Source organism: Botrimarina hoheduenensis, from assembly GCF_007859815.1.
Classification (GTDB): Bacteria; Planctomycetota; Planctomycetia; order Pirellulales; family Lacipirellulaceae; genus Botrimarina; species Botrimarina hoheduenensis.
Window position 1 is genome coordinate 287665 of sequence record NZ_SJPH01000004.1, and the last position, 115343, is coordinate 403007.

Sequence of the window (115343 nt, forward strand, 5' to 3'; positions counted from 1 at the left end):
GCGACACGCATCTCCAGCGGCTGGGACCGGACCTGATGCGCCCCGCCGACGAGCTGCGCTCGATCCTGCCCCGCCTGCGCGTACACAACGCCACCCCGATCGGCGAGGCGGTCATGAACCAAACGATCGCCGCGGGCATCGGCAACGTCTACAAGAGCGAGACGCTGTTCCTGGCGCGGCTGTGGCCGTGGACACCCGTCGGCGCGCTGAGCGACACGGTGCTGCTGGACTACTTGCAACTAACGCGACAGTGGATGTGGCGCAACCGGGGCCGCGGCCCGCGCGTCACACGGTGGGCGGCCGACGGACGCCGGCACTGGGTGTACGGCCGCGGCGGTCAGCCCTGCTTCGAGTGCGGCCAGACGATCGAAGTGCGGCGTCAGGGAGACGCGGGTCGCACCACGTACTGGTGCCGGCGGTGCCAGGCACCCGGCAGTGAGGCCCCCCGCAGTCAGTCAGCGCAAGCGGGCCAATAGCAGAGCGCGGTAGATGTTAGGTCGGCAATGCCCGCGCCCAACTTCTGCCTGCACTTCGTTCAGCGGGGGGAGGATTGAAGCGCGGTCCCGCTCAATGCCGGGCGTCTTGCCCGCCGTTAGCTGAGAAACCAGCACCCCAATAATCACCCACGACCCCTAGCCGGGTCTTCACACGATCTTCACAATCGCCCCGTATAGTGGCCTTCGTTCGGCAGTCTGCGGGAGATAGACAAGCAGCCGAGCAGCGGTCCTCTGCCCCCCTCTGTCGGCGCATGTCACGACACCACAAGAGTTTACGCTCTTGCGCAGGGCTCTTCCGCCGGGCGCTTACGCTCGGCTTGAGCAGTGGCTTCATGCTGGCTGGGCTCGTCGGCTGCGGGCCGGCGGCACCGAGCATCAAGATCGATGGCTCGAGCACCGTTTATCCGCTCAGCGAAGCGGTCGCCGAGGAATTCACCCGCAGCGGTGCCCGCGTAAACGTCACGGTCGGGCAATCGGGCACCGGCGGCGGATTCAAGAAGTTCTCGGCGCTCGAGATCGACCTGTGCGACGCCTCGCGACCAATCAAGCCCGACGAAGCCAAGCGGTGTGTCGCCGCGGGGCTCGACTATCTGGAGCTGGTGGTTGCCTATGACGGCATCGCGATCGTTGTCCACCCGGACAACGACTGGTGCGCCGAGCTGTCGGTCGACCAGCTGGCGGCCATCTGGCGGCCCGACGGGCCGGTGCGGCGCTGGAACGAGCTGGACCCGGCGTGGCCCGATCATGAGATCCGCCTCTACGGCCCGGGAACCGACTCGGGCACCTTCGACTACTTTACCGAAGAAATTGTCGGCGAGCCGCGGAGCTGCCGTCCCGACTTTACCGCCAGCGAAGACGACAACGTGCTGGTGACCGGCATCAGCAAAGACCGCCACGCGCTGGGGTACTTTGGTTTCGCTTACTACGAAGAAAACGCCGAGCGGCTGGGACTGGTGGGGGTCAAACCGACAGACGACGCCGCGGCGGTGCTCCCCTCGCTCGAAACGATCCGCAGCAACGCCTACACGCCGCTCTCGCGACCGCTGCTGGTTTACGTCGGTCGGCCCGTGCTGGAGCGATCGGTGGGGCTAGAGTTTGTGCGGTTCTATCTGGCGAACGCCGGCGGGTTGGCCACGGAAGTAGGCTACGTCCCCGTGCCGACCGAGATCGCCGAGAAGAACCTACAGAAGCTCAACCGAGCGCTAACCGCCACGGTCGAGCCCACGCCGAAGGTTGGGGCTTCAAGCCTCTCGGAGGTGCCGCGATCATGAGCGTGCTTCCCACGACAGGCGTGCCCACGACGGGACCGCAGCGTTCCATCACAACGCCGCACAGCGCGGGCAACCGGCTGGGCGAACGGATCATCCGGCGGTTGCTGCGGACGTGCGCGATCGTTTCGGTGCTGACCACGATTGGCATCGTGGCGGTGCTGCTGAGCGAATCGCTAAAGTTCTTTGGCGAAGTCTCGGTGTTTGAGTTTCTTACCGGTGCCCAGTGGACACCGCTCTTCAGCCCGCCGCACTTTGGCGTGTTGCCGCTGGTGTGCGGCACGATGCTGGTGACGGGCGGTGCCATCCTGATCGCTGGCCCCATCGGATTGGGGACCGCGATCTATCTGAGCGAATACGCGCCCCCGGTAGTGCGCGAGATCATCAAGCCGGTGCTCGAAGTGCTGGCCGGCATCCCGAGCGTGGTGTACGGCGTGGTGGCGGTGACGACCGTCTCGCCGATCGTGCAGCGGTTGTTTGGCTCGGAGAGTATCTTCAACGCGCTCAGCGCAAGTATCGTCGTGGGCTTCATGATCCTGCCGATGATTGTTTCGCTCAGTGAAGACGTGCTGCGGAGCGTGCCGCGCGACCTGCGCAGCGCGGCGTACGCCTTGGGCGCGACCAAGCTGGATGTGACGACGCGCGTCGTGGTGCCGGCGGCACTCTCCGGCATTGTGGCGGCGGTGCTGCTGGCGATCTCGCGGGCGATCGGCGAGACGATGGCTGTCACCCTGGCTGCCGGAGCAACGCCCAACCTGACGCTCAACCCGCTCGAGAGCGTGCAAACCATGACCGCTTATATCGTGCAGGTCAGCAAAGGGGATACGCCCACCGGATCGATCGAGTATCGCACGATCTTTGCCGTTGGATTAACCCTGTTCTGCATCACGATGTCGCTCAACATCATCGCCCAGTGGGTGCTCAAACGAATGCGGGAGCAGTACGAATGAGCGACACGCCGCGCAAACGATCGCTGGAGACGGGCCGTCGGTACCCGGGGTCGACGCTGTTCGGCCTGCTGTGCGGCACCGCGACGGTGCTGTGCGTGACGGCGCTGGTGGGGCTGCTGGCGACGGTCGTCGCCGAGGGTGCCCCGTGGCTGAGCACAACGCTGCTGACAAGCTTTTCTTCGCGCAAGCCCGAGCTGGCCGGCATCTTGGGATCGCTGATGGGCAGCCTGTGGCTGATCAGCATCACCACGCTCATCTGCGTGCCGATTGGTGTGGGGGCCGCGATTTACCTCGAAGAGTACGCGGCCAACTCGTGGTGGAAGCGGTTGGTGCAACTTAACATCGCCAACTTGGCCGGTGTGCCCTCGATCGTGTACGGCATCTTGGGGCTGGGCCTGTTTGTGCGGACGCTGGGACTGGGCCGCAGTGTGCTGGCGGGGGCGTTGACGCTGGCCCTGGTGGTGCTGCCAATTGTAATCCTCGCGGCTCAAGAGGCCCTGCGGGCCGTCCCCCCCTCGATCCGTCAGGCGTCGTATGCGTTGGGTGCCACGCGCTGGCAAACGGTGTGGCGGCAGGTGCTGCCGGCGGCCCTGCCGGGCGTGATGACCGGCGTGATCCTGGCGATCGCCCGGGCTCTGGGCGAGGCGGCCCCGCTGGTGGCCGTCGGAGCCGCGACCTATGTGGCTTTCGTGCCCTATTCGGTTCACGACGAGTTTTCCGCCCTGCCGCTGCAGATTTTCGACTGGGCCTCGCGCCCGCAGGAAGAGTTTCACGGCCTGGCGTCGGCGGCCATCCTTGTGCTGCTGGTGGTACTGGTCATGCTGAACGCCGGAGCGGTTTACGTCCGGCTCAAGTACGGACGAAGGATCAAATGGTGACCCACGGAGCGGAACGGTCGATCTCCCTAGCAGACACCCCCCCGCGGCGTGTCGCGACAACCGACCCCAGGCAGACTCGCATGACGGAAACCACCGCGGCCAGCCGCACCGAGACGGCCGGTCCGTTGCGCTCGATCCGCCCGCCGGCGTTCGACTCGGCACGCCCGGCGCGCTCGGCCGACGAGCTGGCCGGTGCCGCCGCCAAGATCGCCGTGAGCGATCTCAACTTTTTCTATGGTGCCAACCAGGCGCTGCACGACATCAAGCTGGCAATCCCCGAACGGTGCGTGACCGCGTTCATCGGCCCCTCGGGCTGCGGCAAGAGCACGTTCTTGCGGTGTCTGAATCGCATGAACGACATGATCGACGATGCCCGTGTCGAGGGCGAGATCCTGCTCGACGGCGAGAGCCTGCGCGGACCACGTGTCGACGTGGTCGAGTTACGCAAACGGGTCGGTATGGTGTTCCAGAAGTCGAATCCCTTCCCGAAATCGATCTTCGAAAACATCGCCTACGGGCCCCGCGTGGCGGGCGAGCGCAACAAGGCACGGCTGTACGAGATCGCTGAGCGCTGCCTGCAACATGCCGCTCTGTGGGATGAGGTCAAAGACCGTCTCGAAGATTCGGCTCTCGCGCTGTCCGGCGGGCAGCAGCAGCGGCTGTGTATTGCGCGCGCGCTGGCGACCGACCCCGAGGTGCTCCTCATGGACGAGCCCGCCAGCGCCCTGGACCCCGCCAGCACGGCCCGCATCGAAGACCTCATCTTCGAGCTTAAGGACAAGTACACGATCGTCATCGTCACGCACAACATGCAGCAAGCGGCCCGCGTCTCGGATCAAACCGCCTTTTTCTTCCAGGGCGTGCTGGTCGAAGCCGGTGCCACCAACGAGATCTTCACCAACCCCGCGAAGAAACAGACAGAGGATTACATCACCGGAAGGTTTGGGTAGGTTCCACTGGGTGCCGATGGTGAGACGTGCTGAGCGATACGACACGCCTGCCCACGATAGCCCTCGTGAGATGCTCCTCCTCCCCCCCCTTCCAGACCACCTCTTCACCGCCTCGCGATCCGTTATGAGCAAGCACTTAGAACGCGACCTAGAATCGCTTGAACAAGACCTGCTGGCCCAATCGGCGGTCGTCGAAGAGATGATCCGCTTGGCTTGCCGAGGTTTGTGCGAGCGTCGCGTGGGCGTCTCGGAAGAGTTGCTGCAGCGCGAGCCGCAGATCAACCACCGCGAGGTGCGCATCGAGGAAGAGTGCCTCAAGATACTCGCCTTGCACCAGCCCGTGGCCGTGGACCTACGCCGCGTGACCACGGTGTTGAAAGTCAATGGAGACCTGGAGCGGATCGCCGACCTGGCGGTCAACATCGGCGAGCGGAACGACGCCCTCGTGGCGTGGCCCTATCTGCAGCTGCCCGACATGCTCGAGAAGATGTCGGACTCGGCCATTGAGATGGTGCGTGATGTGCTCGATGCCTTCGTCGAGTCAGACGTCGCGCGCGCGCATCAGGTGCGGCGGCGTGACGATCAGGTGGACGCTTACAATCGCCACGTCATCAGCGAAGTGTATCGCTGGGTGGAGGCCGATCCGGCTTCGATCGAGCCGGCGCTGCACCTGTTCTCAGCGTCGCGTCACATCGAACGGATCGCCGACCATGCCACCAACATCGCCGAGGACGTGATCTACCTGGTCGAGGGTGAGATCGCCCGCCATCGGCCCGACTCGTATCTCATGCCCCCTCGGCCGACCCCGTCCAGTGCGTCCCGCAATCCGCCGGGCGACGCGGAATTGATCTAAGCCCTGGCCTTGCCCAGCAGATCTCCACCGGCCCCGCTCCTCATGCGCTCCGACCGATGGCCAAGCCGAAGATCCTGATCGTAGAAGACGACCGCTCACTGGCGGAAGTGCTCGACTACAACCTGCGGCAGGACGGTTACGAGACGCATGTCTCGTCCACCGGCCAGGACGGTCTGTTGCAGGCCAAGCTCCGCACCCCCGACTTGGTGGTGCTGGACCTCATGCTGCCCATCATGGATGGTCTAGAGATCTGTCGCCGCCTGCGGGCCGATCCGGCAACGCGCGAGATGCTGGTGCTGATGCTCACGGCCAAGTCCGAAGAGACCGATCAGGTGGCCGGTTTCAGCGTGGGTGCCGACGACTATGTCGCCAAGCCGTTCAGTGTGAAGGTGCTGCAAGAACGCGTGCGCGCGCTGCTCCGCCGCCGCCGCGGTGCCGCTACCAAGGGAGACGTACTGGTTAGCCAAGGCATTATGGTCGATCGCGAGCGACACCGCGTGACGCTCGACCAACGGCTGCTGGACCTCACGCCGAGTGAGTTCGGCCTGCTGGAAACCCTGATCCGGCAACCCGGACGGGTCTTCAGCCGCAGCGAGCTGATCGACGCCGCGCTGGGCGGCGACTCGCTGGTGCTGGAACGCACGATCGACGTCCACGTGCGGGCGTTGCGCAAAAAGCTCGACGCCCATGCCGACCTGATCGAAACCGTCCGCGGAGTGGGGTATCGCTTCCGCGATCCGGTAGGGGCTTCTTAACGCAAAACTGCACAAAACCGCCACGAATCGCTGGTTTTTCGTTGAATCAGTTTCTCTGTGCCGTTAAACCGCAACGCTGCCTCTACGGTTTTCTGCAACCCCTGCGCTAGGACGTTCGGCATGTCTCTCCGCCTGTTTTGTGCCCCCCGTGTGTGCGGAGTGGGCCTCTTTCTGCTGGTAGCCTCGCTCGCGGGCGGTCAGACAACAACCTGGACCGGCGGTGTTAGCACCAGTTGGAACAACGCTGGCAACTGGGACAACGGCGTGCCGAACACCGCGACGGAAATCGCTGTGATTGGCTCTCCTGCGCCCACGCTGGGGAACATCAACGTCAACCTCGGTGGCCTGACGGTTCAATCCAACGGCCAGCTTGATGTCGCGTCGGGCTTGGACTTCGACTTTGCCCCCGGCGCAACGATTAGCAACGCGGGCGCGATTAATGTAGCGCCGAACACCGATTTCCAGCTCGGCGGCACGGTCGCCAACAGCGGCACGATCACCCTGGATGGCTCAGGGGCAGTCACCGACCTTGAACTCTTTGCGGACGCAACCCTTACCGGCGGGGGTTCGGTCGTTCTCACCGGCGCCAATGCCCGGTTCAACGATAACACCGCGGCAGCGACTACGCTGACCAATTCCGCCAGCCACACGATTCGTGGCGTCGGTCAGATCGGCTCCAATGCAATCACCAACCTAGCCAACCAGGGGTTAATCGTCGCCGACACCTCGGGCGGAACCCTCACGATCGACATCGGCAGCCTCGTCACCAACATGGGGACGCTCCGCGCTACCGGCGGCGGCACGCTGGCGCTCAACACAAGCGGCTACGATAATGCTGGCGGCGTGATCGAATCAACTGGTGGCCAGGTCCGTTTCAACTCGGGCGCACAGTTGACTGGCGGCCAAGTCACCGGCGCCGATGTCGCTGTCTCCGGTGGCAGCAACGTGAATTTCACCGACGTTGTTTTCAACGCTCAAGTGGTCGTCGAAGCCAACACCGACTTCGGCGTGGATGGCTCGATCACCAACAATGGAACCATCACGATCCAAGGTGCCGGTGCAACAAGCGACGTTGAAGTGCAGAGCGCGACCACCTTTGGCGGCACGGGCGCGCTCGTACTGAACGGCCCCAACGCCCGCATCAGCGACGTAGTGGCCGCGTCGCTGGAGTTCACCAACGGCTCGGGCCATACCATCCGCGGTGGCGGCCAGATCGGCGTCAACACGATCAGCATCGTTAACAACGGACTGATCACCGCCGACGTCAGCGGTCAAACGATGACGCTCGACCCCGCTACGGCGTTCACAAACAACGCTACGCTACGCGCCGAGAACGGCGGCACGCTTGCCTTTGGCGGCGGCAATTACACCAACGCGGGCGGCGTGATCCAGTCCGACGGCGGCCAGGTCCTGTTCAACAGCGAGTCTCGCGTCACCGGTGGGACCATCACTGGCGCCAACGTCGCCGTCGCGAACGGCATTAACACCGGCTTCACCGATGTTACTTTCGACGCCCAAGTGGCCGTCGGATCGAATGTTGACTTTGAGCTGAATGGCACGATCACCAATAACGGTACGATTACGATCACTGGCGCGAGCAGCACCACCGATGTCGAACTACAGGGCGACACGCTTCTCACGGGCACGGGCGCGCTCGTGCTGGACGGCCCCAACGCTCGCATCAGCGATGTGAATGCCGCCTCGTTGCTGTTCACCAACGACTCGGGCCATACCATCCGCGGCAGCGGTCAGATCGGCGTCAACACGATCAGCGTCACCAATCTGGGCCTCATCACCGCCGACGTGAGCGGCCAGACGATGACGCTTGATCCGGCTTCGGCGTTTATCAACAACGGCACGCTGCGCGCCGAGAACGGTGGCACGCTCGCCTTCAATAGTGGCCCCTACAACAACTCCGGCGGCGTAATCGAATCGGCTGGGGGACAGGTGCGGTTCAACAGCGAAGCAGGGATAACCGGCGGTACCATTACAGGCAGCGATATCCTGATTGCGAGCAACTCGAGCTACACGGACGTCACGTTCGATGGCTCGGTCGCCGTCTCCGCGAACATCGACTTCCGTGTCGATGGGACGATCACCAACAACGGTACGATCACGGTCAATGGCTCCGACGTCACGCTGCTCGACGCCACGACGTTCGTCGGCACGGGCGAGCTGGTGCTGAACGGCGTCAACGCCCGCATCAACGACATCAACGCGGCCTCGCTCGAGTTCACCAACGGCCCCAGCCACACGGTACGCGGCAGCGGCCAAATCAGCGGCAACACAATCAGCGTCGTAAACCAAGGACTCATCACCGGCGACGTGCCGGGCGAAACGCTGTTCATTGACCCGGCTGCTGCTTTTACCAACAGCGGCACGATCCGAGCCGAGAATGGCGGGACGGTTGAAATGGGGGCAGGCCCCTATAATAGTGCCGACGGCGTCATCGAGGCTCTCGGTCCCGGCAGCCGCATCCAGCGCAGCAACACAACCGACTTCTTCATTTCAATCGGTAGTGTCCGTGCTATTGATGGCGGTGTCGTTGAGATCTTCGACATCTTCACAACCGACTCCGACCTCTTCAGTAATGACGACTTGTTGGAGTTCACGGGGATGGCGAACACCGACCTTTTCTACGACAGCACGTTGATCACCCAGGGGGGGGTCAGCTTTAGTCAGCCCGGTGATCTACAATCCTCACAGTTTGCAGAAAACAACGGGATGTTCCGCATCGGGGATGGACTCCACTTTTTCGCCAATCCGATCGCTACGCAAAACATTGGCCCTGTGACGAACACGGGGACGATCGTCGCTGGCGAGGGCAGCCGGTTCGAGATGGGCCGGGTCGTTCTAGGCCCGTGTGAGACAACAGGAGGCAACACATGCAGTGGAGGGTTGCCCGTTGCAGGTTTGAGTCCTTTCGTTTCGACGGGCACTCTCGCCGGGGCCGGCTATATCGGCAATCCGAATCCGGGTTTCACCCAGGGCGCCGACAACAGCGGCCATCTACAAACCGACGGTCTGGTGAGCCCGGGCGACGGAGTGGCTGACCTAGCGACACTTACCTTAGGCGGCCGCGATGTCATCCTCGGCACCACCAACACGATCGACATCGAGATCGACGCCTTCGATAACGATGCGGTCGTGTTCGAGACCGTGTCGGGCTTCACCGTTGACCTCAACGGCGAGTTGAGCGTTTCGCTGCTCAATGGCTTCATGCCCAGCGAGGGCGACATGTTCACCATCCTCACCGCCGCTGAGGGCTTCACGGGCGCGTTCGACACGGAGACGCTTCCCGTGCTCGACGACTGTCTGCTCTGGCGGGTCAACTACAACCCGACGTCGGTCGTGCTCGAAGTCATTCTGCCCGACTTCATCCCGGGCGACTTCAACGACGATGGCAAGGTCGATAACACCGACCTCAACCTCTTGCTGGCCAACTGGGGCAGCTCCATCGTCCCGCCCGAGTGGACCAACGGCTTCACCGGCCCGCTGGTGGATAACGACGAGCTCAACGACCTGCTGGCAAAATGGGGCTTCGGCGTCGCCGCCAGCCACGCCATCCCCGAGCCCGCCACCTGTGTGCTGCTCGTCACGCTGCTCGCTCCCCTCGCAGGGGCGCGCCGGTGCCGGCAGGGCTAGCGATCAGGGTTGTTACGGAAAGCGGCGGCGGATAACGTGTTGGGGTGCTCTCATTAGCACGTTTCGTGCATGAGCCACCTGACCTTGCGCTCCCTTTGTTGGGAGCTTACGCAAGCGTGCTGCGCGGCGATCCGCCTCGCCCTCAGTCGGTGCCCCGACGACTTTCCTGCAACCCGCGAGTGTCCTAATGAGTCGGCTAACCGCCCCGCCCTATGGGTGGGCCTCCGTGCGCAATGGCGGCGCTTTCTTGTTGAGCCTCGTCGCTGGGCTGGCCGTCTTCGCTCCGCGTGCTGCTCAAGCCGCCGACGGCCCTCCGGCAGTCAATCCCTTCAAACAGCTCAAGCAGCGCTACAACGAGACGCAACAAGGTTCTGAGCGGATCGGCGTTCGCACCCGCTACGCCTTTGTTGCCAACGATCCGCTCGTCGGTTCTCAGTGGCATCTGGACAACGGGTTGGGTTGGAGCGATGTCAACATCCAGGGTGCCTGGAGCCGCGGATACACGGGAGCGGGCGTAACGATCGGCATCGTTGACGACGGCCTGCAACATCTGCACCCCGACTTGGCACCCAATTATTCGCCGACCGACAGCTTTGACTTCGGTCCGATTATCAATGATCTCGATCCGAGTCCCTTCTACAACAACTCGGGCGCAGGCGCAGGCGATGGCGACAACCACGGCACCGCCGTGGCGGGTGTCGCGGCGGCGCGTGGCGGTAACGGCACGGGGGGGTCAGGAGCCGCACCGCTGGCCAAGGTCGCTGGTCTGCGTGCCGACTTCACCAACTTCTTTAATCCCAACCAATTCGCCGACGCAACGCGGTATCGTTCTTCGGGTGCCGTCACAACGATCGACGTCAAGAACCACAGCTACGGTATCAGCGATCCCTATGTGCCAACCAATGCCGAGCTAGCCGCTCTGAACGACTCATCGGCTGCCGGAACAATCCACGTGTTTGCCGCGGGCAACGAACGCCAGGGGCATAATTTTTCCGCCGATGGCGACGCTAACAAAAAAGCGGAACAGAATTCGATCAACTCGATCGCAGTGGGCGCGCTCGCCTTCAATGGCACGTTCGCCTCTTACAGCAATTGGGGCGCCAACCTGTTCGTCACGGCACCCACCAGTGGTGCCGGGCTGGGCATCACCACTACCGATCGCACGGGCAGTGGCCTCGCGGGGGGCTATAACGACACGGCCGGCAGCGGCATCGACTTTGATCCGCTGGCAGACCTCGACTACACGTCGGTGTTCGGCGGGACCTCGTCAGCGGCACCGCTAGTGAGCGGCGTGCTGGCCTTGGCCAAAGAGGCCAATCCCGCGCTCGATACGCGCATGGCCAAGCACCTGCTGGTGCTCACCAGCGACAGCACGATCGACAGCAGCGATGCGACGCTCGAGAGCGACGGCGGCTGGCAGACCAACGCGGCGGGCAACCGCTTCAACCAAAACTACGGCTTCGGTCTGATCGACGCCGAGGCGTTGACCGCGGCGGCCACGCTCTACGCCGGCGTTACGGCTCCCGTGTTTGAGTCCGTTGTCGGAGGCGTCAACGCCGCGCTGCCCGACGCGATCGTCAACGACCTGACGCCCGGCGTGGTGACCCGAACGTTCAACCTGTTCCAACCGGGCGCGCTCGAAGAGATGGTCATCGGCCTGAACATCAGTCACACCTATACGGGCGATCTCCAGGCCACGCTCACCTCGCCTGCGGGCACCTCGAGTCGGCTGATGCTCCGCAACATCGCGGATCCGGTGGACAACCTGAGCTGGGCCTTCACCAGCAACGCGTTTTGGGGCGAAAACCCGGTCGGTGCCTGGACCCTCTCGGTCGAGGACTGGTTCACGGGAGACATCGGCATTTGGCAAAGCTTCTCGGCAACGGCGATCACGGGTTCGCTGATCCTGGTGCCCGAGCCGGCGACGCTGGCGATCGTGCTCGCGGCGCTCGTTGTTGGCAGCAGGCAGAGGTCAGCCGGCAGATAGCTTAGACTCCGCCCCCCGTTGGGAGAGGTTTTAGCGTGGGGAGTGCGTCGGGTACCCAGGTTCGTCCCCTCGCCTCACCCCTCTCCCGCACGCGGAGGAGGGGGGTGCTTACGGCTTGCGGCCGTCTGGCCTGTGCCCGCTCTTTTATGCTGCCGGCAGGCTGACGATAAACTTGGTTCCCTGCTGAGGAACGGACTGCACCGCCACGGAACCGCCGAACGACTGGGCCAGGTGCTTGACGATCGACAAGCCCAAGCCGGTGCCCCCCAGGTCGCGCGAGCGTGCGGCATCGACCCGATAGAACCGTTCGAAAACGCGGGCGGCTTTATCCGCCGGGATGCCGATGCCGGTGTCAGCAACGCTGATCTCGACCATCTGCTCGACAACACGCCAATCGATCCGCACCTCGCCACCTGTCGGGGTGTACTTCACGGCGTTATCGACCAGGTTGTTGAGGATCACCCGCAAACCGTCCGGGTCGGCTTGAACCTGTGCCAGCGGGCTCTGGTCGTCCACCAACAACCGCACCTGCTTGGCCTCAGCCCGCGGGGCGTGGTGCTTGCGGCACGCCTCAACCGCCGCGGTAACGCCAACCGTCTGGATCGCAAACGGCTGCTGCGCCGATTCGATCCGCGCCAGGTCAAGCATGTCGCGGATCAGCTCGTCGAGCCGATTGGCCTGCTCCTCGATCTCACGGAGAAAGCGGGTGCGGGTCGCGGCCTCTTCAGCGGCACCGCCAAGCAGCGTTTCCGTGTAGGCCTTGATCGAACTGAGCGGCGTTTTGAGCTCATGCGACACGTTGGCCACAAAGTCGCGCCGCAGCGATTCGAGCCGATTCAGCTCGGTCGTGTCGTGCAGCACCACAACGGCACCGGTCGAGGGGTCGCCCACGAGCGGCGTCACATGGACCGCGAGCTGGTGCTCTTCCCAATCGATCTCGAGTCGTTGCGGACGTCGGCTGACAATCGCGGCGGTCGCCGCTTGGTGCAAGGGATGATTGCGCACCACCTCTAGCAGCGGACGCCCCTCGACCTGCGGCGGCAAGAAGCCGAAGAGCTTGCCCGCGGCGGGGTTCGCAAACAGCACGCGTTTGCGATCATCGATCGCTACGACCCCTTCGATCATGCCGCCCAGCACGGTCGCCTGGAGCTGATCGCTCTCGCGCAGCTCCGTGAGCCGTCGGCCGAGCTCGCGGCTTAAGCGGTTGTACGAATCGGCCAGCGCCCCCAACTCATCGCGGTTGGGAACAAACGCGCGCTGATCGTAGTCGCCCGCTGCCATCGACTGCGCAACACGGTTGAGCGTTTGCACGGGACGCACCAAGTGCGACACCAGTGTAAATCCCGCCGCTAAGACCAAGACACTCGTCGCGAGGGCGTACCAAGCGTACAGCCGCCAGAGCCGATTTCGCCACTCGGCAAGCGACGCTGCGGAACGCGCCACACGGACGACCGCGGCGGGCTGGCCCGCGGCATTCCGCCAAACCCGGTCGTAGGTGAACCGATCACTGGTATCGGTCGCGGGACGCCATGACTGGCCCGCCTGCAGAGCGATCTTGACCGAGGGATCGTTCTCTTGGGGTGCCTCTGCTGAACTGACAATCGGCCGACCCGCGGGCGAGTAAACGGTTACCTCGGCTCCTGCTGCCACAGCGAGATCTTGCAGGTCGCTTTCGGTCAGCATCGTTGGATCAAATCGGTCGCTACGCCCCACCAGCACGGACGCAACCGTCCGTAGCTCGGCCTCGGTCCGGCGATAGTGGTCTTGGCTTTCGCCTTGCCAGGTGATTGCCAAGAGCGCAGCAGCGGACAACAGGCTGAGCGAGGTGAAGCCGACGAAGAGCTTCAGAAACAGGCGGCTACGAAACATAGCCCTATGATCCGCACGCGGCTCGGTTTGTCGAGCCACCGACCGAGGCCTGCCCGCTTAATACGAGGCACAACGGCGTGCGGATAAACACGCTCGTTAGGGGAGCGCAGACGTCGGACCCGGAGCAGCGAAGGAGGCCGGATCGATCGCCGCGGGTTGCTGCAGCGTCTCCGCGGGCGAGGGTGATGGTTCGGTGGAAGACGGCGTCGATCGGCGTGGAACGGCAACGCCGGTCGCGGCCCCCATTCTCACCTGAGGGTACTCGCCGAGCGATACCCGCTCTGGTCGGGGCGAGGCGTAGTTGAGCGGTCGGGGCCGGCCCCGCCGCCGCTCGAGGGCAGCGGCGTCGCGATACGCTTGCTTCGGAAGCCCCCCCTCGGCAAGCATCACCCCGTTAAAATCGAGCAGCGTTCCCTTGGCAAAGTGGACGTTCTTCAGCGCGATGGCGTGCTCAACATCGGCGCGACTCCGTCGCGAAGCGGCCTCGGCAAGTTTGCGCTGGGCGTCGAGCAGCAGATCGAGCGGGGCCTTGTCCGACGCATAGGCAGCCCGTACGGCAGCGGCCTGCTCTTGAGCCGCTACCCAGCGATTGTAAGCCGTCTGCGATACTTGGTACGCTCGGTCCAACTCGGTAATGGCTTCGGCAACCTCGTGAACAATCCCTTCCTGCTGGTCTCCCAGCAGAGCGCGCTCACGCGCCAGACGTAGTTCGGCGTTGCGAATAGCCGAGTGGGCTCGCCGAAAGCCGATGGGCACATCGAGTTCGACGCCGAGCTGCCATTCTTGGAAATCACCCGAGGTGAGATCCTCGTACGAGTTGTCGAACCGTGGGTTGTTACCCGAGCTATCGAGCAAGTCGTCGCCGAAGCCACGGAACCGATAGCGTCCCACCGCGTCGAGGCGGGGCATCAGGTGATTCTTGCTGGCGATCAGCTCAAGCTCGCGCCGCCGGACCCGCCAGCGCGAACCGCGTAGCTCCGCCCGTCGCTGCGTCGCTTCGGTCACGATCAGATCCCAATCGAACACCACTTGGGCGACGATCGGTTCGCGTGCCGGACGGAGCAGCTCGCCATCGCTGGCTGGCAGCCCGACCAAGCGGCGCAAGCGGCGCTCGGCTAGATACACGCCGGGAGTGCCGCGGAATGCTCCGCCAGCGGCCCCGCTGCCCGTCTGTGTGCCGTCGATCGGTTTGCCGCTCAGCGCGTTCTCGACCTCTTCCTGGAAGCGGTAATACTGCTCGCGTGCCTGGGCTTCTTTATCCGCTTCGCCGCCGGTGCGCTCGGCGTCGTAGAGCGCTTTGACGCGGCGCCAGGTTTCGAGCGAAGCGTCGCGTGCCGCGACTCGGGCTTCGAGATCACGATACGCGTACCAGAGGTCCCAGTAGGCGTTCTCGACATCGTTCACATATCGCCGGACCGCGATCTCGAAATCCACCAACGCGATGTCGGCGTTCACGCGGCTCACCAAGACCCCCTCAAAAACCCCCGGCGTGCGCGTCGGTCCCGCGATCCGATTGAAGGTAAGTCCGGCACCCTGCAAAAGAGGCTGGCGTACTTCCCCCTCAATCTTGGTGGTCCAAGCGCTGTCAAACAGGTTTCCCGGCGCGTTGTTGGAATCGAACTCGACGATCTGCCGCAAGGCAAGCTCCGAGCCGGTGACCGAACGCTTGGCGAGTTGCGTCTGCCAGACGCTCGAGTCCTGTTGCAGGAGCCGCGTGCCGCCGCCGAAGAACTCGTTGTTCAAGGCGCGGTCGTTCTTCTCGTTGAAAACACTCGTGGTAAACTGAGCGTCGAACGCCGCGAGGGCCGCTTCGACGCCGGTCTCTACGATCCCTGGATCGTGGACCGTCGTGGCGGCGTTGGGAGCCCGGAGCACTACGCCTCCCGCGTCGCGGAGCACCGACGAGTGATCCAGTCCAAGACGAATCGCTTCGTCGAGCGTCAGGTCGCGGTACCGGGCGGGCGATTCGTCGGAGAGCAGCCGCGGCGGATCCGAGTACGCCGCGGTCACCGCTGCAGTTTCGCAACTTTGAGCCGGATAGTCGATCGAAGCCGCTTGCACCGCATAGACATCGGCCGACTTACAAGCGCTGGCGCGGAACGCCGCGGGTTTGTTCCCGCGACACCCTCCGCCACCTGCCGCAATCAGCGCGCTGGTCAGCGCAGCCGCCCTGGCAGCAGTCAGCAGACTTCGACGGCAGTCCAACGCGAGCGACAAACCAAAAACCTCCCACGGAGCAAACGAACGGCCAGCCGTCCCGATCGAGAGGCGGACTCTGCCCCCCCCGCCCCGGTGACGAGGCACAGATCGCCTGTACTGCCTTCGGCTGCTCTCCCAGGAAGATTCAGAAGAACCGCGCGAACCCCTACAGACTGCCGGGCTTGGCCGTTGGCTAGCAGACCTTCGCTCCGGTAAGGCGCGGGAATTGGCGGCTCAGCGCTATAATCAGGGCCATGGGGCTACTGCGGACCAACCCGACCTCTTCATCGCCAACGCCGTCCTCAGAGCCGGTGCCAGCACACGACTTGGCAGTCTGGGAAGAGTTTGCGGCGCTCATTGATGAAGTGCGTCGGCGAGCCAACGAACATCCCCTGGCCGATCTAGCCGGTTTTTACCGCGAGGTGCTTGCAGGCTGCCTCGATGCGCTCGGCGCGGTCTCCGCGGCGACGTGGATGCGGACCGAACACAACGTCTCGATGCTCGTGCAGGTCGGCGGTGGCACGCCCTCGGCCGCCGAAGCCGCCCATCGTCAACGGCTCATAGCGAGCGCCCTCGAGGCAATCCCCCCCCGCTGCCAAGACTCCCCGGCCGAGAGCGGTTGGGGCTCGGTGCCGGTAGTGGAAGCGCTTGACGAAGCCCGACAGCACGCGGTGGTGGTCGCGATCCGCGTGCCTAGTGCCCCCGTTGATCCCTCCTACCCGATCACGCTGATCGAAGTGCTGCTCACTGCGGGACACCAGCCCGCGCTTTACGAAGCCGCTGGCCGCCTGATGGCGGAGGTGGCAGAAGCGGCCGCGTGGTTCGAGGCACGGCGGCACACCAGCGGCCTCGAACAACAGGTCCATCAACTTACCGAGCTCGCGACGCTGCCAATCGATCTGGCGGGCGACCCACGGCTGGAACCTACCGCGATGCGGATTGCCAGCGAAGTTCGGCGGCGACTCAACGCCGATCGGGTGGCCGTGCTGATCGCCAGCGGATCCACGCCACGAGTGCTCGCCCTGAGCGGCTCGGATCGGATCGATCATCGGGGAGCGACCGCCGTCGCCTGGAACCGACTTGCCCAATCCACATCCGACACACCGCTCGATTGGCCGAATGACGAGTCAACTATCACGCCCGAACTGGCGGACGAGTTCGAACGGTGCCGCGATGCGACACACGCCCAGCGTGTGCGGATCGCCCCGCTGGGTGTCGGCACGGCGACATCGGAAGGCGGCACCGATCGGCCGATCGGATGGCTGATTGTTGAAGACTTTGCCGACGCTTTGCCGAACGCTACCGAGCACCGCCTCGCAACGATCGCGGCGGTGGTCGCCCCGATGCTCCAAACGGCACAGTCAGTATCGACCGGTCCCGTTCGCCGTTTGCTCGAACGGATGCGCGGGAGTGCTGTGGGGCTGTTGATTGCTACCGGGTTGGTGATCGCCGGGGGGCTGGCACTGGCGCTGGTGCCCGTTGAACACACAATTACGCTCGAGGGAGAGCTAAGCCCGATCATGAAGCGAGGGGTTTTCTCGCCCTGCGACGCAACGGTTGTCGCGACGCATGTTGCCTCCGGAGAGCGTGTCGCGCGGGGCGACCTGCTGATCGAGCTGAGCGATCCTCAATCCCTCGTGCAGCTCCAGGAGTTGGAGGGGCGTGTCGAAACTCTGGCGCGGCAGCGTGCCGCCGCCGAGACCCTGCGTGTCTCGGGCGATCGGCGCCGGGCCGATTCGGTCGAACGGCTCCGCTTGGCAGCGGACGAACAACGCCTCGCTTCTCAGCTCGAAGCCGCTCAAGCCCAACGGGATTTAGTTTTATCGGAACGTGAACGGCTGCGTGTGATCAGCCCGCTCGAGGGGATCGTCACGACCTGGCGCCCCGCAGAAGCGCTCGCCGGTCGGCCCGTGCCACGCGGGCATCAATTGCTAACGATTGCCGATGACCAGGGCGCTTGGCAGATCGAACTGCAAGCGCCGGACGACCGCGCGGGCTTGGTGCGTGACGCGCTTGCTCGACAGCCCGCATCGCGGCCGCTGCGCGTAGCCTTTGAATCGGCCGGTGCCGAAGGCGAGGCATCTTGGGGAGTGCTGACGACACTGGCACCCGCCGCCGCTGTGGAAGTCGATCGATTTGGTGTCGAGCGGCGGTTCGTCGCCATGATTGTGACGCCCAATGATCCGCTCCAACCACTCTCCACCGGGAAAGCGATTCCCGGACTTTCTGTGCGGGCGCAGGTCTACTGCGGTCAGCGTTCGCTGGCCTATGTCGCACTCCACGATGCTTGGCAATTGATAACTACCTGGTTTTGGCTATGAAACCCTCTGCACTTCTGACGATCATGCTCGCGTTGACCGGGCTGATAGCCCCCTTAGCGGCTTGGGCTGCAAGCCCTGTGACTATCGAGAACGCGGGCCTGTGTCTGGTTGATGAGGCCGAAGCCACCTCTTTAGCCGCTGGAGCCGTGGTTAGCATGCACGCCAAGGAGGGCGACCTCGTGCGACGGGGCCAGGTGCTTGCCACGCTTGATGAAACCGAACAGAACATCGCTGTTGCCACGGCGCTCGTCGAGGCCCGCATCGCCCGGCACGCTGCCGAGCAAGACGTTAGCGTGCGGTTTGCTAACAAGTCGGCCGATGCCGCACGCGCCGAGTTGCGGCGTTCTGAAGAGTCGGTTGCACGATTCGCCAAGAGCGTCTCGCGTTCGCAACTGGATGTCGAGCGGCTCGCGATAGAGCGTGCCGAACTCGAAGCCGAGAAGGCAGAGCACGATCGTCAGAGCGCAGCGCTCGAAGCGGAGCGTGCCGAGCAGCGTCTCGCGGCTGCCGAGCAGTTGCTTGTGCAAAGGCGGATCGTTGCCCCGCTGGACGGCATGGTGATTGAAGCACCAATCCGCCGGGGCGAGTGGGTCGAGCCCGGCCAATCGGTATTCCGGATCGTCGCCACGCATCGCCTCAAAGCCGAGGGCTATCTGAACGTTGAGTCGGCTAATCAAATCGCCGTGGACTGGCTGGTCTGCGTCTCAAGCAGCACCGACGAGGCAGCTCGTGAAGCCCGTGGCAGGATCATTTTGGTTAGCCCTGTGGTTGATCCCGTTACCGCACAAGTGCGTGTTGTGGCCGAGATCAACAACGAGGAAGAAGCCTTTCGACCGGGCGAGCGCGTGCTTTTGACGGTGCTTGACGAGGAGGAGAACAGCCCCGCCGAGACCAACCAGAGGACGGCCACCAAGGAATCATCGCCTTGAGCACCGCTTCGCTTGCCGTCGAGCACCGACCGCTGCCGTTTCGCTGTCGCGCCGGCCTGAACTGGCGTGCGAGTGGCGCGGGACGGATCGTTTCCGACACGGTAACGGGACGCCACCACGAGCTGTCTGCTGACGAGGCAGCGCTGCTCGAATGGCTCACGGATCGTCCCTCGTTGAGGATCTTGGCGCAACGCTACAACCAGCGCTTCGCGCCACGCAGAATCGAAACGGCACAACTACAGCTGCTGCTGGCGAGACTGCACGAGGCCGGACTGATCGAGAGCACGGCACGCGGCCCGACGGATAGCCTGTGGCGTCGGCGCCAAGAGCAACGTTCCAGGGAACGTCGCTGGGCGTGGACCCGTTTGCTCGCGTTTCGTGTGCCAATGGGTCGGCCCGCTTGGTGCCTCGAACCGCTCAGACCCGTCGCGGACTGCTTGTTCTCTCGCCTCGGTTTGCTGATTGCGATCGGCTGCTGGATTGCAGGGGCGATGGCGATTACCGGTGCGCCGGCGCGGTTCGTTCAAGAATTGCCGCGGCTGGCATGGCTGGGACAGCCTGATATGGCCGTCACGTTGCTCATCGCACTAGCGCTAATCAAGACCTTACACGAAGTGGCGCACGGGCTTGCCGCCACTCGCTTTGACGTTCGTGTCAGGGAAGCGGGCGTGCTATTCCTGTTCTTCACCCCGTGCCTCTACTGCGACGTGAGCGACGCCTGGCGGCTAGCTGATCGGCGCGCACGGATGATGATCGGGGCGGCTGGCGTGCTTGCCGAGATCACGCTCGCGGCACTCGCGGCGATCGTGTGGCGCTTCGCTGAACCGGGACTACTAAGCGTGCTGGCGATGAACACGATGGTGCTCGCGAGTCTCGGCACGCTGCTGGTGAACCTCAATCCCCTGGTGCGCTTTGACGGATACTACCTGTTGAGCGACGCCACCGAGACCGCGAACCTTGCCGAACGAGGACGCCGTGCCGCCACCCGCCTGCTGACTCGGCCTTTTTATCGCGCTGACACCAACGAACCGCCAGAATCCCGTGCCCTTGCCTGCTACGGGCTTGCTTCGCAAGCGTATCTTGCGGTGATGCTGGGCGGATTCCTGTGGCTCGTGATCAGTGTGAGCCGTACTTGGCACCTTGAAGCGCTCGGCTGGATGCTCGTCGGAGTCATCGGGGCGAGTGTCTTAGCGGGACCGCTGCGCCGGCTGACAACGCTGCTCGCAGCGCCGCGTAAACCAGGGCGTTTTCGCACAGGCCGACTTTTTTTCGGAGCAACCTTGGCAGCGCTGCTGATTGGCGTGTTCGTTGCCGTTCCTTGCCCCCGACGTATCGATGCCAAGGCGATTGTCGCGCTGGTCGAGCCCGCGACGATCTGTGTGACCCACGCCGGCCGGCTCATCGAGACGACACCGTTAGGCAGCCATCTCGTACGGGGCGATGTGATCGCTCGTCTGGAGAACCCCGCGACCGCACAGCTGGTCGCCAGCGCCCGGGCCGAACTGAAAGCTCGGCAAGAAGAGGTTCGGCTGCTGGAATCCCTGCGCGAATCCGACCCGCTTGCCGCGGCTCAGCTACCGACGGCAAAAGCGGCGATTGCCTCGGCGCGCGGGCTGTTGGACGAAGCGCTTGCCGATTCCGAGCGGCTCACACTCCGTGCGCCCCGTGCGGGGATCGTCATGGCAAGCCCGCTCAACGAGCCGTCAGCTTCGCTGACGAGCGAAGCCCGCCCCGACTTGGATCCCTCGCTGCTTAGCCCTGAACACCGGGGGCGCTGGTTGGAATTGGGCACTCCGTTGTGCGTGGTCGCGGATCCGAACGAGGTCGAGATCGAACTCTTTATCGACGAGCGTGTCGCAACGGACCTGGCTCCCGGCCAAAGAGTGCGTGTGGCTCTCGATCAGCGCGAGGGGCGATTCGCAATCGCCTGCATCACCCAAATCGCATCGCACTACGACAGCCTCCTTTTCCGCGGCGAGAAAGACCGTGCCGGCTCTGGGCCGCAACGCCAACCGTGGGAGCAATCGAGCACGCGCGTCGCGCGGGCAACGCTGACCGCGGACCAAGCGGATCAAGCCTCGATGCACTGGGGCGGCCTCGGCCGAGCCCGCATCGAAGCGGGAACCGAACCGCTGGCGTCGCAACTGCTTGGCTGGTTGCGGCGTAATTTCTCGGTGCGCTAAGAGCGACTCCGATAAGCGCCGGCGCGAGCGCTACGGAATGAGCGCAACAAGCCCAACAGTGGTAAGCGTTTGCCAGCCAAGACCCCGCGCGCTCATCGGCCATCGGTGCCGCCGGTTCGGCGCACAATCGCCCGGACGGTAGTGTCCCAGCGTGTAGACGCATTCGCAGGGTGGCTGGGCCCCCATCAAGTAGGGGAGTGCCGCGGCCGTTCCAAAAAAGTGAGCCGCCGAAACCACCGGCTGCAAGCACGCAGCGTGCCCGTAGCCGTACCGCTCGGCGTTGATCTCCTCGAAGTAGAGAGGTCGAGTCCGCACGGCGGCGGGGGTCCAAGTCAACGCCATCACCGGGCTCACCCGCAGGCCTTCCCCAAAAGCGGGTGCCAAATCGGCATCCCGCGCCGCGGAGCGATCCTCTGGAAACTCACCGGTAGAAGCACGGATATCGACACCCAACGTCGCGATCGGTGCGGGGCTCAGCGCGATGGTCTCTTCAGAAACACCGGGCGAGATCGATTCTTGCGCTGTACTAATCGACGGCCCTACCAGGCCCAGCAACGCCAACGCAAGCGAGCGGCAAAACATTTGATTCACCACGCTAAGAATCTCCGGCCGGGCGACACTGGCGTTGTTCCGCCCCGATAACCCGGGCGATCCGCCTAACAGGCCGTCGGCTGTGCCCCGGGGTTGGCTTCAGTGAAAGCTTCTCCAACTGTCAATTTCGTGGCGTTTCAGCCGCTTCGACGCAAATCTTTTGACAGGCTCCGACTGTCGTGAGAATACTAGGGACTGACAGAGCAAGCGTCGCTGTCGGCTTGCTCGATCGCCGAATCCCCTCCCTCGCACGTACCGCGTCGCCTCGCTTCCTTGAGACAGACGCCTCTCCAACGCGGCGTGCGAGGGGGGCCTCGGCTGATCGGTCTGGGCCAATAAGTCTGGGCCGATCGGGCAACCGGCTGCTTAGCCGACTGTCGCCTCCCGCCTATTCTTTCCTTCCGAAACACCAGTCCGATATGCTCCGCGGCATCAAGAGCAATCGGTGGGCTCGCTCAAGCGCTTCGCGTGAGTCAATCCGTCCTGCGGTGCCGCTCGTACGAGAGCTTGAATCTCGACGCGTGCTTAACGCGGCTGTCGCCGGGTTTATCGCTCCCGACACGATGATCGAGGGGCAGTTCGAGTCGATCATTGCCGACGCCGAGGGCGTGGGGCGGCTTGCGTTCGATTGGTCCGTCGCCCTCGATGGCCAGGTGGTGCAACAGTCCAACAACCGCGAACTGCCCTTTCAGCCAACCGACAACGGCAATTACGTAATAACGGTTCAGGTTACTGATCGCTCGGGAGCGGCACCGGCCGTAGCAACGACCAGCATCACGGTGCTCAACGCCACACCGCTGCTGACTAATCTCTCCGCAACGCCGACTGACGAAGGTGGCGAGAGTGTGCTGACCGGGCGTGTCGTCGACCCCGGTGCGGCCGACACGTTTGCACTCACTGTCGATTGGGGCGACGGCGTCACCGAGACCCTCCCGATCGATGCTGATGCGCGTGACTTTTCTTTCCGCCACCGTTATCGGGATAATGTCCCGGGAGACCCCACCGGTCCGATCACGATCAATCTGTCGGTGGAAGATGACGATGGCGGGGTCTCGTTCGCAAGCACCTCGGCGGTCGTCACCAATGCGAGCCCAACACTTGCCGATCTCAATCTGACAAGCGTCAACGAAGGCGACCAAGCGGTCCTCAGCGGGCGTATCGACGATCCCGGACAGGACGACACTTTCTCACTCCTCGTTGACTGGGGAGACGGAGTTACTGAGACGGTCAATCTGCCTGCCGGCGAGCGCGACTTCTCGCTTGCCCACCGCTACTTGGACGACGATCCGAGTCTGACAACGGCCGATCGCTACTTGGTCTCCGTGACCGTGCGTGACAACGACGGAGGAGCCTCGCAAGAGACGATCAAGACGACCGTTTTCAACGTCGCTCCGCAACTCGCTGACCTTGCGGCGACCGACTCGGACGAGGGCGGGGCCACAACGCTGACCGGGCAGATCATCGATCAGGGCGTTCGCGACACGTTCACGCTGCTCGTTAATTGGGGAGACGGCACGATCGAATCGGTCAGCCTCGCCGCGGACCAGCGCAGCTTTACGCTCGACCATGTTTATCGGGACGACGATCCCAACGGCACGGCAAGCGATCGCTCCACGATCACCGTCACCCTCACCGACGACGATCGCGGGAGCGTTACCCAGACTGTCAGACCAACCGTCTTTAACGTCGCCCCGCTGATCCGCGACCTCGTAGCAACCAACACCAGCGAGGGCGGGGCCACAACGCTGACCGGGCGAATCGTCGATCCGGGCGTACGCGACACGTTCACGCTCTTGGTCAACTGGGGAGATGGCTCGGTCGAAACTGTCAGCCTCGCCGCGGACCAGCGCAGCTTTACGCTCGACCATGTTTATGTGGACGATGATCCCACGGGCACGTCCAGCGATCGCCCCACGATCACCGTGACCCTCACCGACGACGATCGCGGGAGCTTTACCCAGTCCGTCAGGCCAACCGTCTTTAACGTCCCTCCGCTCATCGCTCCCCTCAGCGATCGCGTTATCAACGAGGGAGACCAAGTTGTCCTGGGCGAGCAAGGGGGCGTGCTGTTCTCTGACCCGGGGCTGCGCGACACCCACCTGGCAACGATCGACTGGGGCGATGGTTCGGCTCCCGAGACCTTAGCCGTCAGCTTCATCGCAGGCATGGGACAGATTGACGGTTCCCACACCTACGCCGACAACGGCCTCTATACCGCAACGATCATCCTAACCGACGACGATACAGGGAGCACACAGGCCTCGTTCCGGGTGCAGGTCAATAACGTTGATCCTGTGCTGATCGGCGTCGCGGACCTCATGATCGAAGAAGGGGCCGCGGTGGACCTCGCCACACTCGGCGTGCGTGTTTCCGATCCCGGCTTTGATAACCCGCTCAACACCGACGACCCTACCAACGGCGGCGAGACTTCCGAGACCTTCCGCGATGGCGTGATCGACTGGGGCGATGGTTCCCCCACCACAGCGGTACGCTTCCTCGTGACCACGACGGGCTCAGCGGGGGTACCGACCATCGCTACGCCGGAGCACGACCCCCACTACTACGCCGACAATGGTGATTACACGGTGTCGGTGCGTTTCTCCGACGACGACGGGAGCACGATCGAACAACGCTTCAGCATCGCGGTTACGAACGTGGCCCCAACGCTCACGCTCCGCGATCCCGGCGTGGTGATCGACGAAGGGACGCTGCTCCAGCTACCCGACCTCGGAAGGTTCTTCGATCCGGGCTTCGACAACCCGCTACGGCCAGGTGGTGCCTCGACCGAGGACTTCACGATCACGATCGACTGGGGAGATGGCCTATCGGACACGTTCCGCCCGGCGGATCCTGCCTACAGGTTTATGCCGACGGGGGTCGTTCAAGGCGGCCCCGCAGTGGCGACCACCGGTGTCTTCTCCGCCGAACACTTCTACGCCGACAACGATACCGACGGCATCCGCGACAATCGCTACACGATTACCGTCACCCTGTCGGATGACGATGGGGGGATCGACACGCAGTCTTTCCTGATCACCGTGAATAACGTGGCACCGACCCTCGATCCGATCACGGCAACCGACCTCGGTGGCGACGGCATCACGACGCTGAACCTGAGTTTCGCCGATCCGGGTGCCGACACGTTCGAAGTGTTAGTTGATTGGGGTGACCGATTGAACCTACCCGCTGCCGATCGGTTTGTGGTCGAACGTCTGTACGCAGGCCCAACCCCGCAGTCGTTTACGATCAACCACCGTTACTTTGGCCCGCCCAACCCACAGAATCCTGCGGCAGATATCGTTATCTCGGTCCTGATCCGCGACGACGATTTTGGCTCCGCCGCGCTCGCTGTCGGTCAGAGCAATCTTGAAGTAGTCGCCATCTCGAACTCGGGGGTCGAGGACAACAAGGTCGCGATCGATACCACGCCGCAGGCACCCGAGATCAAGTTCCCCGAAGCGATCGAAAACGTTGCGGCAGTCGAGCGTTCGACGGCACCTCCCAGCGATCGCTCGGCCACCGCCGACGGTGCCGCGAGCGCTGACGCGGGCATCGGTGCCGAGCGCTACCTCGAGCTTCGCCTTGTTGGCCCCGATGGGGTTGAAGGCGCAGGTTACCGACTTCCCGACGATTCGCTAAGCGACCTGCCGACGCTTTTCTCGCGACTACCTGACGATCGTTATCGGATCTACGTGGTCGAAGCCCAAACCGAGACCCGGCGTTTGGTGATCGACGTCAATGTCCGGGGCGGCCGGGTCGTTGATCTTTCGGACGACTCCGACGGCGGGCGCGACCGCCCGCCCACCACGCGCCTCCGCGGCGAAGCCGCAGATGACGCCCCGGCGGATCCCCCGGCCGAACCAACGCCTGCGGTCGAAGAGGCCGCCGCGGGCCCCGCTGCGGCTTGGGTGCCCGAACTCGGTATGAGCAACGCGTCCGCTAGCGGGCCCGCCTCTCGAGCCGAGCAGGGCCCGAAGGCCGATCAAGATTCGCCCACGGCCGATACGAGGAGCGAAACGGGGACCGCAGCGGCCGCGACCCTGCTGCTCGCACGCCTTGCGAAAGCCCAGCGAATCGAGCGGGCCACGGCAGGGGTCGATCTGGCGCGGTGGCACCGATTGATCCGTCGCCGTCCACACTGATCTCAGTGACTGGCACACGTGCCGCGGGATTCGCCGATTAGACTGAGGGGGCAAACCCTCCGGCCTCTTCCCGGCCCAGTCCGTTCCTGCTGTTCGCCATGCCCCGCTGCCCCGCTTGCCACAAGGAGTACGAAGCCGCTTCGGCCGCGGGTAAACGCTGTCCGCATTGCCAGGCAAAGCTCGACGGCAATGCCACGGTCGATGACCTGAAAGGCTCGACGCAAGAATTCGAACCGGTCGGCGCGGATCCCATCGCCGACGCAAGCGATACGGCTGACTTCGAAGCACCGCTAACGGAATCCGACACGGTCGATCTCGACCTGTCAGACTCGGGAACGATCGAGCTCTCTTCGGAACCCGGCCAGGATGCGTCGGATTCGACCGACACGGTCGATCTCGACCCCCAGGCGACGATCGAGCTGCGCGATGTGCACGTCGATGCCACGCAGCGCGACGACCAGACGATCGAGCTCCAGCCGGGCAAGGGAACCGTCCCGATCGACAGCGACATGACGATCGATTTGTCTGCCTTGCCACCCAGTGCGGGTGCCGACAACCTCGCTGCTACCTGGGCTGGTGCCGCCCAGACCGCTCGCGACATGGGCCAGACGATCCAGCTGGGCAGCCAATCGATGATCGGGCGCACGGTTAGCGGCTTCCGCTCGACCCTTCCGATCAAGTCGCGCTCGCTGATGGAGATCAAACGCCCGACAGGGGTCTCGCTCTCGAACGTTGATGACATCAATGCGCCCGACTACGAGCTGATCGATCTGCTCGGTCAGGGGGGCATGGGAGTTGTCTATGCGGCCAAACAGTCTTCGATCGCGCGTACCGTTGCGGTCAAGATGCTCAAGCCTGGCAGCAAGGGCTCGGGCTCCGGATCGCAGGGCGACCTCGATCAGCGTGACAAATTTATCTCGGAAGCTGTCATCACCGGCGAGCTCGAGCACCCGAACATCGTGCCGATCTATGATCTGGGCGCGAATGCCGAGGGGGCGCTCTTTTACTCCATGAAGCGCGTCAAGGGCACGCCCTGGGACGAGGTCATCCAAGAGCGATCGCTGATCGAGAATCTGAGCATCTTGATGCGGGTGGCTGATGCGGTGGCCTTTGCCCACGCGAGCGGCGTTGTGCATCGCGACCTGAAGCCCGAGAACGTCATGCTGGGCGATTATGGCGAGGTGCTCGTCATGGACTGGGGCTTGGCACGGGTGACCGAACGCTTTCCGAGCGCTGACAAGGTCTATCAATCCGACGGATTGGGAGGCACGCCGGCCTATATGGCACCGGAGATGGCCAAGGGGCCGGTCAACACGATCGACGCCCGCAGCGATATCTATCTGCTCGGTGCAATCCTCTTCGAGGCGATCACCGGCAAACCCCCGCACACCGGCAAGGACGTGATGGCCTGCCTCATGGCGGCCGCCACGAACGAGATTCGCCCGGTCGATAGCGCTACGGCGGCCAAGCACGCCGATCTGCTGACGATCGCGCGCACCGCAATGGCCACGCGACAAGAAGATCGCTACGAGTCGGTGAAAGCCATGCAGATGGCTCTGCAAGAGCACATGGCGCACGCCGAGAGCGTCTCGCTTGCGGCCAGTGCCGAGGCCGCGCTCGCCGAAGCCCGTCGGACCGGTCAATACGAGCAATACTCAAGGGCCTTGTACGGATTTGAAGAGGCGCTCGCTCTGTGGGAGGGAAACCAACGGGCCGCTGAGACACTCGTTACCGCTCGGCTCGACTACGCTCGGCAAGCCCGAGACAACGGCGATTATGATCTCGCAGCGTCGCTGATTGAGTCGCACACCGACGACGAAACGGCGCGCACGCTACTTGCCGAGATCGCCACAGCCCGCGCCGAGCGCGACGCCCGCCAACAGCGGCTGCGGAACCTGAAACGGTTGGCCCTAGCGCTGCTACTGACCGTCGCGGGCGTGGTGAGTGTTGCCTACTTCGAGATCCGTCGGCAACGCAACGCCGCCGTCGAACAGCGCGGCATCGCCGAGCAGCAACGATCGATCGCCGAGGAGCAACGAGGCATCGCCGACGAGCGCACCGCTGAAGCGATCACGCAGCGTGCCGCGGCGGTTGAGCAACGTGAGATCGCTGAAAAGCAACGTGAGATCGCCCAAGCACAAGAGCGCATCGCGATCGAACAGCGAGAGGCAGCCATCGCCGCACGCGAAGCAGAAGCGGTCCAGCGACGAACCGCGGAAGAAGCCAAACGCCGTGAGGCGTACGAGGCGTACCTTGCCCGCATCGGCTTGGCCGCCGCCAAGATCGACGAAAATGCGTTCGACGAAGCCCGCTCGTTGCTATCCGCGTGCCCTGCCGAACTGAGGCACTGGGAGTGGGGGCGCCTTGTTTACCTGTGCGGCCTCGCCGCTCAAACTTTCGAGCAGTCGGCCCCCGTCGAAGCGGTGGCATACGCCCCCGATGGCCTGACCGTCGCCACCGGCAACCAAGCGGGTGTTGTCACACTGCGTGCCACGACGCACAGCGTGGGCCCCGCTCCCCCCGCCCCCCGAACGATTCGGCTGGGCACGACCCTCCACGCCCTGGCTTACGCGCCACGCGGCGATCGGCTCGCCGCGGCGTGCGACGACGGGGTGGTACGGATTATCGATCCGAATCAAGCAAAGATGCTCACCGAACTTAGCGGGCATGAGGGGGGCGTTCTCGCGGTCGCCTACGCACCGGATGGTCAAACAATCGCCACGGCCGGCTTCGACCAGACGGTGCGACTCTGGAACGCACTCGATGGCGCGGCTTTGCAGACGCTGCAACGCCACACTTGGTGGGTGTGGGCCGTGCGTTTCTCGCCCGACGGCTCGCGTCTGGTCAGCGCCGGACACGACGGACGCGCAATCGTCTGGGGAAAATCGGCCGCGGGCTTTAGCATGCTCAGCGAGTTTGCGGAGCACGAGGGACCGGTCTACGACGTCGACATCGATCGCAACGGCCTGGTCGCCACCGCGGGCTTTGACCGCACGATCCGTATCTGGGACCCGTCAGATGTTCGTCCGATCGATATCGAGCGGCGTCTAGCCTCGCTTCCTGACCAGCCCTCGCCGCACTTGGTGTTGCGCGGGCACCTGGGACCCGTACGAGCAGTCCGCTTCAGCACCGATGGCAAGACCTTGCTGTCAGGGTCCTACGACAACACCCTGCGACTCTGGAGCCAGGAGGCACCTGGCGTTTGGACTAGCCAACGCACACTGCGCGGACACGGCGGCCGGATCTATGGCGTTGCCATGTCTCCCGCCGGCGATGTCGCGACATCGGTCGGCGACGACAACCGCGAGTGTCGCTGGGAGTTCGGCTCGCCCGGTGAAACGCGGGTTCTTAAGGCTATCGCCTTACGCGGTCATGCCGATGCGCTGTTGTCGGCTCGCTACACCCCCAACGGAGCAGGAATCGTCACCGCCAGCCGCGACCAGACGGCGCGGCTGTGGGACGCCGCCACCGGCCAGCCGGTTGTAACTCTCGACGAAGGGCACGCCTTTCTGGCGAGCAATGCCACGCTGTTCGATAACGGTCGCGGTCTGGCCAGTGCCGCCGGAGATGATACGGTCCGCGTGTGGGATGTGGTTGCCGGTGCCCAGCGTTATGCCATTCCCTGCACCGGACGTGAAGCGGCGCTCGCGATCTCCGACCGGGCCGGATGGCTCGCAACGGGTAGCGATGACAACGCGGTCCGCGTTTGGTCGCTCGCCGACGGAGCCCCACTCGGCACGTTAACGGGTCATGAAGCCCCCGTGACCGCCTTGGCAGCAGACCCTGCGGGCAAGCGCATTGCGTCGGGTGATCAGCGCGGCAGCTTGCAGGTTTGGCACCTGAAGAACGACGAGTGGAAAATCGAACACACGCTTCTCGGTCACAGCGCCGGGATCACCGGCTTGGCGTTTACCCCCGACGGGACGCGACTCGTCTCCGCCAGTGGCGACCACACCTGCGGTCAGTGGGATCTGAACCGTGGCGAAGAGATCAAGTCGCTCGTGCTAAAGCACCCCGACTGGGTCTCCTCGCTCAGCATTTCACGCGACGGCGAACAAGCCCTCACGGCATGCGCCGACGGCGTGGTGAGGTTGTGGCGACTTGCCGAGGCAACAACCGTCGCAACGGTTCGTCCTGAAGCCGACGTGAACGCGGTCGATCTTGCCCCGTCTGGCGAAGCCTGGCTAACGGCCGCCACCGCGGGGCGCTTGTACCGCTGGACTCCGCAGTCAGCTGACTCAGAGCTACAAGAGGTTCTAGCTGATCGCGTCGCGCCCGGATCGGTATGGATCGCGAAAGCGGGTCCGACCCCCGGGACCCTCATCGGGGTCGGCGGCAACGATATCCAACTCTGGCAGGTTGATCCCGCCGAAAGGCTGATGCGTTTCAGTCCCCACGGAGCCGTCGCGGACGCCGCGGTCTCGGCTGAGGGAACGACCCTTGCCACCGCAAGCTGGGACGGCTCGATCAAGCTCTGGGACGCCGCAACAGGCCAGTCACGGCACCGCATCGAGCGAGCCGGCGCGGGATACCTGAACCGCGTCTTGTTCATCAACAGCCAAGAGTTCATGAACGAGCCCGAGGCTTTGCTGACCGCGGGAGATGATGGGGTGGCTCGGATCTTGTCACTAAAAGACCGCTCCGCCGAGACGATCGAGCTGCGCGGCCACACCGGCCCGATCTACGACGCTACCGCCGACGCGACAGGACAACACGTCGCGACCGCTTCGGCCGATGGCACGGTGCGACTCTGGAGTACGGCTCGGCGAGCGGTTGAGCAAACCCTTCGCGGAGACGCGCCGATGCTTGCGGTGGCCTTCTCGCCAGCGGGGGACCTCGTGGTTTCCGGCAGCGAAGACAGCACCGCCACCATCTGGAATGCGTCGACCGGCGCGGCGCTGCACGTGCTGGGTGCCCACACCGCCGGAGTGACCTCAGTGGCTTTCAGCCCCGACGGCGCTCGCATCCTCACCGCCAGCCGAGACGGCTCGGCCAAGGTCTGGGACGCCCGCTCCGGAGCCGAGGTGCTCACTCTCAGCGGGCATCAAGACGAGCTGACACGCGTGTCGTTTAGCCCGGACGGTTCCGCGGCGCTCACCTCGGGGCGCGACGGGGCGGCGATCATCTGGCCGGCCGCCGCCTGGGACGCTAGCGGCTCTCAACGCTAGCACGCACGGCCGCGATAATCCTCAAGATCGCACCAATCGGTACCGATCATGACCGACAAGGCGCGTCACGTTCGGCGTGTCATCGGCTCGCGTAGTGTGCAGGGAAGCCCATGGACGAGGCATACGCCGTCTTCGACACGCTCTCGCTCGACGCCGACATCCGGCTTCCCGAGCCCGCTGCGACGCCTTCGACGGCGGCTCGTAAGCCTGTCGTGAACGAGATCGCACCCGTGCTGGCACGAGTGCCGATGGTTGAGGATCAGCCGCGTTGGGACGACATCCCGGCGGCAAAGCCGACGATTAAACCCGCGCGCATCGACCTACCCGGCGACAACGCCGCCCCGCATGCGACACCCAACCTGGGTGCCGCAACCGGCTTTGCCGAGGGGAACGTCGTTTCACCGACAACCACCCCCGCGACAACCACCGTTCACTTTGGCGATGAGCTGCATTCGCTGCGCTTCGACACGGTCGCCGCGCGTCCCGTGCAAGAAGTCGCCGATCCCGTGCAAGAGACGCACGAAGCATCGCCGCACACGGCGTCCGAATCGTTTGCGGATGTCCTGCTACGGCTTGAATCGATCATCGCGCCGTACTCGCGCTGGATTGCGTTGGCGGCGGTTATCGCGGCGATCGGTCTTACGCTCGTTCTCCTGAACGGGGCAGCCCCACCCGCGATCCTCGGCGACACGCCGAGCACCACAAGCGACCAAGCTCAGGGGCCAAGCGAGGCCAGCATCTTCGCCGACATGAAGCCCCTGGCACCGCTCAAGCCGTCCATCTTCGCTGCCAATCCAACCGGGACGACCGCCACCGGGCCGCAATCGATACCGCGCGTCGCCAAGAGCGAACCGACCCCTCGTCAGCCGACCGGGGTGATGCTCACGGGCGAAGTCTTCCCGAAACTAAACCTCGGTCCGCTCAGCCCCAACGCGTTGCCTCAAGAAGGCTTCCCGCGCACCGCGGCTGCTACAGCGTACCCCACTACCGACACGAGTACTCGCCGATGAGCCTCACCGATCGCGCGTTCATCGCCGCTTACCAGCAGCCCGCAGCCCGCAGCGGTTCGCGGGTCCTGCCGGAAACGAGCACAACATCGGTCAAGGTGCACACGGTGTCGCCCCATGCAGAAGTGCAACGTATGCCGGCCCCCCATTTCAAGCCCGCCGCGGCCGCGGTGAAGCGACCGCTCTCGGCTTTGATCGGCGAACGTTCGTCTCTGGTCCGCGAGACAAACAGGGACGACGCGCCCGCCGCGATGAGGACCGAGCCCTCGACGGCTCCAAAAAGGTTTGAGATCGCTACGTTCACCTGGCCCGCTATCGTGCACAAGATCGTCGCACAGGCCGGCGACCAGCTGCTCGAGGCGGTTGAACAACTGTTGGCCTCCGAAGAGCCGTGTCCGCTCGCACTGGTCGGTGATCGTAGCGGTGTGGGCCTCACCACAACCACACTCGCGATCGCGCTGGCCGCCGCCAAGTCGGGACGTTCAGTAATCGTGATCGACGCCAACCGAAACACTCAGCTTGCTAAGCGGCTTGGCGTTTCTGCGCTGCCGGCCCTATCCGCGTGTGGTGAATCGGGAGACCCGTTTGCCGGACGTTCGGTGCATAGCCTGCAAGATGGCGTCACGCTGGCCGTCACCGATGAAGGGCTCAGCATCGACGCCGCCTCAGTGATCGGCGCTGCGGCCGCCGACCGGCTGGTACTGATCGACGCAGGCCCTGCACGGCCGGATCGTTCCTCGGGGGCTTCACCGGTGCGTTGGTCGGCGTGGTCGATGACCGCCCGCTTCGTGCTGGTCAGCTCCGCACAAACGAACAAAGACCGTCGACTCGCAATCGATGCTCTCTGCTCGGCCGGAGTGGCCCCGCGGGGTGTGATTGAAACACCAGCGTCGCATGGCCGCTTCCCTGTCGCTTGAGGCCCGCTCGACGTGCCGCTCCACTGCAACGCCCCTGGCGAGCCACCCGATGTATCTCGACTACTGGCAACTATCGCGTAAACCGTTCGAAACGCCCTCGGCGGCGTCCGGGCGGTTCTTTGCCTGCGAATCCCAAGACGGTGCCCTGCTCAAGCTGCGCTACGCGGTCGAGAATGGGCGCGCTCTGGCAGCCCTCGCCGGCCCCAGTGGCGTGGGCAAGACCCTGCTTGTTCGCCGTCTCGCTGAGACGACACGACCCGCCAAGCTCGTGCATCTGGTGTTTCCGCAGATGTCAGGACGCGACCTGCTCGCCTACTTGGCCGAGAGACTCGGAGCTCCCACGGCAAGCAATGCAACCGGCTCGGTGGAAGAATCGGTCCGCCGTATCGAAGGCCTTGTGAACGGCACGGATACGGGGCGGGCGCTGGTGGTCATCGATGAGGCGCACCTGCTGGAAGACACCGGAGCGCTCGAAACCCTGCGGCTCTTGACCAATTTCAACGACGACGGGGCCACCGCTTTCACCCTCGTACTGGTTGGTCAGATGCGGTTGCTCTCCTGCGTGGCGAGGCACGCGGCGCTCGACGAACGCCTCGCGGTGAAGACGCTCGTCAGGGGGTTCACCGCTGCCGAGACAGCACAGTACGTCCGTTGGCGGCTCACCGAGGCCGGTGCCGAAAGAGAGCTGTTCGACAAGGGCGCGCTGCAAAGACTGTTCACGCACACGGGTGGCGTCGCCCGCCAGATCGATCGACTCTGCGATCTCGCTCTGGTGGTCGGCATGTCGGACCAAACCCCGACGCTCGGGTCCGGTCAGATCGATGCGGTACAGCGAGAGCTGGTTACGGTGGGTGCCGATTGAGCGACCCCCATGGGGGCCAGCTGCGTCGTTGGCAGAACCCCGGCTGCTTGGCGGGCTCTCAGGTCCGCTGAGGGGCAGCGCGACCGGCAAGTGCGCACGCTGCCAACGCTAAGAGCAGCCCCGTCGCGGGCTCGGGGATGCTGGTCGCGGTGCCGAAGCCCCAATTCAACAACAGGCGGTTTAGCTCGTCGTTGTCGATCTCGCTGCCGAGGGGCTGATCTCCCGTCCAGCCGGCGGGCACCGGGGGAACCGGTCCGCCCCAGTTGACCAGCAAGAGGTTCAGGTCCTCGTTGTCGACGCGGCCGTCGCCACTGAAATCGCCCGCTACCACCGGTACGCCGATAACTTCATACGCCAACGGGATGACGGTGAGTGCGTTCTCGGCACCTTGGCTGGTGCTGGAGACCACAACGCTGCCGGTCTTCGCACCGGGCGATGAGGTGTCGAGCGAGATCGAGTAGGTAGACCCCGGTGAGAGCGCGAGCTCGAAGCCAGCCCCCCCCCCCGACGCGGCACCCGTGCCCGCCAAGGCGTAATCGAGTTCATCGGCCCCTAAGACCGCCACGACATCCGCGGCATTGCGGACAGTTAGATCAAAGGAGAACGATTCTCCTAGTTGGAGAGTGGCGGGAATCGTGTCGTGGAGCACTTCCATAACGGCGGGCAACTGGTAGTCCGCGACAACCGGAAGGTGATCGCTGAAGTTGAACAACGCGTTCAACACGCTCGCGGGCTGCGAACGGCCCACAAACGTGTTGTTGATCGATTGGTTGTAGGAGACCCCGTCGTTGCCGAAAGCCTTCATCGAGTGCTCAAGCCCCGAGAGGCCGATCGACGTGGGACCGAGATAGCTAAGCCCCTCGCCGTCGAGCAAATCATCGGTCGTCAATTGCAGGTCGAAGCGGTCGTCCATTCCGCCACCGGCACCGCCATCACCGATCGACCCGCTGCGTGTCGATTGGGTCAGATGGCTCGCGACGGTCACGTTGGGCCATGAAGAGAGTCCTAGCGGATCAAACGCCTGGCCATTTCCTGCGGCACGCAGCGTCGTGTACGCCGCCTCGAAACTGCTCCCGATGTTCATATCGCCCATATAGAGCGCGTTGACCTGGGAACCCAAGCTGTTGGAGTTGTTACGGATGGCGGTTGCTTCGGCGTTTCGATCACTTTGATCCGAGCCGGTGCTGCCCGCTTTGAAGTGGCTGTTGTAGGTGTACAGCGTTGCGTCCGGCGACGTGTAGCCAACCGGCTGAAACTGTCCGCGGAGCGTTGCGCGCGGAGCGGTCGAGAAGACCTGCTGAGTTGCTACAAGCGAGACGGTTGAGGTGTCGTAAACGTACATCAGCAGGTCGGCCCCCGTACCTACCCGCCGGACCTGGTAGGTAGAAACGCCAAACAGATCGTTGAGCTCGTCGGCAATTCTCCGTCCGGTCGAATCGAAATCGCCGCCGACAAACGTGAAGGTCCGCTGCTCTTGTAAGCCGATGATGTCAGGCCGCTTCGCGATGCCATTGACCGGCGTGGTGGCGATCGCTCCGAAGATGGTCCGCAGTTCCGTTTCGTCGGTCGCATCAAACGGTTTGTCGAGTGTGTTGTAAGTAACCACCCGCAGCTGAGCGAACGCGCTTGACGTGAAAGCAAGTGCTGCAACCAAAAAGAAGGCGTATCGACCGATCATCGGGGGTATACCTTGAGGTAGCTTTAACTCTGAAAGTGTCAGAGAAAATGTCAAACAAGCAAGAAAGGCGGGGCGGCCAAACGGCCACCCCGCCTCGTTAGGTTAATCCATCCGCGTGACTAAAGCCCGCAAAAAGCTGGGCTCAGAGCACCGAACGGCTTAGCGACGGTTGCGCGTGGCGACACCGGCCAGGGCGATCAGGCCCAACAGCGCGGCGGTGGGCTCGGGGACGGCAACGCCGACACCAAAGCCCCAGTTGCCAAGCAGGTTGTTCAATTCGCCGTTATCAACGGGCGAGCTAAAGCCATTGATCCACGATCCGGGAACCGTCGGCGAACCCCAGTTGCCAAGCAGTAGGTTCAGGTCGCCGTTGTCAACCTTGCCGTCGCCGTTGAAGTCGCCCGGGTTGAGCGCGACCACGTCTCCCTCGCTGAGGACCAGATTGTCGAACAAGATGTACTCAAGCGAGCCATCGGCAACCGCGTTCAGAGTGATCGTAAGCGTCGTTCCGGTCCCATTGATCGGGGCGGTAATCGTCTGAAACTCGTTCGTGATCTGCGTGCCCGAGTCGAAGTTGTTGCCCGTGGCGTCCGGAGCGGTTGTCGGGTTGACGTACAACGGATCCTTGTAGGCTTCGAGTTCCGTATTGGTAAACGAGCCATTCGTGTAGCCACGAACTTCTTGTGTGCCACCGAAGAACGTGAGGGGCACCTGACCGTCCATCGCGACGCTGTCACCGTTCGTACCGGTATCACGCGGGTGAAAGGTCAGGCTGCTTCCGCCCGAGCCGGTAATCGCCGACAACCACTGGCTTTCGTTAAAGAACGGCGAGAAGTAAGCGTCGTACTGCGCCCCCGACTCCATCGTTACCAAGTAGAGCTGGCCCGAGTCGGTCAAACCGAAGGTCGGGTCAACGTTCTGATCGACCCCGATGTCAAAGGCGGTTGAAGACGAACCGCCGTCGATCGAGTAGGAGAAACGCAGGAAGTCACTGGCGTCGAAATCGCCAATCGCAGCGATGTCGAGGCTCAGCTCGATGTTGCTGCGACCGCTGATGTCGAACGTCCAAACGGCCGAGACGGATCCGCCCGGATTGTCGCCGTTGACGGTGTCGGCGAGGCCAACCACGGCGTCGTTCTTCGTCGAACGCAGAATACCGATCTGGTCACCCGGGAAGGAACCCGCCGAGTCATCGGAGACGTCAAACGGAACAAAGCTGCCAAGATTGCGACCATAGCGGCCGAAGATGTCGAAACCGCTGCCAGGGAAGTTGCCCGGCTGGAGGTTTCCTTGGAACATCGACATCGAGTTGTCGGGCGTAAACACGGCGGGCACGGTCGGCCCGGGGAGGCCGCCGTTGGTGGTGCCACCATCCAGGTCATCGCCGGCAAAGGGGGTCGCGGCAAATACCGAAGTGGCGAGCATCGTCGCCGCGGCAAAAGCCATCACGCTTGTGATCTTCATGACAGGGGTTCCTTGGTGTGATTCGAGACGGGGGACGGGTTGGATGATCGGCCCCGGGGGACAGCGCATCCGGTGTGGGGAGTGGGGAGGCAGTTCGACTCACCGGGGCGAGTCGGGGCAGGTGCTGATAGAAGAGCCGCGCGGCTGTGGCAGAAGAATAATTGACAAGGGTAGGGACCCCTTCCGTGGGTGACGCCTTCTGTCAAATACTCACGGCCGACAAATTTGCCGGCTCGGCCATCAGCTTTTCCGTGGGACAGGAAACTCGCGACTAAAAATTTCAGCTCAGCAGGTAGGATATTCGAGAGCCCGCTATCAGCCGTTAATGGCCCAGGTGGAGCTGGCCAAAGCACAGAAGATTGCCGGGGATCTCTAGGTGGGAGTCAGGTCTCGCGACGAATGACGAACAGGGAATTGATACAAACCCGCTCGGCACATCCACATCGCGATCATCTATCCAGCTTGATAGTCAGTCTCTCAGGGGTGTATTTGCCGTACAGACGATACGGGCCGCCTCAAACAAACCCCTAGACGCATTAACGCCTTCATGTCCAGATTCTAAACGCTCAGCGAGCCTTTCGCGACAGACTAGGTCCGATTTTCACGCATTCTTGATACTCTTGTAGCGCCACTCCGCAGCCAACTCGTATGCCCCCACCCCCCTCTAAAGGACGCCAACCGACCGTTTCGGTCGCGGACCAGACGGTCAGCCTTGATGTTGACCGGGCGGCCCGCTGCGGTTTTCCGGAGGTGGTCTACGGTGAAGGTAAGCCGGCCCCGATGATTGTCGAGATCATCGAGGCTCAGCAGGCGCGGGGCGACGCCTCACTGGTCACCCGTCTCGACCCCGCTGTCGCCCCGATCCTGCTCAACCGCTTTCCCTCGGCGGTCCACAATCCGGTTGGCCGTACGTTCCGACTGGCGGGGGCCGGCGATACCCCCTCCTGCGAGGGGTTTATCGCGGTCATTACCGCCGGATCGACCGACCTTCCCGTCGCCGAAGAGGCCTGCGAGACGCTGGCGTGGATGGGGGTCAGGACGGTGAGGATTAACGATGTGGGGGTCGCCGGACCGCACCGCCTGCCCGAACGACGCGACGAATTCCGTCATGCTACCGCCCTTGTCGTTGTGGCGGGCATGGAGGGTGCGTTGCCAAGTGTCGTGGGCGGCTACGTTGGTTGCCCCGTCATCGCGGTCCCCACCAGTGTCGGGTACGGAGCCAACCTGGGCGGCATCGCCGCTTTGCTCTCGATGCTCAACAGCTGCGCTTCCAATGTCGCGGTGGTGAATATCGATGCGGGCTTCAAAGCGGGCTACATGGCCGGGCTGATCGCCACGCGTGTCTCGGCTCCTCATCCTTCTGCCCCTTCAGGGCCGGCGTGATCGACGTTACCGACACCGAGCTGCCACTTCTGCCCGCACGTGATCCCTTCGGTCACAAGGGCGACTATGGCCGGGGTCTGGTTGTCGGTGGATCGCTGGGCATGGCCGGCGCACCGGCGCTCAGCGCGATGGCGTGTCTGGCCTCGGGGGCTGGGCTCGTGGCGGTCGCCACACCGCGTTGCGTGCTCTCGACCGTCGCGGGCTATTGCCCCGCCTACACGACCCACCCATTAGCTGATGACGGCGAACAACTGGTCGCTGAAGCTCGCACAGCCCTCGACCAATTGCTCAGCGAGGCCGACGCAGCGGCGATGGGGCCGGGCATCGGACGCGGCGACGCCATCAATGATCTCCTCGAGAGGGCTTGGACAGAGTCGCTGCCCGCGGTAATCGATGCCGACGGACTCAATGCGCTCGCTGCTCGAAGAAGTTTTCTAGGCACGCCGGGAGGGCCGCGAGTTTTAACGCCGCACGCCAAAGAATTCGCCCGCCTGCGGGGCCAACCGCTGGATAACCCTAATCACGACGCACAGCGCCTCGAAGCGGCCGCGGAACTCGCCCGCTCGTTGGGAGGACCCGAAACCGTTGTCCTGCTCAAAGGTGCCCGCACCGTGGTGACCAACGGCCACCGCTACGCGGTTAATAGCACCGGTAACCCCGGCATGGCGACCGGCGGTGTGGGCGATGTGCTCACTGGCGTGATCCTCGCGCTGCTGTGCCAGGGAATGGCCGCCTTTGACGCCGCCCGGCTCGCGGCGCATGTCCACGGGTTGGCGGGGGACCTTGCAGCAGCGAAGCTAGGGCAGCTCAGCGTTACCGCACCGGCGCTCATTGAGGCGTTGCCTGCCGCCTGGCGTACGGTCAGCAGCTAGTTTATTGCTTCGCTCTCGGCCCCCTCGGCTTTAAGACTTCCTTATCGTGCTGATCGTCCGACAGATTGATGACCTTCCCGCAGAGCTGCGCGGCGGGGCGGTGACGATCGGCAACTTTGACGGCGTCCACCGGGGTCACGCGCGTCTGGTTGAGAGACTGCGGATGCGTGCCCAGGATGTTGGCGGTCCCGCGATTGTCTTCACGTTCGATCCCCACCCCGTCCGGCTGCTGCGGCCGGAACAATGTCCGCCGCCCCTTACCTGGACCGAGCGCAAGGCCGAATTGCTGGCCCGGTTGGGGGTCGATGGCGTGGTGGCGTATCCCACCAGCCGCGCGCTCTTGGGCCTTTCGGCGCGTCAGTTCTTTGACCAAATCGTGGTTGAGAAACTGGCCGCGAAGGCGATGGTCGAGGGACCCAACTTTTATTTCGGCCGAAGCCGCGAAGGCAATGTCTCCCTGCTGGGCGAGTTCACCGCAGCCGCCGGCATGACGCTGGATGTGGTCGCTTCGGCCGAAGAGCAGGGCCAGATGATCTCCAGCAGCCGCATCCGCAACCTGATCGGTGACCAGGGCGATGTGGCCGCTGCCGGTGCGATGCTGACCGCCCCCTACCGCTTGCGTGGCATCGTGACGCATGGTGCCGGTCGCGGCGCAACGATCGGCTTCCCCACCGCCAACCTGGAAGGGATCGACACGCTGCTCCCAGCTCACGGCGTCTACGCGGGAGTCGGGTGGCGAGGCGATAAGTCTTGGCCGGCAGCGATCAATATCGGCCCCAACCCAACCTTCGGCGAGTCCACTGCCAAGCTCGAAGCCCACCTCATCGGCTGCAACGAATCGCTGTACGGTCAGCCGATGGAGCTTGACTTCCTCGACCGACTGCGCGACGTTCGCCGCTTTGACACGACGGTCGAACTGACGGACCAGGTCTCACAAGACATCGCGTCTGCACAGCGGATCGCCGCTCAACTCGCACCCCCCCCCCCTTTTCGAGAAGGCCGATGACGATCGACTGGAAGCCTCTGCAGCAGATCGTCGCCCAGCACGATTCGTTCATCCTCACCAGCCATACGCGTGCCGATTGTGACGCGATCGGCAGCGAGCTGGGGCTGCTGCTGGCGCTCGAAGTGCTCGGCAAGAAGGGACGCATTGTCAACGCCGACGCCCCGCCCGAGCACATCCGTTTCTTGGATCCCGAGGGCCGGATCGAGGTGCTCGGCGAAGGGGTTACCGCCGCAGACTGCCACGCCGCCGACGTGCATCTCATCGCCGACACCAGCGCCTGGGGCCAACTGGGCGACATGGCCGCTGTGCTCCGCGAAAGCCCGGCACGCCGCGTGGTGATCGATCACCACGTCAGCGGCGATGATCTGGGGGCCCTCCTCCTCAAAGACACTCACGCCGAAGCAACCGGTCGGCTGGTGTTGCAGGCCTGCGACGCCCTTGGTGTTGAGGTTACCCCCGCGATCGCCACGCCGCTGTTCGCCGCGATCGCCACCGATACGGGCTGGTTCCGCTTCCCCTCGGTTAGCTCGGCCACCTACACGGCGATCGCTCGCCTAGTGGACGCGGGAGCGAAACCCTCAGCAATCTTCTCGTCGCTCTACGACCAAAACACCGCCCAGCGCGTCCGGCTGGGTGGCAGGATTATGAACAGCTTGCGGCTTGATCTCGCGGGACGCTTGGCGATCGGCGTCGCGACTCTGAAAGACTTCGCCGAGACCGGTGCCGTGCTGTCCGACACCGAAGATGTGGTGAACCGATTGCTGAGTGTCGAAGGCGTTGAGGCAGCGATCCTTATCGCGGCGATGGATGAAGAAAAAACCAAGGTCAGCCTTCGCAGCCGCACCGAGGTCGATGTGCGGCTTGTTGCGGAGCGGTTCGGCGGGGGCGGCCACACCAAGGCAGCCGGTGTCCGTTTTGCTGGAACGGTCGAAGCAGCCGAGGCCGCCATTGTCGCGGTGCTAGCAGAGCAGCTGTCGGCAAAGACCGCGTAACCGCTAAAGCTTGCCCGGCTGATGCGACGATGGAAGATTGTGGACGGTTCCAAGCGACGCAAGTTTCTGCGCCGCGCGGTGCCCTGCCCCGATCCCTGACTAGCTAGCAGCCCATGTGGTGTTGTCACTGCCAACAAGAGGTCCCTGCTCTCGGCCCGCTGCGCGCGGTTGGCGCTCGTTGTCCGCGCTGCGAGCGGCTGCTGACCACCACTTCGGGAAGGCCCGCCGACACACGCCCAACACCGCCCCCGGTTGCGGCTCCGAGCGCTCGCGATGCGATCGATCACTCGCTGCGGCTCGCCAAGGCGCGGATCGGCAGCGGCGAACCCGCCCGGACGTTGCGTTTCGACCTGGCTCAGCACGGGGTATCGCCCGAACTGACCGTGGCGCTCGGTGTGTCCGGTACAAGCACGCCCACCACAGCGGTCACATCTTCCGCCGCTCATGACCTCCGCGGGCAACGCGCCCCTGGTAAATACCCGGTCGCCCGGCGTAGCGCTTCGCGCCGCGCCAGCGGAACGGGACAGTTCACGGCCTGGACCCTCTCGGCCCTTGGAGCGTTGACGCTGGGGACGGGCATCGGGCTGCTCGCCTGGAGCTTGTGGGGAGGGCAACCGCACCTGTGGAACATCGCGCTGGCCGCCACGCTCAGCGGGCAGGGGCTGTTGATTCTTGGCCTGCTGCAGCTGATCGCGGTGCTCTGGGCCGCAGGCCGTGGTGCTGCGGCGCGGCTCGGGCAGATGCACGATGAGCTGCGAGCGCTGCGCCGCTCGGCAGACGCCGCTGCCGGTCGCCACACCGCGACCGCCAGCCAGTTCTACGCCGACCTCACTCAAGGAGCGGGCCCCGAGGTGCTGATGGGCAGCCTCCGCAGCCAGCTCGACGCACTATCGTCACGACTCGGCAAGCGTTGATTGGGGCGAGTTCAGCAGCTGCCCGTCACGCGACGTTCGATCTCTTCGACGACGTCGTCCAGCTTCATCCGCACTTGCTCGAGCGTGTCGCGGTCGCGGAGCGTGACCGTCTGATCCTGCACGGACTGGCCATCGACCGTCAAACAGTACGGCGTGCCGGCTTCGTCCTGGCGACGATAGCGGCGACCGACAGCACCCTTCTCATCGTAGAACGCAGGGAACTTTTTCTTTAGCGCACGGTACAGATCCTGAGCGATCTCGGGCATGCCGTCTTTCTTAACAAGCGGGAACACGGCGGCTTTGACGGGCGCAATGCGGGGGTGGAAGCGCATCACCACCCGGGTCTGGTCCTGGCCCTTGTCGTCTGGTGCGGTGTCTTCGTGATAAGCTTCACACAGCAACGCCAGCGCACCGCGATCAGCTCCCGCCGAGGGCTCGATCACGTGCGGCGTGAAACGTTCGTTGGTGATGTCATCGCGATAGGTGAGATCGCGGCCCGAGCCCCGATGCACCGGCTTGCCATCTTCGCCCAGCTGGACGGTCAGCGGGCAGCTATTGGGATCGAGCTTGCCCTCCATATGGCTCCGCAGGTCAAAGTCACCCCGGTGGGCGATCCCCTCCAACTCGCCGTACTCCCCCTCCGGTAGGAAGGGGAAGGCGTACTCGATGTCGGCCGTGCCGGTCGAGTAATGCGACAACTCGTCCGGGTGATGGTCGCGAAGGATCAGGTTCTTGCCCGACAGGCCGAGCGACTGCCACCACGCCATCCGGCGATCGCGCCAGTACTTGTACCAGTCTTGCGACTGACTGGGGTGACAGAAGAACTCGATCTCCATCTGCTCGAACTCGCGCGAACGGAACGTGAAGTTGCGCGGCGTGATCTCGTTGCGAAAGCTCTTACCAACCTGCGCAATGCCGAACGGCACCTTCACACGCGAGCTGTCGGTGACGTTCTTGAAGTTGACGAAAATGCCCTGGGCGGTCTCGGGGCGGAGAAACACTTTGTTGTCTTCGCTTTGCAGAGCGCCGGCGTGGCTCTCGAACATCAGGTTAAAGTCGCGCGGCTCGCCAAACGTTCCTAGTTTGGTCGCTTCCGGCGCGAAGACCTTGTCGAAGTCTTGCGTGTCGATCTGATCGAGCGTTGTTACGCCATCGATCCACTTCAAGCTGTCCTTATCCTTCGAGCGAACCTTAAGGAGCTTCATCGCCCGCTTCTCGAGATCTTCTGCTTCGTTCTCGGCAACCGTCGCAATCAGATACTTGACCTGCTCGGTCGCGTATTGCTGGTCGGAACCGGGCAGGTGCATCCCCGTTCCATCGATCCAACGGCATCGGACCTGGTCATAGCGATAACGCTTTTTGCTTTCTTTGCACTCAACAAGGACGTCTGCGAACAGGTCGTAGTGACCGCTGACCTTCCACACCTGCGGGTGCATGATGATCGTGCAGTCCAGCCCGGTCATCTCGTAAGCGCCGGGGGCACCGGCGTGGGTGGTCAGGTCGTCGTGCGCCGCGACCATATCGCGCCACCAAGCGTCTTTCAGGTTGCGCTTCAGCTCGACGCCCAACGGGCCGTAGTCCCAGAAGCCGTTCAATCCGCCGTAGATCTCGCTCGACTGGAACAAGAACCCCCGACGCCGACACAGCGAGACCAGCTTTTCCATTTCCATCGCAGCAACCCGATTCCGTCGCCCAAGAGTGATACGCCCGCCATGGCTGCTTGCTCGACCAGCCCGCTTGCATCAGCAAGAGCAGGTCGCGTGCGCCATCGGGAAGCGGCAAGTCTAACCCACCGCGTCAGGCGCTCCTACGGGGCGGTGATCCGTCGGGTTGCGGGGTCAAACACCGGAACCAGGTCGAGCGTATCGATCGCCGCACACAGCGGCAGGTCGGCCTCCAGCCCGACCTCAACCAGGTTCCGACCGCCGGGAGTATCACGCAGCTCGATGGCGAGTTGCTCGGTAGGAGATCGTCCGAGCGCCCGAGCCGTGTTGAGCAGCTCCTCCCACTCGCCGAGCACCGCCACCGCCTGATCGTTCATCTCGCGCGGAGCCCCTTCCCAGCTTGCCAACTCGTGGGCAATGGCTCCGGCTGCCAAGCGATCTTCGCGTGCCACATGGCCGCTGGCCCCCGCGCAGAGCAGATGGACCCCCTCCTCACCGGCCAGGGAGCGGACCGTTGCCGTCAGATTGACCAGCGCCGCCACAATCACCCGGCTCGCTAGCCGCGTGTGCTGGAGCGCCATGGTGCCGTTGGTGGTGGTAAACAGCACGCGCCGCCCGAAGACCTGGTCGGGGGTGTACTCGGCGGGGGAATTGCCCAGGTCAAACCCTTCGATCACCAGCCCGCCGCGCTCCCCGCCCAAAACGACTTCGTCGCGACCCGGCAGCCGCCGTGCGTCGCGAATCAGATCGCCAACTTCCAGGTAGGCAACCACTTCCGTGGCCCCGGCGTGCAGGGCTTGGCAGATGGTGGTCGAGGCCCGCACCAGGTCAATCACCGCGACCACCTCGCCGGCAAAGTCGGCCTCGGAGACGAATTGCGGCAGGTAATGGACCGAAAGACGATTGGCGGGCATGGCGGGCAGTCGGAACGTAGCGGTCAGGAGGGCGTTAAGCGTTTGTGGCGCAAGCGGTTGCCGTTGTGGCCCTTAGCACTTTAGTCTGTCTCCTTTGAGTCGCCCTCCCCCGCCCGTCGGTTCCCCGTCGCTCCATGCCTGAAGCCGTCGCTAGCTCGTCTCCCACGCCGGTCGTCGATAAATCGGGCGAACGTGTTCGCCGCATGTTCGGCGAGATCGCCCCGCGCTACGATCTGCTAAACCATCTGCTCAGCGGCAATGTGGATCGCTACTGGCGGTGGCGCGCCACGCAGATCGCGGACGCTCAGACCCGTAAGGGGGCGTTGGCCGGCCAGCCGCTGCTGGATCTTTGCACCGGCACGGGTGACCTAGCCCTGGCCTACGACCGGTCGGTACGCGGCAAGCTCCGTATCACGGCCGCCGACTTTTGTCCCGAGATGCTTGCTATCGGCGAGAAGAAGGGCCGCAAAGCCGGCGCGAACGACCACATTGAGTGGGTCGTCGCTGACGCCAACGCGCTCCCCTTTGCCGATAACACCTACCAACTGGTGACCGCGGCTTTCGGGCTGCGCAATGTCTCTGACACCGATGCCGGCCTACGCGAAATGACCCGCGTGTGCCTGCCCGGCGGCAAAGTCGCTGTGCTGGAGTTCACCACCCCCCGCTGGCAGCCGATGAAGGGGATCTACAGCTGGTACTTCCGCAACATCTTGCCGCGGATCGGCCAAGCGGTCATGCGCAACAACTCGGCAGCGTACGAGTACCTGCCCGAGAGTGTTAAAGCGTTTGACGAGTACGAGCAGCTCACCGCGCGGATGGAATCGGCGGGGCTAAAGAGCGTGCAGTATCATCCGCTGACCTTCGGCATCGCGACGCTCTACATCGGTCAAAAATAAGGAACGACACCTGCGGCCCGGCATGAAGTTGCATAGCTTTTTCTTCCCCCGCCCCGTGCGCTCCCCCCGACTCATCGAATGACCAGTCCTCCGATCCTTGTTGGCGTTACCGGCGCAAGCGGGGCAGTCTATACCGTACGGCTGCTCGATGTGCTGCTGCGCACCGGTCATGAGGTTCACGTCTCGATCAGCCCCAGCGGTGCCGCGGTGATTGAACAAGAACTGGGCTTGAAGATTGATCTTAAAGCCTTCGATCCGGCGGCCCTGGGGCTGTTGGGAACCACTGCCGAGCTACTCCGTAAAGTGCCACTCTTGACCGGTGCCAAGCCGGTGGCCGAAGCGGATGCGCCCGGCAAATTGCGGTACTGCTATTACCAAGACTTCATGGCACCGATGGCGAGCGGTTCGTTTCTGAACGCCGGCATGGCGCTCTGCCCGTGCAGCGGCACGACACTCAGCGCAATCGCCGCGGGAGCGGCGGGCAACTTGATCCAACGCGCCGCCGAGGTCCAGCTCAAAGAGCGGCGTCCGCTGGTGCTCGTGCCGCGCGAAACGCCCGTGTCGCTCACCCACATCGACAACATGCGCCGTGCAACCGAAGCGGGAGCCATCGTCCTGCCGGCCGCGCCGGGCTGGTACCACGGTGTGCAGTCGCTGGCCGATCTCGTGGATTTCGTCGTCGCAAGGGTCTGCGACCAGCTCGGCGTCCGCAACGCGCTGATTCAGCGGTGGGGAGAAGAGGAAGCCCCACGCCGCTAATGTTTCAGACATTACGCCACCTGCTGTCTCTCATCCGCTTCAGCCACACGCTGTTCGCTTTACCGTTCGCGCTGTTGGCGGCGCTCATGGCGTGGCACGAACAAGCGTTCTCGACCGCCTGGACAGACTACGCACCGTTCTCCTCCACGACAGGCTTCAAGGGCTTTGGTGTACGTTGGAAGGAACTCTTCGGCATTTTATTGTGCATGGTCTTCGCCCGCTCGGCGGCGATGGCTTTCAACCGGCTCGTCGATCGCAAGCTTGACGCCGCCAATCCCCGCACCATGGGGCGACATCTGCCGGCAGGCATTTTGAGCGTCACCCAGGTAACGACTTTCACCCTGCTCAGCGCAACCGGCTTTATCGCCAGCACGCTGCTCTTTCTGCCAAACTGGCTCCCCTTTGCGCTCAGCTTTCCCGTCCTTCTCTGGCTGTGCGGGTACAGCTACGCCAAACGGTTCACCTCGCTGGCGCACTACTGGCTGGGAGTGGCGCTGGGGCTGTCGCCCGTGGCGGCGTGGATCGCGATCCGGGGAGAACAGGTGCTCGCCAGCCCGGCAGACCTGCTCCCCGCAACGGTTTTGGGGGCGGCGGTGCTGGCCTGGGTGGCGGGGTTCGACATCCTCTATGCCTGCCAAGACTACGAGTACGACAAGTCGGTCGGGCTCCACAGCCTGCCGGCAAAACTCGGCCTGCGGGGGGCCCTGCGGCTGGCCGCGGCTAGCCATGCCGTGGCCGCAGTGCTTCTCGCCCTGCTGCCGACCGTCTATCCTCCCCTGGGTACCCTCTGGTGGTGCGGGATCGCCGCCGTGGCCGCCTTACTGATTTATGAGCACCGTCTGGTCCGCCCCGACGACCTGGACCGCGTCAACTTAGCGTTCTTCCACGTCAATGCGGTGATCAGCCTCGGGCTGCTCGCGGTTGGCACCCTTGATCTGGTGTTCTGAGCGGGTCTGTCCGGCCTTTCTTCATTCCCTAAGTTCCGTCCGTCTTCTCAGACGTCTTTCAAGATGTTGCGAACCTCCTCCCCCATCCTCGCCCCGATCCGCGAAAAAGTCGAAGCCGGCGAGCGGCTGACGGCTGAAGATGGCCTGGTGCTCGAATCGCCCGAAGCCCCGCTGCCGGAAGTCGGCGAGCTAGCCAACTTGGTGCGCGAACGCAAGAACGGCAACGCCGGTTACTACAACATCAACACGCACCTGAACGCGACCAACATCTGCGTTTATCGGTGTACGTTCTGCGCCTTCCGGTCCGATCTGCGCGATCCGAAGGGCTACTGGATGAACGACGAGCAGGTGCTCGCCCGTGGTGCCGAAGCGGTCGAGAACGGCTGCACCGAGATGCACATCGTCGGCGGGTTGCACCATCAGGCGAAGTACGACTGGTACCGCAAGGTGATCAGTCTGCTCAACGACAACTATCCGACGCTGCACCTCAAGGCGTGGACGCCCGTCGAGATCGATTGGTTTGCGCGGCTTACCAAGAAACCGATCCGCTGGGTGCTGGAGGATATGAAAGAGGCCGGGCTCGGCAGCCTCCCCGGCGGCGGGGCCGAGATCTTCCATCCCGAGATCCGCCACCAAATCTGCGAGCACAAAGCGGACGCCAGCCGCTGGTTCGAAACGCATCGCGAGGCCCACAGCCTTGGCTTACGCAGCAACTGCACGATGCTCTACGGGCATATCGAGCAACCCTATCACCGGATCGACCACCTGATCCGGTTGCGCGAGCTACAGGACGAAACGGGCGGCCTGCAGACCTACATTCCGTTGTCCTATCACCCGGAGAACAACCGCCTTGGTATCGAGCGGAAGATCGAGAAGCCCTCGGGCCTCATGGATCTGCGTCAGATGGCGATCGGACGCCTGATGCTCGACAACATCGACCATATCAAGGCGTACTGGATCATGCTCGGCATCGAGACCGCCCAGATCTCACTCTCGTACGGTGCCGACGACATCGATGGCACGGTGCGTCACGAGCTGATCTATCACGACGCTGGGGCCACGACGCCCGAAGTGATGAGCGTCGCCGACATCGAGCGGGTCATTCGCGAAACGGGTCGCGAACCGATCGAGCGTGACACGCTCTACCGCCGGGTCGAACGCGACGCCGAGAGCTGGCGAGCGGGTGAGAAGATTGTCGCCGCTGTATGAACTAAAAACCCCCGCCGCGAGAGGCTCGCGGCGGGGGTTTTGATTTAGCGACTTCTATTGCACGAGCTTGGCGACGGGCTCTTTGATGATCTTCTCAAAGATTTCCACGAGCCGCTGCTCGTACTCGGCCGGATTGCCCGAACCACGGGCGCTTTGGCCGCCGCCGTTGGCCGTGCCGCCGGTGCGGGCCATGCGGTCCATGAAGTCGTAGTCGGTTCCCAGGCCGATCCCGACCGGATACATATCCGAACGATCGGTTTTGAGATTGCCGGCTTGCATCAGCGCGGCGTCGAGCCAGTAGTAGCCTCCGCCGTAGAACTCGCCCCCCGGGTTTGCTATCGCGAACGAGTCGATAGCTCCGTCCGCTGACTCATAAGCGTTGGGGATGCCGTCCGTGAGCAGAACGACCACCTTGGTCGAGTTCTCACGTGCCTGGGCTCCCGGACCACTCGTCTGGAGCATCTGCCGAGCGAGCATCAGCCCCTTCTCGGTGGCGGTGGTGGTCCCTTTGTCGCCAACCGCCTGCAAGGTGGTCATCGACTGCATGACGTTGCTGTAATTCGTGGTCAGGTTTTCTCGGACCACCGATCCGGCAACCGAGTCGAACGTGACAACCCCAACACGGTCGCGATGCGCGGCGCTCGGGATGATGCCGTTACGATCTTCGACCAAGTCGAGCGAAGCGATAATCGACCGCCTCGAGGCGTGCATCGGCTGCGTGCGCGGAGGGAAGTCAAACGTACGCCCCGCCACCGTCTCGCGGTGCATTGGGCACTGGCCGCTATCCAGCGACAGCTCGACGTAGGTCGAACCGTCGGGCCGCAGGTCGCGACCGTGGTCCATCAGGAACTGCGTGTAGGTCAGATAGCCAAAGAAGTTCTTAACCTGATAGGGCAACCCGGAATCCGAGGCGGGAAAGCTTGCCTTGTTCGGGTTGTTGAACTGTTCGATGCGGTCGCCGTCTTGACTGGGAGGCAACCAAGCGTCGAATCCTCCATACAGACCGCCGACGCGCGGCAGCCCCGGCCCGCTGGCCGCCGCTCCAAAAACCGAGGCCTGGGTCGCAATGGTCCACGCTGGCGCAAGCTCGGCGCGCTGCATGCCCATCAAGCCGAGGGTCGCCAAGCTATCGGTCGCGAGCGCACGCCACAGATCATGGGCTGGCGTCATACCAATCGGCGGACGTGGCGGCGGCGGCGGCGGTGGCGGGGTCGGTGGCCCTGGTGGGGTCGGCGGGGTCGGCGGAGTGGGTGGCGTCGGCGGTGACGGCGGTGACGGCGGAGTGGGTGGTGTTGGCGGTGCTGGTGGTCGCGGTGAAGTAACGAACGACGGGATCAGCACATAGTCGATGTACTTCTCCCAGAAACCCATGTTCGCCACGGTCGGAGCGGGTCGCACGCCCGGCATGAGCCTCGCGATCTGGTTTTCAAGAATCCAGCGATAGGATTTAGTGCGACGTGTTTGCTCGTCGTCTCCTGCCGTGATTCGATAGACCGCGGGGACCAATGCCCCTGCCAGCGGGCCGATATCGGAGGTCAGCTCGGCGTAGGCAATGTTTCCCCGCGCCACACCGAGCGGTTCGCCCAGGTACTCCAGCACTCCCGGAAATGCGCCGAAACCCAGGTCCTGGTAAACGTTGCGCATGAGGTCGTTGCCGACGGTCGGAAAACCGGAACCGGCAAAGGTGCTGTTGACCGTTGTGGTGGCCCAGGCGGGTTCGGTGTCGTCGTTCATCGAACCCGAGAGGTCGACCACAAAGACGATATCCTTGGGGTTGGCCATCGCGATGGCTGACGCCTCGGTCGTAAACTGATTACGGCCCATGACCCGTGCAAAGAACAACGCCTCGTCCGACCGCGTGGCGGTAACGCGGACGGCGTTGCCCACCGCCGCGCCCGCGACCGGCGTAAAGACCTCGGTGGCGGCGTCCCAGACACCCAGCTCAACCGCAGTTTCTGCGGAGGTGATATTGCGACCACCCGCTTCGTGCCGAGTCACATAGTCGGTGCCCACCCGCACGATCTCGGTGGGGGTCAGGTGCAACGAATTGCCGGCGGCCAACGCGCCGGCATCGGCCGCGGCCTGCAACTCGGTGCGCACCACGAACATGTAGCCCATGTCGATCGCGAGGGCTGCCATGGAAAGAATGACGACCATCAGGATGGCCGCCATCGGAATAATCACTCCGCGGCGCGCGACGAGGCGGCCCCAACGAGGACCGAGCAAGCTGTTGAAGCGGGGCATCTTTGGCGTTTCCGTCCGGAGCTATCGGCGGGGGGAAATTCAATCAGGGGCGTGCGACGCGGGATCAGCCTGGCACGATTACTCGCTGGTCTCACGACGCATCACGGCTGTCGCAGTGAGGGTCCGTGAGCCGGCCAGGAAGGGTCGCGAGAGCGCACTCACCGCCGCAAACGGCACATCAACCTGGACCGAAACCGGCTGGTCAAAACCCGCCAGCGTGGGAGGATTCGGAGTGATCGTGACCGAAGAGCCACGCAGATTGGCCGAATTCAAATAGTCAGTCACCCGTGTCTCGACCCGCGCTGTGGTCGCCGAATCGAGCACGGCGATGCGGGCCCCCTCGCGAGCCGCGTTGGTGATCACCTGCTGGACCATCACCATCCGCCCAAACTCGATGATGCCAAGCACCACCAAGAAGAAAACGGGGGCAACCACAGCGAATTCAACCGCCGCGACACCACGAGGATGGGGTTTCCGACTCCGCGTCATAACAAACCCTGGTAAGCACTGAAGAGCGTGAGCGAGCACGCGAGCCACTCACCAACCGAGACTGCCGTAGCAAGCCGGCGGGAGAGAGCCGCATAGGTTTTTGCAAACCTAGCTCACGTTCCCCCCACGGGCGTTGCGGAAGCCGAACACCACACTGGCAAGCGAGGCGGATTATTCGGGTTCTGCGGGCTGACGCCGTTGCCGCGGGCAGCTGCTCTTCGCGGGACGAGTTTGATAGGCCTAGCCGACGTCGCCCAAATCGAGCGAGGCACCGTACCGCCGCAGCATCTGTCGACGGAGCGCGGCGTGGTCCGGGTGCTTGAGACCCGGATCGGTCGCGAACAGGTCGGCGGCAGCGTTTCGGGCCTCGACAAGAACTTCACCGTCACGCGCCAAGTCCGCAATGTGGAGCGGCGGGAGTCCGCTCTGGCGTTCGCCAAACAGATCGCCGGGGCCCCGCATCCGAAAGTCGAGTTCCGCCAACGCAAAGCCATCGGTCGTGGCGGCAAACGCCTCGATCCGCTGCAGGGCAGCTTCGGCGGGTTCCTCGGGAACGAGCAAGCCGCAATAGCCGGCGTGCATCCCGCGGCCGACTCTGCCACGCAGCTGATGCAACTGGCTTAGCCCGAAGCACTCGGGGGAGACGACGGTCATAATGGTCGCGTTGGCGACATCCACCCCGACCTCGATCACGGTCGTGCTCACAAGAACCTGTGTCTCGCGAAGCCGAAACGCTTCCATGGCGGCATCTTTATCGCTGGCGTTCATGCGTCCGTGGAGCAGGCCCAGCCTAAAGTCCGCTAATTCTCCTTCGGCCAACGCACGGAGCGATTCCTCGACGCTCGCGGCCGCGGTGGCGTCTGACTCTTCGACCAGCGGCGCAACGACATACGCCTGTCGGCCGTCGCGGAGCGCTTTGCGCACAAACTCCCACCATCGCGAAGCTTCGGCCGGACGGACCACATAGGTACTCACGGGCTGACGACCGGGCGGCAAGCCATCCAGAACGGAAACATCCAGATCGCCAAACTGCGTCATGCACAGCGTGCGAGGGATCGGCGTGGCAGTCATCACCAAGTAATGCGGGGAGTGCTGTCCTTGGCGTAGCGCGGCACGCTGCCGAACGCCGAATTTGTGCTGCTCGTCGATGACCGCCAGACCGAGTTTTGCGAACCTAACTTTCTCTTGCAGCAGAGCGTGGGTTCCGATCGCCAGATCGATATCGCCCGCGACGAGCCCCGCTCGGACCTCCGCCTTTTCGCGTTCAGCAAGACCACCCACCAGCAGCCTGCTACGGACTCGGCTCACCTTAAGCAGGCTTGCCAGCGTCGCGGCATGCTGGCGGGCTAGGATCTCGGTGGGAGCTAGCAGCACCGCCTGGTAGCCGTTCGCGACACAGGCCAGCAACGCGTACAGTGCCACCACGGTTTTGCCGCTGCCCACGTCCCCCTGCACGAGGCGGTTCATCGGGGTGTCGAGCGCCAAGTCGGTGGCAACCTCGGCGAGGGCTTTCTCTTGGCCCGCCGTCAGCTCGAAAGGAAACAATCGCCGGATGCGGGCATCGAGCTGGCGATCGACTGCCAGTTCGGGCGCGCGAAACCCGAGCCGGTGCTGCAGGCGACGCGCGGCTAGCGCGAGCTGGAGCACGAGCAATTCTTGAAATATAAACCGTCGCCGCGCCGTATCGCGCTGTGCTTCGTTGCGCGGCGCATGGATCCAGCGCAGCGCGTCCGCCAACCCCGGTAAGCCGTATTGATCGCGCAGGGGGGCGGGTAAAACCTCGGTCGGGGTGTCGGCATGAGCCGTCACGGCCGCCGCCACCAAACGCCGCATGTGATGCTGCGAAACCCCCTCGGTGAGCGAATAGACGGCCAGCAACCCCTCTTCTCCGGCCGAGTCGTCCGTGTCTTCGAGCCAAGCCACGCGCGGGTGGACCATCTCCCAGCGCAATCCTTTTCGCTTGGGCTTACCCGAAAACTGCACCCGCTGGCCCGGATGAAACTTGTCTCGCATGAACGCTTGATTGAACCACATCGCCCGCAGGGCGTCCGTTTGGTCTTCGACGACAACGCCCACGCGGCTCTTGCCGAAGCCCCCCTTCGACTCGACCTCGATCACCTCGCCGACGATGGTTTGGGCGACGTCGGCCTCGAGGTCGGCGATCGCCCGCCGATCGCGAAAGTCTTCGTACTCACGCGGGAAACAGAAGAGCAAGTCCGCGACGCTGCGCAGGCCTTTGCGCTCCAGTGACTCGGCAAGCCGCACCGGAACCCGCGGCAGAGTGCTGATCGGCGCTGCGAGTGAGGAATCCACGCGTGCGAGTCTATCCGCCGCTCGCCCGGTAGAAGAAGGAGCCGGTGCCAGCCCTTCGTCGCAGGCCACCGCTCAGGCAGGTTGGACTCACAGGTACTTTTGGTAGGCCGCCACCGCCAGCCCGTCTACCCGATCGTTCTCGGTGTGGCCGCTATGGCCGGCGACACGGGTGTACTTAACCCGATGTTTGGCGGCGAGTTCGTCCAGTTGACGCCACAGATCTTCGTTCTTGACTTCCGCCCAACGACCTTTTTCTTTGCGTCGCCAACCGTTCGCTTTCCATTTGGGCATCCATTCGCTGAGTCCTTTGCCGACGTAAACGCTGTCGGTGAACAGCTCGACCTGCGTGGGCCGCTTAAGCGACCCCAGCCCTTCCACCACCGCCTGTAGTTCCATGCGGTTGTTGGTGGTCTCGCGCTCAGCACCGGACCGCTCCAGCTCTTTGCCGGTCTCCGGATGGATCAGCAGAAAGGCCCAGCCGCCGGGGCCCGGATTACCGCTGCAGCCGCCGTCCGTGTAAAGATGTACTTGCGTCAAGAGAAAGCTGTCGGGGTTCGTAGTAGAAAATCCAATCAACGGCAGCCAACAGGCGCCGGTCAACGGTTTGCCTGGCCGAGGGGCTCGCTGGTCGCTAGGAAGAGGTTCTAGCAACCTCTGGCGGCGAGGGCGCGGGCAGCATCGCGGAGGTTTGCGGCGGAAGCATGGGCCGCGTTAGATCGGCGACACCCTTGTCGAGCTCGGCGTCAGCCCGAGGGGTCAGGCGCCAAGGCAGCCGGACCGTGAAGGTACTCCCCTTGCCGACAACGCTGCTCAACGAAATCTCTCCACCCAGCAGACGACACAGCTCGCGGACGATCGACAGCCCCAGGCCTGTGCCGCCCTGCTCACGGGTCATCGCATCGCCGCGTGGGGCCGCCGAAGCACCCTGGCGGAATTTCTCGAAGACGATCGCTTGGTCCTCGGGGCCGATGCCGATGCCCGTGTCTTCCACTTCCAGCAGTAACCAACCAACGCCCCGCTCCATCTCGCGCCGGACCCGCACCATGATGCGTCCCCCCTCGGGGGTAAACTTGATCGCGTTAGAAAGCAGGTTGTTGAGCACCTGCTGTAGCTTGGCTTGATCTTGTCGCAGCAGGGGCAGCCCGGCGGGGCAGTCCGACTCCAGATCGATGTTCTTGCGCTCGCTCAGCGGACGCGCCATATCGCTTTGCGCAACAACGACTGCCTCGACGGGGAAGTCGGTCGGATGGACCCCCATACGGCCGCTTTCCATCTTCGCAAGGTCGAGGATGTCATTAATCATCTCGAGCAGCATCTTGCCCGATCGCTGGATGTTGCCCACGTAGCGGCGCTGCTTATCGTCGAGCGTCTTGATCGAACCGAGCACGTCGCTGAAGCCCAAGATACTGTTCAGGGGCGTCCGCAGTTCGTGACTCATCGTTGCCAGGAAGTCGCTCTTTAAGCGGTTCATCTCGAACAGCCGCAGGTTGAGTTGCGCAAGCTCGTCGATCTTGCCGTCGAGCTCGCCGTTAACTTCCTTCAACGCATCTTGCTGACGGAGCAGCTGGCGGAGCATGCGGTTGAAGGCGGCGGCCAGCTCCTCGAACTCGTCGCGCGTGTTGATCTCGGCCCGCTTCTCGATGTCGCCCTCGCGGACGGCGTTAGCAACGTCTTGCAAGTGCTGGACGGGTTTGACGATCACGTAGCGGACGATGAAGTACAGCAAGAACATCGAGAGCACACCGATCGTGAGCGCGACGCCCCACATGATGGCGTCGTACTTAGCGATATCGTCGCGGGTCTCCCCCTGATCCATCTCGATCCGCACCAGCGCCATGAGATCGCCCTCGGCCAGGCCGGTGCGGCTGATGGTGCCAACGTGTCGGTGGCAGTCCGCGCACTGAGCGGTCGCGTAGAGCGGTTGGTAGTAGCGGAAGACATTCTGTTCGTCGTCGTAGTGCTCGACGTGGCGGATGGCTTCGCCCTCGGCGGGGGGATCCATCTCGGCGTACGTTCGGAAGAGATTTTCTTCCCAATCGAACTGGGGGGCTCCGATCCGCTCGGGGTTTTGTTCCCCCTGGGGAAGGATCGAATAAGCATCGAAGTCGGTCCCCAGGCGGTCTCCGCTGTCGAGCAGCTCGCGATAGAATCCGGCGGCATCGACCGACGACGTTGGGGCTTGGGCTTCGCCAGAACGCTGCTGACGCTCGGCCAGATACTTCAGCTCTAAAGAAAAGTGCGTTTGCAGCCACGCCGCCCGAACCAGCTCGGGCCCCAAGCGGACGTCGCTCTCGCGCACAATGTCGCGCAGCTTCTGGCCCGACCAGTAGAAGCTCAGCGCCAACAGCACGCCGAGCGTGACGCCGAACCACCAGCGGCACTTGCGTTCGAGGCTGCTCTCGCCGAGCACGCGTTTAAAACCGCGGTAAGACATACGCCCAATTGTACGGCCGCGCGACAGCCGCTACCAATGTCGAACCGGCAAGATGATCGCGACCCCTGGCGGGCCCCCGAACCCTGCAGCACGGCACGCCCTCCCCCCCACGCACGCTTCTCAGAGCATATCGACCGGATCGATATCAACGATCGAGCGGACGCCGTCGGGCAGCACCACGGCCCCCATTCCCGCCGCGATAGCCTGCCGCAAGGGCTCAGAATGCGGCATCCGGAGCAACAAATGATAGCGATGCTCGCCGCGTAGACGGGGGATCGGTGCTGGGGCCGGGCCCAACAGCCGGAGCCCGGAATCCGCCGGATCGCCAGCACGAACATAGGCTTCGAGCTCTTCGAGGTACGCTTTGACTAGCGGCTCCGAGCTGCCGCGGGCGATAACCCGTGCCAGGCTGCCATAGGGCGGGTAGCCGAGCGCCTGGCGTTCGGGCAGTTCCTCGCGGGCGAACCGATGAAAATCGTGATCGGCAGCGGCTTGTAGCGCCGGATGCTCAGGATCAAAGGTTTGCACGATCACACGCCCCCCCCGGGGCCCGCGTCCCGTGCGTCCGGCCACCTGCGTCACAAGCTGAAACGTGCGCTCTGCAGCGCGGTAGTCGGGCAGGTGCAACGCCGAATCGGCGTTGACGACGCCAACGAGCGTCACATTGGGAAAGTCGAGCCCCTTGGCGATCATCTGGGTGCCCAGCAGCACCCGCGTCTCCCCCAAACGGAACTTGTCGAGCGCCAGCTCGTGGCTGTTAGCGCCGCGTGTGGTGTCGGCATCCATCCGCGCGACCGCGATACCGGGGAAGCGTGCACGTACTTCGTCTTCGAGCTTTTGCGTGCCGAGCCCGCCGTAGTGGATCGTCGGGCTGCGACAGTCCGGGCAGACCGAGGGGGGCGCGCAGCGGTAGTCGCACCAGTGACACAACATCGTGCGGTCTTCGCGATGGAAAGTCATCGCCACATCACAATGCTTGCACTTGACGAGATTTTTGCAGCTCGGGCACCGGACATGGGTCGAGTAGCCCCGACGATTAAGCAGCAAGATCACTTGCCCGCTGTCGCGGAGCGCATGCTCCATCGCTTGGCAGAGCTGCCGACTCAGCGCCCCGCGCAATGATTCTGCCCGCAGATCGACTAAGCGGACCGCGGGCATCGGCCGGTCGGCGATCCTCCGCGGCAACTCGGTGAGCAGCCATCCCCCGCCTTGCTGCGCCGCAACCCACGACTCGAGCGCCGGCGTCGCGCTGCCCAGCACAAGCGGCGCACGCTCTTCGGCCGTGCGTTGCAAGGCGACGTCACGCGCGTGGTAGCGCGGTGCCGTATCTTGCTTGAACGAGGTTTCGTGCTCTTCATCGATCACAATCAGCCCGAGCCGTGGGGTCGGGGCGAACACAGCGCTGCGTGCACCGATGACCACCTGCACCTCGCCCCGGGCGATGCTCCTCCACTGGCGATGGCGGAGCACGTCGCTCTGTCGGCTATGCAACACCGCGATGTGATCAAACCGTTCGCGAAAACGACGGACGGTTTGCGGCGTCAGGCTGATCTCGGGGACCAGCACAATCGCTTGCCGACCGAACGCCACAACACGCTCGATCGCCTGGAGATAGACCTCGGTCTTGCCGCTGCCCGTGACGCCGTGGACGAGGATCGTCTGATGCTTGCCAGCCTCGATGACCGAAAGCACCGCGTCCAGTGTCCGTTGCTGGTCTTGGCTGAGCGTTTTAGGCCCCTCGCGGGGCGGTGCTTCTTGTGCCGCGGCGCTGATCGCGTCCGTATCGACCCGCTCGACATGCGATGCAATCAAGCCCTGTTTTCGCAAAGCATTGATCGGCCCGGTGGTGCAACCGACTAGCAGGCACAGCTGCTTGGCGGTGAGCGGCCCGGTGCGCGCCGCAAGGGCCGTGAGCACCGCTTGCTGCTTGGGCGGCAGAGTCAGCGTGGTCAATTGGGCCGCTACCTTGGTCGGTACGCTCAGCAGCGTGACCTCGCGCGTGCCGGCTTTGCCCCGCACGCCCGAAGGGACAACCGCTTCGAGCACCTGCCCCCAGGGCGTCTGATAGCGATCGGCCATCCACTGCGTGAGCCGCAGCATGGCGGGAGAAACGAGCGATTCGGCGTCCAGAACGTCAATCAGCTCCTTCAGGCGGCGGCCGGCGGAAACCTCTTTGTGCTCCAAGCGGACACAGTAGCCTGCCACGCTCCGCGAGCCACGCCCGAAAGGCACTCGCACACGGCGTCCCGGCTCGACGTGCTTGGCCCGATTTTTCTCGTCAACGAACTGCGCAGGGACCGTGTAATCGAACTCTCCGGGTACCCCTCCGGGAAGGACGATGGTCGCCACGAGCCGCCGCTGCTGAGAGTCGATCTCCCAGTCGGGTGGTTCGGCGTCGAAGAGCGATTGCTGCATACTGAGGCTATGGTCCGCGGGCTCGGGGCGGTAGGAAAGGGCCCTGACCTGTCGACGGTCGTTCCCCCGCCACCCTAACCCGCCCCGCCCCGCTATGCGTCTCGGTCTTTTTGGCGGCAGTTTTGACCCGCTCCACAACGGACACCTCGCCTTGGCGGCGGCGTGCCGAGACCAAGCTCAACTAGACGAGGTGTGGTTCGTCCCGGCTGCTCAGCAACCGCACAAGCCCGAGGGACCGATCGCCTCCGCCGCCGATCGCGTCGCGATGCTGCGGTTGGCAACCGCAAACGAACTCGCTCTGCGCGTCTCGACGATCGAGATCGACCGCGGAGGCGTCAGCTACACGGTCGATACGCTGAGCGAGATCGCCGCGGCACACACCTCGGCTGAGCTTTTCTTCTTGATGGGTGCCGACACGCTGCACGATCTTCCGCTTTGGCGCGAGCCGGCCGAGGTCTTGCGCCTCGCGACGCCTCTGGTGGTGCATCGTGCGGGCGAGGGCGCGGTCGACTTCTCTGTGCTCGCCGAGTTGGTCTCGAACGATCGGCTCGAGCAGCTGCGGGCGCTGCTGGTCGAGATGCCTCCCGTCGCCATCAGCAGCCGAGAGCTGCGCGCCCGCTTGGCGGCGAGTGACACGCCGCACGACGAGCTGCCGCCAAGCGTTCTCCGATACATTGCGCGGCACCGCCTGTACCGCTAGCGGATGGCACGTTGTGTCGGAGTCAATACCGCGCCCGGGCACCCAACCGCTGGATCCCCCGCGGCATCGGCTTCAAGCAGCGCGACGGACATCGAGGAACTCGAACAGCGCCGAAGACATCGGCATACTGCTCAGTCGATGATCGCCACGGAGGGCATCCGCTAGCGTTGCGAGCTGCGCTGCTGACGATGATTCGCTATCGAGCACCACGCGGAGCATGCCGCTCCGCCAGTAGCTGCCGCCGCCAGCACCCGCCAGCCAGCGACGCCGCACCTCGACTCCCAATTTGCGGGCCAGGGAGGTCGCTTCCCCCAGCAATCGATCGAGGGGGCCGGCCTCGAGGTGACGCCTCTTGAACGGGACCGACGGACGCCCAACCGCAGTTGGGCGCGGGGGCACAACTGCAACCACGCTGGAGGCCGTCTGCTCGGATTGGGTTGCTTGCCGGAAATCTTCGATCGAGAAGATCGAAGCCGAATCAGCGGCCGATGAGTCGCCACAGGGCAACGTCATCGCCGCAACCTGGATTGGGGGCATCCTTGCCTCGCCGGGTTGAGCGTTAGAGTTTGTCGCCGCGGGGCTTCCTGCCCTGCGGCCGCTTAGGATTCTACCCGCTGTCCCTGAAGCGGGCGACTCCGGATCGACGATGTCGAAGATATCAGGACGTGTGCGTAGCTCGATCGCTCGCGATCGAGGCTCCGCGTCCGTCAAAAGCATCGGATTCGGCAAGCCGGGCAAGCTTTCCGAAGCGAATGCTAGCACTATTCGTATGAGTCGCGACCGCTGCCCGCGGTTTCGCTACTCGACCTCTGACGGTTCGGTGAAACAGCACATGGCAGCAAGCCAGCAAGCAACGGTCGCCGAACTACGTGAGCAAGTCCGTCAGCTACAGCAAGAGCTTCGCGAGGCCGAGCAGAAGACCGCTCTGGGTGAGCTCGTCGGAACGACCACCCACGAGTTCAACAACGTTCTGACAACGATTCTCAACTACGCCAAGCTGGGCCTGCGGCATCCCGACGAACCGACGCGGACCAAAGCGCTAACCAAGATCCTCAGCGCTGGCGAACGCGCCGCCCGATTGACCAACAGCGTATTGGGGCTGGCCCGCAACCGTGGAAACGAAGCCACGCCGACGCCGCTGCCCACGCTGATCGACGACTCGCTGGTGTTGCTCGAGCGCGAGATGCAGAAGTATCGGATCGCGATCGAAACCAGCTACGAAACGCAGCGGCCCGCGATGATCGTGGGTAACCAGATCCAGCAGGTTTTGCTGAACCTGCTCACCAACGCCCGGCAGGCGATGCCCCAAGGGGGGCGGATCCTGCTCCGCGTGGCCGAAGACAGCGCGCGCGGCACGATCGATCTCACCCTTCGTGACACCGGTCAGGGTATCCCGCCGGACGTCTTACCTCGCATCTTTGATCGCTACTTCAGCACCAAGTCGGGCCCCGATGAAACGGGCAAGGGAGGCGCAGGCGTCGGATTGGCCGCCTGCCGCGAGATCATCGAGGCACATGGCGGCAAGATCCGTGTTGAAAGCACGATTGGCGTCGGCACGGCGTTCACGCTGAAGCTGCCCGCCGCGAAGGCTGAGCAACTGGCTGGTCCGGCTGGCAAGCCGATCGCCCAACTAGGGGTTGGCGGAGCCGCACATCCCTCGGCGGCCAGCGCCTGAAAACTCTGTCGGTTCGTCCCCCTTTGCGCCCTCCGCTCACGCGCCACCGAGCCGTTGAGCGATGTCACGCAGCATCCGCTGTTCCAGCGGCTCGTCGCGCCCGATATCGATCCACCGCTCAGAAGAACGCACGCGATCGACCGGGTTCAACCGATCGGTGGGCAGCGAGCTATCGTTCCGCAACGAGGCGGCACCGGCGGTTGCTAGCTCAGGTCTTGGCAAGTCCTCAAGCTGTTTATCGACCCGCACGCCGATCTCGTATCCGCTAGCGGCGGGGATCACCCGAACAACCGCCCGACGGCGAAGCGTTTGCAGCGTGCTCTGCCAGCGGTTGAAAGCGCCAACCGTGTCACGCTTCCATGGTTCAAGGATCGTCGCGGCCGACTGCCACTGCGTCTCGAGCTGGCCTTCTTCGACGATTCCAGCAACCTGGCGGACACGCCGTTCCGTACGAAGCGGAAAATAGTCGGTCACCACATCGGCGATCGCTTCCCAGGCCGCGTCGCCGCCGTTGGTACGAACGTAGATCGGATTGGCGATCCGATCGCCGATCGTCGGCTGCACCGGCACACCAAAATCGCTGGCGATCGGACCCCCTTCGGCGGGCAAGAAGTCGAGCCAGCCCGCCTGGGGCGCGGCGGCCGGCAAACTCGTTTGCGGCGCATAGGTGGGCGGTGCTATCCACGGCGCAGCACCCGGCGGAGGACCAAATAGGGCCGGATCCGTCTCGCAGCTTAGTTCGCCGGGTGCCAGGTACAGAGGCACCCCGCCGGCAGGACGCCAGCCATCTTCAAAGGCGGGGGGGGCCTGCCCACGCACGATCGGGCCCGTCTCTCCGCTGGCCGCGGGTTCACCCGTCAACGCGCAGCCGCTGGCGGCCAGCGCACACCCGATCGCCACACGCAACGCGACACAGCATTCAAGCGTTGACTTCAAGGCGACCAAGCTCCAGGCACAGCACGAATCGACGGCACCGAGGGATCGCCGTGAGCCCTCGGGCGGGGGATCGTTGCGAAACCTCCCTGCCAGGGCAAGATCGGCGTCGCACGGTTGTGCTAGCATGTCCCGCTCTCAACGAGCTGACAGTTGCCGGCACAGCTTGGCCGACTTACTAGTCTCACACTTCTCTCAAACTGCCTGGCCTTCTCCGATGCTGAACCGCCAACAGGCTCGCGATTTCGACCGCCGAGCGATCGAAGACCTTGGCTTCCCCGGCATGTTGCTCATGGAGAACGCTGGTCGCGCATGCGTTGATGTCATGGAGCGGCTGGGGATCGAGGGTCAGGTGATCGTCGTGTGCGGCAGGGGGAACAACGGCGGCGACGGCTTTGTGATCGCTCGACACCTGGCTGTGCGGGGGCACGCGGTGCGCGTTGTGCTAGGGGCTCGTCCGAGCGAGTTGCGGGGCGATGCTCGTCTCGCGTTCGACTTGCTCGTGCCCTGCCATGTGCCCCTCCATGACGAAACCGGCGTCAATCCGGCGCTGGTGCTGCAAGAGCTCGACGCGATGGACGACCAAGTTGCGTGGGTGGTCGATGCGCTGCTCGGCAGCGGGGCCACCGGCGCGCCGCGCCCCCCGTTCGACACCTTCATCGACTGGATGAACACCGCCGGCGGGCGACGACTGGCGGTTGATCTGCCGAGCGGCCTTGATTGCGATACGGGCGAGCCCACACGCCCCACGTTTCGGGCCGATCACACCTGCACGTTTGTGGCCCCAAAGGCGGGGTTCACGAACCCCAGGGCTCAGGAATTTTTAGGGCACATCCACGTGGTGGACATCGGCGTGCCGGCCCCCGAGGTTCGATGATTCGGCACCCCCGCTGTCGGGCGGACGACGCTCACAAGGGGTAACACGAGCCGCTCCATAGTAACCGCTTGTTTGATCCGGCTAGCGTGCTGGACTACGATCGGGTCCGCTGAACCCAAGCAATCAGGGGCACTAGGGGCTTTTCTCCTTTAGGACTGATTCATGCTTATCAAGACAAGCCAGCCTCGCCGTCGGGTCGCAACAAACGTTTGCCTGCGTTTACCCCGTTTGTTAGCCCTGTTAACGATAATCCTCTGCGGTGAGGCGCATGCGGTTGAGATCGACTTCGGTTCCTCGACGGACCTCAACGGCTTCTTGCGCCGCAATGAGTTCCAGTGGTTGCCGATCCTCTGGGCACCTGACGGCGGCGTCGGCGGTTAGCCCGCGCTGGCGGTCAGCCGTCCGCACAACACCACCTACGTGGGCGAGTCGTTCTCCTTCGCCGGCACGGGCTCTTCGCTGAGCGTGTCGAGTTTCTTCAAGATCAAAGACCCCGGTACGATCGGTTCCGGCTCGTCGGTTGGCTATGGCGAGGTCTATCTGTCCAAGGAGCAGGAAGGCTGGGATAGCGCGGTCGCCTCGGTCACGCTGCGCGAAACCTCGCAGGGGGTGGGTCTGTTCGGCGGGCCGATCCCCGCCGGCGGTGGCTCGTTCCCGGGCTTCAGTCCGTATTTTTCCGGCGTTTCGATCTTGCCCAATCACTGGTACGAGCTGCGCGTTGATTACGAGCACCTCGGCAGCCAGATCGGTTGGGAAGTGAACGTCAACGATTACGGGCTCGACGGAACCACCTTCGTGGGCAACACGCTCAACTTTGTCGATCAAACGCCCGACTCGATCGGCCTGCTTTCCGACTCCACGCTGTATGGCGGCTTTACCGTCTCGCAGGGGGGCATTGCGTTTGTCGATAACTTCTCGATCCGCGATGACTCGCTGACCGGTTCGACAACGATCAGCGTCAGCCCGACGTTCGACGCTCAGCATCGCCCGGGTAACGCCTTCCCGCTGGGCAACTTGACCGAACCACTGCTGAGTATCGACGGCGGATTCGGCACGAGCTTTCCAGCGCTGGAAGTGCTGACGGAGTTCTCGCTGGGCTCTGTCCCGGCTGGCGCGCAAATCCAATCAGCCCAACTCTTGCTGGACCCCGATGGCATCGTCAGTGGCACGATGAACTTGCAGGCGTTCGGCTACGGTGCCGATGGCCTGCCGGCGCTGACCGATCCCGCTGCGGCGACAACACTTTTCGGCAGCCTCAGCGTAGCGGCTGCATCGAGCGATGAGATTGCCATTCCGCTCGACGCTGCCATCTTGAACGGTCTGCTGGCCGCCGAGGAGTCGCACGTTGGGTTTCTCCTGAAGAGCGCGACGACGGGGCCTTTTTTCGCCGTACACGCCAGTGAATCGACGACGGGCATGGCTCCCCGGTTGGTGTTGACTTACGCCTCGGAAACCGTCGCGGGCGACTACAACGGAGACGGAAGCGTCGATGTCGCCGACTACACCGTCTGGCGTGACGGTCTCGGTACGACCTACACCCCGACGGACTACAACACCTGGGTCGTCAATTTTGGCAGTGGCGCTACCAGCGCTACGGCGATTCCCGAGCCCGCTTCGTTCGCGTTGCTCGCGCTGCTGGGCGGCGTGCTCGCTCAGCGGCGCGTTTGACACTGCGAGCAGAAGAACGTCGAGCGCTGCGCCTGGACGATCCGCTCGACCGCACCGCGGCACCGGGGGCAGGGTTCGCCCGCTCGGCCGTACACGCGGTGGTGGTGCTGATAGCCGCCGTCTTGGTTGAGCTTGTTGCGGTACGTGCCGTCCCCCAGCGAGGAGCCCTCGTAGCGGATCGCTTCTTCGAGCACCTCGTGCGTGGCGTCGGCGATGCATCGCCAGCGTTGCCGGGTGAGTCGATCGCAGCGCGTGGCCGGATGCACGCCGGCGACGTGCAGAATTTCGGCCGCGTAGATGTTGCCGATGCCGGCGACTGCCTGCTGATCCAGCAGCGCGACCTTGATCGGTCGGCGGCTGCTGGCGAGCCGCTCGCGTAACTGCTGGTCGGTGACGAACAGGCCGTCGGGCCCCAGCTTCGCGGGCCCCAGCGCCCTGGCGAACTCCGCCTCGTCGTACAGATGTACTTTGCCCAGGCCGCGCTGGTCCCAGTACCAGCAGTAATCCAGCCCGCCCCCTTCCAGCGTGAAGCCGAGCCGCAGGTAAAGCGGATTGGGCGATTCGCCCGCCCCCACCAGGCCGGTCATCCGCGGCTCGAGGATTAGCCGCTCGCCCGAGTCCAGCCGTAGCACGACCCGTTTGCCGGCCCGTTCGACCGCCGCCACTGTCCGCTCGACCACCCGCCGGCGAAGCCGATCGAGGCGTGGCGTAACGCCAATGGGCTTGCGCGGACACGCGAGCTTTTCCACGGCGACGATCGTCGCGCCGGTGGCACCGGCGACATTGCGCCGCATGGTTTCAACTTCGGGCAGTTCGGGCATGAGCGTGTGGAGAAAACGTTAGCTTCCCGAATCTCTAATCTTGCGTAAGGTCAGTGCTTACGGACGGCTTGTCGGGCGCGACGCGTATCAGTTGATAACCGGCGCCGCGCATCCAGCGGGCGAGTAAGGTGATGGACGCGAGCGCTCCGATGCTTACCCCTAGATGGAAAAAATTCATTAACAACCAATAGTAAAGTGCACGAAGGTCAAATGGCGGTAGGGCAGCGAGCCGAAAAACGCCAGTAAGGATCGCATGAATCAGCGTGCTAAGGAGTAAGCCATATGTCAGCCGACGCCAAGATGGCACGACGCCTCGGCAAGGGAACGCAGCAACGAACAACGGCAAGAGCACTCCAATCCATGTAGCAGGAGCGACAAGCAGCGAGAAAATTGCTTGCAAGTTGTTTATTTCTGGGGACAGAAAAAATACTTCTCCCCCTCTTCCCCTCCAAAGTGAGAGCGTTCGCAACAAGCCTAAGAAACAGGTCGCAACAGTCGTAAGTACGAACAACTCACGCAGAGTAAAAGCGAACTTTTTCTGTTTCTCGTCAGTCCTTAGCTCGGCTTGATCGAGTTCGATGCCACCGTAACGTCGTAGCACCATGCCCAAGCACCATCCGTAGGCAAAGGCAATCACCGTCATCGGCAAGATTAAGCCAAAGCCAACAAGAGCGATTGCTCCTGTCGCTGCGACACTGAAGGCTATCAAGAAGCGTTGCGCTAACGCTCCCCTGGTCATTGATCCCCATAAGGGACAAGCAATCGATACCGGGAACACGAGACCAGCCAGGGGTGGTCGCAACCACATTGCGTCGACGCCGGCGGGAATTAGCAGATGCGATTCGAGAGCAATGCTGCCGATAAGATAGACCAACACGACAACGGCAACCCAAGCGTACAGCACGACAAAATGCCATCGGTCGCGAAGCCAGCCAGCCGCTTGGCCACCCAGCCGGGCAAGTTGTGCGGGGAGTGATTCGGGCGCTGTGCTCTGCGGTTTGTCTTCCAACCTACTGCTCCTTGCCCACGCTGCTTGCGTTTAGCCCTGAAATAACCGCATGACGCCGCCCAGCGCGGCTGCCCAGCTTGATCGCCGCCACCCCGGTAGTCGAGAATAGGGCCTCTCGCTTTCTCCCAGGATAACCGATGCGTACCGCCAGCCCCGCCGCCGTCTCTAGCCCCCCTGCCACCAGCCAGGTTCCCGACGCCCAGGGCCGCTTCGGCGATTTTGGCGGGCGGTACGTCCCCGAGACCCTGGTCCGCGCTCTAGAAGAACTGGCCGTCGAGTACGAAAAGTCGCTCACCGACCCGGCCTTCAAGGCCGAACTCGATGAACTGCTGCGCGACTTCGTCGGCCGCGAGTCGCCCCTGTACCACGCCCGGCGGCTCAGCGAGCGGTGTGGCGGGGCGCAGATCTACTTCAAGCGCGAAGACACCAATCACACCGGTGCCCACAAAATCAACAACACGCTCGGCCAGTGCCTGCTGACCAAGCGGATGGGCAAGACGCGCGTCATCGCCGAGACCGGTGCCGGGCAGCACGGCGTGGCGACCGCCACGGCGTGCGCCCACTTCGGCCTGCCCTGCGTGGTCTACATGGGCGAAGAGGACATCCGGCGGCAGAGCCCCAACGTGTTCGCCATGAAGCTGCTGGGGGCCGAGGTGCGCCCCGTCACCACCGGCAGCCGCACGCTGCGCGACGCCATCAACGAGGCGATGCGCGACTGGATGGCGAGCGTCGAGACAACGCACTACATCCTCGGCTCGGTCGTGGGGCCGCACCCCTTCCCGCGCATTGTGCGTGACTACCAATCGGTCATCGGTCGCGAGACGATCGACCAGTGCCGCGAGCGGCTCGGCCGGCTACCCAACGCCGTGGTGGCGTGCGTCGGCGGCGGGTCGAACGCCGCGGGCATGTTCTATCCGTTTGTCGATCATCCCGAGGTGGAGCTGGTGGGGGTCGAGGCCGGCGGCCGCAGCGACAAGCCGGGCGACCACGCCAGCCCCCTCACCTACGGCCAGCCGGGCGTGCTGCACGGCTCGTTCAGCTACGTCATGCAGGACGATGACGGCCAAACGTGCGACGTGCACAGCATGTCGGCCGGTTTGGACTATCCGGGCGTCGGTCCCGAGCACAGCTACTGGAAGGACTCCGGGCGGGTGCGCTACACCAGTTGCCGCGACACCACGGCGATGGAGGCGTTCGACGCCTGTGCCCATAGCGAGGGGATCATGCCCGCCTTGGAAACGTCGCACGCCGTGGCGATGGCCATGGAAATGGCGGCCGAGCGCCCGAAAGACGACGTGATCGTCGTCTGCCTCAGCGGCCGCGGCGACAAAGACGCCATGGAGATCGCTCGGCTGAAGGGTGTGAACTACGGGTAAGAGCCCGCTGCATCGGCCGCCCCCATAACAAAGTACGGCGGGGCGACTATGCTCTCAAGCGATCTGTCCCCGTCATCCGCTGCTCGAACTGTCATGTCCGCGATCCCCGACCTCTTCGCCAAGCTCCGCGCCGAGAAGCGTAAAGCGCTTATGCCCTTCGTTACGGCGGGCGATCCCGATCTGGAGTTCACCGCCGCGGTGCTCCAAGAGGTCGTCGCCCGGGGCGCGAGCCTCTGCGAAGTGGGCATCCCCTACAGCGATCCGATCGCCGATGGGCCGGTGATCCAGGCTTCGTACACCCGCGCGCTCAACGCCAAGATCAAGCTCGCCGCGATCCTCGACATGCTGGGCAAGACCTGCCCGGTGCTGGGGGCCCCCGCCGTGACGATGGTCAGCTACGCCATCATCTACCGCCACGGCATCGAGCGTTATTGCGACGATGTTGCCAGTCGGGGTGTCGCGGGGCTGATTGTGCCCGATCTTCCCGTTGAAGAATCACCGATCTTGGCGAAGGTGTGCGGCGAACGCGGCCTGTCGCTGATTCAACTCGTCACCCCCACCACACCGCGCGATCGGGCCCTGCGGATCTGCGAGACTTCGACCGGTTTTGTCTACTACGTCTCGGTGGCCGGCATCACGGGCGAGCGGACCCAGCTGCCCGCCGATCTGATCGATAACGTTGGCTGGCTCCGCGAGCAAACGCCGCTACCGCTGTGCATCGGCTTCGGCATCAGCCAGCCCGAGCATGTGAAGCTGCTGGCCCCTGTCGCGGACGGGCTGATTGTCGGTTCGGCAATCGTCAAGCGCGTGGCGGAGGCCGCCGAAAAGCCCCGCGATGAGGTGCTCAAAAGCGTCGGCGATTATGTCGCCCAGCTGATCGCCGCCCTCGGCTAAACGCCCGTTCGACCGTCTGGTGATCGCAGACCAAGCTGCGCAGAGCGTAGACATCGCGAGAAGACCTGCGCAATCCGCGGTCAGAACGGCTCACCTTAAACCGCCCGGCAAGCCGATAACTTTGGTCGGTTATTGGGCTCGCCCGAAACCGCGAAGTAGAATACAGGAAGGATCGTGCGGGGCGCAAACCGCTGCTCTGCCCGACAAACCACTTCGACAGCACGCCACGCGGGGAGCGCCCCGACGGCGTGGCGGTCGTCCCTTGTGAACGACCGCCAACGAGCCGCCGGGCTCTCTCTCCACGAGCGTGTGGGGCAGAGACCGGAGAGCGACCCGATGCAAGACGATCGTTCGCAGGAAGATCGCAACGCGTCCGCGGCCCGCCGCTTCTTGGCGGGCGTCACTGAGCAGGCCTTTATGGTCGAGCTGGGTGTCGTGGATCCCCCGCTGGTTGATTACGTCACCGAAATGCTCACGCGGTTCTTGTCGACCGACAGCCTGTACAGCGTGCGGAGCGTTCGGGGCGAACGTCTCACCCAAGTGGCCGACATGCTGGCCGAGGCCGAGGCGCGACGCGGCCAAGCAAAGCGCACGCTGCATCGGCATATCGGCGACTTCACGCTCTTCTGGACCGGGGTCTTTCCCGAAGCGGCCGAACGCCTGAGAAAAACGGGCGGCAAAGATGCCCTGCTCAATTACCGTGAGCTGGGCAAACGCAGCTACGCCGTTGCGAGCCGCATACCGGTGGAACTCGAACTCGCTTCGAGCGATGTCCTGGAACGGCTCTCCGATGAGTTCGAGCTTTGTGTCTACGGGCTGGGCGAGGTCCGCAAAGCCTGGGAAGCCACCGACGGTGGCCCCCTGCTGGTTTGACCCGAGCGGACAAAAAGGCGTCACTACGGAACGCAAAAGCGCGTTTTTCAGCGACTTATAATCACGGGCTCCCCTGTCTATGCTGGGAGCTCACGGCAGTGGTTGATTCCGCTGACGCATCGCGACCGCAAGGTGATCGGCTCCCCCGGGGGTTCCTTCTGAACCTGTGCTGATCGGCTGTTCGCGAGCGTTTTGTGCGTTGCCGTTGTGAACTGCGTGGCCGCCGGAAGCGCCGCGTCGCTCCCCCCTCCGATTCCGTATTTGCACCCTGTTTTTTTAGGAGGAGTCTAATGACTATCACACGAATCGCTGCGCTCACGCTGGGCGCGGCTTGTTTTGTCTCGACCGCGATCGCGGTTCCCACGACATCGTTCGATGCCAACGCCAGCGAATGGTCCAGCAGCACCATTTTCGTGCCGGGCATCATTCAGCCGATCGGCGGCAGTGGCCAAGTGAACGGCAACTTCACAATCGTCGCCGATGCCGCGCTGCCGAACATCCAGATCGGTCTCCGGGCGATCGAGCGGTTCAGCCCCACGCCGCTCGACAATGTCGGTCCGGTTTATACGGCCCTCGCCGGTGAATCGACGCCGGGTCTTTCGACCTGGAACTACGACATCCACATCGACCTACGCGGCTCGGGCCTCACCTTCGGCGACTTTGTGGTTTCGCTCGCGACGACCGTCCCGAATCACACGACCCCCGACCTGCAAGCAGCTCTGGAGTTTGCGGGCTCACTCCCGGCCGGCACGCTCAGCGGTCTGCAGCTGTTCCAGACGTCGCTCAACCCGGGCTTCTTCGCTTCGGGAGTCGATCCGTTCGCGACCGGCACGCAAACCTTCGACCTGAGCCTGACACCGCGCAGCGACCTGGTTCCGGCACCGGCTTACACCGCGAGCATCTCGGTGGTCATCGTTCCCGAACCGGCGACCACGCTGCTGGCCGGCCTCGCCTGTGTTGGTGGTGTGTTGGCGACGCGCCGTCGCTGATCGCCCAACAGCCTTGTTGGCTGATCGCCCTCTTTCGCCAACGCCACGTCCCGCCTCGCGGGGCGTGGCGTTGGTCGTTTGGCGATCCGGCGCTTGATCGATCTGCCGCATTACGACACGATCATCCGCGTGCCTCACCACGAGATAACCCTGCCTGTCACTGGTGACTATCACCTGGGACAAACCCTCAGCCTGCTCACCATGGGCCGGGGCAATCCGTGCCTAAGGCACAACGAAACGCAGGGGCAGCTCACGCTCAACACCCCGAGGGGTCCGGTCGCGCTCGCCGCGACGCGCAGCGGTGAAACCCTCCGCGTGGTAGTCACGGGCTCCGCCGCCGAGTGGATTGAACCGTTGCTGCCGGGCCTGTTCGGCTTGGAGGACGATCTCACCGGCTTCGCGCCCGAGGGACGCCTCGGGCGGATTGCCGACGAACTGGCGGGGCTGCGTCTACCGCGCCTGCCGGCGGTCTTCGATCGGTTGGTGCAGATCGTGCTGCAGCAGCTGATCCAGTTCCGCGACGCCTGCCGCGGCTGGCGGTTGCTGGTGCATCGCTACGGCGAAGAAGTCCCTCATTCGGGCGGGCTCTACTATGCGCCCACCGCCGAAACGCTCGCCGGGCTTGCCGTGTATCAGTTGATGGAATGCGACATCCTGCCGAAGCACGCACGCGTGATCCTCACGCTGGCAAAGCAGGCGGCCGCCCTCGAACGACTATGGGAATCGGGTGCCGATCCCGCGGCGCGTGAGCGGCTATGCGAGCATCTGCTGCGGCAGCCCGGCGTGGGGCCCTGGACGGTGGGGTATCTGCGCGGTGCCGGCCTCGGGGATGCCGACGCCCTGGTGCTGGGCGACTATGGCCATCCGCACCACGTGGCCTATTTCTTCACCGGCAAAGAACGGAGCGACGACGACGAGATGCAACAGCTGCTTGCGCCCTATGCGCCACACCGCTACCGCGTGCTTTCGCTGCTGATCTTGGGAACCCCGCCACCACCACGCCGTGGCCCCCGCCGCGCAAGTCAACGCGATCGCTTTCGATAAAGCCTGCGGATGCCGGAGCAAACTCGATAACCGGCGTTTAGCGTTTCAGGGCCATCCGCCATTGAGCTGCCGGACAGGAAGCCTCGTTTTCAGCAGGTCGCGCCCTCAAGCAGCGGCATGCTGAGCGTATTGGTGGCACTGGCGACGTCGGCGAGCTCCGCCGTTAGGCGCTTTTCAAGTTCTAAGAGTCCAGCGATGCTCGCGCGGGCGTCGACAATTGCGTCGCAATCGCCGCGAGCTTCGGCCACGATTGTCGCGACGTCTTCAAAAATCCCGATGAAGCCGGCTGCGTCGCGACGGCCGGCAATCTCTATCTTGCCGTTAAGTTGTGTCACTTTCATCTGCCCGACATGCCCGATCAGATCGTTAGCGATCTGCTGCACCCGACTGAGATCGCTCGCGAGAACACTCAACCCTGCCATCGCTGTACAACACCGATCGGAGAGATCGCCTTGCAGGGTGTTTAAGGCCGTAAAGGTCGATTCTTCACGAAGCGACTCCGTGTCTAGCTCTCGTGCGTAGGCCACAAAGACTTCGGATTCGAGTTGGGCTACGGCGACGTTGAAGGCGAGTTCGCGTGCCGCCTTGCACAGTGGTTCGATCTTCTGCATGAGCTCGACCAAGCGCTGGTCGGCAAGCTTCGCGTGCAAGCTTAGTTCACGGGAAACCACTGAGAGGACAGCACCTTCTGAGCCCATCCGCGACGAAGCGACATGCGCATTAAGCGCAAGGAATGCAAGCGACGGACCGAGTTCGCTCATCGTGCTCTGCTTTTCTGATAGCTTCGCGTTAAGCCGACTAAATACCTCCAGCGACGCGAACAATTCGTGCAGCGTCTCAACGACTCGGCGCGAGGTTTGCCCGAGCAGGACAAGGCCCGTGTCGTGATCGGGGCGATATTCCTTGTCTTGCTCACGAGGCGGAAGACCCGCGCGCGACCGGAGCTCTTCAACGAGCGCTTCCCGCATGAAGTCGGCGTAGCTAGCGAACCCCAGTTCTGCCAGCCGATCGAGAAGCTGTTGGCCCGAGACCGCCATCGCCTCAGAACGACCCCGCTGCAATTCGTGCTCTCGTTGGCAGGTGAGCGCCTCGGCGTACAGTTCTCGTGCCGGATCAAAAAGTGGCGACGAAGGATTGAGTCGCACCGACAGATAGCCGCCGGGGCAAGGAAAGACGGTCGCGAGCACCCAGTAGTAGGTGCCATCGGCCGCCATGTTTTTCACGTAGGCCGCGATCGTCTGGCCCGCTTTAATCGTGTCCCAAAGAAGCTGGAAAACACAGCGTGGCATATCCGGATGGCGAATAACGCTGTGCGGCGCACCGACCAGTTGCTCTTCTGGATAGCCTGAAACACGCGTGAAGACCTCGTTGCCGTAGCGGATCTTGCCCTTCGGATCGGTGAGCGAAAAGAAGAGCTCTTCGCGACCAAAAGGGCGCGGTTGGTCGATGGGGATTACGCGGTCAGTAGACATAGCAAACTGAGTCTGATCGTGGCGTGGGAGAGCGTTTGGTGCCGGAGCCGAGCATTTTCTCAGCAAGCGTTCATGCAAACGTTAGTCGCTTCACGCGACATGTATCTCTCTGTGACCGTTTGCCACATAGAACAATCTGCCGCTTATGACGGTCGGTCCGAAAAGAAGGGTGCCTCTCTGGCCCCACCTTCGTCCCGAGTCGTTCAGGTCACCAGCCCTTTGGTGACCATCATGAAAACGTCTTCGAGGGTCGGTTCTTTGTCCGCGAACGAGACTAGCCCGATCTCGGGGGCCATCAAAGATCGCAGCAGACGCTGCGCCGCGGCGTCGTCGCCGTGGTACTCGAACACCGCTCTCCGCCCGACCGCTTGCAGGTTCTTCACCAGCGGATCGCTCCGCAGCAGGCTCACCCCCGCCTCAGGTGCGGTGGCGAAACGCACTTCAAGCTGCTTGTTGGACTGGATCTTGCGATAGACCTTATCGATCGGTCCGTGCAGCAGCAGCTTGCCGCGCTCGATGATGCCGATGCTGGTGCAAACGTCGGCCAGTTCCGTAAGGATGTGGCTCGAGATGAGGATCGTCTTGCCCATGCTGCGGAGCTCTTTCAGCAACGCCTTCACTTCCAGCCGGGCACGCGGGTCCAGACCGCTCGCTGGTTCATCCAAGATCAGCACCGGTGGATCGTGCACGAGCGTCTTCGCCAGGCACAGCCGCTGCTTCATCCCCCGCGACAAACCATTGACGTAGTCGTCACGCTTGTGAGTCAGGTCGAGCAGTTCAAGCACATCGCCGATGATCGCCTTGCGGTTTGCGCGCGGCACCTCGTACGCGACGGAGAAAAAATCCAGGAACTCCCAGACCCGCATGCCGTCGTACACGCCGAACATGTCCGGCATGTAGCCGATGCTGCGGCGGACGGCGATCGGATCCTCGACCACGCTGTGGCCGTTGACGGTCGCGGTGCCGTGCGTGGCACGGAGCAACGTGGCGAGGAAACGAATGGTGGTGCTCTTGCCGGCTCCGTTGGGCCCGATAAACCCAAATAGTTCCCCCTTCTCGATCTTCAACGAGAGATTCTCTACGGCGATAAAATCGCCATAGGCCTTCCCAAAGTTCTTGATATCGATCATCGGAATCGCGCGGAACGAAGTAGCTGCAAAGCAGAAAGATATTACGGGCTAGTACGACGCTTGCCGGGGGGGTTCTTGTCGGCCGCAGGAGCTGGAAGCGGGCCATACGCCAGATGGGCTACCAACAGCGTGGCTCCCCGTTGCTGCGAAGCGGCGGGGGTGATGGTTAGCCCCGCGCGTACACCGTCGATCCGGGCAACGACGCGTGACTCCCCCGGCTCGAAATGCTGAGGATCGAGGGCAATCGCAAAGAGGGGTTCTAGATCAAGCTCCGCCAGATCAACGCTTGCCGCTGCCCTGGCATCATCACGCTCGGATCGAAAGACCGCTCGTTTCGGCAGGGTCGCGATCGGCACATAAGCGATCGGCGACGTCTCGCCCGCCGGCAGCGAACCGATCCAGCAACCCTCGAGCTCCGGTGCCCCCTCTACGCCGTCGCGACGCCGGACCAGCGCCACATCGGCCATCGGCCACTTGGTTCGGTTCTCAAGCCGGGCAACGCCGGTCAGCGACTCGCCAAGGACAACGCCCCCCGCGAGGCCCGAGTAACTCGCGGCCGTAAGGTCGAGCATCTCTTCGCTACGCACAAACTCGGTCGAGGCAGAAGAAACCCCCAGCCCGCGGAGCCGCGCCTTTTCTAGCCGCTCGAAAGACACGGTAGCCGCCTCGCCGGTAAGCAATGCTCCTCCGCGCGCGGATTGCTGATCGGCCTCCTCGGCGGCAAGCCGCGCGAAGGGTGCGGCAATCGCCGTCGGCGAATCGAACTCGAGATCGTAGGACGTCGATAACGACGTGTACAACGCACTGAAACGCGTTAAGATCCCGCGCGGAGCGTCGGGCTGGGTCTCGAGTACCGCGATCTCGGTCTGAGCGCGGACAAAGCCGATATCGAGTTGCGCTTGCTGCACCACCAGCACCGCGGCGACCAGCGCAATGATCGGAGCGGCGACCCAGGCTAGCTCGAGGCGTCCGACAGCGTAGAAGAAGCCCCAATTGAGCGGCACAAGCACCAACAGGTAAAAGCCTAGGCAGCCCAGCACGAAAGCCGATGTTGGCACGGAAACGCCTGACGAGCGTCGCAGCACATCGCGTGCGCTGCTGGCCGTCTGGTTATCGTCCGACCAGGCACCAGCGCCCCCGCGGACGGGCGGTGGAACGAGCCGCTGGAACGAACTGAGCATGCCGTCGATCGTTACCGTTTGGTTGCCGTCGGTCTCGTCGATGAGCGGCGGAATTAATTGTCCTGCATCGGCATGCGTGTCGCGGACAAACATCCGCACGGCGGTGTTCCTCAGCGGATCCAGCGCGATCGGATCACCTTTGGCCCACTTGGCGATCGTCTTCGTGGATCCCGAGCCCGGGTCGGTGATAAAAAGCCTGCCGGGACGGCGGAGCACGGCACCGTTGTAGAGATTCTCGACCCCGTCCGACCACGCGAGCAGACCGGGTTCGGCGAGCTGCAGAGCCGAGGTGACAACCCGGCCACGTCCGACACGCCGTTCGTAAAGCAAGCTTTCAAGTCCGGGCAACGAGAACGTGCGGGGCGACGGATCGAGCACGATGCCCGACCAACCGTTCTTGCCCAAAGTCAGCTGCGGCTTTTGACGCACCGCGGTGCGCCAAGTGCTCTCCACCGCGTCGAGTTCCTGCTGGGTGATCCGCCGGGCGGCACCGCCCGTAACGCCCAGCAAGGGTTCGAGATAGCTGCCCCGTAACAAATCAACCGAGTTGGGGCCGTTCACAATCAGCTGGCCGCCCCAGTGGATCCAGTCGATCAGGGCGTCGCGCTGCTCGGGCGTGAGCGCCTCAGGATCGACTCCGTCCCAGAAGACATAGGCAATGGAAGTCCACGCAAGCGGAGTTTCCGGCAGCAGCGGAGCGGTGGGGCTGTCCTTGACGACTTCGGGGGCAACGACCCGATAGTTGCGAGCGGCCGGCAGTGTTGAGGCTCCCTGTTTTGCGTCAGACAGGTCGATGCTCTGCGGCAGCGCCCCGCTGACGCTCGTCAGTCCATCCAAGAACGCGTAGCGGCTCGGCTCAGCGGCGAGCACCAAGATCTGGTACTGATGGTCGAGAAGTTGACGGGTTTCGGTAAGCGGGTCGGCATAGATCACGCCACTCGTGCGATCGCGGACCACGGTTCGTAACTTCTGCGGACCGCCGACCGGGGGGAAATAAACGGGCGTCCGCGATGTCTTGCTCGACTTCTGTGCCACCACTAACGGCCGCAACGACTCGACCGCGAACGGCGTGCGATCCAGCAGCAGCGGCTGGCCCTCTTTGTTGGTAACAACGTGGGAGAGCTGTCCATCAAAATCGGTAGCGTTCGCCACGAGCGGCTGAGCCACCTCGTTCCAATGGCCCAGCTTCGCCGAGAGCGTCGCCTCACCCGGCGCGGCAGGCAGCACGCTCGAGAGCGGCAGCCGGATGGCGGCCTTGGCGAGCTCTTCTTCTTGCCGCTTTGCCACTTCGGCGGCTTCGCGGGCCTCGCGTTCTATTTTTTCTTGCGGTGTCTCGGGCGTGCAGCGGCAGCCGGGTGCCGTCCAAACCGTCATGCTCAACAGGACGATCGCCGCAGCACGCAGCCCCCGAAACTTCGGGCCTCTCCCCGGCTCCGGCGAGTCGTTCGGAAGATTGAACAAGCGGTGGAGCATAGATGGCGAATCGGCCGCGGGTTTCAGTCGGCGGGAGGCTGAAAACGAGAGTCGCTTGAGCAGCTAGTTTATCGGATCGCTAGGGGCTGCGGGGCTCTGGCCCAGCAAATTGAACCTGTTCGGCATAGCGAGCCGCAGCGCCGTCCAGGCAAGGAGACCCGCCCCGGCAGCCAGGCAGAGCGACAACGCGGCGACGCGCTCCTCCACACCATAGTGAAGCAGCGAGAGCAGCCGCACGGAAACGGGCGGGGCCCCGGGAGGAACCAGCAGCGCTGTTGTCGCCAGCTCACTTATCGACAGGGCAAACATCATGACCCAACAAGCGGCGATTTGCCGGCGATGACCGGGAAGCACGACACGCCACAGCGTGTTGAGCCGACCCGCACCGTCGAGTCGTGCCGCGGAGGCCACACTGCCCGACATGGCGGTTGCAAGGGGCGTGAGCAGCACAGCGGATAGCGGCAAGAACTTCAGCACCTGCCCAAGCCATGCCGGAAACCAACCACCGTACAGCCATCCGCATGGTGCCCACCAAGCGGTCGGGGGCGGGGTTAAACACCGTATGATACCCAGCGCAAGCAGCGGCCCCGGCGTTGCGATCAAAAGCGCCGCCAAAGCGATCAGCACAAGTTGCACTCGGCCCCGCGACAAGCCCACAAGCAACGTTGCAGCAGCGGTCACTGCCAGCGAGACCCCCACCGCCAGGCCCACGGACACCACCAGCTCTCGTCGATGAGTCCAGGGAGCCCCAGCAATCTCTTGGGCAGCAGCAGACATCGACCACACGCTCCGATAGCCCCCTTCCCCGTCCGCGAGCGTTGTCAGCCCGGCCTGATATGCCAACCCCACCAGCGGTGCCCCGGCCAAGAACGCAACGCTCATCGCGAGCAACAGCTGCGCCGCTAGCCGGCGCGGATCGCACCAGCGCTTGCCGAGCGAAAACCGCCACGCCTTCTCACCGCGGTCCGTTGCGACTCGCTTGACAGACGCCCCCAGCACCAAGAACGCCCCCGCGGCGATCACGGCAAGCACCACCGCGCCACCGAGAAGCTCCGGCAAGCCCGTCGCACCGGTGGCCCCAATCGCCGGCGTACTGGAGGGGTCGAAGGCACCGAGCGATGCCTGGGTGTAAACCTCCTCGGCAAAGGTCCTCACACGCATCAAGTCGGTAATCGCGATCTCAGCCGAGACCAACACCGCCACGAGCACCCCAGCGGCCAGCACGCCGGGCATCGCGGCCGGCAGCGACACTCGGGTCAGCACCCGCCAAGACGACGCCTCGAGCCGAGCCTGCTCTTCGCGTTGTGGGTCGATGCCCGCAAAAGCCACGGCCGCGAGCAAGGCGGCCCAGGGGATGCCGACAATCGCGTGCAGCAGGACCGTCCCGCGCCAGCCTTCCAGCAGCGTCCACGACGGCGAAGCGGGGGTGGCAAGGATCGTTGCCCCCGGGACGAATCCCATTACCGACTGCCAAGCGGCGGCGTGCACGTGCGGCGGGATCACGAGCAGCGTGACCAGCAACGTCATTACCGCCCGGCGGCCCGGAAGGTTTGTTTTGGCGAGCAGTCCGCCCAGTGGCGTTCCAACGGCCACTGCCAACAGCGCCGCCGGGCCCGCGATGCCAAAAGTCGCCAGCAACAGACCTCGCACGCGGTCGCCGGAGGCGATCACAGCAGCCAGGCCAATCAGAAGCAGCAGAATTCCCCCAAAGACCGGCGTAGCCTCGTTCCGGTCTTTGCGTTGCATGGCGTTACTTTACTCAGCCGGCGAGGCCTTCGCAGGCGGCCTAAATCGGCACGAAGTGCCGCGTTGGTCACTTCCGCAAGACATTTCTTGCCAAAGCCCTGTCAGTTGGGCTAATGTACACCTAGGCCTCGCCGATTAGCGGGGCTAGCTTCTCTCAATCTTTCTCGCTCAGTTCATCAGACTTTCGGGATGTTTTTGGGGCGGTGCTCTAGGCGGGACGGGGCTTGCAAAAAACCTGTCTGGCATACCGCCCAACTTTTTCTTGACGCTTATCTGACCAGCAGCCCAAGCCCAACCGGTTTATGCTTGCTGAAACGTTCCGCTCAAAGCTATTCAAGTCGTACGGGTCGGGAAGAGGCACCCGAGTCTCGCGCATTCAAGCACCAGGGATAGAGTCCCCGGAAAGCTCGATCGCGCATACCGTGTAGGAATGGCGACGATGGGGATCCGTGTTGATTGCCCCAAGGGGCACCACTTCAAAGTGAAGAGCAAGTACGCCGGCAAGAAGGGACTGTGTCCCTACTGCGAGAGCGTGGTGCGTGTGCCCGCGCTCGATTCCGAGGAATCGGAACGCGCCTTCCGCAGCACGGTTGCCGATGAGGTACGCGCTCGCCAGATCAGCACCGACCCGTCGTCGAGTTCGGTGCTTGACGACGACCTCCCCTCCAACGCTTCAACGAGCGGAAGCCTGCTCGGCTCGTCGGTCATCCGCCACACCAGTAAGTGCAGCTGCGGCCAATCGGTACCAATGTGGTTTGCAAGGTGCCCGGGGTGCGGCAAGTACCTGGACCATCGTTGAATCAGCGGTGCCGAAAGCGCACGCCCCCCCTTCGCTAGCTACCTAGCGAGTCTCCAACGACCCACTTCTCCGGCGAGCCCGTTCTCTGGCGGGCCCCGTCTCCCGAGAAGGCTCGATCTGCTGCGGGCCGCTCTAAACCGGCTGGCCTGTTGCCAGCGGCTGCTAGCACGCGCTCACGATTGGCGTGGCACGGTCTCTAGCCGGTTGCTACGGTTCGCTCCCGTCTTGGGGCGACGCGCGCTGCGTAGGTGCGCGCCTCTGCAACCGATTAACGGCAACGATCAGGCCAACACCGGGCGTCCGATGGCTCGAATGCTTCCTAAAGCGTTATTGACGACGCTCATCTTGAGCACCGCCACCGGCTGTCAGTCCGGCGGACCCCGCATGGCGGGGCTCAACCCCTTCTACCGGCCCGAGCTCACTTCGATCACCACCCCGGCTGAGCGTGTCAAGGAGTTGCGCGCGCTCGCCGAAGGTGCCCCATCGATGGATACCGGGGCGAGTGAGAAGATGGTTGTGGATCTGGTTCGGCAGCTCGGGAGCGAACCCAACCCGATGATCCGTCAAGCGATTATCGAGACCACCACACAGTTCAAGACGCCGCTGGCAGCCAAAACGCCGATTGCCGGTCTGCAAGACGAAGACTCACATGTTCGACAGGCTTGCTGTCGTATGCTCGCCGAGCGGCCCACTCCCGCCGGGGCGGCTGCGCTTGCTGCGGTCGCCAAGCAAGACGCGGATTTCGACGTCCGCATCGCCGCTGTGCAGGCGCTAGGTGAACAGAAGGATCCGATTGCCCAGCAAGCACTGCTAGCGGCGCTCGAGGATTCTGATCCCGCCATGCAGCTCGTGGGGGTTCAATCGATGCGCCGGGTCAGCGGTAAGGACCTGGGCGGCAATGTGGCTGACTACATCGCGCTGGCCAGGAAGCAGTCGGCACCAACTACGGCTGCCGGCAGCGGCGAACCCGCTATCGAGGTCGCCGAGCGTACCTTCGGTTGGTTGCCGAAATAGTCTGCTCCGATCAAAACCCCGCCCGCTGCCAAGCTCCGCGCAGAAGCCGCCTCTAGCTCGCTCTTCTTTGATCAATGCGAGCCGATCGTAATTTGAGAAGCTCGTAAAAAAGTTCGCTAAGAGGCTCCTGACCGTTGGTCTCAACCCTCGGACGATAGGGCCCGATACCTTGCATAGTGGTGACGCATGAGGCTCGTCTCGTGCGGTGAGGGAATGCTTGCGTTGCTATCACAAGGACGTGAGCAGGCGACAAAGCGATACGTGAGCAGGAGAAAGGCGAGTTATGCGCAGCGGCTCAGGCTACAGTGACTTTCTTGCCATATCTTGTCGTTTTCGACTGGTTGTTTGGTGTTTGCTGGTCGGCACGGCAGCGAACGCGTTCGCGAAGTCACCACTGGCAACGGGCGTAACGCCGCTTGACCAGATCGTGCCTCGGTCGGTGCTCGACAACGCCACCCTGCCGGACGGTCCGATCCGTGTTGCCGCTCGTCCTGCGCTGGACTGGCGTCCGGGGCTTAACGCCGCCGCCGAGCGTTTCGAAGCGAGCGCCTCGCCGGCCGCTCCGCCCGAGTTGCCCGTCGAACTCAGCATTCCCGCCGAGATCAAAGGCCCCGCCGTCAGGGGCCCGCAGCTCGGCGCTCCGACCGTCTCTCCGCAGCCCCTCACCGACGAACCAAGGAAACTGGTGGGGCCGCAGAAGGACGCCAAGCGAATTGAACCCACCGCTCCGTCCACTACGACACCACCCGTTCGGCCGGCGGCCCCCCAACCAGTGGCGAAGTCACAACCAGCGGCGCAGTCACAACCAGCGGCGCAGTCGCCGGCACCGGTTGCTAGTGCAGGGCCGACAACAACGACCCCCTCGGTCGCCAAGCCTGCGGCTAAGCCCGCAGCAAAACCCGCTGCCAAGTCAACCAGCATCGCAACCGCTCCGCCGATCGCCAGGCCCACGACACCACCGGCACCGTTGTCACGCGGCATGCGCAATCTGCGCTTTCGGCTGCGGACCGTGCTGTCGCACTATTACCGCCAGCCGCTCAACAGCCAGCAGCATGATCCGTGGGAAATCATGCACAGCATGCTCAGCTACGAGCTGCACAGCCGGATCCTCGATGGTGGCCCGAACGGCCGACCGATCACGGCGGTGGGCCATCTGTGCTTCAACCGCCCGTGCAAGCGGCAAGAGCTAATGCGGCTCAACTCCGACGGTGAGCTGGATGCGCCGATCGGTGTCGGTATCCAAGGCCATCGGGGCCAATTCTTGGCGATGCTCGCACAATGCAACGTCAGCCCGACCTATCCGATCCGCGTGGCAGACAAGCAGCTGACGATCCAGGATCTCGTGAAGGCCGAACAAAAGACCTGCTACGCGGGCGACGAACTCACCTTCAAGCTGATCGGGCTAGGTCATTACCTGGACTCGGATGCGACGTGGCTGAATGACCGCGGCGAGTCCTGGAGTATCTCGAAGCTGATCGCTGAAGAGCGTGCCCAACCGATCCGCGGCGCGGCCTGTGGCGGCACGCACCGTTTGGCAGGACTCGGCTTGGCGGTGCGCCGCCGTGAGGCGCGAAATGAGCCGATCGACGGCGAGTATCAGGAAGCCGCCAAGTTCGTCGCCCAGTATCAGGCCTACGCTTGGCGTCTGCAAAACTCCGATGGCAGCATGAGCACCGAATGGTTCCGCGGGCCCGGTGCCGAGGAAGACCTCGAGCGACGGATTCGCACGACCGGTCACACGCTCGAATGGCTCGCTTACTCGCTTTCGGACGAAGAATTGGTCTCGTCCAATATGGTCCGAGCGATCAATTATCTGACCAACCTCATGGCGCACAACTCGGATAAAGAATGGCACCTGGGTTCGCGTGGCCACGCGCTGCACGCGCTGCTGATCTACGACAAACGCGTTCTGCGGCCGCACGATGAACGCCTCGAAGAAACGGTCGCGGCGGTTGATCCTACGGGTTTGCTGTACCGCGATTACCAGATCTATCGGGGGGTCCTCCGGCGTACGCCGCCCGAATCGCGCGGCTTCCTGGGTCTGTTTGGCAGTAACCAGTCCAACGAACGCCGCTAGAGCACCGTGCGGCAAGTTCAGTGGGTAATCACGTTGCTCCCTTTGCGCAGGTGCCGTAGATTGGGCGTTCTTGCGGAGTTCGGCAGCGTAGGACGCTTCCGCCGCGTCGCTGGTTTTCCTTGACCTAACGCCTATGGCTGCGCCCCGTTCCACGTCCACGCGCCGCTTCTCGCCCCAGCTTGAAGGCTTCTGTAAGACAGCATCGGCGCTGGCCGACGCACACGCCGCGGAAGCCATACTGGTGCTAGCTGAGCGCCCGCTTGACTGGGCCAGCGTCCAGGAGTGTCTCGGCAAGCATACGATGCTTGTCGCTGCCGACACTGAGGATCAGCTCGCAGGCTCCGATGACGAGGAAGGCTCGGAAGCCAACTTCGAGACGCTGCTCCTGGGCATGGGAGACGCCCCCGTCTACGAGCGGCTCACTCAGGCGCTGCTCGAGGCGGTCTCAGAAGACCTGCTCGAAACCGGCTCGACGGTGGTCACGCTCTACAGCAGCTTCGAGCCCAGCGTCATCGACTCGGTCAGCCTGATCCGTCTGGGCGAGCATCTGGGCAAGCTCACGGTGCGCGACCTCCGACAGATCCAGACCAAAGTGCCCACCGAAACCCTCAAGCGCGTGATCGATCTGGCGGTCGAGATCGGCCGCGAGGGACGCGAGGGCAAGCCGGTCGGCACGCTGATGGTGGTCGGTGATCACCGCAAAACACTGGAACTGAGCAAGCCCATGGGCTTCGACCCGGTCCGCGGCTACAGCGCCGCGGAGCGCAGCCTGTCCGACACCAAGGTCCGCGAGGGGGTCAAAGAAATCGCGCAGATGGACGGGGCTTTTATCGTCTCGGCCAATGGTACGGTGATCGCCTCGGCCCAGCACCTTTCGGCTCCGGCATCGCGCGAGATCTCGCTCAGCAAGGGGCTCGGCGCGCGGCACTGGGCCGCCGCCCAGGTCAGCCGCGCCACCGAAGCGATCGCCATCGCCGTTAGCGCATCGAGCGGCACGGTGCGTGTCTTTCAGAATGGCGAGGTGGTGCTTCGCATTGAACCGCTCAACCGCGCGATGACATGGCGCGACTTCGAGGCGGAAGCAGACCGCGATCGCGGGGCGGCTTCCCCCAAGCCCACCAAGAGCGCCAAGTCCAAGGCAAAAACGACCAAGGCCAAAGCGGCTGAAGCGCTGCCCCCCGATCAGTCCGATTCCGCTCAAGACGCCGGCGGCTAGCAAACAGACCGATCCTCAAAACGCGGGAGTAAACCCCCGACCGGTCAACCGCTCGAACGCCTCGATGTACTTCTCACGGGTCCGCAGGACAACTTCCGCCGGCAACGCGGGGGGCGGGCTCGCCCGGTCCCAATCGCTCGCAAGCAACCAATCGCGGACATACTGTTTGTCGAACGAAGGTTGCGCCTGACCCGGTTGGTAACCCTCCGCCGGCCAGTAGCGGCTGCTGTCAGGCGTGAGTGCCTCATCAATGAGGATCAGCCGCTCGCTACCCGCGGCACCCACCTGGGCGAACTCAAACTTCGTATCGGCGAGCAGCAAACCTTGTTTCAGCGCGTGGTCGGCGGCGAAACCGTACAGCCGCAGCGTCTGCTCGCGGAGCTCCCCCGCCAAGGCGTCGCCAATGTCGCGACGCATCCGCTCGTACGAGACATTCTCGTCGTGGTCCCCCTGCTCGGCCTTGGTGGCCGGGGTAAAAATCGGCTGCGGGAGTTGCTGGCTCGCGACGAGGCCTGTCGGCAGCGGTTCGCCGCATACCGACCGCGATGCTTGGTACTCGTTCCACCCGGAACCCGCCAAATAGCCTCGGGCGACGCACTCGTACGGAACGACCCGCCCCTTGAGGCACAGCATCGAGCGGCCGGCCAGGGCTGCGCGGTCCGTGCCAGTCGGCAGCGGCATGGCGGCAACGTCGTCGGTGACCAGATGGTGCTCGATGCCCAGGTGCTCGGCGATCAGGCCGAACCAGAACACGCTCAGCCCCGTCAGCACCCGCCCTTTGTCAGGCACGCCGGTTGGCAGGACCCAGTCAAAAGCGCTGATCCGGTCCGTCGCGACAAGCAGCAGGTGCTCTCCGAGGTCGTAAACGTCGCGGACCTTGCCCCGAAAAGGTTCGATGCCCGGCACATGAGAAGCTAGCAGCGGCGTGGCAGTCGGCATCGGAGAAGGGGGCCAAGACAGGGTTGACGGTTGTGGGTTTGCAGACGCCTAACTAAAGTATTGCCAGTTCACCACTTGGGGAAAGATCCCCGGCCAGTCGGCCGGGGAATCGGTCCGCTCGGCACATCGCGCCATCGCTAGCCGATCGGACGATGGATTGCTCAGGCGGACGCCTTACGAGCCGCTGCTTTGAGTCGTGTCGATGGGCCTGCTTCGGTTCGATGTCCAATCCGCCGATCTGCTGAGCGAAGATCGCCTGGCAAGATCGTTCGTCGCCGGGCCCGATGAGTCGCCCTATTACGGCCGCACGATCCGTAACGGCTCATCGATCGTTATCGAGCGCCGCGAAGATGCGTCCGGGTGTTTTACCCTGCCGTGGCCGATCGAGGGGCACGGCGACTGGTTGATCGCCACCTCGACTCTTATGGAGCGGGCGCGCCCCTATCTGCTCGAAGTCGAGCTCGCCCGCGGCTTGGTCTTCCGTCTGCGCGACCAGATGGGCGCTTGGGAGCAGCTTGGCCTCGCGGTGGCAGATCCGCTGCGGGCCGAGGTTGCCGAGGCCACTCGGCTGTTCACCCGCGCTGCTACCCAGCAAGCTAACCCGGCCGCTGCCGCCGGCCTGGCGACCCAGGCCCTTCAGGCGGCCGCGACGGCCTCTTGCAACCTTGCCGGCGTGTACGCCGAGCAAGCGCTCGCCTTCCGGCGCGCGGGGTCACAAACGCTGAGCACGCTGATGGGGGTCCGACTGACCGGCGACAAGCCGGTCGGTGCCCGCTCGCAACGGATTGTCGAAACCTGCAACCTGATCGGTGCCCCGTGCGGCTGGGGGGCTGTGGAACGCAGCGAGGGACGCCGCGACTGGTCGGAGGTCGATGCGGTGATCGACTGGGCGCGCTCAAACGGCTTGCGCGTTTGCGGTGGTCCGCTGCTCGAGTTCGACGATCGTCGGCTGCCCGACTGGGCTTATCTGTGGGAGGGAGACCTCGACACGTTGGCCTCGCTGATGATCGGCCACGTTCGTTCCGCAGTCGAGCGTTACAAGGGACGCGTACAGCTCTGGAACGTCGCTTCGCGGGTCAATCGAACGGGCGTGCTGTCGCTGTCAGACGAACACCGGCTGTCGATCGTCGCGGGAGCCGTGAAGGCGGTGCGCCAGATCGATCCGCAGACGCCGGTCGTCGTAGGAATCGATCAGCCCTGGGGAGAGTACCGCGGCCGCACGGAGACGGAGCTCGCCCCCCTCGATTTTGCCGACGCATTAGAACGGGCCGATCTGGGCATCGCCGGTTTCGACTTGGAGCTCAATATCGGCTACTACCCGCTCGCCACGGCGCTCCGCAACCCACTCGCCTTCAGCCGCCTGATCGACCTATGGAACGTGCGGCTCGAGTCGCCGCTGATGCTGACGCTGACGCTGCCCAGCTCGCCCAAGAAGGACTCCAAGGCCGACCCGCAAATGAAAGTTGTGGCGGGGGGCGAAGGCAACGACCAACTCGTTACGCCTGAGTGGCAGGCCACGTGGGCGCGGGATCGCCTCACCATGCTGCTGGCCAAGAACGCTGTGCAGGTGATCCTCTGGGGCCATCTGAGCGACGCCCTGCCGCACTGCTTCCCCCACGGCGGTCTGTACGACGCGAAGAACGCCGAGAAGCCGATCGTCGCTGAGTTGCAGCGCTTGCGGGCCGAGTACTTGGCTTAGTCCACGATCGCCAACGAAAAGGCTCTCGCGAGCGCCTTGTGATCGGACTTAGAGGGCCGAGAGCGGGGAAATTCCTGGTATTGCGCACTTCCTTACCCTAGATTGCGCACAACGGCCACATGAGCCTCTGAGGCTTTTCAGCGGCTTTCTTTTCTGTGCCGTTCTTCTGTGCCGTTCTACTTCGTCTTCTCTTCTGTGCCTTCTCGCCTTCTCTTATCGGGAGCCGCTAATGCCTGCACAGATCTCGCGGAGTGCTTTGCAATTAGCAAGCCGCCTTCGCTTGTTGATGACGTTCTCTTTTTTTCTCGCAGCGAGTTTCTTACAAGCACAAGTCATCCAGACACTGGGGCCGGTAGGTGGCGGGACGAGACTTACGGGCTATCAATCCTGCCTGACAATTCCGTTTTCGGTCGGGCGGTTTTCACGGCGAATAGCCTGTTGTCTTCCGGTCAGTACTGACCGGCGATCATTCCGAACAGCCAACGACATCAACGACAACAATTGGGTTACCGGCACTGGCATTCTCAATGGCCAGACCCACGGCTACCGAATGCGGGTAAGCCACGTACCTGAGCCAAGTGCGTTGGTGCCCGCTCTGCTCACTCTAGCAATGGCAACCGTCAGACGATCTTACGCGGTCAACTACGCACACCGCTTTTAACCGGGGCTAGCGCGTCGGGATTGATTGCGTGCCATCAGAGTTACCCTTCCGCAGTGCGTTTCAGCCTTGATCGCCGCAGACGTGCCCGGTAACTGCGTCGCGGGGAGTGGCGTGGTTGCGCAGGCGATCGCAGTGCGGGGCGTCGCATACTTCGTGCGTCTGTTCGGGCCGCAAACCGCACAGGCGGAGCGCGCCGCCGGTTGCCTCCAGCCGCACTTGCAGCAGACGCAAGCCTTCGCGGTAGTACAGCGCGTGATGGGGACGGCACGCATTCTCGGACAGCTCCACCACAAGTCGATACGTGAAGTGCTCTTGCGCCACCGACCAAATTTGCTCCGCCAGACGTGACGGCTCGACCCGGTCGGGTCCCGATACGCTCACGAACAGCCAGTTCGGGCCGCGCTGCGTGACGAGGCACTCGCATGCGCTCGGTGTGGACTCTTCCTTCGTGAGACGGTCTGGCACCGCAGGTTGAGTGACTAGCAGCGAACGATTCCTTGTTGCGCGGCGTGCGCGCGCTTCCGTTTGGGTCATCATTTTACCACTCCTTCGGACAAGATCCTGTTAATGAAAAGCATCCCGCAGCCGCTGAAGAATCGCTTCAAACCGACCGCAAGATCAGCGGCGTCACCGACCGAAGGAACTCGCAAGCCCAGCGGCCCGTGGGCAGCCTGCTGCTTGCTTGTCGAAGGTGTCGTTCAAGAGAAGAATCGCCTCGGCGTGCCGCCTTGGGTAAGGCCATCGCCCATAAATCAGACTAGCGCATGGCGAGCGCGAATATCAATTGCAAACGGCACGAAAATGCGTGCTATTTTGTCGCGGCGCCAGCACGGCAAGGCTGGGCAATCAATCGCAACTTACGAACCAAGGAGCTTCTCGAGCGTGCTCTTCGCCACCGCGAGCGCCTCGGGGGTCTTGGCGGGCAGTTTACCGCCGGCTTGGGCCATATCCGGCCGTCCGCCGCCGCCCCCCCCCACCACCGCTGCCACGGGTCCGATCCAGTCCTTGGCGGTCACCCCCCGCTCGACCAGGTCTTTGGTCACCGCGGCAATGAGGGTCACTTTGTCGTCTCCCTCGGTCGAGGCAAACAGCACCGCGGCCGGCTGCTTCTTCTGGCGGATCGCGTCGATCAGCTGACGGAGCAAGCCCACAGGTGCGTCGGGCGTGTGCGCGATAACCGTCGTCACGCCGGCAATCTGGGTTGCGGCCTCGAGCAGCGTCTCTGCCGACAGGGGGCCGGCTGCTTCGCGGTTCTTCACCTGCGCTTCGAGCGTTTCGATCTCGGCCATCAATGCCGCAACGCGCTCGGCGGACGCGACGGGGGCCACCGAAAGCTGCCGCGAGACATCGGCAACCGCCTGTCGCTTCTGAGCATACGTCTTGAGCTCGGGCCCCCGGAGCTGCGCGGGCGTCGGCTCGACCTCGCCCCCGCCGGCGAGCTTCTTCTTGAGGGCCCGCTGCCGCGCTACCAACCGCCCGACCGCCTCGACCACGGTCTCTGACTTCACTCCCAGCGTGCTGGCCAAGGCCGCCAGAATCGCTTCCGTCTGGGCGCGGTGCTCGGTGGCGCGCTGGCCGGTCAGTGCCGTCACGCGCCGCGTTCCGGCAGAGACACCTTCTTCGGCGAGGATCTCGAACTCGCCCACGTCCGCGACCTGCTTCAGGTGCGTTCCGCCACACAACTCGCGGCTGAACGCCTGCTGGTCGTCGAGCGGCCCCATTGAGACCATCCGCACGGGGTCGGGGTACTTCTCGCCAAAGAGCATCATGGCACCCTGCTGGCGGGCCTCGGCCAAGGGGAGCGTCTCGCAGCGCACGGCTCCGCCTGCGGCAACGGCGGCTTCGACATCGGCGGCGATGGTCGCCAGTTGTTCGGGCTCAACCGCTGAGAGGTTCGTGAAGTCGAAACGCAGCCAGTCGGCATCGACTTTTGAGCCCTGTTGCTGGGCGTGCGTGCCGAGCGTTTTCTGAAGCGCGTGGTGCAACAGGTGGGTTGCGGAGTGCGCACGACGGATCGCGTCGCGACGGTCTTCGTTGACCTTTGCCAGAACACTGTCGCCGGAGTTGAGGGTCCCCTTGAGCAGTTTGCCCGAGTGTACAAAGAGCGAGCCATCCTTCTGGGTATCGGTGACGACAAACACGCCCTTCTCGCCAGTCAGCGTGCCCGTATCGCCCACTTGGCCGCCGCTCTCGCCGTAAAACGGCGTTCCCTCGAGCACCACGCGGGCTTGCTGTCCTTCGGCCAGCGCTTCGGCGAGCTGCTCGTCTTCGCCCGTTCCGACAACGATCCCCACCACTTTGACGTTTGCCTCGGTGGTGTCGTAGCCGAGGAATTCGGTGGCGTGCCCCGCCTGCTTGAGCGAGTCCATCGGCCCCTTGGCACCCATGACTGTGTGGGTGAGCTTGCCCGAAGCCTCGCCGTGCTCCTCCATCGCACGACGGTAACTGTCCCAGTCGAAGGCCAACTTCTGATCAGCGGCAAGGCTCTCGAACAGCTCAGGCGGCACGCCGTACGTCTGGTACAGCTCCGCTGCGAAGGCACCATCGACCGCCGTGCGGTTATCGGTACGCATCTCGTCGAAGACCCGCTCGATACGGTTCAAGCCGTCATCGATCGTGCCGAAGAAGTTGGCCTCCTCTTTCTGAATGACGCTCGCGACGCGCTCCCGTGTCTCGGAAAGCTCGGGGTAGGGGTTGGCCATCACCTCCGCCACCTTCGGCACGAGCTTGTAAAGAAACGGATCACGCAAGCCCATCTGATGGCCGTCGAGGACCGCGCGACGCAGCAACCGCTTCACGACATACTTCTCTTTGTTGGCACCCGGATACACATTTTCATGAACCGCGAAAGCGCACGCGCGGAGATGATCGGTGATGCGCCGCAAGCGTCGTCCCGTGTCGCTGTCGTAGACGTATTTCACGCCGCACACTTCCGCCGCGGCATCGACAATCGGCCGGAGCGTGTCGATGTGAAAATTGGTGGGCACCCCCTGCAGCGCCGCGGCAGTTCGCTCAAGGCCCATGCCGGTGTCGATGTTCTTGCTCGGCAGCGGACGCAGGTTGTCCGGCGGATCGCCCACACGATTGAACTGGGTGAATACCAGGTTCCAGATCTCGAGCGGCTCGGCCCGGCTGCCATCGGCAAGCGTGGCGGTGTAGTAGATCTCGCTGCACGGGCCGCACACGCCGTCCGGTCCCTCGCTGGGAGCGCTCGCCGGCCAGAAGTTTTCGTCCTCGTCTTCAAACGAGATCCGGGCGGGTGGCAGACCGATCTGGTCGCGCCAGATGGCGGCCGCCTCTTGGTCATCTTTGTAGACTGTCACCGACAACGACTCGGCGGGAAGCCCCAGCCATTTCTTGTCCGTGAGAAACTCCCAGGCCCAATGGATCGCGTCGCGCTTGAAATAATCGCCGAAGCTGAAGTTGCCCAGCATCTCGAAGAACGTGTGATGCCGGGGGGTGCGGCCCACATTGTCGATATCGCCGGTACGCATGCACTTCTGGCAAGTCGTGGCCCGGGTGTAGTCGAGCTTCACCTTGCCCAGGAAGTGGTCCTTGAACTGGTTCATCCCCGCCGGGGTGAACAGCACGCTGGGGTCCCAGGTCGGCACGAGCACGTCGCTGGCGACGCGGGTGTGGCCCTTCGACTCAAAGAAGGCAAGGTACTTTTCGCGGAGCTCGTCGGTCTTCATAAAAGCAAAGGGGAGGCGGCATTCGGCGGGCTTGGCGACCCTACGGGGCCGCGGCAGAGCTCCGAATCGTACCCGCTACGGGCTCGCCGAGGAACGGATCCTTCGGGCTACAGGGGCTCCGAAATACGTTGCAGCCGGGGCAGAGCCCGCCCATACTGGATTGCCAGATCGCCGAAATCACTTGCCGATGCCCCCAAGTCCCGACGGAGTCAACGAGCTTGTCACGCATTCTTGCTCTGTTTGCTAGTCTCGTTGTGTGGGTCGCCCTGGCGGAACACGCTCAGGCGTGCTCGTTCTGTGCGGCGATGGGCTGTACACCGTGCGACCGGGCTCCCGTTGCCGCTACGGACGACCCCAACCCCGGCTACGTGCTGCAGGGAGACGGCGTTCAGTGGCCGCAACCCGGCGGCGATGGCACGCCGATCACGATCACTTATAGCTACAACAACTTTCTTGACGGCGGCATGCTGGACCCCAGCAACCAGCCGATCGCTGCCGATTTTATTCGGCAAGTGACCGCCGAAGCTTTCGGCCTGTGGGCCGCGGTCGCGCCGCTCCATTTTGTCGAAGTCCCCGACGCCGGCGGCAGGGTCTTCGTTGGCTTCAGCGCGGCCTACAACGCGCTGCCGCAAGACGGCTTCGGACAGATCCGCATCAGTCATCGCTTTATCAACGGCACTGACGAACAGAACGGCATGCCGGTCGCTAAAGCGCTCGCGTGGTTCCCGGCCCCCTCGGCGGGAGCCATCGGCGGCGATATCCACTTCGACAACGGCGATCGCTGGGGCATTGTCGGCACGCCCAGCCAGCCCGACATCTTGGGCATCCTCACCCACGAGATCGGCCACGCGCTGGGCTTGGCACACTCGACCACGTCGGAAGCGGCCATGTGGTTTGCCGCGCCACGCCGCAGCGGGCCGGGCACCGGCATGCTGTGGCCCGCCGATATCGCCGGCGTCCGGGCGATCTATGGTGCTGGCATCGGCAGCGTCACGCCGCTACAACTCGTCCCCGAGCCCACCGCGGCGCTGCTTGTTGTGGTCGCGGCCTTCGGGGTAGCCTGCACGGGCCGCCGGTGAAGATTGCTCCGTAGCGGCTTCCGAGCCCCTGCCAACGAGCGTCTTCGGCCATGCGACTAAATTTTCTCTGCGCCCTGGTGGTTGCCGGGGGGGCGATCCTCGCGACCCGCCCCGCAGTCTTCGCGCAGGCCGCCGCTCCCGTCGCGACAGCGCCTGCCGTCTCGCCGCTGGATGACTACGTCGCCGCAGCCGACGACACCTTCGCTTGGCGCGTGCTGAGCAAGCAAGCTCATGAGGACCGCACGGAACTCGTGCTGGAAATGACCTCGCAGCGCTGGCGCGACGATGACGAAGTCAGCCGCGGCGTGTGGCGGCACGGAATCACCCTCGTCATTCCGCACAGCGCTCAGTCGGACGCCGCTTTGCTCTATATCGCAGGGGGCTCGAACAACGATCCGCCCCCGAACGCCGCAAGCAACCAGATCCGCGAGGCCGCGCTGGCGAGCCGCTCTGTCGCAGCGATGCTCACCTGCGTACCCAACCAACCGACGATTGTCTACGGCAGCGACGCCCCGCACCGCGATCGGTATGAAGACGATCTGCTGGCGGCCACCTGGAACCGGTTTGCCGCCACAGAAGACCCCACCTGGCTCGCCCAACTCGCGATGGCCAAGTCGGCCGTCCGGGCGATGGATGCGGTGCAGGCGGCCGTTGCCGAAGTCGACGGCGCGCCGGCGATCAAGCGGTTCACCGTGGCCGGAGCCTCGAAACGCGGCTGGACGACCTGGCTGACCGCGATTGTGGATAAGCGTGTCGCGGCAATCGCCCCGATCGTCATCGACATGCTCAACATCGGACCCTCAATGCGGCACCATCGGGCCTGCTACGGCGCTTGGTCGCGGGCCCTGAAAGACTACGAAAAACAAGGCATCGCCGACAAGCTCGATCAGCCCGAGGGGCAGGCGATCCTCTCGATCGTTGATCCTTACGCCTATCGCTCTCGGCTGAGTCTTCCCAAGGTCATGGTGAACGCCGCGGGCGACGAGTTTTTTCTGCCCGACTCGTCCCGGTTTTATTACGACGATCTTATCGGCGAAAAACACCTCTCTTACACGCCCAACACGGGCCACTCGCTGCGCGGCACCGACGCCCTGGAGACGGTCATCGCGCTGCACGCATCGGTCGCACACGGGCTGACACGGCCCACGGTCACGTGGACTGGCGACTCCACCGGGGCGGAGCATGTGGTAACCTGCTCTGCCAAACCGATCGAGGCCGTGCTGTGGCGGGCCGTGAACCCCGCGGGGCGAGACTTCCGTCACGCGCTGATTGGCGCTGCCTATGAATCGAGGCCGCTCGAAGCGGACGGTAGCGGCACGTACCGCATCGCGATCGAACCTCCGGCAGAAGGATATTCGGCCACCTTCGCCCGCTTCACTTTCGACATCGGGGCCGGCGTCCCATGGCGCATCAGCACCCCAGTGTGGGTCGCGCCGGACGTCGAGCCGTTTGCGGGTGGCGAATAAATTCAGCCTGACCGGGACGGTGCATCAGGCTAAAGCGATCCTCTATGATAAACCTCTAGACGCAAGCACTTCATTCTTCAGAGCGATCGCATCCAAGGACTCGGGTGACCAATAGCGCCATAACACCGCACGAAGCCGCGTTGCTTAAAACGATGCAGCGCTACTGGGGCTACGACTCGTTTCGCCCGCTGCAGCGCGAGGCGATGGCCGCCGTCATGGACGGCCGCGACTCGGTCGTGGTGCTCCCCACGGGTGGCGGCAAGAGCCTGTGCTTTCAAGCCCCGGCCGTGGCGATGGGGGGGATGGCGCTCGTCGTCTCGCCGCTCATCTCGCTGATGAAAGACCAGGTCGATACGCTCCGTTCAGCCGGGGTCTCTGCGGCGTACCTCAACAGCACCCTCTCGACCGATGAGCGACGCGAGGTGATGGAACAGATCCGCGGCGAACAGCTCAAGCTGCTGTACGTCGCCCCCGAGCGGTTGCTGCTGGACGGAACCCTGTCGATGCTCGCGCAAGCCAATGTCTCGCTCGCCGCGATCGACGAGGCGCACTGCATCAGCAGCTGGGGTCACGATTTTCGCCCCGAGTACCGCGGTCTGGCACGCCTTAAAGAAGTGTTCCCCCACATCGGCGTTCACGCCTACACCGCGACCGCCACCGAGGCGGTCCGGGACGATATCGCACGCCAGCTCGGTCTGGCCGACGCCGAGATGCTCGTCGGCTCGTTCGACCGACTGAACCTCATCTATCGGGTCCGCAGCGCGGCAGGACGCATGGGACAGATCCAACGCGTTATCGAGCAACACCGGGGCGAGTCCGGCATTGTCTACTGCATCAGTCGCAAAGAGGTGGAGAAGACGGCGGCGGCGCTCGTCGGGCTGGGCGTCAAGGCCAAGCCCTACCATGCGGGCCTGACCGACGAAGATCGCAAACGCCATCAGGATGATTTCCTCAACGACCGCGCGGAGGTGATTGTCGCCACCGTTGCGTTTGGCATGGGGATCGATAAACCCGATGTGCGCTTTGTCGTTCACGCCGGGATGCCCAAGTCGCTGGAGAACTACCAGCAGGAAGCGGGTCGGGCGGGCCGCGACGGCCTGCCTTCCGATTGTCTGCTGCTCTACAGCCGCGGCGACGCGGCGCTGTGGAAGCGGATCATCGAATCCTCGGCCGACCCGGGCGTGGGCGATGGAAGTGCCGACTCGCTCGATGGTGCCCTCCGCGCACTGGACGGCATGAGCGGCTACTGCGGCGGCGTTTCATGCCGCCACAAACAGCTCGTCGAGCACTTCGGCCAGCCGTTCAGCCACAACAACTGCGGCGCTTGTGACGTCTGTCTTGGTGAACTGGACCTGGTCGACGACGCCCTGCTGCTAGCGCAGAAAATCGTGTCGTGCGTCGCGCGGCTTGAGCAGCGTTACGGAGCCGATCACACCACCAAAGTGCTCGCCGGATCGACCGAAGAGCGGGTGCTGCAGCTCGGTCACGACCGCCTTAGCACCTATGGGCTGCTGAAGGATCAGCGCACGGGCGACATCCGCGATTGGGTCGAGCAGCTCGTCAGCCAGGGCTTCTTGCTCAAGGCCGGAGAATACGGCGTGCTGCACATTACCGAATCGGGTCGCCAGTTGCTCAAGGGCGAGGCCGAGCCCAAGCTGCTCCGCGCCAGCGCCGCCGGAAGCGATAAACCCGCGGGCCGCAACCGCGCGACTGAGAGCTGGGAGGGGGTCGATCGCGCGTTGTTCGAGCAGCTGCGCGCGCTACGATCACATTTGGCGACCGAGCGCTCGGTGCCGGCCTACGTGGTGTTCGGCGACACCACGCTCCGCGATCTGGCCCGACGCCGACCGACGACACTCGATGGTTTCCGCCATGCGCAGGGCGTCGGCGAGAAAAAACTCCGCGACTACGGCGACGCTTTTGTCGCGGCGATCAGCGGCTATTGTTCGACCAATGGCGTGGCGGGTGACATCGAAGTCGTACCGACGACCGAGGCACCGCGCCGCCCATCGCGCCCGCGCAAATCGGGAGCAAACGCTTCGGCGATGGCAGCGTTCTCGCTCTTTCGCGAAGGTCTGGCGATCACCGAGGTGGCGCGCCAGATGGGGCGCGCCCCCTCGACCGTCACCGGCTACCTGAGCGAGTACCTCAAGCACGAATCGGTTACCGATCCCACGCCGTGGGTCGATCGCACAACCGCTACGGCCGTCGAGGAAGCGATCGAATCGGTCGGCCTGCGCGCCCTGAAGCCCCTGCACGAGCACCTGGGCGGGACCGTCGATTACGACGCGATCCGGATCGTCGCCACATGTCTGGCCAATCGCGAACGTGTTTAGGCGCTCGCCGTGAGGCTCATTTTTCGCCCGCGCTGAGCTTCAGATTCTTGTCGTGTTCCACCTGCAGGGTGTATTCGACAAGGGTCGCGTCGTCGCCCACCCCCGGTGCGACGCCGAGCACCCAGTTGAGGAAACCCTCTTTGGTTGGCTCGCTGACGCTTGGCTCACCGGGCGTGTTCATCCCCGGCTTGGCGGAGACGAGCGTCACCTTGACCGCGTCGGTGTCGGACGTGGGCAGCCGATCGCTCAACCGCACCTCGACCGGCTTGTCGCCGAAGTTATCGATCGTCAATCGATAGTCGAAGCGTGCTACGCGATTGCCCCCCTGCACGCGGTCCGACTTATCAACCAACTCGCGCGAAGCCCGCAACGACTCGTCGATGCCGAGCCCGACCGTAAACCCTTCGCCGATCGCGATCGAGGGGACCTCGCCCCGGCCCACGAAGCGATCGCCCAGAAAAGTAGCCGCCGGACCCGCGAGCAGCACGCTCTTGGTGCTGTTCACCAACCGCGCCTCTTCGTACACGTAGCTGGTCAGCACCGGAGCCGCCACGCGGTAGAACTCCGCTTCTAGCGGCAGCGCCACGATCGGGATCAGCTGTTTATCGCTCCGGCTGGGGAGCGACATCCGGTTGGCCAGTCGGTAGACGACGCTCATTCCCTCCGAGGCGGGCTCTGGCTGAGTAGGACTGCGATCGCGGTCGGAAGTTCTTCCGCTCAGATCGAGTAATTGCAGTTCGCACCCCAACGAGTTGAGCCCCGAATCGAACCGGGAGAGCTCTTGTTCGTTGCTGTACACGCCGCCAAAGCCGCCACTGACCTTCGACTTGGCGAGGACCGGAGCCGAAGCGGATTCCGCCGCCGGCATCAGCCCATCGCTGAGGACTCTTCCTCGATTGATCGCCAAGTTCTTCTGCTCAAAGAACAGCTCGGCCTTCGACCGGCGCGCCGGCTGATTCACCGCTTCGGCGATCAGCCGCACGCTGAGCGGTTCGAGCTTGGGGGCCGTCGCTACGAGCGACGGTGTGGCGGTTGAGAGGATCATCGCCACGTCGGACCAGTCCTCGCCGCTCATCTGCGTGACCGAGGCGTTGTACTCGACGGTGACCCTGCTACGGTCCTCGGCAGCACGCAAGTTATAGGAAGGGCTCCAGGTAGCGCCCGACACGAGATAGCTTAGCCGTACCGCGGTGGCACCCTTTTGCTTGCTCAGGAACACCACCGCTTCGCGGCTGGTGCGGTTGGCACCCTGGGTGAGCGTATCGCGTTTACGAGCGAGGAGCGCCATCTCGTCGTCAAGCTCTTTCGCGCGGCGGGCAAGCTGTACGTCGCGCTCGGCAACCACTTCGCGCTCGCGAAACAAGAGGGTTGTCATCTGCGCGAGGGCCTCGGCATCGAGGACGCCGGTCGCAAGATCACCACGCGAGGTGTCGGCCGTAAATTGTTCGAGCTTGCCGAGGTAAACGGTCCGCTGCGTCAGCAGTCGCTTCTGGGCTTCGAGTTCTTGGCGTTGCTCCGCCAGCGCGGCGAGCCGTTCTTCGATCTGGCGCACCTCCGCGCGATCGTCTGACACCACGGGCCGCAGCCGCGAACGAACCGAACGCACCTCAACCCCCTGCCCCGGCTCCGCATAGAGGCTGCCGGCGAGCAACTGCTCGGGCAGGCCCGTCACGATTGCTTCGACGAGTCCAGCCGCTTCCGGCAGGGTCACCTCGCGTGTCACGAGGGCTTGCCCCTGGAAGACCGTGACGGCAACGACCCGTCCTGCATCGGTGAGCGTCTCAGCCGCCAGCGTGATACGCCCGCTCAGCAGCCCTAACGCCAGCAGGCCCACAAAGCAGCGGAGAAAAGGCAAGGAGATCAGTCGCATAAGAATTCGCCCGGATGAGTGAAAAGGTTGGGGGGTCTGCCAAGGCAGGGATGCCACGGCTAGCGGGTCCTACGCGGGGAGGCTTCGAGAGGTTTCCCGCGGGGGTCCTCATTCCCTAGCGATGCTCCTGGCCAAAAGGGCACCACCAAATCGCAAAAAGAACCAAGAATCGAGGGCGACCACCCTGAGCGAGGCGCTTGCTAGCGTGCCGGTGGCGCAGAGAATCGAGGGATTGCCGTCCTTGCAAGCGGCCCCTTCCCTGCCTTGATCGGTACACGCTCTGCCATGTCGTCTGGTCCGCTGCCGTCGGAATCCCGCCCGCTCCCTCCGTCGATCGCCGAGAAGATCGTCGCTGAGGGTCTGACGTTCGACGACGTGCTCGTCGAGCCACGCTACAGCGAGGTTGTGCCCGCCGAGGTGAACGTCGCCACACGGCTCACACGCCGCATCGCGATGAACGTCCCGCTGCTTAGTTCACCGATGGATACGGTCACCGAGCACCGCATGGCGATCGGCCTGGCGCTCGTGGGGGGGCTCGGCGTGATCCACAAGAATCTGTCGATCGAAGAGCAGGCGCAGGAAGTGGAAAAGGTCAAGCGGTCAGCCAACGGCATCATCGCCGATCCGGTGACGTTGCCGCCCGAGGCCCTGGTCGCGCAAGCTCGGGAAACGATGTCCCAGTCCCGGGTTTCGGGCGTGCCGATCACCACTGCTAGCGGTCGGCTCGTGGGCATTCTCACCCGCCGCGACCTCCGTTTTATGGAGCGCAACGACCTGCCGATCGGCGAGGTAATGACCAAAGACAACCTGGTAACGGCTACGGGGACCGTAACGCTTGCGGAAGCTGAGAAGATCTTGATGGAGAAAAAGGTCGAGAAGCTTCTGCTGGTTGACGAAGATTACACACTGACGGGACTGATCACGATCAAGGACATCGACATGATGCGCCGCTTCCCCGAAGCGGCAAAAGACGCACAGGGACGCTTGCGTGCCGGCGCCGCTATCGGCGTAGGCGATTTCGAGCGGGCCGAGCGGCTCATCGCCAAAGAGGTCGATTTCCTGGTCGTTGACAGCGCCCACGGACACTCGCGGAACGTTATCGAGACCGTCAGGGGGATCAAACAACGCTGGGATATCGATGTGGTCGCCGGCAACGTGGCGACGGCCGAGGGAACCCGCGACCTGATCGAGGCTGGAGCCGACGCCGTTAAGGTGGGCATCGGGCCCGGATCGATCTGCACCACGCGGGTCATCTCGGGCATCGGGGTTCCGCAAGTGACGGCGGTAGCAGCGGCAGCGGCAGCGGCTCAAGGAACCGGTGTCACGATCATCGCCGACGGGGGCATTCGGTATTCGGGCGACATCACCAAAGCGATCGCCGCTGGGGCCAACGTGGTCATGATCGGCGGCCTGCTCGCCGGCCTCGACGAGAGCCCCGGCGAACGGATCCTGTACCAAGGACGCACCTACAAAACCTATCGCGGCATGGGTTCGCTCGGGGCAATGGCCAAGGGCTCAAGCGAACGCTACCGCCAAGCTGGAAGCCAACACGAAGCAAGCAAGCTGGTGCCCGAGGGCGTCGAGGGGCGTGTCCCCTACCGCGGCGAACTAGGGCCCTTCATTTACCAACTCGTGGGCGGCCTGCGGGCCGGCATGGGTTACTGCGGAGCGCGGACTATCGACGAGCTGCGAACGCAGTCGCGGTTCATCCGGGTCAGCCCGGCAACGGTTAGGGAGAACCACCCTCATGACATCGCCATTACGCACGAAGCGCCCAACTACACCACCGAGCACCACGGCTCGGAGGGATCCTGAGCGCACTACACCCCACCGCCCCGCTGCTGGTGCCGCCGCGGCGTATCGCCGTGTGGCCGACGCCACCGCACCGGAAGGCACTGAGCCGCTCTGGCTCCCCTCTGGATGGCTGGTAGTGGTGCTGCTGCTGACCTCGGCAGCCCCGGTGTTCGGTGAACGGATCGCTCCGCCAGCCGGCAGCGATGGATGGCGCCCACGTTCGTCGGCAAGCAACTCCACCGTCACGCACCGCGCAATCGCTAGCCCGCTAACCCGGTCACCGTCTCAAGCCGTCATCGCGCCACGCCCTGCCGAGCCGCGCTGGGACCGTTCGCTGCGGCCAGTCGATTACCAAGACGATATCGCGGGCCCAGCGCTGCGCGTCGCACAGCGTGAGCGGCCGGACACCGACGCCCTGCGCCGTCGTCCGACACGGTTTGCTCAGCAAGATAATCTGGAAGAACTGATCGAGCGTCCCCTGGGCACCGATCCGAATGCCGCTCGGCAGTACGAAGAGCTGCCGGCCGATCCCTTCGATCAGCCTCCGTTCGGAGCGAACGAACGCGAGCCCGCACGGCCCGCCGAGAACAACGACTACGTGCGTTCTCCGGCTGAGGAAGAGCCACCCAAGAACCGCGGTCGCGATATCGCCGAGGACCTCGCCGCCCCGTTTGGCACAAGCGACACGATCGACCGCGGCAACGACACCGCCCTGGAAGAAGACCTCGCCGAGGCCCGCAAGGACTGTGTCGAAGAACTCGCGAAGGTCAAAGCGAAACGCTTGATCGGTTTAGATCTGTCGATCGGCGTCGCAGGGGTCGCGGGGGAAGACTACCCGTACGAGTGCTCGATCGATGACGGCATGGTTGGCGCTCCACGCTGCTGGGCCGAGATCACCTACATGTGGAAGGCCTCGGCCCTGTGCCATAAGCCGCTGTACTTTGAGGACGTTCACCTGGAGCGTTACGGCCACTCGTGGGGCCCGGTGCTGCAGCCGCTGGTTTCGGGAGCCCACTTTTTTGGACGCCTGCCCGTGCTGCCGTACTGCATAGGTCTGAAGACTCCCAACGAGTGCGTTTACACCCTGGGTCACTACCGCCCGGGCAGCTGTGCCCCGTACACGATCGACCCGATCCCGTTCACCTGGCGGGCGGCGTTGTTCCAAGCCGGTGGGGCGGTCGGCGTGGCCTCGTTCCTGCCCTGAGTGGACTGGGGCCTGACGACGCGAGGGGTTAAGTTAAGAACAGAACGACCGGCGGCGTCCCACGCAGTATTAGCGTGTCGGACGCCGCCGCTGTTTTCCTGCCCGCCGCCGCCCCGCTGAGTTCCTCCGCTTGATCGTCCGCTTATTTCCGCACGGGTCGGCCGAGTATCGGGCCTCGCTCACTTTGCGGTGCCGCTTCCTGCGCGAACCGCTCGGATTGATGCTGACCCCCGCCGATCTGGCAGGCGAAGAAGACCAGCTCCACTTCGGTCTGTTCCTTAGCGAAGAAGACCAGGCGGTTTGCCCCCCTCCAGAAGGGCTTGTGGCAAGCCTGATCGCTAAGCCACTGGAATCCCCCCCGCAGGGGGTAACGCGGGTCATGGGCGCAGCCGACGCGGAGTCAGGCGTTTCCGCCCCTTCAGAAGCGGTGTTCGAGGGGTATTTCACTGGCCCCGTGCGGCTCCGCCAGGTAGTGGTTCACGACGATTTTCGTTCTTGTGGAGCGGGACGAAGACTGCTGGCCGGTGCTGAAAAGCACTTGAGCGAGCTGGGCGCGACGGAGTTCCGCCTGTTCGCGCGGACTCCGGTGGCGGGCTTCTATCAGCGCTGCGGCTACGAACTGACGGGCCTGGTGGCAGAACTCATCGGCCTGCCCCACAGCGAGCTAGTTAAGACGTATCGCGGACTCGAATGAGCGTTCGGGCGTTCAAGACGCTGTTGGAGTAAAGAACTCCGAGCCGCGAGCGATTGCGCAAACAACCCGTGCTTTTCCGCACGACGGCCCGGATCGCTTGACGCCTACTGGGGGCCGACTATGGTTAGATGTGGTTGGAAGATCGCGATGAGCTGACTATTTTGTTAGCGTCATGCGGCCTTAGTGCTTGGGAACTATCGCGTCGGAACCGCGGCTTTTCCCTCAGAGCAGCGTAGAGGCATCGGCGAGAGCTTTGCGGGCGAAAAATTCGCCCGCACGGTCAGCTCTCTTAGCGCCCCTTATTTGTACCGCTTCCACCCCCCCGCCCCACGCTCAAGGTCGCACAGCGGCACGCTCACTCGCAATCGCGGCGTGAGCGCGAAGTAGGCTGCCCCTGCAGTAGTCTTAACCGACCGCTCGTTGGTGGCATCGTCCCCGTCCCGCGATTAAATCTGCATCGCAAAGCCTCCGGCTGCTATTTAGTAGCTTCGCTGAAATTCTTGCCGTTTGGGCCTTTGCATTCCCACCGCAAAAAACATCTCCGTTTAGCACTCTCGAAGGAACCGAGTAAATGTTGCGTCACTTATTCAACTGCGCGGTTAGCGCGTCGATTGCTTTGATCGCGGCGACATCCGACTCCCAAATCTACTACCCGATGCAGAACACATCGGGCAGCGAGTTCGTTGTGCTGACCTCCGGTGACGTTGATCCCGGCACGCCTTTAAACGATCCCGATGTGACGATCGCCTACGGCATCAACTATGCGACCTATTCGGTGGGATTCGGTGTGCCCGCGGGCATTCCCGAGGCTCCCAACACTCGGCCCGGTGATACGCCGCGGACCGGTATGTTCGTCTCAGCCAACGACAACCTGATCACGAACATCTCGGGCCTATCGGAAATCGCCCTGCTGCCCAAGGACACCAGCACGGGCCAGTTGCTCAGCCTTACCGGTGCTTACGAGGTGCAAGTCGACATCTGGATGAACTACGACAAACAGTCGGCAAACGCCACCGAATTCGGCGGACTGTTGGTCGGACACGATGGCCTCACGCAAGGCCGTTTGACCGGCGGCGGTCTCATCTACTCGGGAGACTCCGGCGCGCTGAGCGACTTCCGTTTGCAGCACGGCCCGGCGAGCGGTGTGGGCGAAGCGAACAACGGCGGCGTCGGCTTTATCCGCATCGCGGGTGAGGACGACGGCATGGGCGGACTGCTCAACGGCGACGGCTACTACAATCCTGACGTCGCGACCGACTACTTTGCCGATGTGCAGTTTGACGCCGACTTCGGCGTCGCCGCCGCACTCGATAGCGAGAACGACTTCTGGCAAGAAATCGCCGGCGATCGGACCGACCTCGGTGCCTCTCTCTCCCCTTACAATTCGCAAGGCGTTGGCCAAGCGGGACCGCCGACCGTCAATAATCCCCCGGGCGACATGGGCATGCGCTGGGGTACCATCCGCATCGAAGTCGATCCGAACGAGATGGGCACCGGCCCCCGCGCTGCGGCCGGTGTCGCCCGCGTCTATCTCTCAGCCACTTGGCAGGTTGATGGCGACGACGACCTCAACACGTTTGATCCTGTCACGATCACCGGTCCCGAGAAGCTTGTCGGAACGATCAGCAACAGCCTGACCGGCCCCGATGTCGCCGGCAACCAAACCGCCGTGCTCGACTTCAGCGATCCGATCGCGATGATCTACGCCGACCTGTTCGTCTCGTTCGAGGGGAGCGGCTACAACTTCGCGATCTTTGATAACCTGATCGTCACGCCCGCTACCGTTTCGGCTCAGCCGGGCGATTTCAACGGCGATGGCAAGGTGGACAACGGCGACCTGAACCTGCTGCTGGGCAACTGGGGTTCGGCTACCGTGCCCGTCGATTGGATCAACGGCTTCGACACGCCCGTCGATAACGGTGAACTCAACGCGCTGCTCGGCAATTGGGGCTTCGGCGTCAGCGTTGCCGTGCCCGAACCGACCGCTCTGGCCATGCTGGCCGTTGGCTCACTGCTGATGATCCCCAAGCGTCGCTAGTCATCTCTGAATCTAACGGCAACTTAGTGATTCCTTCCACGAGAACTATATGTCGAAGTATTTCCTTCTGCCGTCGATAGGCACCGCTTGCCTGCTGCTGATGCTGTCGCAGACTGCTGGAGCACAGATCGTGTTCTCCGACAGCTTTGACGACGGGCAGGCCAGCACGCGGTGGTCGGCTCCACTCGAGACCATCGAGTTCTCAACTTCCGACTGGACTCTTGACTACGCGTTTGACTACAGCCAAATCCAAAACCCTTTTGCGGGCAATGCGCCGATCCCCTCGGCCCCCAACTCAACGGGCGGCTCGACCATTGGCGTTTACATGACTGCTAACAACACCGAACAGACCACCGGTGATGAAGGCGAAGCGATTGGCATTGTCTCGAACTTTGCCCTGCCCAGCGGCGACTTCAGCATCACCGCCGACCTGTTCCTCTTCTGGAACGGTGGCGGCGGTTCCACTGAATACTCGATCTTTGGTGCCAACCACGACGGCAGTAACAATGTCCCGTTCCCGTTCAACGTGAACGCGGGGTCAGGCATCGCCTGGGCTGCCGACAGCGACGGCGACTCGGGCACGGACCTCTATCGCTTTGAAGAGGGCATCGGTCAGACCGGGCTGGGCGGCTACGAGGCCATTCCCAGTGGCAGCATCCCGAACGTTCCGACCGGCAGCCCCGCCCCGGTAGGCATTTACAGCCAGTGGGTTGAGGTGCAGATCGAGGTGGTTGATGGTAATGCGGCGTTCTCGATCAACGGCTATCTGATCGATACTGTTGCGAGTGCCTTCACCGGTGGCGGCGTCCTGCTTGGGCATGCCGACTATTTCAACAGCGTCAACAACGCCATCGGCGGATTCACCAACGGCTCGATCTGGGACAACATCGTTGTCACCGAGCTCGGAGCTGCGGTCGCCGGTGACTTCAACGGCGACGGAAAGGTCGACAACGGTGACCTGAATCTGCTCTTGGGCAACTGGGGTTTGGCAACGGTGCCCCCCGAATGGACCAACGGCTTCGACACGCCCGTCGATAACGGCGAGCTCAATGCTCTGCTGGGCAATTGGGGCTTTGGCGTCGGCGTGGCCGTGCCGGAACCCTCTGCCGCCCTGCTTTTTGTTACCGGACTCGTCGCGGCCGCCGCGCGGCGTCGCAGCTAAAGCTTGAGGAAGCGAGTCGTACTCGCTATTAAACCCGCGTTCAACTTTGTGATGACTTCCCTGTTCCGTGTTTCCCCTTTGAGGTTTGAACTAATGATGTGCAAGCGTTTCTTGGCTTTTGCCATGATCGGCAGCCTGGCTGTTTCGTCGGCTAGTGCTCAGATCCTTTACACCGAAGACTTCGACGACCTGGCGGGTGCCACCCGTTGGTCAACCATCCAAACCACGGAGTTCACCACTCCTGACAGCACGATCGATTACGCTTTCGACTACAGCCAGATCGTCGATCCGTTCGTCGGCGGCGGCACCCCGATCCCGCCCGCTCCCAACGGCGATGGCATCTCGACGATCGGCGTCTTCATGACCGCCAACAACACCGACAACACGACCGGTGACGAGGGCGACGGCATCGGTGCCGTGTCGAGCTACGCTCTGCCGAGCGGCAACTTCAAGGTTGCGGCCGACATGTATCTGTTCTGGAATGGTGGCGGCGGTTCGACCGAGTACGGCGGTATCGGCGTCCATCACGATGGCTCGCAAAACGTCCCGCTGCGCTTCGGAGTCAATGAGGGCTCAGGCATTGCTTGGACCGGCACGACCGACGGTGACACCGCCGGTGACCTGATCTCGTTCAACAGCAGCACCGGCCAAGCAGTGATCGCCAACTTCCAGGATTGGCCCGCTAACGTTCCCGTCCCGCCCGGCACCACCATCGGTCAGCCCGTCCCGGGTGGTCTGTTCGGTGCCTGGAGCACGCTCGAGATCGCCGTGGCCAATGGCAACGCGACGTTGTTCATCAACGGCGTCAAGGTCCACACGGTCGCGAATCCGTTCTCGGGGGGTGGCGTCCTGCTGACCCACAACGACATCTTCAACAGCGTCAACCAGGTGATCGTTCCGGGTGGCTTCACCAACGGTTCGGTGTTTGACAACATTGTTGTCTCGACCATCCCCGAGCCGGCGACCGGCCTGCTCGTTCTGGTTGGCTTGGCTGGCTTCGCGGCCCGTCGTCGCTGATCGGTAGCATTACGGCAGCACAAGGGGCGGGCGTCGATGCCGCATCGACGCCCGCCTTGGCTGCTTGCTGGCAACTAACCCTTTACAAACGCGGGGCACCGCCCCGAACTTTCCGACCTCTCGGCGATCGGTTTTGAGTTTCTCGGCAAGATACGTTAAACAGAACACTGTGAACGCGACACAAGGTGCCTATCGTTTCGGTAGTGCCCTCGCCCGACACCTTCGCCACCAAGGCGAGCCCGACAACCGCAGACGGCCCCATGCGTGCCGTCACCACCGCACACACGATCCAAGCTGCGCCGGATGGTGCCATCAGCCTGTTGATAGCCCCCCGCAGCCAGCCAACCTGTTTGAGGAGAGAGAACAAGTGGCAAAGCTAGCCTTCCCGCTGCCCGCTCAACGCAAGCCGCTTACGAACGCTTTTACCCTGGTTGAGCTGCTAGTGGTCATCGCGATCATCGGCATTCTGGTCGCCCTGCTGCTGCCGGCGGTCCAGGCCGCGCGCGAAGCAGCGCGCCGCACCCAGTGCAAGAGCGCGCTCCGCCAGATCGGCTTGGCCGCACTCAACTACGAATCGACGTACGGCAAGTACCTGCCATCAAGCATCGCCAACGTCGTGAGCAACGTCGACAACGACACCAACGAACTTTTCAAAGAAGTCAAAGTTAACCTTGGTCCGTCACGACTTGATAACGGTCAAGTGGTTATCAACCCCCTCTACAGTTCGCTGTTCTTGGTTCTCCCCTTCATCGAAGAGCAGCCTCTTTACGACTCTTTCAATCAAGAACAGCCGGTTTGGGACCAACGTGACACTACCGGAAACGTGATCAATCCCCAAGCAACAACCATTAAGACTTTGTTGTGCCCGAGCGATAATGCCGAAGTGCTTCCTTACGACGCATTAACGGATGGCGGGATCACAAGGCCCTTTGCCAAAGGCAATTACGCCGTCTTTGTTAGTCCCCTGCACGTCGAGTATCAGCTAGAAGTGCCCGGAGCCTGTATCGTCGGAGGCCAGAAGCTCGGGAAAATCATCGATGGAACCGCTTCAACACTGGCGATTGCTGAGGTTCGAACTCGCGATTCAAACCTGGATCCACGTGGCACTTGGGCACTGGCTCGCGCTGGTGCGAACATGATGTCTGCTGATTTTCACATTGCCCGCGGAAGGTCTCTTAGCGATCCGTTTGAGATTTCCAATCGCTTCCCTGAGTATCACTTAACGCCTAATGCGGCTGCGTCTGCGGTAAACCAAGAACCCGCTGATCGCATCGACGCACGTGAGTGCCCTCAACAAGAGCGCGAGCTCGCCGTGGCTGAGGGCATGCCGTGCCTAGTCGATCAAGGTTTCCGTACCGCGGCACCGCGCAGCCTGCACTCCGGCGGAGTGAACGTCGGCTACGTCGATGGGCACATCGACTTCTTGACGGATGAAGTCGACCCGGCCCTCTATGCCTACCTGATCTCCATCAATGACGGCACCAACCCGGTTGATGACAAAGGCTACCGCCCGCCGGGTGTCACTTGGTGATCCCACACCCCGGATCACTTCGCACAAAATCGCTCAGCACAAAAAAGCCCGCGACAGGTTTCCCCGTCGCGGGCTTTTGTTATTGGCGTTGTTCTTGTTCGCAGGCGGCAAGCTCACGGCTCACACGCCGCCGTCCATGCCGAGTCGCATCTTCAGCTCTTCGAACTCTTGGATGTAGCGGTCCGTGGTCGAGTGGACGTGCTCCGCCTCGGTGATGAACCGCAGCTGCTCGTCGCAATCGACATGGTGATCGATCAGCACGCTCTCGAACTTGCGTAGGTCGCTGCCGTAAACGATCAGCAGCTTGTGCTCGTCAAGCTGCACCTCTTGCGGCGTACGCGGGTTGAGCACCGCCACGCCCGTGCAGCCGTCGTTGGTGAGCAGGTCTTCATAGTCCCACAGAATGCTCTGCAGGATCGGCATGTCGATGTGCTCACGGTACAGGTCCGTGTGACCCCCGCCCGAGTGGCCGTGGCTGGTCTCGATCACGACATCGACCACCGGCCCGAGCGGTTCGAGCAGGTCCATGAACGTGTCCATCAGCCTCCGCTTGGTCGTCGCGGCCATCAGCACCGGAACGTCCGAACGCGACTCTTCGTCGCGGTACACATCGTGCCGAAAGCCGGCACGGGGGACGATATCGAGGCTGTAGCTGGGGCGCACGGCGTCCGTCAGCTCGAACTCGCCATAGCGTGACACGCCCAAATGCGATTCGAGCTCTTCTTCCGAGAGCGCGTCAAAACTGCTGACCATGCGGTCGGCAACCGACTGTTGCTCTTCGTCGAAGACGTTGGTGAAGAAACTTTTGAGGAAGCCCATGGTGGCTCTTGTGGCTTGTTGCGGCGGGGCCGCGAGCGGTGGTCCTGAACGGTTTCCCCCAGCGCTTCCAGCAAGCCGATTGGGTCGGCCGCTTAGGGGACGCACAACCGTAGGTCACAACCGGAGCGGGCTCCGAGGGACTAGCGGCGACCGGGTGATTCCTCCGCCACGTGATCCGACAAACCGTCACAAACGCACCCCCAGCGGGCAAGGATGCGGTTTGTCGAAGGTGATTACGCTCAAGTCGGGGGAGCCGCTTTCGGTTGGGGGGCGTGAAAATTGGCCCGGCTGGGCCCCCGGGCCCTCTCCCCCTACGATGCCGGTACACGTTGGCGAGAGAACGTGTCCTGCCCGCTATCCGCTGACCCCACCGTCTGTTGACTCCGCCGTCCGAGGCCCAGGTTTGCTATGAAGATCTACACCCGCACCGGTGACACCGGCGAAACGGCCCTGTTGGGCGGCGTCCGAGCATCGAAAGACGATATCCGGATCGAAGCCTACGGAACGGTCGATGAGCTGAACGCCTCGCTGGGCGCGGCTCGTGCGGAACTGGTCCGGAGCGAGCGGCTTGCTGAGTCGGTTGCCGAATCGATCGACGCGATCCTCGCCGAGGCACAGAACCGGCTATTCGACCTGGGGGCGGAGCTGGCGACCGCCACCGGGGCCACGATTAGTTTCGCGACGCTTTCCGAGCCCCATGTCGCGGCGTTGGAGGGGTCGATCGATCACCATGAGTCGTCGCTGCCGCCGCTCCGCGAATTTGTGCTGCCGGGGGGCTCGGCGGCCGCTTCGCACCTGCATCTGGCCCGGTGCGTTTGCCGGCGGGCCGAGCGAACCGTGGTTCGCTTGGCAGGAGAGCAAGCGGTCCGCGAGATCGCGGTGCGGTACCTAAATCGCCTGAGCGACCTGCTTTTCGTGCTCGCCCGGGCGGCCAACCACGGCCAGGGGGTCACCGACACGCCCTGGCGAAAGGCCGCAGAGAGTCCGTAGCCACCGCCGAGTCGGCTGTGCTATTCTGTAGGACCTAGCGGCGGGTCGGCCCCGCCGCTCGTTTGGCACCCTTCGGTCTCGCGACGCCCAGGCGTGTGAGCCCCCCCGGGTTCCCCCAACGAATCGCGGGGCATCCCGCGAGCCGAAACACCTGATCCCCCCGCGCTCATCGAAGAACTCCCGATGAAGAAGATCGAAGCGATCGTCCGCCACTACAAGCTAGAAGACGTCAAGAACGCGCTGAGCGAGCAAGGTGTGGCGGGCATGACGATCACCGAGGTGCGCGGCTGCGGCCGACAAAAAGGCCACACGGAGATCTATCGGGGCACCGAGTACGCCGTCGATTTTGTGCCGAAGGTGAAGGTCGAGGTGGCGATCGATGACGATCGGGCCCAGGCCGCCATCGACGCCATTATCAAAGCGGCCCAAACCGGTCAGATCGGCGACGGCAAGATCTTTGTGACGGACCTTGCCGACGCGATCCGGATCCGCACCGCGGAAACCGGTGTCGAAGCGATCTAGTCCTCTCGCCGCTTCCGCATTCGGCAAGCCGGACAGGCGCTGCTCAGCCGTCCTCGAGGTCGGTGTCGCGCTGGCTCATACCGCTGCTTGCCGGTGGGTGCGTCGCCAAGCCGTAGAGGGGGCTAGAGGTCGCTGAACCTGCCGTGTTGATCCACAACCATTGTCGGCCGCGTTAACGACCGCGTTCCCCGTAGGCGATCCGCTTGTCAGGCTCCAGCGACCCTTCGAGCGATCTCCGCCAGCGGCCGGCGGTAAGCCGAGCGAAAGCAGCGCTCCAAGAAGCTCGGCGGCGGATCCGGGATTCTCACGAGCGTGGGCTGGACCCAATGCAGGTCTGCGGGCGGCTCACGACGGCCGTCGATACCGCGATCGAGACGCTGTGGAAGGCCGCTCTGGCCGACCTGCCGGATCGCCAAGCCCGGCTTCTGTCGACCGACTGCGCGCTGGTGGCTCACGGGGGCTACGGCCGCCGACAACTCGCTCCGCTCTCCGACATCGATCTCATGGTGCTGCACCAGCCGGGAGCCGTTCGAGAAGCCGAACAGCTCACCCAACGGCTGACGCGCGACATTTTTGATGTGGGTCTCGATCTGGGGCAGAGTCTCCGCACGATTGACGACGCCTTGCAGATGGCCAAGAGCGACGCCGTGGTTGCCACCTCGCTGGTCGAATCACGACTCGTGGTGGGCGACGCATCGCTGGTCGAACGTTTCAAGACGGCCTACTCGGCCACCCTCCAGCGCCGCGGCCGGAACGCCTGCAAGCAGTTTGTCGCGGCCCGCAAAGCCGAACGCGACAAGTACGGTGAGACCGTGTATCTGCTTGAGCCCAACCTCAAGCGTTCGCGTGGCGCACTGCGCGATGTTCACCTGCTGCGCTGGCTGTGGTATGTGCAGACTGGCGTTTGCGATCTAGATCGTCTGCACTCGATGGGTGTGATCTCGAAGTTCGATCACCACCGCCTGTGCTCGTCACGAGATTTCCTGCTCAGAGTGCGGAACGATCTGCATTTTGGGGCCGCGCGGGCGAGCGACACGCTGCATCGTGCGGAGCAGTTGCGGATCGCCAAAGCGATGGGCTACTCGGAAGGCGGGGGGCTGCGCGCCGTCGAGCGGTTCATGCGCGATTACTTTCGCCACGCAGCGCACGTCAGCTTTCTCACAACCCGCGTTGCCGACCTAACAACGGCCAATAAAGGGGGCGTGTCGCGCGTGCTTGAGCCGGTGCTCTCGCGGGCGGTAGCAGGGGGATACCGGGTTGGCTTTAACGAAGTGACCGCCACGGCCGTGGGGCTTGATCGCCTGCGCCGCATGCCAGAAGAGGCGATCAAGCTTGTCGAGGTGGCCCGAGACACGGATCGACGGATCGCACAAGAGACGTGGTACGCCGTCTATCGTGCCGCCCCCGACTACCCCACCGACGTATCGCCAGAAACCGGCGAGCGGTTTCTCAAACTCTTGGCAAAGCCGATCGGCCTGGGAACGGCGCTCAAACGGCTTCACGAACTCGCGGTCTTGGAGCGGATCGTTCCGGCGCTAGCGCGGACCCGCTGCCTGCTGCAGTTCAACCAGTATCACAAGTTCACGGTCGACGAACACTGCCTGCGGAGTGTCGATCAAGCAACGCGTTTCGCCGAGCGACAAGACACCCTGGGCGAGGTGTACCGCCAGCTCCCCAACAAGGCGTTGCTACACCTAGCGCTGCTGCTGCACGATCTCGGTAAGGGGCAAGAGGGGGATCACAGTGTCACGGGCGAAGCGATTGCCCGGCGCACCGCGGCACGGCTCCGTCTGGATGACGCGGATGCGGATCAGCTGGCGCTGCTTGTTCGGCAACACCTGGCGATGTCGCTGCTGGCTTTCCGCCGGAACACGAACGATCCCGATCTGGTCGCTGAATTCGCCAAGCTCGTCGGCACTCGCGAGACCCTGGCCAAACTGTTCGTGCTGACCTGTGCCGACATGGCCGCCGTCGGGCCGGGCGTGCTGAACGACTGGAAGGTCGGCGTGTTGAGCGATCTTTATCTGCGCACCGACGACACGCTCGCCGATGTCAGACGGCCGCAAGAGGACCGCCACGGAGCGGCCCGCACCGCCGTTTGGCAGATCCTGCGGGGCCCCGAGCGCGACGACAGCCTACTGAAAGAGTTCTTTGGCTCATTGCCCGTTTCGTTTGTGGCGGGTCGGTCGCCCGGCGCGGTGGCGTCTACGCTGCGACGCCTGAAACGGGTCTACCAGACTTCGGAGGGTGAGCATCAGGGACAGGTCGAGGTGTGGGGCAACTATCTGGCTGATGGGCGAACGCTCGAACTGATCGCCGCGATCGCCGACGGTGCCGGCCGCGGGGTTTTTTCTGCCATGGCCGGCGCGCTGGCGAGCAAGGGGCTCAGCATTCTCTCCGCCGAAACCACCATCGTCGCTCACGGCGTGCTCTTGCTCCGCTACGCCGCCGAAGACTCGCGCATGAGCGAAGCGACCAACGCCGCGGAGGCCAACCGCCGCGTACAGTCGCTGTGCGCGGCTGCCACTTCATCGATCGGCCGCGACGAGCCTCCCGTGTTTCCGCAGGTATGGGGTGCCGACCGCCACGTGGCTCAGGCCGCGCTCACCGGACAACCGGACGAGGTCCGGATCGATACCACGCTGTCTGACGAGTGCGCAATCGTCGAGGTCTTCACCATTGACCGGGTTGGTCTGCTGTATCGCCTCGCTCGCGCGTTGCACGAGCTGGATCTCGTGATCCGCTTTGCCAAGATCGCCACCTCGCTGGATCAGGTGGTAGACGTCTTCTATGTCACGGAGCGTGACGGCACCAAGCCCACCGATAACGACCGCCTGGAAACAGTTCGTCATCAGCTGATGGGGGTTCTGGAAGCGGCCTGAGTCCGCTATCGGCGGGGCGAGGCCGTTTTTTCAACGGCGTTTCTTGCTTCGATCTTCCTGTGAGCCCCGCCTCCGCCGACCCGCCGTAGTCGGGCCCCGCTGAGCGAACTAGACTGGAGGGCTCGGCAGAACGGCCACGAAAGCCCCCTGGTGGTTCGCCGTCTGCCTGGTTTGTCTTAGTTCTTCCGCCAAAACGAGTTCGGTACTCCGTATACGCCCATGCTTCGCTACTGGACTGCCGGTGAATCGCACGGGCAAACGCTTCTGGCCCTGGTCGATGGTTTCCCGGCTGGGGTAACGCTCGACACAACGCCCATCGACGCCGATCTCAAGCTCCGCCAAGGGGGCTACGGACGCGGCGGACGGCAGCGTATCGAAACGGATAAGGTGCAGATCAAGACGGGGATCTGGCAAGGCAAGTCGCTTGGTTCGCCGATCGCGCTGGAAGTCATCAACAAAGACTTCAAGCTCGAACGGCTCGAAGACCTTCCACGCCCCCGGCCGGGGCACGCCGACCTGACCGGCAGCATCAAGCACCTGGGAGGCATCCGCCCGATCCTGGAACGCTCCAGCGCTCGCGAGACCGCGGTACGGGTCGCCGCCGGCGGACTCGCAAAGCTCTTGCTGCGTGAGTTCGGCATCGAGACGCTCGGCTACGTTGTTGAATTGGGAGGCGAGCCGATCGCGCCGGTCGCCGGATCGCTTGCCGAATTGCGTGCCCTCCGCGACGCGAGTGAGATCTACGCCCTCAATCCCGAACGTGACGGCGCGATCAAGGACCTGATCAAAGCCACCGGCAAGGCGGGCGACACGCTTGGCGGCGTGGTGGAAGTCCGCGTCGAGGGGTTGCCGATCGGCCTGGGCACCCACGCCCAGTGGGACCGCAAGCTGGACGGACGCCTCGCGCAAGCCGTGATGGCAGTGCAGGCGATCAAGGGGGTTGAAATCGGCCTGGGGTTTGAGGCCGCTCGACGGCCGGGATCAAAGGTTCACGACCCGATCCACTACGACTTTGCCCAGCGCGAGACGCCCAATCTGGGATTCACGCGGCCCACGAATAATGCGGGCGGGCTCGAGGGGGGAATGACCAACGGCCAGCCGCTCGTCGTCCGGGCCGCCAAGAAACCGATCAGCACCCTGGCGAAGCCGCTGGCTAGCGTCAACCTCGAGACAAAAGAGGTTGCATCGGCGAGCTACGAACGTTCGGATGTCTGCGCCGTGCCGGCTGCTAGCATCATCGTTGAAGCCGTGGTTGCGTTCGAGATCGCGGCCGCTCTGGTCGATAAATTCGGTAGCGACAGCCTGACCGAAATGAAGGCCCGCTACGACCTATTTTTACAGATGGCGCGCGAGCGCTGACGTGCGCACGGCGGGCTAGTCTCGGCGGGCCTAGGCGTCGGCCTCTTGGTGCCGATCGCTTTCCGCACTCCGACCGCTTCGCTCTGCGCTTTGCTCTCTGAATCAAAACAACGCCGGTTGTGTCGGCTGCTGTTCTGCTGGGCCTGTGTCGCGCCGCTTGTGGCGTCGCTCGGCTGGGCCGCGGTGCGGCAACTCCCCGCCTACCAAGCGGCTGCTATCGCCGAGTTGGGGGCTCCCCTCGGTCTGCTCTGCGAGTGTGACCGGTACACCACGCCGCGCCCTACCGAGATCATCGCCTGGGGCGTTCGCGTCTCAACCCGCGGTGCCAGCGAGCCACTGGCAACTTGTGACCGGCTTCAGCTGCGCCGTGAGCCCGACGGGTGGCGGTTTGCCGCCGGAACGCTTGAGATAAAACGGCCTGCCGAGGTCCAAAGCACGCTCAGCGGCTGGGCTCGATCGGCAAGGCAATTCCGCTTGCACGGCACGACGCAAGTGCTCGTGCTTAGCCGTGCGGGCAGCGTGGCTGCGCGATTCACTCAGGTTGTGACCGAGGTCCGCTCACCGACGGAAGAAAGCGGAGGAACCTCCGCTATGCTCGCGATCGATCTGAAAAGCGTGCCCGAGCAAGCCGAGCTCCAGCTGGAGATGCTCGGCTCCGCTAGCGGAGAACTGCACACCACCGCCACGATCGATACGGGCAGCGTGGGGGTTAGCGCAGCATGGCTGCCAACCCCGATCGCAATGCCAGCAGACGTGCTTTTCTCCGGCCGGATAGAAAACCGCGTCGATGGAGGTCTCGCCCGCGGCAGGCTGACGCTGCCGGCCTCGCACTCGGGCAACGGACCGGTGCGGGCTACATGGTCTCCCACGACGCTCGTTGTGCATGAAGCACGCTGGTCCGATAGCCGCTTCCAGCGGGTTCACGCCACGATCGACGCCCGCCGCGGGTGGGCGCACCGTTCGCTGCTCAATGCCGCGTCTGATCACTTAGGGGCCAAGCAGACGCCACGTGTCGCTGAGCAGGCCTCGGGAGAAGCGATTTGGTATGACCGCTTTGCTTGTGATATTGATCTTGATAGCAGTGGTGTAACGCTCACCGCGGCGTGTGGTGAAGAAGACGGCAAGAAGCTGCCGGGCGCGATCGCGCATGCCCTGCTACAGTCGGAAGGGCAACCGCTGGTGTTCGAGCCACGCGAAAAGCGTTTGCAACTGGCCGAGGTTCTTCACACGATCTGGCCCTCGGCGAGCGCTGCTCTGCCGGCAAACTCACCAGCAACTCGGCTCGCGAGCCAGCTTCCGTTGCCCCAATAGGGCATTGGATCTGGAGACAAGCTACCGATTCATGCTTCGACCAGTGAGATGATGGCTCCCACCGCGTCCGGGCGATCTGCCACGCGGCGCCCCTGGCGTTCATTTCTAGAACGCTCGACACAGCGGGCCAAGAATCCGGCTGCGGTGTTCTGCACCGCGTCGCGCAGCAGGCGGCTGGCCTTCTCAAGCTGATCGGCTTCAAACGCCGCCAGGGCTGCTGCGTAGACGCTAGCGGTCATCCCCAGTTGGGACGAATCGGCTTCGCTCGTGAGCAAGTAGAGGTCCGTGGCCTGCTCGATACCTGCTAGGTGTGCGCGACAGAGTCGTTGGGTGTGGAAGTGATCGCCTCCGCTCGCCGCCAGGCGTTGAACGGTCGCAGCGCTAACAATCGGCGAGACGCCGATCGTTTTGGTCGCCCGTTCGACACGGCTAGCAAGATTCATCGTCTCTCCACGGGCACCGTACTTGATCCGCCAACGGCTGCCCACATTTCCCACCAGCGCAGAGCCCGTATGGACACCAACCCCCAGACCCAGCGGGCCACCAAGTCGGTCCAGCCATTCTGTGCTGATGGGCTCTAGGGCTTCTGCGCAAGCGAGTGCCGCCTCGCAGGCCCGAACAACATGGTCCGACTGGTCCAGCGGGGCGTTCCACAGGGCGGCCAGTCCATCGCCGTAGTAATCGATCAGATGCCCCCCCCGCGCAACCACGACCTCACTGAGGGCGTCCATCACCTCGCTTAAGAGC

84 protein-coding genes (2 of these 84 only partly in view) are annotated in these 115343 nt (G+C 63.7%); 57 read left to right on the forward strand and 27 right to left on the reverse strand.

The window, feature by feature from the left end:
* From Pla111_RS11205 to Pla111_RS11245, 9 genes are all read left to right on the forward strand, one after another.
* Positions 1–476, forward strand: partial view of a DNA-formamidopyrimidine glycosylase family protein gene (locus Pla111_RS11205; RefSeq protein WP_146574382.1) — the 3' portion only. It extends 457 nt beyond the left edge of the window; 476 of the gene's 933 nt are visible here — the last part of the coding sequence; the start codon falls outside the window, past its left edge; its stop codon occupies positions 474–476.
* Positions 477–829: 353 nt separating this feature from the next.
* On the forward strand, positions 830–1768 hold the full coding sequence (locus Pla111_RS11210) for a PstS family phosphate ABC transporter substrate-binding protein (RefSeq protein ID WP_197524966.1): 939 nt from the start codon (positions 830–832) through the stop codon (positions 1766–1768).
* The gene (pstC, locus tag Pla111_RS11215; RefSeq protein WP_146574385.1) at positions 1765–2715 is read left to right on the forward strand and encodes a phosphate ABC transporter permease subunit PstC; all 951 of its coding nucleotides are present in this window, start codon (positions 1765–1767) and stop codon (positions 2713–2715) included. Before Pla111_RS11210 ends, pstC begins: the two co-directional genes overlap by 4 nt.
* Positions 2712–3593, forward strand: a complete 882-nt coding sequence (gene pstA, locus Pla111_RS11220) for a phosphate ABC transporter permease PstA (RefSeq protein WP_146574386.1) — start codon at positions 2712–2714, stop codon at positions 3591–3593. The genes pstC and pstA overlap by 4 nt, the downstream gene beginning before the upstream one ends.
* Positions 3594–3673: 80 nt before the next feature.
* Positions 3674–4543 (forward strand): phosphate ABC transporter ATP-binding protein PstB, encoded by an 870-nt coding sequence (gene pstB / locus Pla111_RS11225; RefSeq protein ID WP_146574388.1) that lies wholly within the window; start codon positions 3674–3676, stop codon positions 4541–4543.
* A gap of 124 nt (positions 4544–4667) precedes the next feature.
* Positions 4668–5396 carry a phosphate signaling complex protein PhoU gene (phoU, locus tag Pla111_RS11230; RefSeq protein ID WP_146574390.1) on the forward strand — a complete coding sequence of 243 codons (729 nt, stop codon included), beginning with the start codon at positions 4668–4670 and terminating at the stop codon, positions 5394–5396.
* A gap of 56 nt (positions 5397–5452) precedes the next feature.
* Complete coding sequence (locus tag Pla111_RS11235) at positions 5453–6151, forward strand: response regulator (RefSeq protein WP_146574392.1); 699 nt, start codon at positions 5453–5455, stop codon at positions 6149–6151.
* Positions 6152–6271: 120 nt separating this feature from the next.
* A complete protein-coding gene (locus Pla111_RS11240) occupies positions 6272–9796 on the forward strand; it encodes a beta strand repeat-containing protein (protein ID WP_146574394.1) in 3525 nt (1174 codons plus the stop codon).
* Positions 9797–9983: 187 nt separating this feature from the next.
* Positions 9984–11783: a S8 family serine peptidase gene (locus Pla111_RS11245; RefSeq protein WP_146574396.1), complete on the forward strand. Its 1800-nt coding sequence runs from the start codon at positions 9984–9986 to the stop codon at positions 11781–11783.
* A gap of 144 nt (positions 11784–11927) precedes the next feature.
* Here the strand turns inward: Pla111_RS11245 and Pla111_RS11250 are convergent, their stop codons facing one another.
* On the reverse strand, positions 11928–13652 hold the full coding sequence (locus Pla111_RS11250) for a HAMP domain-containing sensor histidine kinase (RefSeq protein ID WP_146574398.1): 1725 nt from the start codon (positions 13650–13652) through the stop codon (positions 11928–11930).
* A gap of 96 nt (positions 13653–13748) precedes the next feature.
* Positions 13749–15857 carry a TolC family protein gene (locus Pla111_RS11255; RefSeq protein ID WP_231930961.1) on the reverse strand — a complete coding sequence of 703 codons (2109 nt, stop codon included), beginning with the start codon at positions 15855–15857 and terminating at the stop codon, positions 13749–13751.
* Positions 15858–16162: 305 nt separating this feature from the next.
* On the opposite strand from Pla111_RS11255, the gene Pla111_RS11260 reads away from it, so the two are divergent.
* The 3 genes from Pla111_RS11260 to Pla111_RS11270 are packed head-to-tail and all read left to right on the forward strand — an operon-like array spanning position 16163 to position 21284.
* A complete protein-coding gene (locus Pla111_RS11260) occupies positions 16163–18172 on the forward strand; it encodes a biotin/lipoyl-binding protein (RefSeq protein ID WP_197524968.1) in 2010 nt (669 codons plus the stop codon).
* Positions 18169–19101, forward strand: a complete 933-nt coding sequence (locus Pla111_RS11265; RefSeq protein ID WP_146574404.1) for an efflux RND transporter periplasmic adaptor subunit — start codon at positions 18169–18171, stop codon at positions 19099–19101. The genes Pla111_RS11260 and Pla111_RS11265 overlap by 4 nt, the downstream gene beginning before the upstream one ends.
* Entirely contained in the window at positions 19098–21284 is a 2187-nt protein-coding gene (locus Pla111_RS11270) for a site-2 protease family protein (RefSeq protein ID WP_146574405.1), read from the forward strand. Before Pla111_RS11265 ends, Pla111_RS11270 begins: the two co-directional genes overlap by 4 nt.
* A 30-nt stretch (positions 21285–21314) precedes the next feature.
* Here Pla111_RS11270 and Pla111_RS11275 read toward each other — a convergent pair whose 3' ends face one another.
* On the reverse strand, positions 21315–21866 hold the full coding sequence (locus tag Pla111_RS11275) for a hypothetical protein (protein WP_231930965.1): 552 nt from the start codon (positions 21864–21866) through the stop codon (positions 21315–21317).
* 428 nt (positions 21867–22294) lie between these two features.
* Here Pla111_RS11275 and Pla111_RS11280 point away from each other — a divergent pair, with 428 nt between their 5' ends.
* The 5 genes from Pla111_RS11280 (at position 22295) to Pla111_RS11300 (ending at position 33971) form a co-directional block, all read left to right on the forward strand.
* On the forward strand, positions 22295–26017 hold the full coding sequence (locus tag Pla111_RS11280) for a PKD domain-containing protein (RefSeq protein ID WP_146574407.1): 3723 nt from the start codon (positions 22295–22297) through the stop codon (positions 26015–26017).
* Between the two features lie 98 nt (positions 26018–26115).
* Positions 26116–31185: a protein kinase domain-containing protein gene (locus Pla111_RS11285; RefSeq protein WP_146574409.1), complete on the forward strand. Its 5070-nt coding sequence runs from the start codon at positions 26116–26118 to the stop codon at positions 31183–31185.
* A 110-nt stretch (positions 31186–31295) separates the two neighbouring features.
* On the forward strand, positions 31296–32195 hold the full coding sequence (locus tag Pla111_RS11290; protein WP_146574410.1) for a hypothetical protein: 900 nt from the start codon (positions 31296–31298) through the stop codon (positions 32193–32195).
* A complete protein-coding gene (locus tag Pla111_RS11295) occupies positions 32192–33109 on the forward strand; it encodes a hypothetical protein (RefSeq protein ID WP_146574411.1) in 918 nt (305 codons plus the stop codon). The genes Pla111_RS11290 and Pla111_RS11295 overlap by 4 nt, the downstream gene beginning before the upstream one ends.
* On the forward strand, positions 33087–33971 hold the full coding sequence (locus Pla111_RS11300) for an ExeA family protein (protein ID WP_146574412.1): 885 nt from the start codon (positions 33087–33089) through the stop codon (positions 33969–33971). The genes Pla111_RS11295 and Pla111_RS11300 overlap by 23 nt, the downstream gene beginning before the upstream one ends.
* Positions 33972–34029: 58 nt before the next feature.
* On the opposite strand, the gene Pla111_RS11305 is transcribed toward Pla111_RS11300, so the two are convergent.
* Both Pla111_RS11305 and Pla111_RS11310 read right to left on the reverse strand, forming a co-directional pair.
* A complete protein-coding gene (locus tag Pla111_RS11305) occupies positions 34030–35649 on the reverse strand; it encodes a hypothetical protein (RefSeq protein ID WP_146574413.1) in 1620 nt (539 codons plus the stop codon).
* 159 nt (positions 35650–35808) lie between these two features.
* The gene (locus Pla111_RS11310) at positions 35809–37113 is read right to left on the reverse strand and encodes a hypothetical protein (RefSeq protein ID WP_146574414.1); all 1305 of its coding nucleotides are present in this window, start codon (positions 37111–37113) and stop codon (positions 35809–35811) included.
* 648 nt (positions 37114–37761) lie between these two features.
* Here Pla111_RS11310 and larB point away from each other — a divergent pair.
* The 5 genes from larB to Pla111_RS11335 all read left to right on the forward strand — a co-directional run bounded on the left by larB (position 37762) and on the right by Pla111_RS11335 (position 42280).
* The gene (gene larB / locus Pla111_RS11315; RefSeq protein ID WP_146574415.1) at positions 37762–38496 is read left to right on the forward strand and encodes a nickel pincer cofactor biosynthesis protein LarB; all 735 of its coding nucleotides are present in this window, start codon (positions 37762–37764) and stop codon (positions 38494–38496) included.
* Positions 38493–39368: an NAD(P)H-hydrate dehydratase gene (locus tag Pla111_RS11320; RefSeq protein ID WP_197524969.1), complete on the forward strand. Its 876-nt coding sequence runs from the start codon at positions 38493–38495 to the stop codon at positions 39366–39368. Before larB ends, Pla111_RS11320 begins: the two co-directional genes overlap by 4 nt.
* A gap of 46 nt (positions 39369–39414) precedes the next feature.
* Positions 39415–40374 (forward strand): bifunctional riboflavin kinase/FAD synthetase, encoded by a 960-nt coding sequence (locus tag Pla111_RS11325; RefSeq protein WP_146574417.1) that lies wholly within the window; start codon positions 39415–39417, stop codon positions 40372–40374.
* The gene (locus tag Pla111_RS11330; RefSeq protein WP_146574419.1) at positions 40371–41366 is read left to right on the forward strand and encodes a DHH family phosphoesterase; all 996 of its coding nucleotides are present in this window, start codon (positions 40371–40373) and stop codon (positions 41364–41366) included. The genes Pla111_RS11325 and Pla111_RS11330 overlap by 4 nt, the downstream gene beginning before the upstream one ends.
* Positions 41367–41479: 113 nt before the next feature.
* Entirely contained in the window at positions 41480–42280 is an 801-nt protein-coding gene (locus Pla111_RS11335) for a hypothetical protein (RefSeq protein ID WP_146574421.1), read from the forward strand.
* 11 nt (positions 42281–42291) lie between these two features.
* Here Pla111_RS11335 and Pla111_RS11340 read toward each other — a convergent pair whose 3' ends face one another.
* Positions 42292–43944, reverse strand: coding sequence for a glycine--tRNA ligase (locus Pla111_RS11340; protein WP_146574694.1), 1653 nt, complete (start codon positions 43942–43944; stop codon positions 42292–42294).
* Positions 43945–44087: 143 nt separating this feature from the next.
* A complete protein-coding gene (locus tag Pla111_RS11345) occupies positions 44088–44858 on the reverse strand; it encodes a 2-phosphosulfolactate phosphatase (RefSeq protein ID WP_146574423.1) in 771 nt (256 codons plus the stop codon).
* Positions 44859–44992: 134 nt separating this feature from the next.
* Between Pla111_RS11345 and ubiE the strand changes: the two genes are divergently transcribed.
* From ubiE to mqnE, 4 genes are all read left to right on the forward strand, one after another.
* Entirely contained in the window at positions 44993–45754 is a 762-nt protein-coding gene (ubiE, locus tag Pla111_RS11350) for a bifunctional demethylmenaquinone methyltransferase/2-methoxy-6-polyprenyl-1,4-benzoquinol methylase UbiE (RefSeq protein WP_146574425.1), read from the forward strand.
* Between the two features lie 78 nt (positions 45755–45832).
* Entirely contained in the window at positions 45833–46513 is a 681-nt protein-coding gene (locus Pla111_RS11355; RefSeq protein ID WP_146574427.1) for a UbiX family flavin prenyltransferase, read from the forward strand.
* A complete protein-coding gene (locus tag Pla111_RS11360) occupies positions 46513–47460 on the forward strand; it encodes a 4-hydroxybenzoate octaprenyltransferase (protein WP_146574429.1) in 948 nt (315 codons plus the stop codon). The genes Pla111_RS11355 and Pla111_RS11360 overlap by 1 nt, the downstream gene beginning before the upstream one ends.
* 63 nt (positions 47461–47523) lie before the next feature.
* The gene (gene mqnE, locus Pla111_RS11365) at positions 47524–48669 is read left to right on the forward strand and encodes an aminofutalosine synthase MqnE (RefSeq protein WP_146574431.1); all 1146 of its coding nucleotides are present in this window, start codon (positions 47524–47526) and stop codon (positions 48667–48669) included.
* A 54-nt stretch (positions 48670–48723) separates the two neighbouring features.
* Here the strand turns inward: mqnE and Pla111_RS11370 are convergent, their stop codons facing one another.
* The 6 genes from Pla111_RS11370 to priA all read right to left on the reverse strand — a co-directional run bounded on the left by Pla111_RS11370 (position 48724) and on the right by priA (position 58564).
* Entirely contained in the window at positions 48724–50913 is a 2190-nt protein-coding gene (locus tag Pla111_RS11370; RefSeq protein WP_146574433.1) for a VWA domain-containing protein, read from the reverse strand.
* Positions 50914–50991: 78 nt separating this feature from the next.
* Positions 50992–51402, reverse strand: coding sequence for a TadE/TadG family type IV pilus assembly protein (locus Pla111_RS11375; protein ID WP_146574435.1), 411 nt, complete (start codon positions 51400–51402; stop codon positions 50992–50994).
* A 240-nt stretch (positions 51403–51642) separates the two neighbouring features.
* The gene (recG, locus tag Pla111_RS11380; protein WP_197524970.1) at positions 51643–53715 is read right to left on the reverse strand and encodes an ATP-dependent DNA helicase RecG; all 2073 of its coding nucleotides are present in this window, start codon (positions 53713–53715) and stop codon (positions 51643–51645) included.
* A gap of 87 nt (positions 53716–53802) precedes the next feature.
* A complete protein-coding gene (gene rnhA, locus Pla111_RS11385) occupies positions 53803–54252 on the reverse strand; it encodes a ribonuclease HI (protein ID WP_146574438.1) in 450 nt (149 codons plus the stop codon).
* Positions 54253–54346: 94 nt separating this feature from the next.
* The gene (locus Pla111_RS11390; protein WP_146574439.1) at positions 54347–56149 is read right to left on the reverse strand and encodes a sensor histidine kinase; all 1803 of its coding nucleotides are present in this window, start codon (positions 56147–56149) and stop codon (positions 54347–54349) included.
* Positions 56150–56269: 120 nt separating this feature from the next.
* On the reverse strand, positions 56270–58564 hold the full coding sequence (gene priA, locus Pla111_RS11395) for a replication restart helicase PriA (RefSeq protein WP_146574441.1): 2295 nt from the start codon (positions 58562–58564) through the stop codon (positions 56270–56272).
* A 94-nt stretch (positions 58565–58658) separates the two neighbouring features.
* On the opposite strand from priA, the gene nadD reads away from it, so the two are divergent.
* Complete coding sequence (nadD, locus tag Pla111_RS11400) at positions 58659–59264, forward strand: nicotinate-nucleotide adenylyltransferase (RefSeq protein WP_146574443.1); 606 nt, start codon at positions 58659–58661, stop codon at positions 59262–59264.
* A 72-nt stretch (positions 59265–59336) separates the two neighbouring features.
* Here the strand turns inward: nadD and Pla111_RS11405 are convergent, their stop codons facing one another.
* Entirely contained in the window at positions 59337–59801 is a 465-nt protein-coding gene (locus tag Pla111_RS11405; RefSeq protein WP_146574444.1) for a hypothetical protein, read from the reverse strand.
* Between the two features lie 232 nt (positions 59802–60033).
* On the opposite strand from Pla111_RS11405, the gene Pla111_RS11410 reads away from it, so the two are divergent.
* Positions 60034–60939 (forward strand): sensor histidine kinase, encoded by a 906-nt coding sequence (locus Pla111_RS11410; RefSeq protein WP_231930967.1) that lies wholly within the window; start codon positions 60034–60036, stop codon positions 60937–60939.
* A 36-nt stretch (positions 60940–60975) separates the two neighbouring features.
* Here Pla111_RS11410 and Pla111_RS11415 read toward each other — a convergent pair whose 3' ends face one another.
* Positions 60976–61875 (reverse strand): hypothetical protein, encoded by a 900-nt coding sequence (locus Pla111_RS11415; protein ID WP_146574446.1) that lies wholly within the window; start codon positions 61873–61875, stop codon positions 60976–60978.
* 214 nt (positions 61876–62089) lie between these two features.
* Between Pla111_RS11415 and Pla111_RS11420 the strand changes: the two genes are divergently transcribed.
* The 3 genes from Pla111_RS11420 (at position 62090) to Pla111_RS11430 (ending at position 64417) form a co-directional block, all read left to right on the forward strand.
* Entirely contained in the window at positions 62090–62749 is a 660-nt protein-coding gene (locus tag Pla111_RS11420; RefSeq protein WP_146574448.1) for an NAD(P)H-hydrate epimerase, read from the forward strand.
* Positions 62750–62911: 162 nt separating this feature from the next.
* On the forward strand, positions 62912–63130 hold the full coding sequence (locus Pla111_RS11425) for a hypothetical protein (protein WP_146574450.1): 219 nt from the start codon (positions 62912–62914) through the stop codon (positions 63128–63130).
* 84 nt (positions 63131–63214) lie between these two features.
* Positions 63215–64417 (forward strand): hypothetical protein, encoded by a 1203-nt coding sequence (locus Pla111_RS11430; RefSeq protein ID WP_146574452.1) that lies wholly within the window; start codon positions 63215–63217, stop codon positions 64415–64417.
* On the opposite strand, the gene mutM is transcribed toward Pla111_RS11430, so the two are convergent.
* Positions 64402–65238, reverse strand: a complete 837-nt coding sequence (gene mutM / locus Pla111_RS11435) for a bifunctional DNA-formamidopyrimidine glycosylase/DNA-(apurinic or apyrimidinic site) lyase (RefSeq protein WP_146574454.1) — start codon at positions 65236–65238, stop codon at positions 64402–64404. The genes Pla111_RS11430 and mutM overlap by 16 nt on opposite strands.
* Positions 65239–65272: 34 nt before the next feature.
* On the reverse strand, positions 65273–66247 hold the full coding sequence (locus tag Pla111_RS11440) for a hypothetical protein (RefSeq protein ID WP_146574456.1): 975 nt from the start codon (positions 66245–66247) through the stop codon (positions 65273–65275).
* Positions 66248–66384: 137 nt separating this feature from the next.
* Between Pla111_RS11440 and trpB the strand changes: the two genes are divergently transcribed.
* The 5 genes from trpB to Pla111_RS11465 all read left to right on the forward strand — a co-directional run bounded on the left by trpB (position 66385) and on the right by Pla111_RS11465 (position 71423).
* Complete coding sequence (trpB, locus tag Pla111_RS11445) at positions 66385–67623, forward strand: tryptophan synthase subunit beta (protein ID WP_146574458.1); 1239 nt, start codon at positions 66385–66387, stop codon at positions 67621–67623.
* A 93-nt stretch (positions 67624–67716) separates the two neighbouring features.
* Positions 67717–68517 carry a tryptophan synthase subunit alpha gene (gene trpA / locus Pla111_RS11450; protein ID WP_146574460.1) on the forward strand — a complete coding sequence of 267 codons (801 nt, stop codon included), beginning with the start codon at positions 67717–67719 and terminating at the stop codon, positions 68515–68517.
* A gap of 336 nt (positions 68518–68853) precedes the next feature.
* Positions 68854–69390: a hypothetical protein gene (locus tag Pla111_RS11455; RefSeq protein WP_146574461.1), complete on the forward strand. Its 537-nt coding sequence runs from the start codon at positions 68854–68856 to the stop codon at positions 69388–69390.
* 290 nt (positions 69391–69680) lie between these two features.
* Positions 69681–70379 carry a PEP-CTERM sorting domain-containing protein gene (locus Pla111_RS11460; protein WP_146574463.1) on the forward strand — a complete coding sequence of 233 codons (699 nt, stop codon included), beginning with the start codon at positions 69681–69683 and terminating at the stop codon, positions 70377–70379.
* A gap of 78 nt (positions 70380–70457) precedes the next feature.
* Positions 70458–71423, forward strand: coding sequence for a DNA-3-methyladenine glycosylase family protein (locus Pla111_RS11465; RefSeq protein ID WP_197524971.1), 966 nt, complete (start codon positions 70458–70460; stop codon positions 71421–71423).
* 89 nt (positions 71424–71512) lie between these two features.
* Here Pla111_RS11465 and Pla111_RS11470 read toward each other — a convergent pair whose 3' ends face one another.
* From Pla111_RS11470 to Pla111_RS11485, 4 genes are all read right to left on the reverse strand, one after another.
* Positions 71513–72895, reverse strand: coding sequence for a PAS domain-containing protein (locus Pla111_RS11470; protein ID WP_146574467.1), 1383 nt, complete (start codon positions 72893–72895; stop codon positions 71513–71515).
* Between the two features lie 203 nt (positions 72896–73098).
* Positions 73099–74025, reverse strand: a complete 927-nt coding sequence (locus Pla111_RS11475; protein WP_146574469.1) for an ABC transporter ATP-binding protein — start codon at positions 74023–74025, stop codon at positions 73099–73101.
* A 41-nt stretch (positions 74026–74066) separates the two neighbouring features.
* Positions 74067–76679, reverse strand: coding sequence for a hypothetical protein (locus Pla111_RS11480; protein ID WP_146574470.1), 2613 nt, complete (start codon positions 76677–76679; stop codon positions 74067–74069).
* 63 nt (positions 76680–76742) lie between these two features.
* On the reverse strand, positions 76743–78425 hold the full coding sequence (locus tag Pla111_RS11485) for an ABC transporter permease (RefSeq protein WP_146574471.1): 1683 nt from the start codon (positions 78423–78425) through the stop codon (positions 76743–76745).
* Positions 78426–78864: 439 nt separating this feature from the next.
* Between Pla111_RS11485 and Pla111_RS11490 the strand changes: the two genes are divergently transcribed.
* The 4 genes from Pla111_RS11490 to Pla111_RS11505 all read left to right on the forward strand — a co-directional run bounded on the left by Pla111_RS11490 (position 78865) and on the right by Pla111_RS11505 (position 83531).
* Positions 78865–79224: a hypothetical protein gene (locus Pla111_RS11490; RefSeq protein WP_146574472.1), complete on the forward strand. Its 360-nt coding sequence runs from the start codon at positions 78865–78867 to the stop codon at positions 79222–79224.
* Positions 79225–79527: 303 nt separating this feature from the next.
* The gene (locus tag Pla111_RS11495) at positions 79528–80238 is read left to right on the forward strand and encodes a HEAT repeat domain-containing protein (protein ID WP_146574474.1); all 711 of its coding nucleotides are present in this window, start codon (positions 79528–79530) and stop codon (positions 80236–80238) included.
* Between the two features lie 283 nt (positions 80239–80521).
* The gene (locus tag Pla111_RS11500; protein WP_146574475.1) at positions 80522–82315 is read left to right on the forward strand and encodes a hypothetical protein; all 1794 of its coding nucleotides are present in this window, start codon (positions 80522–80524) and stop codon (positions 82313–82315) included.
* Between the two features lie 133 nt (positions 82316–82448).
* Positions 82449–83531 carry a DNA integrity scanning protein DisA nucleotide-binding domain protein gene (locus Pla111_RS11505; RefSeq protein ID WP_146574476.1) on the forward strand — a complete coding sequence of 361 codons (1083 nt, stop codon included), beginning with the start codon at positions 82449–82451 and terminating at the stop codon, positions 83529–83531.
* 15 nt (positions 83532–83546) lie between these two features.
* On the opposite strand, the gene Pla111_RS11510 is transcribed toward Pla111_RS11505, so the two are convergent.
* Positions 83547–84470 carry a phosphoribosylaminoimidazolesuccinocarboxamide synthase gene (locus tag Pla111_RS11510; protein WP_146574477.1) on the reverse strand — a complete coding sequence of 308 codons (924 nt, stop codon included), beginning with the start codon at positions 84468–84470 and terminating at the stop codon, positions 83547–83549.
* A 202-nt stretch (positions 84471–84672) separates the two neighbouring features.
* On the opposite strand from Pla111_RS11510, the gene Pla111_RS11515 reads away from it, so the two are divergent.
* Positions 84673–86169, forward strand: a complete 1497-nt coding sequence (locus Pla111_RS11515; RefSeq protein WP_146574479.1) for an endo-1,4-beta-xylanase — start codon at positions 84673–84675, stop codon at positions 86167–86169.
* Between the two features lie 721 nt (positions 86170–86890).
* Here Pla111_RS11515 and Pla111_RS11520 read toward each other — a convergent pair.
* Positions 86891–87295: a hypothetical protein gene (locus Pla111_RS11520; RefSeq protein WP_146574480.1), complete on the reverse strand. Its 405-nt coding sequence runs from the start codon at positions 87293–87295 to the stop codon at positions 86891–86893.
* A 392-nt stretch (positions 87296–87687) separates the two neighbouring features.
* Positions 87688–90522: an alanine--tRNA ligase gene (alaS, locus tag Pla111_RS11525; protein ID WP_146574482.1), complete on the reverse strand. Its 2835-nt coding sequence runs from the start codon at positions 90520–90522 to the stop codon at positions 87688–87690.
* Positions 90523–90740: 218 nt separating this feature from the next.
* Between alaS and Pla111_RS11530 the strand changes: the two genes are divergently transcribed.
* The 3 genes from Pla111_RS11530 to recQ all read left to right on the forward strand — a co-directional run bounded on the left by Pla111_RS11530 (position 90741) and on the right by recQ (position 95403).
* A complete protein-coding gene (locus Pla111_RS11530) occupies positions 90741–91601 on the forward strand; it encodes a matrixin family metalloprotease (protein ID WP_146574484.1) in 861 nt (286 codons plus the stop codon).
* A 50-nt stretch (positions 91602–91651) separates the two neighbouring features.
* Positions 91652–93067, forward strand: coding sequence for a PhoPQ-activated pathogenicity-related family protein (locus Pla111_RS11535; RefSeq protein ID WP_146574486.1), 1416 nt, complete (start codon positions 91652–91654; stop codon positions 93065–93067).
* Positions 93068–93171: 104 nt separating this feature from the next.
* On the forward strand, positions 93172–95403 hold the full coding sequence (gene recQ / locus Pla111_RS11540; RefSeq protein WP_231930970.1) for a DNA helicase RecQ: 2232 nt from the start codon (positions 93172–93174) through the stop codon (positions 95401–95403).
* Between the two features lie 16 nt (positions 95404–95419).
* On the opposite strand, the gene Pla111_RS11545 is transcribed toward recQ, so the two are convergent.
* On the reverse strand, positions 95420–97273 hold the full coding sequence (locus Pla111_RS11545) for a mucoidy inhibitor MuiA family protein (protein WP_146574488.1): 1854 nt from the start codon (positions 97271–97273) through the stop codon (positions 95420–95422).
* A gap of 285 nt (positions 97274–97558) precedes the next feature.
* Here Pla111_RS11545 and guaB point away from each other — a divergent pair, with 285 nt between their 5' ends.
* The 8 genes from guaB (at position 97559) to Pla111_RS11585 (ending at position 106713) form a co-directional block, all read left to right on the forward strand.
* Complete coding sequence (gene guaB / locus Pla111_RS11550) at positions 97559–99088, forward strand: IMP dehydrogenase (RefSeq protein WP_146574491.1); 1530 nt, start codon at positions 97559–97561, stop codon at positions 99086–99088.
* Between the two features lie 52 nt (positions 99089–99140).
* Positions 99141–100271, forward strand: coding sequence for a hypothetical protein (locus tag Pla111_RS11555; RefSeq protein WP_146574493.1), 1131 nt, complete (start codon positions 99141–99143; stop codon positions 100269–100271).
* Positions 100272–100401: 130 nt separating this feature from the next.
* The gene (locus tag Pla111_RS11560; RefSeq protein WP_146574495.1) at positions 100402–100965 is read left to right on the forward strand and encodes a GNAT family N-acetyltransferase; all 564 of its coding nucleotides are present in this window, start codon (positions 100402–100404) and stop codon (positions 100963–100965) included.
* Positions 100966–101536: 571 nt separating this feature from the next.
* Positions 101537–103003, forward strand: a complete 1467-nt coding sequence (locus Pla111_RS11565) for a hypothetical protein (RefSeq protein ID WP_146574497.1) — start codon at positions 101537–101539, stop codon at positions 103001–103003.
* 49 nt (positions 103004–103052) lie between these two features.
* Entirely contained in the window at positions 103053–104165 is a 1113-nt protein-coding gene (locus Pla111_RS11570; protein ID WP_146574499.1) for a PEP-CTERM sorting domain-containing protein, read from the forward strand.
* Between the two features lie 93 nt (positions 104166–104258).
* Positions 104259–105182, forward strand: coding sequence for a PEP-CTERM sorting domain-containing protein (locus Pla111_RS11575; protein ID WP_197524972.1), 924 nt, complete (start codon positions 104259–104261; stop codon positions 105180–105182).
* A 185-nt stretch (positions 105183–105367) separates the two neighbouring features.
* Positions 105368–105562: a hypothetical protein gene (locus Pla111_RS11580; RefSeq protein ID WP_146574503.1), complete on the forward strand. Its 195-nt coding sequence runs from the start codon at positions 105368–105370 to the stop codon at positions 105560–105562.
* Positions 105550–106713, forward strand: a complete 1164-nt coding sequence (locus Pla111_RS11585) for a DUF1559 domain-containing protein (protein ID WP_146574697.1) — start codon at positions 105550–105552, stop codon at positions 106711–106713. Before Pla111_RS11580 ends, Pla111_RS11585 begins: the two co-directional genes overlap by 13 nt.
* A gap of 120 nt (positions 106714–106833) precedes the next feature.
* Here Pla111_RS11585 and Pla111_RS11590 read toward each other — a convergent pair whose 3' ends face one another.
* On the reverse strand, positions 106834–107532 hold the full coding sequence (locus tag Pla111_RS11590; RefSeq protein WP_197524973.1) for a hypothetical protein: 699 nt from the start codon (positions 107530–107532) through the stop codon (positions 106834–106836).
* 408 nt (positions 107533–107940) lie between these two features.
* On the opposite strand from Pla111_RS11590, the gene Pla111_RS11595 reads away from it, so the two are divergent.
* From Pla111_RS11595 to Pla111_RS11615, 5 genes are all read left to right on the forward strand, one after another.
* Positions 107941–108522 carry a cob(I)yrinic acid a,c-diamide adenosyltransferase gene (locus Pla111_RS11595; RefSeq protein WP_146574505.1) on the forward strand — a complete coding sequence of 194 codons (582 nt, stop codon included), beginning with the start codon at positions 107941–107943 and terminating at the stop codon, positions 108520–108522.
* Between the two features lie 183 nt (positions 108523–108705).
* The gene (locus tag Pla111_RS11600) at positions 108706–109044 is read left to right on the forward strand and encodes a P-II family nitrogen regulator (RefSeq protein ID WP_146574507.1); all 339 of its coding nucleotides are present in this window, start codon (positions 108706–108708) and stop codon (positions 109042–109044) included.
* A gap of 203 nt (positions 109045–109247) precedes the next feature.
* A complete protein-coding gene (glnD, locus tag Pla111_RS11605; protein ID WP_146574509.1) occupies positions 109248–111926 on the forward strand; it encodes a [protein-PII] uridylyltransferase in 2679 nt (892 codons plus the stop codon).
* Positions 111927–112145: 219 nt separating this feature from the next.
* Positions 112146–113285: a chorismate synthase gene (aroC, locus tag Pla111_RS11610; protein ID WP_146574511.1), complete on the forward strand. Its 1140-nt coding sequence runs from the start codon at positions 112146–112148 to the stop codon at positions 113283–113285.
* A gap of 48 nt (positions 113286–113333) precedes the next feature.
* Positions 113334–114596 (forward strand): hypothetical protein, encoded by a 1263-nt coding sequence (locus tag Pla111_RS11615; RefSeq protein ID WP_146574513.1) that lies wholly within the window; start codon positions 113334–113336, stop codon positions 114594–114596.
* Positions 114597–114625: 29 nt separating this feature from the next.
* Here the strand turns inward: Pla111_RS11615 and Pla111_RS11620 are convergent, their stop codons facing one another.
* On the reverse strand, positions 114626–115343 hold the 3' portion of the coding sequence (locus Pla111_RS11620) for an adenylate/guanylate cyclase domain-containing protein (protein WP_146574515.1). The gene runs 1067 nt beyond the window's last position; only the last 718 of its 1785 coding nucleotides appear in the window; the start codon falls outside the window, past its right edge; it ends in the stop codon at positions 114626–114628.

Excerpts from the sequence above, each read along its gene's own strand:
- Pla111_RS11210 (WP_197524966.1), top strand. The coding sequence starts at position 830 with ATGCTGGCTGGGCTCGTCGGCTGCGGGCCGGCGGCACCGAGCATCAAG.
- pstC (WP_146574385.1), top strand. The coding sequence starts at position 1,765 with ATGAGCGTGCTTCCCACGACAGGCGTGCCCACGACGGGACCGCAGCGT.
- pstA (WP_146574386.1), top strand. The coding sequence starts at position 2,712 with ATGAGCGACACGCCGCGCAAACGATCGCTGGAGACGGGCCGTCGGTAC.
- pstB (WP_146574388.1), top strand. The coding sequence starts at position 3,674 with ATGACGGAAACCACCGCGGCCAGCCGCACCGAGACGGCCGGTCCGTTG.
- phoU (WP_146574390.1), top strand. The coding sequence starts at position 4,668 with ATGAGCAAGCACTTAGAACGCGACCTAGAATCGCTTGAACAAGACCTG.
- Pla111_RS11235 (WP_146574392.1), top strand. The coding sequence starts at position 5,453 with ATGGCCAAGCCGAAGATCCTGATCGTAGAAGACGACCGCTCACTGGCG.
- Pla111_RS11240 (WP_146574394.1), top strand. The coding sequence starts at position 6,272 with ATGTCTCTCCGCCTGTTTTGTGCCCCCCGTGTGTGCGGAGTGGGCCTC.
- Pla111_RS11245 (WP_146574396.1), top strand. The coding sequence starts at position 9,984 with ATGAGTCGGCTAACCGCCCCGCCCTATGGGTGGGCCTCCGTGCGCAAT.
- Pla111_RS11250 (WP_146574398.1), bottom strand. The coding sequence starts at position 13,652 with ATGTTTCGTAGCCGCCTGTTTCTGAAGCTCTTCGTCGGCTTCACCTCG.
- Pla111_RS11265 (WP_146574404.1), top strand. The coding sequence starts at position 18,169 with ATGAAACCCTCTGCACTTCTGACGATCATGCTCGCGTTGACCGGGCTG.
- Pla111_RS11275 (WP_231930965.1), bottom strand. The coding sequence starts at position 21,866 with ATGTTTTGCCGCTCGCTTGCGTTGGCGTTGCTGGGCCTGGTAGGGCCG.
- Pla111_RS11280 (WP_146574407.1), top strand. The coding sequence starts at position 22,295 with ATGCTCCGCGGCATCAAGAGCAATCGGTGGGCTCGCTCAAGCGCTTCG.
- Pla111_RS11285 (WP_146574409.1), top strand. The coding sequence starts at position 26,116 with ATGCCCCGCTGCCCCGCTTGCCACAAGGAGTACGAAGCCGCTTCGGCC.
- Pla111_RS11290 (WP_146574410.1), top strand. The coding sequence starts at position 31,296 with ATGGACGAGGCATACGCCGTCTTCGACACGCTCTCGCTCGACGCCGAC.
- Pla111_RS11295 (WP_146574411.1), top strand. The coding sequence starts at position 32,192 with ATGAGCCTCACCGATCGCGCGTTCATCGCCGCTTACCAGCAGCCCGCA.
- Pla111_RS11300 (WP_146574412.1), top strand. The coding sequence starts at position 33,087 with ATGGCCGCTTCCCTGTCGCTTGAGGCCCGCTCGACGTGCCGCTCCACT.
- Pla111_RS11305 (WP_146574413.1), bottom strand. The coding sequence starts at position 35,649 with ATGATCGGTCGATACGCCTTCTTTTTGGTTGCAGCACTTGCTTTCACG.
- Pla111_RS11310 (WP_146574414.1), bottom strand. The coding sequence starts at position 37,113 with ATGAAGATCACAAGCGTGATGGCTTTTGCCGCGGCGACGATGCTCGCC.
- larB (WP_146574415.1), top strand. The coding sequence starts at position 37,762 with ATGCCCCCACCCCCCTCTAAAGGACGCCAACCGACCGTTTCGGTCGCG.
- Pla111_RS11330 (WP_146574419.1), top strand. The coding sequence starts at position 40,371 with ATGACGATCGACTGGAAGCCTCTGCAGCAGATCGTCGCCCAGCACGAT.
- Pla111_RS11335 (WP_146574421.1), top strand. The coding sequence starts at position 41,480 with ATGTGGTGTTGTCACTGCCAACAAGAGGTCCCTGCTCTCGGCCCGCTG.
- Pla111_RS11340 (WP_146574694.1), bottom strand. The coding sequence starts at position 43,944 with ATGGAAAAGCTGGTCTCGCTGTGTCGGCGTCGGGGGTTCTTGTTCCAG.
- Pla111_RS11345 (WP_146574423.1), bottom strand. The coding sequence starts at position 44,858 with ATGCCCGCCAATCGTCTTTCGGTCCATTACCTGCCGCAATTCGTCTCC.
- ubiE (WP_146574425.1), top strand. The coding sequence starts at position 44,993 with ATGCCTGAAGCCGTCGCTAGCTCGTCTCCCACGCCGGTCGTCGATAAA.
- Pla111_RS11355 (WP_146574427.1), top strand. The coding sequence starts at position 45,833 with ATGACCAGTCCTCCGATCCTTGTTGGCGTTACCGGCGCAAGCGGGGCA.
- Pla111_RS11360 (WP_146574429.1), top strand. The coding sequence starts at position 46,513 with ATGTTTCAGACATTACGCCACCTGCTGTCTCTCATCCGCTTCAGCCAC.
- mqnE (WP_146574431.1), top strand. The coding sequence starts at position 47,524 with ATGTTGCGAACCTCCTCCCCCATCCTCGCCCCGATCCGCGAAAAAGTC.
- Pla111_RS11370 (WP_146574433.1), bottom strand. The coding sequence starts at position 50,913 with ATGCCCCGCTTCAACAGCTTGCTCGGTCCTCGTTGGGGCCGCCTCGTC.
- Pla111_RS11375 (WP_146574435.1), bottom strand. The coding sequence starts at position 51,402 with ATGACGCGGAGTCGGAAACCCCATCCTCGTGGTGTCGCGGCGGTTGAA.
- Pla111_RS11390 (WP_146574439.1), bottom strand. The coding sequence starts at position 56,149 with ATGTCTTACCGCGGTTTTAAACGCGTGCTCGGCGAGAGCAGCCTCGAA.
- priA (WP_146574441.1), bottom strand. The coding sequence starts at position 58,564 with ATGCAGCAATCGCTCTTCGACGCCGAACCACCCGACTGGGAGATCGAC.
- nadD (WP_146574443.1), top strand. The coding sequence starts at position 58,659 with ATGCGTCTCGGTCTTTTTGGCGGCAGTTTTGACCCGCTCCACAACGGA.
- Pla111_RS11405 (WP_146574444.1), bottom strand. The coding sequence starts at position 59,801 with ATGCCCCCAATCCAGGTTGCGGCGATGACGTTGCCCTGTGGCGACTCA.
- Pla111_RS11410 (WP_231930967.1), top strand. The coding sequence starts at position 60,034 with ATGAGTCGCGACCGCTGCCCGCGGTTTCGCTACTCGACCTCTGACGGT.
- Pla111_RS11420 (WP_146574448.1), top strand. The coding sequence starts at position 62,090 with ATGCTGAACCGCCAACAGGCTCGCGATTTCGACCGCCGAGCGATCGAA.
- Pla111_RS11425 (WP_146574450.1), top strand. The coding sequence starts at position 62,912 with ATGCTTATCAAGACAAGCCAGCCTCGCCGTCGGGTCGCAACAAACGTT.
- mutM (WP_146574454.1), bottom strand. The coding sequence starts at position 65,238 with ATGCCCGAACTGCCCGAAGTTGAAACCATGCGGCGCAATGTCGCCGGT.
- trpB (WP_146574458.1), top strand. The coding sequence starts at position 66,385 with ATGCGTACCGCCAGCCCCGCCGCCGTCTCTAGCCCCCCTGCCACCAGC.
- trpA (WP_146574460.1), top strand. The coding sequence starts at position 67,717 with ATGTCCGCGATCCCCGACCTCTTCGCCAAGCTCCGCGCCGAGAAGCGT.
- Pla111_RS11455 (WP_146574461.1), top strand. The coding sequence starts at position 68,854 with ATGCAAGACGATCGTTCGCAGGAAGATCGCAACGCGTCCGCGGCCCGC.
- Pla111_RS11460 (WP_146574463.1), top strand. The coding sequence starts at position 69,681 with ATGACTATCACACGAATCGCTGCGCTCACGCTGGGCGCGGCTTGTTTT.
- Pla111_RS11470 (WP_146574467.1), bottom strand. The coding sequence starts at position 72,895 with ATGTCTACTGACCGCGTAATCCCCATCGACCAACCGCGCCCTTTTGGT.
- Pla111_RS11475 (WP_146574469.1), bottom strand. The coding sequence starts at position 74,025 with ATGATCGATATCAAGAACTTTGGGAAGGCCTATGGCGATTTTATCGCC.
- Pla111_RS11480 (WP_146574470.1), bottom strand. The coding sequence starts at position 76,679 with ATGCTCCACCGCTTGTTCAATCTTCCGAACGACTCGCCGGAGCCGGGG.
- Pla111_RS11485 (WP_146574471.1), bottom strand. The coding sequence starts at position 78,425 with ATGCAACGCAAAGACCGGAACGAGGCTACGCCGGTCTTTGGGGGAATT.
- Pla111_RS11490 (WP_146574472.1), top strand. The coding sequence starts at position 78,865 with ATGGGGATCCGTGTTGATTGCCCCAAGGGGCACCACTTCAAAGTGAAG.
- Pla111_RS11495 (WP_146574474.1), top strand. The coding sequence starts at position 79,528 with ATGGCTCGAATGCTTCCTAAAGCGTTATTGACGACGCTCATCTTGAGC.
- Pla111_RS11500 (WP_146574475.1), top strand. The coding sequence starts at position 80,522 with ATGCGCAGCGGCTCAGGCTACAGTGACTTTCTTGCCATATCTTGTCGT.
- Pla111_RS11505 (WP_146574476.1), top strand. The coding sequence starts at position 82,449 with ATGGCTGCGCCCCGTTCCACGTCCACGCGCCGCTTCTCGCCCCAGCTT.
- Pla111_RS11510 (WP_146574477.1), bottom strand. The coding sequence starts at position 84,470 with ATGCCGACTGCCACGCCGCTGCTAGCTTCTCATGTGCCGGGCATCGAA.
- Pla111_RS11515 (WP_146574479.1), top strand. The coding sequence starts at position 84,673 with ATGGGCCTGCTTCGGTTCGATGTCCAATCCGCCGATCTGCTGAGCGAA.
- alaS (WP_146574482.1), bottom strand. The coding sequence starts at position 90,522 with ATGAAGACCGACGAGCTCCGCGAAAAGTACCTTGCCTTCTTTGAGTCG.
- Pla111_RS11535 (WP_146574486.1), top strand. The coding sequence starts at position 91,652 with ATGCGACTAAATTTTCTCTGCGCCCTGGTGGTTGCCGGGGGGGCGATC.
- Pla111_RS11545 (WP_146574488.1), bottom strand. The coding sequence starts at position 97,273 with ATGCGACTGATCTCCTTGCCTTTTCTCCGCTGCTTTGTGGGCCTGCTG.
- guaB (WP_146574491.1), top strand. The coding sequence starts at position 97,559 with ATGTCGTCTGGTCCGCTGCCGTCGGAATCCCGCCCGCTCCCTCCGTCG.
- Pla111_RS11565 (WP_146574497.1), top strand. The coding sequence starts at position 101,537 with ATGTTGCGTCACTTATTCAACTGCGCGGTTAGCGCGTCGATTGCTTTG.
- Pla111_RS11570 (WP_146574499.1), top strand. The coding sequence starts at position 103,053 with ATGTCGAAGTATTTCCTTCTGCCGTCGATAGGCACCGCTTGCCTGCTG.
- Pla111_RS11575 (WP_197524972.1), top strand. The coding sequence starts at position 104,259 with ATGATGTGCAAGCGTTTCTTGGCTTTTGCCATGATCGGCAGCCTGGCT.
- Pla111_RS11590 (WP_197524973.1), bottom strand. The coding sequence starts at position 107,532 with ATGGGCTTCCTCAAAAGTTTCTTCACCAACGTCTTCGACGAAGAGCAA.
- Pla111_RS11595 (WP_146574505.1), top strand. The coding sequence starts at position 107,941 with ATGAAGATCTACACCCGCACCGGTGACACCGGCGAAACGGCCCTGTTG.
- Pla111_RS11600 (WP_146574507.1), top strand. The coding sequence starts at position 108,706 with ATGAAGAAGATCGAAGCGATCGTCCGCCACTACAAGCTAGAAGACGTC.
- aroC (WP_146574511.1), top strand. The coding sequence starts at position 112,146 with ATGCTTCGCTACTGGACTGCCGGTGAATCGCACGGGCAAACGCTTCTG.